Genomic DNA, 112,965 nt, shown 5'->3' on the forward strand with positions numbered 1-112,965 from the left:
CCCTGGGACCGGCCGTCCGAAGCCGCCGAGCGACGCAAAGCGTTGCTGTACAACGTTTCCACGGTGACCACGCTGGCGATCGGGGTGGCGTGCATGTACGCGATCCTGTTCGTGCTCGCGCTGCTCGCGGCGGCCGTCCTGATCGACAGCGGCTATCTCGCCCAGACGCTCGGGCACCCGGTCGGTGTGGGTTCGTACCTGAACCTGGTGTGGTTGTGCAGTTCGGTCGGCATCGTCGCCGGCGCACTGGGATCGAGCCTGGAAGACGAAGAGACCGTGCGCAGCGCGACCTACAGCCGCCGCGAACAGGAACGCCAGGAACGAAACCAGCGCCGGCAAGAACGCCGGAGGCCCGCGAACAGGAACGCCTCCGCGCAAAACTCGGCCAGGGACAAGTAAGCGACCGCGAAGTTCGGGCACGCCCGGAGTCCGCACGAGCTGAACTGTCCGACATGTTCGCCCTGCCGACACTCGACTCTGTGAACACCCGGTCCGCTGTCGAAGCGTTGCGGTATCGCTTCAGCGGCCTGAGAATGACTGTCGTGGACGTTGTCGTCGGGCAGGAGAGCCACAGTGGACTTCAGGCGTCGAGTGCTCCGGGCGTCGCGACCATCGCCACGTCCGACCGGCCGGTTTCGCGATGGCCACCAGGATCGCGCCGGTCTTACGTCCTCTCCTGCGCCGGGCGTCCGCCTGGCTATGGCGGGACGACCTCGCCTACGCCGAACGTCGTTATGCGTTGAGAACCGGCCGAAAGTGAAGGACCCCTTCGTGTCGAGGATTCCAGCGGACGTGGCCGGGCTGCCATTGGTGGTCACCGCCACGGTCGACATGGACACCCAGGAGTACTGGGACCGGTTGCGCCGCACCTGGTTCCCGCCTGACCGGCTCAAGGTGGGAGCGCACATCACGCTTTTCCATGCTCTTCCTGGAGACCATCTCGACTCGGTCGGCGCGGACTGTGCCGTACTGGCCAGCGAGACAAGCCGGTTCACGCTGGCGGTGACCGGGGTCCGGTCGCTGGGGAGCGGGGTCGCGCTCGTGCTGGACTCGCCCGAGCTGGTTTCCGTCCACAGTGGCCTGAGAAGCCGATGGCTCCGTTGGCTCACACCCCAGGACAGGCAACCTTTGATGCCTCATGTCACAGTCCAGAACAAGGTCGGCGCCGCCACCGCCGCGGCTACCCTCGCGACCCTCCGGCAGGAGATCACGCCCAGCACGGCAAGGGTGACCGGCCTGGCCGTCTGGCGTTACCTCGGTGGCCCTTGGGAACCGATCAGCAGGCACGAGTTCTCGGGAACCGTGCCCGCCTAGGCGTTTCGGACTTCGGACGATGTGGCCGGCCCCGTGTCGAGGGACCGGCCACATCGTGTGCAAACGGCCTGGGTCGGGAGAACCGGCCGTCCTCCTCACCATTTGGTCGGGCAGCGACCCTGGTGTGGTGAGGTGGTCTGATCGGGGCTAGGACTGGCCAGGGCGTTGCACGTCGCCGCGCCAGGCGCCGGTCTCGGAGCCGCCGCGGTTTTCGAGAAAGGTCTTGAAGCGGTCGAGGTCGCCTTGGACGCGGCGGTCGAGGATGCCGAGCTTGTCGGCGACGTTCTCCACGAATCCTTCGGGATCGATGTCCATCTGAACGGTGACCCGGGTCGGTGTTCGTCGAGGCGGTGCACGGTGACGACGCCGGCGTGGTTCGGGCCGTCGTCGGACTTCCACGCGACGCGTTCGTCCGGGTGCTGCTCATGTTCGATCGGATCGGGGAGCGTGGTGACGAACCCGGTCGGTTCGGTCTCGGCTCCCTCTCCGAGTTGGGATCCGGTGGTTTCGCCGGAAGTGGTTTCCGCGGCTTGTGGCTTCCTTGGCGCCGATGAGCTTCAAAGGGCACTGGAGTCGAAGGCCGCCTACCGGTCGGTTGAGGAGAAGCCGGTGGAGGGGCAGCGGAGCGTTGCCTATGGTTGCGAGTTCAGTCGTGTTGATGATGGGTCTGGCGTCGGTAGCTTGATGGTGACCGCGATCAAGGGTGAGGCGGCGCCGGAGAGCGCGCTCGCCGTTGCCGAGCAGAACTGTCTGGGTGAGGGGCAGGCTCAGCCGCTGGCGGGCGCTGGGGAAGCGGCGATGTGGTGCCGGAGCGAGGACCTCGACACCCTGGTCGTAACCGTGAAGCGGAGCCACGGCGAGGTCCGGATCGCTCACTTGACGCTTGCCTGTAGTCCCATGGCCGCCAACCATCCCCGGGTACGCCTCGCTGGCGCGGCTTCTCGGCGGCAGGCTGTAGCGTCCGAGGTTGAGCGAGCCATCCGGTCTCTGATCGGACCTGAGCACGGCATGGCGCTCAATTGCCTGCCGGCAAGGCCGCGAGACGCAATGGTCTCGATGGGAATTACGTGTCCGAGGCAGCACAAAGACAGGAGCACGGACACGGACATGCCGTGAACGGCAGGGGCGGCCGTCCGCAGCCGGTGAGGATCGATCCGGACGAATGATGCCTCGGTTCTCCACGTAACGGGCGAACTGGCGAAGCTCCTCAGTAGCCGGCTTTAGTGTTGGAAGAGTGGAGCGTCGGGGACCACGTCGTCTCCGATCGGGCTCCGTTGCTGACGTAGAGCCTGGCACGACCTGATACGGACTGACACCCGGTTCGGCTGTGATGTCCGCGTTGACCCGCACGTATGGTCGAAATCTGACACTTCGCGGCACTGCCTGGCACAGTCGCGGAGCGGACTTTTAATCTGAGGGATTCAGCAGCTCATCGACGTGGGGCGGGTGCGCGCGCTGCGTGTGCCTAAGGAGAAATATCCAGTCGGGTTACGTTGCTGGAGCAGAAGATGTGACCCCAATTGGCAGTGGGAGGACAACGTGCTCCAGATTTGCTCCAGCTAGTGAACGGTAGCTGAAATTAGTTACGTCAATTCTCAAAGTAAGGCGAAACGAAAAACCGCCCTACCTCGGCAAACTTGCCAAGGGGGCGGTGTTTCGTCACTGTGGAGCTAAGGGGACTCGAACCCCTGACCCCCTCACTGCCAGTCAGGTTCAAGCAGGGCGCTGACCTGCGGTTATCGAGAACCTGCTGGTCGGCTGGAGCAGTTGGGCTCTGATCGGTGCGGTTCGGTGTTGTGGGACGCAGTTGTAGTCGACGCTGTGCTCCAGATCTGCTCCAGGAAAATTGGAGTGAGAGTTGAGGGCGGCTCGACGACAAGAGGATGGGTGACGACCATGATCTTCGAGTTCGGACAGCCCTCATGCTGCGAATCGGCAGCCGGCAAACCAGCTGGTTAAGAGTCGGCACCTGGCGTGTCGAATGGTGCCGAGTGATACCGAACAAGACCTTAAGCCAAGGGAGCGCGACTGGCGCAGCAGAATCAAGGCGACAGCAGCTCCTTCGACTCCCAGGTAGAAGCTTCGGCGCATCCCCGGAATCCTGGTGATCAGAACTTTGCTCGTGGTCCATGGTGAACTCGTTGTCGTTGCCCTAGGTACTGCGCGGCAGCCTTCGCGGACCTGGTTCGATGTTCGTCATGTCTCCTGCGCCCGATGACCCCTGGTACGCCTCCAGCACGTTTTGGGCGATCGCCGGTGTCGCGGTCGCGATTGTGTTCGGGATCGGCGCGATCGTGGCGGCGTACCGATCGCAAAATCCGCGACGCCGGCTGTACGTCTACGTCGCCAACACCACGCCTCTCATGCACGCGAAAGGCCGAGACCTCGCGATCGAGGTCCGGATTGCGGGCCGAGCGGTCGAGGACCCGTACCTCCTCACCGTTCGCGTCGTCGTCCGCGGCCGCCGCGACATTCGCAAGGACGACTTCGACGGACCGATCAAGTTGAGGTTCGGCTCACGCATCGTGGGACTACTGGAGCGAACATCTACCACTGTCGTGCCAGCAACGCCAGCGCCGGAAGTGACGCACCAGCCTGACACTGACCTGCTGGAGATCGCCCCGGCCCTGCTGCGTAGAGACCACGAACTGACCTACACCCTTCTGCTGGAAGGCGGCCAGCCTGCCCTGGACCCGGAAGTTCCAATCGTTGCCGACATTCGGGAAACCGAACCTGGGATGCAGCAGTTGTGGGGTCCCCTGTCGCCCTTTGTGTGCATGGCCTTTTTCGCGCTCAGCTTCGCTTCTGGGATTACATACTTTGACATGGACGGCAGTGGGGTAAGCCGAAATATCATGCTGAGTGCGGCCGTCGTAGGACTCGTTGGAACTGTGGTCACCTTTGTCGCGATGCCCAAGCAGCGATACAGCAAGTAGCTCAGTCCGACTTTCGGCCTCAACGGCTCGATGGAACCGAACCGCCTCGAGAACCGGCTCCTTGGTGAGGGCGGCCTGTACGGTGGAAGCCTCCTGATGGTCCCTCCAGTGTCGGTCACGCCGTCGGCGACGGCACAGCCCCGAACGAGGGATCAAAGCAAACATGTGTTGGGGCTCAGAAGAGCAGGTGGGTGCAGCCCAATGGTCGGGCGCCCGGGCGGTAGTCGCCGGATGAACGCTGTCCCAGAACGGCCGGGCTGTGTCTTTCTGCGGGGTGATGGCCCACCAGTAGGCGGGCAGGTAGTGGCGGAGGCGGTCCAGGATCCGGGTTCCTGTCCCGTGCCGCTGGTCTTCGTGGTGAATTCGAGTTCGCTGATCAGCGCGGTCCGATGGTGTGGAGCTGGTGTGGCGTTCAACTTGTAACGCGGCGCACGTAAGTGACACGACCACCGAACTTCTCCGGTATGCACGTGGAGACAAGGGAACAGAGCATGACCGGACCGTTTCTTCACCCGAATCCGACGACGACGCTGCGGTCGGCCCGCCGCCAGGCAGCCGCGCTAGTCGACCACGACAGCGGTCACGCCGCGGGCGAGATCCCGAGCGGAAGGTCCGAACTGCTGGGGGGCTGGCGTTGCAGCCAGGGCGTGACACCGAGGCCGAGCAGTTCTATCGCGACGCTGTCGCCGTAGGCGAGTCATTCGCGCTACACGGACTGGCGAACTGGCTGTCATTGTAGTCCGGGCGTGAGGTGGAAGCCGAGCGGCAGTACCGGCGCGCGATCGCCGCGGGGACACGGCGGCGCTACAAGGACTCGCGGATTTCCTGGCGCCACAACCCGGTCGGGAGGTCGAGGCGGAACAAGCCTGCTGGGACGCTGTCGCCGCGGGTGAGGTATCGGCGCTGGACATGGCAGCCCGCTGGTTGTCGAAACATCCTGCGCACCGACCAGGGCCGCACGGCACGACAATCTGCACAACTCACTGACCTGCATCCCGCGGTACCCGGGAATTGCCGCCACCGCCGGACTGGCCGGGCCAGACCTGGTCAAAGCACGCCTCGACGCGTTGAAGATCGGGTTGAGTATCGGTGTTGGCAGCAGGCGAGTCATTGCCCGACCATCCTTGCCCCTAGGCGGTGCCGGAAGGCCTGCTGAAACCCGATGCGGGAAGCAGCGCATAGTAGTCGGCTGCGGTGTGGCTGCTTTTAATCCGAGAAAATCAGCAGCTCATCGACGTGGGCGGGTCCGCGCGCTGCGTGTGCTCGAGGAGATCTACCCCGGTCGGGTCACATCGCTGGAGTAGAGGATGTGACCGCAGTTGGCAGTGGAAGGACGACGTGCTTCAACTACTGAACAGTAACTGAAATTCGAGGCGGAACTTGGTGCAGCAGCCCTGTGGCTACACGAAGGATCAGTGCTGGTCGGTGTACCTGTAGCCGACTCGGTAGTGCGAACGACGCTTCGTCAAAGGCCCGGTGGTCCGTCGGTCACCGGCCCGCCCGCCTCGCTGGGCTACGCTTCAGAGGAGGCGAGGAGGCGTACAGATGAGCAAGTTTCACGTCGACCAGATCGAGACCCACATCAAGACCTTGTACAAGGCGAAGCTGTGGAAACCGGGGATCGACGATGTTGCCAACCTGTCCCGCCTGCTGGCATACCATGCGGTTCAACTTCTTCTGGGGACAGGTGAAGACGCCGAACGGCTGATCGAGATCACCGATGGTGGTCACGATGAGGGGATCGACGCGGTCGGTGTCGACCCGGCCGCGAAGATGGTGGTATTCGTCCAGTCGAAGTGGCGGCAGGACGGCAAAGGTTCGATGCAGCTGGGTGATGTCCTCAAATTCCTCCAGGGTGTCAAGTCGATCCTGGGGATGAAGGGGGATGAGAAACCGGCGCACGCGTCGGAAAAGACGCGCGCTGCGGTCGGAGCATTGCTGACTACACCAGGAGCGAAAATCCGCCTTGTCACTGTCACGACTGCGAGCGAGCCGCTCGCGGACGCGGTGACTGCGCCGATCGTCGAACTGCTTGGGCAGCTCGACGACCTCGAGGACACCGAGCCGCTCGCTGGGCACGATCACCTCGCCCAGGCGAACCTCTTTCGAGCGATCACGGATCGTCAGCGCACCTCCATCAACCTGAACGTCCAGATCTTGGATTGGGGGAAGGCCGCGGATCCTCACCGGATCTTCTACGGCAGGGTCAGCGCCGCGGATATCGCGACCTGGTTCACCGATCACGGCGCGGACCTGTTCGCGGACAATATCCGCGTCGTCATCCCCCGATCCGACATAAACGACGGGATCCTTAAGACCGTCAAGGGGGCTCCACAGCTGTTCATGTACTACAACAACGGGATCACCGTGCTCGCCGAGACGATCGCGATCGCTCCTGGTGGGACACTCAACCGGGACGTCGGGTACTTCACCCTAACGGGAGCCAGCATCGTCAACGGAGCGCAAACGGTTTCTACGCTGGGCTCGGTCAAAGGCACCGACGCCGAGCAGAATCTCGGCCAGGTCTCCGTGATGGTGCGGTGTATCGAGGTTCCGAAGGAACAGGACGATCTCGCGCAACAAATCACCCGGTTCGCCAACACGCAGAACGAGGTGTCCAGCCAGGACTTCGCGTTTCTGGACAAGGAGCAGCACCGGCTGGTTCGCGAATTGGAGGTCATCGGATACGAGTACATTCTCCGCTCCGCCGAGGTTCCTCGCTCCAAGGATCCACGACGGGTGATCGAACTCAGGCAGGCGGCGGTCGCACTCGCTTGCGCGGCGCCGAACATCGGACACGCTGTGCTGGCCAAGCGCGAAGTATCCCGCCTGTTCACGGATCAGTCCGTCTACAGAGCGCTCTTCAACCCATCGACGGACCCGATTCGGCTCAGCCGTGCGGTAGCGATCGTCTCCGGCGTGGACGGGGCACTGGACATTGTCGGCAACCAGACCGGAGGCGTCTACTCGGGGATCGCGGTCCACGGTCGGCGCGTGATCGCACACCTCATCATGCGCGCGCTCGGGGACGTTCTCCTCGCCGATCCGCAGGCAGACTTCATGAAGATCGAACGAGATGTTCCGGCCAAAGCGAGCGAACACGCCGCCGCCATTGCCAAGGTGTTTCCCTCGAACGCCTATCCTGGAAATGTCTTCAAGAACCAATCGCGAGTCGTTGCGTTGGTGGCGGAAGCGGGCTTGGCCGACAAGGCGCGAAGATAGTCCGCGTCTTCGGGCTAAGTTTTCGCGACTTGGGTGGAGATCGATCTCACGTGGCGTCGGCTCAGAACAACAGCGATGGCTGGACGAAGGGCTGATCTAGGAGATAGGTGAATACTGGACCATCCAGTAGATTGCCGTTGTCGTCGGTGCCTTTCGCCAGTACATGCCAGTAGCCGAGCGACACGTGCATTTTCGGTGCCCGTACGGCGGTGAACAGGGCCAGCCCGAGTGGAGCGATCGCGAAGTGCTACAACGCGACCGGACCGGTTCTTCGCCACGGACGGCGGTGCGTGGGCTCGGAAGCTCGTCCGGGTCCGCAGGACGAGCGGGGCGTACTGGTTGACGGATCTGCTAGCCGGGGTGGGCGGCAGGTTGCCCGGACGGGTGAGCGGTTTGCCTGATTCGGCTCCGTAGCTGCTATAACAATGTCTTGACGGATCGCTGTCGGTGCCGTCGTAACCGAGGTTGCGTTCCAGACTCGCTCCAACGAATCGGGGGGTGAGAGTCGAGGACGACCATAGGCCTTGGACTGATCACGGAAGGCTGGTGCCATGCGGAAATTAATCTATGACATGAACGTGATGCGGGACGGCTACATCGCCGCGCCCGACAACCCGTGTCGCCCGACGAGGTGCCCAGTTCCAGGATCGCGATGAGATCCTCGATGGAGGCTGGCTCTGCAATCCCCGCCCTGTCAGAGGAACCCCGCTCACGGCTTGCGTGTGCAACGCCCTGATCGAGGTCGAGAGCGGTCGGCAGCTGCTCTTGGTTAACGCGGAGGACGACGGCGATGACGTCGAAGTAGCGGAGAACTGCATTGGGGTCGCGGCCAGCCGAGCGGGGCCGATGTCGGTGGTCAGGACGTCCCTCCGTTCGTTCCGCGCTGTCAGCGCCGGTCCGTTCACGCCTTGATCAAGTCGATCAGAAGTCCGTCTCTGCAACTTTGTGCTCATACGTCGACGAACGTGGTCCGGGAGACCGCGCAGCAGAGTGTGTCTCTGGCGGGATTTGACGACGACTTGGTGGAGCGTGCGAGGCAGGCCGATGCTCGTCATCGAGAGTTGCGCCAGCGGACACGATCTCAACCGAAGGGCTTGGCAAGGCCGTTGGCCTCTGCCTGCGGGTGCTTGAGGTGATGGACCTCTTTGTCGGATTTCCCGCTGTCGGATAATGCGAAGGTGAGTCCTGTGAGGCGTCGTCAGCCAGCCGAGCACCGTGAGCCGACGTCGGCGACCGTCCGACGGCTCTACGGGACTGCGTTTGCCTGCGGAATGCCGCGTTGCAGGGCGGATCTGTATGTGCTGGACGCGATCACTGGCGAAAAGGTGCTTAACAGTCGCGTAGCGCACATCCATGCTCGCCGCGAAGGTGGGCCCCGGTGGGATCCCGAAATGAGCGAGGCGGAGAACCGAAGTGCCAGCAATCTTCTTCTCCTGTGCTTGCCGCATGCGTGTCAGATCGATGAGGCCCCTGAGTCGTACCCCGCGGACGTCTTGAGGGCTTGGAAACGCGCGCAGCTGGCCGAGTATGAGCAGGCACGCCGGAGCTGGAGCATCACCGATGCCGAGGCTAAGGCTGCCGTCGCCCCACTCGACTTGGAAGTCGCGATGAAGGCGGTCGTCGATGCGATGCCGTTCAATCCGCGGATGCGGAGCCGCGGCGAGAGGTGGCAGCTCGCTATGCGCAGGGGGCATGCACAGCGCATAGCTCGCTTGACTCCTCTTGTGGATGTGAGACGTCGGGAAGACGTCCTGGCATGGATGGCTCGGCTCGACGAACCCGTCGTCCACGTTCCGGCCGGCCAGGTCCGCGTGTTGGTCGCTCGACTCGGTGCCGGTAAGTCGGAGGAAGCGGCTCGCTGGTGGGAAGAGGGACTGCACGAAGCAGCCGGTGATCCGGAAACTGAGGTGCCGGTGTACTTCACGCCCCGGCAAGTCGTCACAAGCTTGGAGCAAGCGGTCGTTGACGAGCTCGGCGGTGACCCTGCGCGAACCTGCCGGGTGGTGCTTGACGGCCTGGACAGTGTGTCGAACCGTGAGGCTGATGGCCTCCTTGCGGAGGCTCGGCAGCTCGTCCAGGTCTGGCGCGATGTCAGCGTACTTGCGACCGCACGCCCGGGCTTGGAGGTACCCGCTGCGGAGAAGATCGAACTGAAGCCATGGCCGGTCGGACGCGCGACCGAACTGGCCGAGGTCGCGCTCGGTAAGCAACTTCCGGGAGACCTTTGGTCTGCTGAGACGAACGACCTACTGACGAGCCCGCTCGCCGCCCTGGCCGTGGCCGCACGCGTCGCAGCAGGTCAGGACACTCGGGTCTCCCGGGCTCGACTCCTTGCCGATCTGACTCCGAAGCTGATCGAAGCACATCACGTCGACGTGTCAGATGAGACCTGGGCGGACGCGGCCAAACTCGCCGTCGCTCTGCTGGATCGACCGGAGTCCGCTACGGCCGTGTTGTTCCGTCCTCTACCGCGCCTACGGCGTCTTCTTGACACTGACCTCGTTGTCCTGGATCGGGACAAACTTTCCTTCGCGCTGGCTATTTTCGAGCAGTACTTCGCCGCCGAGGCGATCACCTCCGGGCTGGTAAGCGTCGACACGATCGCTGCGGCGGGATCATTTCCCCGCTGGCGCTACGCGATCGCCTTCGCGATCTCGAGCAGTGCCCCGCCTGAGCAAGAGGCTTTGCTCCTTAAGTTAGCGAAGATTAACCCCGCGGCAGTGTTCTGGACCCTCGATGAGATTGCTGGCTCCAACGAATCCGAGACCCTCGAGGGACCTTCCGACGATCAGATCGCTGCTCTCCTCAGGCGTCGGGATCCACATGAAGCCGTGAAGGAGGGAGATCTGGCCGTACGGGCGGGCCTGTGGTTTCGGGAGGCCGAAGTGGCGTTGCTGGATGGTCTCGGCCCGCTGGCGGATTCACTGGTACGTCACCGCGAAGGCAAACCGACTCAGTGGGGTGTCGGCTTGGTGGACGGCTACCTGACTGTCGCCCGCGCGAAGATCGCCGCTCCTTCTCCGGAAGCTGTGAGGCTGATCCCGACACCACCCCGCCTTGCCGAGGGGTGGCATCGCTGGACACAGTTCCGGTTCCCCACGGCGGATATGGGACGCTGGTTACACGCTCAAGAGGAGCTGCGACGAGGACTCGAATCTGCCATCACGCGACGGACACTTTCCGTGCCGCGCTCGTCCTGGCTGGCTCGAGAACGCGCCTATCTGCTGTCGGCCTTCGTCCAGGACTTCGGCACCGCACAGCGTCGTCGCCCCATCCGACTCGCCGACGTCCGCGAGACGCTCTCTTCCTGGCTGGGTCGGGCCGATGGTTCCGAGCGCACGACCTGGAGTTCTTCCAGCTACTCAATCGACGCCGACGACCTCCGCTGGTTGTCCGAGCAACTCGCGGAGGAAGATGGCGATGTGCTTCCGCCTCTCTGGCCTGACGGCGACGAGCCACACACCGGCAGGTGGGCGTGGCAGGCGTATCTCGCCCGAATTGACTCTTACCGTGGCGCATGACGTGGTGCGCGAGGCGATGGTCGGCTACCGCCAGCTCGTCGAGCTCAATTTTCCCGCATTCGGCGACGCGATGGGCTTGTTCAGCATGCTTCCTGTGCGAGTTGAAGGGCTCGTCTTGAGGGCAGAGAATAACGAAGATCCCAGGGTTGGACTGATGCTTGCACTTCATCCCGATACCGGAAAAGTTGACGATGTTGCGAGCCAGGTCGACCTCTCGGTGGTTGTCAAAGATCACGCCGCAGAGGGGTGGAAGTTCGCCGAGCGGCAGCGGAGTATGATCTCAATCCACCTCAGCCGTGCCCACCAGCGTTTCAGCAGGTCGGCATTCGGCCAGAATCGCATGCAGGTCTTGGATCTTCCATTGCACGTCCCGTGTCTCGCATCCAGCCTCGCCTACGGTTGGCTGACCCAAGATCTGATCGCGGTCAGGTGGCTGGATGCCGACTTCCGGTTCTCCGAGTAATGAGCAGACGTCCGCACTCCGTTCGCGTAGCTCCGGCGACAAGGAATCCGGGCATTGCTGGGCGCCGAAGGCGCGCTGTCACAGTTAGGTCTGGAAATATCGGAAAATTGCGCTTGCTTGACCGGCTAATGTGGTAAGTGCTGGTGTCCCGTTGATGGAGGCATACGGATGGTTCAGGTCGGTGACGAGCATATTTACCGCTTGCGGGACTTCGCCCCGTCGCAACGTGTTCGTGTCGTCTCCATTGAGCTGCGGAAGAAGAGCGCGAAGTACGAGATCGAGTTCCTGGATGGGGATGTCGCCGGGCGACGGGAGAAAGTTCCTGGGAAACGGCTCCGTGGACCGTGGTCTGGAGTACGCGAGTACGACGAGGTGATGGCGACATGGGAACGGTTTGCCGCGTTTGAGCTGTCTGATCCAGAGGAAGCGGCCGTCGAGACTGTGTTTTCGGAGTTGATCCCGGAAGAGGTCGCGACTTGGGAGTGGTCGGAGCCGGTGCGGTGGGTCACGACGATCTACGACCCGGTACGGCTTGAGCCGCTCATCGGTATCCCGGTCAGTGATCTCATCGGCCAGGTCGATTCCTTCGAGAGCGGTGAGGGCACGGTGGTTTCCCCCGAGGGCACGCTCATGATCGCCGAGTTTGCCTGCCGGGTGAACCCGATACCGATTCTGGACGGGGTGATCGAGGAGGAACGAAAGTGCAGGGAGAAGACGAAGCGCGGCGAGTCTTATACGAGCCACGACGGGCAACAGAGGACGTCGGATCCGGATTGGGAGTATCGGTGGTACCTCGAGCGCTACCGGCCTCGGCACGAGTTGCTGCGTGGCTGGTGCGGTCATCGTGCAGTCACCATGCAGGAGCGGCTCGCCGCGGCTGAGGCGGAGGTACAGCGCCTGGATGTGCTGATAGCACGGCTCATCGACCAGATGAAGGAACACGAGTATAGTCATTTCGCCGAGATCATGGAGCGTGTGCACGAGGAGGAGCGGATCACCGCCGCCAACTATCGTCCGGTCGTCGACCGTCCGTTGAAGCCGTCTGAGATACCTGTCCGCTATGAGCGCGCCACGGCGCTGGGGGTATCGCCACTGGTGAGTATCACTGGTTCATGAATGCCTGTAGTTCACTAGCGGTCGGTTCGCCGAGAGCGTGAGGACGGACAGCGCGGTCGGGGAACGGGTCCATCGCGTCGGCGACCTTCATGATCCTTTCTGCCCAGTACAGTGCGTGTGCGCGACGCTCCGCAGTGAGCGACGCCGCGTGCTGACGTACCTCCGCCGCATAGGCGCGCAGCTGGCCGGCTTCGGTCCAGCGTCTCGCTTGGTTCCGTACCTCTTCGTCAATCAGGTGTTCTCGGCGTGCGATCGCGGCATGTGCCTCGGCCTCTGCCTGGCGCTCCGCGCGTTCGGCCCTTTCCAGCTCTGCTTGGCGCGCTCGTTCCTCGGCAGCAGCACGCTGCATAGCCAGGTGTCCGTGTTGGAGCCGGATCTCCTCCAGGATTTCAACGAGGTCGTCTTCAAGACGATGTCCGTCGGAGTCTTTCCAGCTGTCAGCCCAGAATCGCCCGCCGGCGCCTGTCAGGATGATCCCGAGGTGTTCATCCGGGACCTCGACGAAGTCCGAAAACATATAGCCCTGTCGCGCTCGCTTCAGCTCTCGCCCCGTGGGCTCGTGGGGACGTTGAAGCATGGCCTGGGTGAAATGGAGCCAGACCTCGTCCCGATCGACTGCGAACCGGATCTCGTTCCGATGGTCGCCTCGTCCCGCGTATCCACGCATGTGCCGATCGGTCTGGAGTGACACGGTCATGCCAGCCTGTCGGGCACCCCGCACTAGGGCGTCGAGTAGTCGACAGGCTCGGTTACGCTGCTCTTCCTGAACGGGGAAATCCTTCAGTTCCATGATCGCTAGCACGACGTCAGTGGGGTCGGAAGGTGTCTCGGACACGACTTGGGTCGTCAGTGTGGTTTGCCATTCAGGAAGCGGTTGGAGGGCGATCGCCAGTCGGTATCCGCTGTCTCGGCGACAGTATTCGAACGACAGCCGCATCTTCTCTGGGATCCGCCCGAACCGCTTCGCAGCAGCCGCGAGCCGTCGGTACTTCGATGCCTGGTCGGCCGGTACCAAGACTCGGTGATCCACTGCGTCCCGGAGTGAATGCATGAGCTGGTCGACCGGCCCTGTTTCGGCGAGACCGGTTTCCGAGGAGGTCTGGCAGTAGTTTCACCCGCGCCTAGGCCTGGTTCTTGCCGTGTGTTCGGCGCCGGTTCTTTGGAAAAATTGGCCTTCTTTTTGTCAGAATACGATGAACCGTGGGGTTCTTCCTGTGGTGAATACCTGTCATTCTCAAGGTAATAGGCCCCTTCCTGGGTGATCGAGGCAACCCAAGAAGGCCCGTGACCTTTGACGACAAGCAGACCACGATTGTGCAATGCGCGCGCGACCGAACGGTGCGCCCAACCTTCATATACTCCTGCAATGCACCCATCTCGCACCCATACAAGGACTTCTCGCTGAGCCGCGTTGAGAGGCGCTCTGCGGCTGGTCATCTCAACATTCTCCCTGGCCATCTTGCGTCGTCGTTACGATGGGGCGCGGTAGACTCGCAACCGTTCCTTGCGACTTCGACACTCAGGTTACCTGTAAGGGTGCTGTGGCATCGTGCACCAGACTAGTCGGACTCGTCTGTTGTGGCATCGCCTATGTCATTGGACTCGTCGCTGTCGTCTACCTCGCCTACGACGTGGTCGTCGAGTTCATCGCCATGGGGCAGCGCGTAATGCGTGGTGAGCTCTGCGAGGTGAAGTATCAGGGGAAGCGCAAGCCCGTCACGATAGTCCTCGGAAAACCTCTGCTGATGCAGGAACATCGCCCACGCCTCGGCGTGGTCTCCAGGCTGGAGTCCTGCGATCGCGAATTCGAGGAGATCGGGGTTCCACGCGTTTTTCCCTGGCTTGATGTCTGGCTTGCCGGCGGTGTTGATGCGCGGGGTCAGTTTCGTGGTGTCTACCGCGAGGGTGTGGGTGCTCGCTTTGTCGGTTGTGCTGTAGAAGACGCGGTGCTGGTCGTCGAATGGGTGGAGCTGCCAGAGGCCTTTGGAGATGCCGCCGCTTCCACCGGGTTTGGGTGCCCACCACTGTGCTGTTTCGTCGCGGTCCCCGGCTGCGATACGCATGATACGCAGTTGCTTCCCGTAGGTGGCGACACGTTGGGTGTTTGCCGCGCCGATTTGGATTCGGTCGGTGACGAGACCGCCGTTCTGTAGCCAGGGCCAGCGGGTGCGGGTGTTTTGTGCGTGGGTAACGACGAGGGTCGGCTTGCTCTTCATCTGGTAGAGGGTGTTCTTGACGAACGCGGCGGTGGCCGCGGTCTGCTCGTAGTCAGTCTTCAGGGTGTCGGGACGGATCTGGCCGGTGAGGCTCTTAAGTAGATCTGGATACGGAACCCACTCCGACATGCTCGCCGTACGGCCCATGATGCAATTCTGGCCAGGTCGGATCAGGACCGCGACCGGGGTGAACTGCGCGTTCTGGGTTGGGCCGTCCACGCGGCGTTTGACCAGCCAGAACGCGAGCTGATTGAGTTCATCCGGGATCGCCTCGCCGAGAGTGTGCTGGGGGACGAAGCGCATACCGAGCTGTCGCATGCCGTCTCCCCATGCGGCGGCTGCGCGAAATCCGGCGTCGTCCTCGTCGTCGGGTTCTGTGCTGGGAGGTCGAAGGAACTGGGTGACGGTGCCGGCGTCGGCGCAGCCGAGCCGGATCGCGAACTTGGGATCGGTTCTGGGCTGTTGAAATCGGTCTGGACCCTCGAGTTCGACGAGGACGAGCGGCGGGCGTTCGGCGAGCCTGTCGCCCAGGTCCGTGACCGTCGTCGCTGCCTGGTCACGTCTTTGTCGGATGGCGGCGTCGAATTCTTGTCCGCGGCGGGGCGGTTTGTCCCCGTTACCGAGTGGCGCGCCCAGCGCGCCGAGGAGGCGTACGTGGAGCCGGACGCTGAGTTCTGGAGCTTCCCAGGACCAGAGCTCGGGTCCGGTTGCGCGTCGATGTTCCGCTAGTCCGAGGCTCAATTCGACTGCGTCTAGAACGTGCTGCCGCATGGTGCTTGTCTGGTGAAGCAACACAGCACTCACGAGGTTGTCGTTGGTCGCGGCTGCCAGGGCACGCCGCTTCTCGGCGTTACGGCTGCTCACCGCGGCGTTGTCCAGTTGTGCTTGTGCTCGTTCGGCGTTGGTGGCGTCCTTGCTGATCGGGACGTTCTTCTCCAACGTGCGAGCGGGGTTCTGTTTGATCTCGCTTCGGTGCAGCGGTGGAGCCCAGATGAACTCAGGTGTGAGCGCCTGTGCGGCCCATTCGGTCACCCGTCGGCGTTCGCTGGGCATGAGCCCAGTCCCGACGGCGTGCCACTTCATGCGGCCGTGGAAAGCGACCGCTGCTGTGACTCCGTCCCGGCCGTGGATCCAGGCGTCGGGTTCCTTGGCGAAGACATCCGGCGAGGGCAGGTTGTCGAGCGCAGACACCTGATTGAGTAGTCCTTCAGGCCCGCCTTGGCGCCACACAGTCTTGCGAGATTTGCGATCCCAGACGAGCGAGGCGACTGCGAATCGGTGGGGCCGGGCGCCGTCAGGGACGAGAGGTTCGTTGGTGAGCAGGTAGGTTGAGACGCCGTTCTGTCCGGGAAAGTAGACACGCCCGCTGACCCACCGGCGGACACCGGTACTGATATGCACTCGCGGCGTCGGCGAGAACGGCACGGTGCGTAGTGCGACGCGAATGACCGCAGAGTAGTAGGCGATTTTCGCGCCGTTTTGGCCTTTGGTGGGGTGTTCGAGCGGAGGCCAGGACATCAGCTCGGCACCGTTGGCTCGAGCGTCGACGGCGACACGGTGGAACCGGAGTTGCTCGCCGCCGTGTTCGTAGGGTTCGAGTTGCGCGATGCGATCGGCGAGGATCTCCGGGACGAGGCGGTAGAGGCGATCGTGGGGCAGGGCTGTGCCGCCGGGGGAGATTTCCTGAGCCCGGAGGTCAACGTTCTCGATCTGCCAGGTCAGTGCACGGGTGGACAGTGCGCGGACGGTCTCACGGAACAAGGGGTAGGCCTCGTTGCTGGGTTGCATGTCCCGAAGCCAAGCGTGAATCATGCTGTCGAGCACTGCTTGAGGGTAAGGGGCGTCAGCGTAGAGCCAGGGCTTGGTCTCGTCGAAAGTCGTCGAGCCGTCCACAGTGATCAGATCAGGGGCAACGGCGCGCATGAGGCTGTTGAGCCGCCGGATTGGCACGCTCTTGATCTTGGCGCGGGCAGCCTCAGATCTGCCGTGGGCGTAGAGCTTGATGATCGGTTCACGCCAGGCCGCGGGGAAGGCAAGTGTCTGCAGGGGGCGGGTGAAATGGTCGACCTCGGGGTTCGGGACGAAGGCGGCTTGCTGGATTTCGTTATAGGCCACGATGCTGGTCTCTCTGAGTTGCGCTGCGGCTGATGGTGTCAGTCCATATTGGCGAGGGCGCGGTACAGCGGTTCGTACAGCGCCACGACGAGCGATTTGTCGATATCCGGCAACGTCGAGTCCGGCGTGAAGTACGGATCGAGGATGGAACGCATGCTCGCCAGGAGGCTGGTGTCCGGAGTGTCGACGGCGTTCAGACCAGCTTCCCGCGGTGAGAACGCTGCGTCGACGAAGACGACGCGGGCCTCGACTCCACCACGGACAAGGCGGCCGATGACCTGCCACATCACGACGAGCTGGTCCCAGGTGAAGGCGACCTTCTCCTCCGGCGGCAGGCTCGTCCACGATAGTTGCCTGGTCAGGAAGCGGTTCCATTTCTTGCGTGCTTCGCGGCGGAACGCCAGTCCGGCAAGGTCGGGGGTGCCGGCGGCGAGTGCCAGCTGCCGGAAGGCCCCTTCAGGCCCGCGGATCTGGCGTACGGCCCAGTCGTTGATCGCCTGGATGGCCAAGGCGATGTCGTCGGGGCGCGGGTGTGGTCGGGCGAGGAAGTACACGCTGCCGATCGCGGCCTTACCGCCGGGAACGACGATGTTGTGGCCACGTTCCACGGCCAGCAGCGGCGCGATGAGAATCTGGCCACCTTCGGTGGCGAAGGAGGCGACGTCGCCTCGGCTGAGGGTCCGCAACGAGGGGTCGCTGGGGAGAGTGCGCCAGGCGTTGTCGAGGTCCGCGTCGTCGGACACGAGCAATGTGATCCGCCCCGTCCATTCGGGGGTCGCGTTGAGGTACTCGGCGGCGCGCTTGGCTTCGACATAGCTTCCGACCAACAGGAGGATCCTCCGGCGGTCGGGGTCGTCTATGTCGGCGAGTTCTTGTTCAAGCATGCTGGTCGAGTCGGCGAGGCTGCGGTCGGGCACCGCGAGCTGGTGGAGCATCTGTGTCAGGATTTGCGGGCGGGTGTCGGCATCGGATCCGGACAGACGTAGCGGGGAGGAGGAGCCCGGCCAGTAGAGGAACTCCTTGCGGAACGTGGACTCGAGGACGAGACGTACTTCGTCGTCGTGCGGGCGAAGGACGGCGCCGACGTCGGTGCTGACGTGGTAGCGGCTGGAGGTGCCCGCCCAGCTGGTCGCCGACATCAGCAGGACATTCGGGCCGGGCCGGTTGTCGATCGACGGCAGCTGGGGCAGCTGCAGAAGCAGTTCGCGGCCGACGCCATTGCAGCGGAAGAACCGCAATTCGCCGCTCTGGTCACCGTCGCGGTTGCGTTCGCCGAGCTGGAACTGGAAGCCGAGAACGTTGCCCATCGGGGATTCCGGGAGGATTGGCTCGTAGTCCTTGGGCGGTCGCCGCGACAGCACGTTCGACGTCGCCTCGAGGTTGAGGGCCGCCTCAACGCGCGGCCACAGGGTGGTCATCAGGTTCAGCCGATGGTGCAAAGCCGCCAAGATCAACGTGAATTCGAACCTGGTGACATGGGTGTCGATGTTGCCGGCGACGTAGTCGTTGTTGCCGAGCAGAGCCAGCAAGGTATCTCGGAGGCGTTCGCGGGTTGTGGAGTCGCGCCGGGCATGCAAGAGCTCAAGCGCCAGGTGGACGAGCTTGTTGACAATGATGGCGTCCTCGTCCGGTTCCCCCGACGGCGTCAGGGTGGATTGCTCCTGGAGCGGGTCGTCACGGAAGCGGTCGAGGATGCGGTCGATGCGTGCGATCTGCTGGTCACGTTCGGCCGCTTCGTTCTCGTCTGGGTCTTGCGAGTTGCCTCCGTTGTCGGGAAACCAGGCATTGATCAGCCATTGGTGCAGGGTGAGCGCGCTGAAATAGTCCTCGGTGATCCACGTCCGCAGGGCGGCGTCCTGGATAAGCAGGGAGTAGAGGCGGTTGGTCGCCGCTGTCACTGTGTCGGTGGCATTGGCCCAGTCGTCGTTCTCCCGGGCGGACAACTGCAGCCGGCCGCGGCGGGCCAGCTCGGTGACTTTGTGGGCAGACACTTCATCGAGCCAGGAATTCGGCGAACGGCCCACCAGCGTCGTGGCTGGCGCGAACGCAGTGTCGAGCTGCATCTGCACGCGGTCGGCTTCGTCGACGATGACGAGGTCGCTCAGTCTGCAGGCGAGTTCAAGGTAGCGGAGCCGTTCGTCGTGGAGGTGTTGAGGGATGCCGCTATGGACGAGCCCAGCCGGGGTGGCGACCCAGATGGTGGCGTCGACCAGGTCGCGTGCACCGTGGTGCCGGGGACAGCGCGTCCACAGCGGGCAAGCATGGCGCTTCGGCCGTTCTTCGACGTCTGCTTCAGCGGCAACGGGTTCGTCGAGCATCTCAGCGCCCAGCGCGACCGCAGTTGCAGTTTTGGTTGGCTTGGTGACGGGATAGAGGGACATGCAGGGTGCTTCGCCGATGCCGAGTGGGCGTGGGGCTTCCAACCCGCGTAAAGCGTCAAGTGGGCAGGCGCTGCTGAGATAGTCGAAGCTCGGGTCGGTGTGCGACAGCATGGTCGCGGCGCCAGCTGTGGCGGTGCGCCGATGGAGACGTTCGATATTCCGCTCGCGGGTGGATTGGCCGAGGATCGGGGCTGCGGCGACGCCGAGCGCGCTGAATTGCTGGACGACGGTGAGGACTTCCGCGACGTCGCCGACCACGATGGTGATCCGCCGTGGTTTGGCCTTGTCGGTGGTGGCCCAGAAGGCGAGGATGTCGCGCAGGGTCGACTTGCCGGCACCGACCATGCCGACGAGATTGAGCAGCCCGTCGACGCGCAAGGTGTCGCTGGGGGCGAACTCGCCGCGCGCTTCGTCGCGGACGAGCAGCTTGACTCGCCCCAGCCGACGCTTCCACTCGTGCGACTTGTGATCCGGGTGGGCGGTCTCGATGCGGTCCATCTCCTGTGCGGCCTGTTCGAGCTGCTTCCAGGTCACCTCGACGGGTGTGGCACCGCCCGGCGGCAGGGCGTGGAGGTCGTGGGGCCGCGACGGCGGGCCCGGCACCAGGTCGTCGGTGAAGGTCACCGAGTACGAGCGGTCTCGCACCGGAAAACGGTACTCACCGACGTCGGCGAGGGGCAGCGGCTTGCGCTCGAACGGGGGTGCCGAGGTGAGGACGTCCTCGTACACGGTGAAGCGATTCGCGGCTCGAGAGGGGGTGCGTCGTTCGGGTACCGCGTCGAGGTCCTTGACGTCGTATCCGCGCAGTTCCTCCGGCACGGTGAGGTAGGCGGTGACGGCCATTCGCCATTCTCGCCGACGTCGCATGCTCCAGAGATAGTGGCGAGCGCGCTGGATGCGGTGCCGCTGTGCATCGGTGCGGACATCTCCGAAAGCTTCGCTGTATGGGTAGCCACCGAACAGAGTCCATGCGTCGGTGACGGTGCGGGTGGGCATCACGGTCTCGAGCAGGTAGAGGCCCAGCTCGACGTCCATCAGGTCGCCTGGGGTGAAGGTGGTCAGCGTTGCTGGCCAGGCCGGAGTGATCTGGCGGGCGAGGCGGCGGTGCCAGCTGCTGCGATCACGCATTGGAGGAACCTCCGTCCGCCGAGTGGGCGGTGGTGATGCGTCGGATCCGGCGCAGTTCGCGTGTCAGTACCCGCAGGAACTCTTCATCTGACATCAGGCGGACTCGGTCACGTACCTCGTCGGAGACGTGCCGGGCGAAGATCCGTGCGTACGCCTCGCGCTCGTCGAACCGGTACTGCGGCACAACCAGGAACGCCTGATCGTATGGTGGTGCGGGGGTGAAGGTGCGCGCGGTGCGGGCGAGTAGCGTGGGGTTGGCGCGGTCCTTCACGTCGATCGCCCAGACCTGCTTGTTCGGAAGTGTGATGCGCAGGTCGTAGGTGTCGAAGTTCGGCCACATCTCCGGCTGCAACTTCTTCTTGATCAGGTCCTGCTCCAGGTCTGTCTCGGCCAGTCCTGGGCCGGTGATGAACATCCGCAGCGGACGGCTGAGGTGATAGACACCGTTGCCGCGGGTCGGGTCGAGCGTGCGCTCGACCGTCGGGAAACCTTCACGGCGGCATCGGTCCAGCTCGCACCGGTAACGCCCACCCTCGATTGGCACGAGCAGACACTTGCAACGGGCACACTGCGCGTAGTGTCCGTCGCGCAGATACGACCCCGGAGCAGCTTCGTAGGACCGCTTGATGGTGGCGATCAGGAGCATCAGGTCCAGGTCCTCACCCAGCAGAGCGAGTTCAGTACCGGTTAGGACGGGGCGGGTGATCAGGAGACGGCGGAACGCCGTGTAGGACCCCGGTGACCGTGCGACCCGGCACTGCTGGATCACGCCGAGCATGACCTCGTTCTCGTACTGCTCCGCGGCCGGATCAGGAGCCGAGACCACCCATTCGAGGCACTGCTGGGTCGGCAGGCACGTCTGCGGGTCGATCAGGAAGCCGTCGGCGGCGTCCAGGTCGTCCGGCAAACCGAACGGCCACTCGTGCAATGGCCGATGCATTGCCCACGAGACCATGCCGGGGACGCTTGCCGGCGGTGGCACATCGTGACGCAGGCAGCGCAGAACCAGGTGGTTGAATGCCGTCTGGACCGTGTCCTCGTACACCGGGTTGCGGGGCGCACGCTGGCGCGACAGCGTGAACAGCGCCGACGCGATCATTCGCACCAGCGGTTCGCCGTCGAAGAATGCCGCCGGCGCAGCCGGGCTTGCAGTCATCATGCGCCGCCGTCCTTCTCGTCGGGTATGTCGGAGCCTGGAAAGCTCGGACACCACCTAGATACAGGACACCACCGACAGTTTTTGCTCGGCCGAGCCCCGAACGTTTCATCGGCACGCCACGGCTGCGTGAGACGCCGTAGGACGGCGCGCGCTTTGGTAAGCCGTTCCGGGTCGGTCGGATCGATGACGTCGATCTCCGCGCCATCCGGACGCAGTACCTCCAGCTCGACGCGGGCCGTGGCGGGGTCGCCGCCTAATACCCCTTCAGCGAGGAACGACACGGCGAGGGCGAGCTGCGGGAACTCGTCGAGAAGGTCGTCATGAAACCAGCCCTCTTTCTGGGTAGTTTTCAGCTCTCGCCAGACCCAGCCACCGTCGTCCATGTAGATCATGTCCGGCTTCGCAAGTACGATCGCCTGCGCGGCCGTGTCGTGAACCGCTAGACGCGGTTCAACCCGGACCTGGGTCGCCGCGTCGGACAGATGAAGGGCGCAAACGTCGAGATGACGTCGTAGCATCCGTGCGCCGACTCGCGCGGCATCGCCATCAACCCGCCACCGACCCGCGGACCAACCGCTATCGCCTGTCGGCATAGCCGCCGGATCGCAGGCTGTGCCATCCCGGTGCGCGTTCTCAAGCCAGGCATGAACAGCGTGACCGAGTTCGGCTTCGGCACCATATTCGTAGGCTCGCGGGAGATGGAGCGAACGCAGATGGGCCTGCGCCGGGCATGTGCGGTGGTAGCGCAGGTCGCTCATCGACACCGTGCGAATAGGCGCTCGCGTCGTTGGGAGTGCCAGTACACCGGGGATACGTGGCAAGGTCCCGCAGCTGGTCAGCTGCTTACACTCTGCGCATGACGAGCCGGGACGTGCCGGGCCACCAGCGGCAATGGACGCTATGCGTTTCCGGCCGTGCTCGGCGTAATATGCCTCGGCGTCGGCGGGCGTGCCGTCGAACAGCACGTCGGCAGCCCCGTCTGCCAGGCTGACTTCCACGACCCGTGCATGATCAACTGTGGGAGCTTCACGTAAGCCGAACGGCTCACGCCATGACTCCGGCCACGCTGCTGGAACGCCGAACGCCGTGACGTAAGCCGCGATGGCGACTTTCGTGCGATCGTCCGGGTTGCTGACAGCCTCGCCGAACCGCATAAATCGGAATTCGCGATGGCGCCCGTCTGCTGTCTGGTAGCGGCGCCCCCACGCGTAGAGTTCCCAGATGCGTGCACTCGTCTTGCGAACTACCCACCAGTCTGGAACAGGTTTCAACCCGTTTTCCTTGGAACCGATAGACAAGTAGCTGCACACCGCATGGCGTGCGAACTTGATCAACCCAGGATGGAGCGGCGTGCCCCTCTGCCCGATCTCCGCCAATGCGGCATCGGCGGAGAGTTGACCGTGTTCGACGCGGTCCAGTGCGGCCATTACCGGTTGAAGCGGGAATGTCTCAAGCTGGGCAGCAGGCGTCCATGATCTTCGCCTTGAGCGGATCCGCGGACGGATCTTGACGCTGAGGAAGGACGGACAGCCAAGCAGGTCGTCGCCTGCGGCGCCGGTTCCGATCCGCACCAAGTCATCAGAACCGACCATCCCGGCGGGAATCGCCCACGGGTCAACTGTCATGAGCTCCCCACTCACTACAACAACACCCTGTTGAACTCTAGTAATCACTCGCAAGAGTGCAACAGTTTGTTACTGTCGGTAACACCCATTTGCCGAGCATGTCGATCTTCAATACGTGGTGTCACTTGCGCCTGTAGGCCCTTGCTGTTGTTGAACTGGGGTGATGCGGGCCTTTGATGTGTGGCCGCTCGCTCGTGTTGTCTTGTGCCATCAAGCGACCACGCGAAACCCGGTCAAGCAGCTGCCGGTTTGACCTAGCGTTGCTGCGGTGAAGTAGATGTTCCGTACCCATTTGCGTACTCGTCGTCGATGTCGTCGACATGCTCGCCGATGCTTTGCGCACTGACAGAAAGCGTCAATGGCTGTTCCGCTGTCGTCTGCTCAAGACGATGCTCGACGTGTCCCCTTACGGTGCCGGGGTGTGGAGGTTGTCATGGCGTGGGTTGAGCAGACGGGGCAGGCTTCGTGGCGGGTCCGGTTCCGTCGTGCTGCCGGGTCGGTTGGGTCGGTGCCAGGGTTTTCCACTCGTGGGGCGGCGGAGGCGTATGCCGACGATATGGAAACTGATCAACGTCGCCGGGTGTGGATCGATCCGGCCGGCAGCCGGATGACGTTGGGTTCGTGGGTTGAGCGGTGGTTTCCGGTTCAGGATGTGGATCCGCGGACGGTGGACAACTACGAGAGCTACCTGCGGTGCCATGTACTCGTCCGTTTCGGCGTGATGCCACTGGGGGAGATCACGGCGTTGGATATCGACGCGTGGGTGAAGGAGTCGATGGAAGCGGGTTATGCCACGGCGACGGTGGCGAGCTGGGTGAAGCTGTTGTCGATGATCCTCAACGACGCCGTCGAACAGCGGTTGATCCCGGCGAATCCGGTTCGGCAGCGTCGTCGGCGGGGGCGTCGCTGCCGGACGATCGCGCGGGAGCGGGTGTGGGCGTCTCCGGAGCAGGTGCTGCGGATCGCGGATCAGGCTGGCGTGCTTGGGGGCCAGGTGGCGCGGCTGCTGGTGATCACAGCGGCGTGGACGGGGTGTCGGTGGGGTGAACTGGCGGCGCTGCATCGGGACAACCTCGACCTGGACACCGGACGGCTCGTGGTCGACCCCGAGGTGGGGTCATTGCACGAGTCGAGAGGCAGACGGTGGCTCGGTCCGCCGAAGACGCCGTCCTCGGCTCGCACGATCGCGCTGCCGCCGTTCCTGGTCAGGTTGCTGCGCCGGCATCTGGAGACGCATCCGTTCGAGTTTGTGTTCACCAACGCCTGCGGGAGTTGGCTGTGGCGCTCGACCTTCGATCGGAGGGTGCTACGCCCGGCGATCGATGGTGTCCGCAAGCCGGGTGTGCGGGTGTATCCGGTGTGCCCGGGCTTGACGTTCCACGGGTTGCGGCATAGCCATAAGACGTGGTTAATCGCTGGTGGTGCGCCGGAGATCGCGCAGGCCAGGAGGCTTGGTCATCACCTGTCGAACCGGGTGGTCGAGGTCTACTCGCATGTGGCACCCGAGGTGGAGACGCGGTTGCTCGCGGATCTGCAACGTCGCTGGAATAAGGCCACTCGCAATCCCTACTCAACGGGGCCACGGCAGAAAGCGCCGGTGAACACCCGGCCTCGGACCGCTCCGCAAGCCCAACGCAGTCGGCTGGTTTCCGCTGCCCCCATCGCCGCTGGCGGGAGAGACAACGAGACGGACGTAGCTCACGAGCAGCGGCAACGCGGCGCCAGGTATCCGGTGGGCTGGAGCGACATGCACCAGAAACACCCCAACAGGGACAGGCGAGCGCCGGTCGAAGCGGATCACTCAAGATCGCTCCAGGACAAGAAGAAACCCCTCCGACCTGCCGGAACGGCTTGATCGAAGGGGTTCTGTAGGAGAGTGGAGCTAAGGGGACTCGAACCCCTGACCCCCTCACTGCCAGGGTTCGTGCGGGCCGCTGACCTGCGGTTTTCGAGAACCTGCTGGTCGGCTAGCGCAGTTGTGCTCAGTTCGATGCGGTCCGGTGTCGTTGGGCGCTGTCGTAAGCGACGGCGTGCTCCAGGACTGCTCCAGAAAAATTGGTGTGAGAGTCGGACTGCCAATGGCAGCCGTGGGTGATCGCCTTCGTCGTGGACGCGTTACCTGGCCGCTGGTGGGCGCTGCTTGCGGAGTCGGCGGGCTACTGCTCACACCGTTCAGTCTGCCTGTGCAGGCCCGTTGTCGACAACGGCCGCTCACGTCGATGAGCGTTTCCCCGCCATTCGGGGGGCAAGGTTGTGGGTTCGAGGCGTCCGTGTTGGCCTGCTTGTCCGGCCGGTTCAGTTCGTCGTGGAGGGTTGGTTCACCTGACGGAAGACGATACAGATACCGAGGACGGCTGCTACTGGCACGAAGGCATCTCCCGCCGGTGTCTGTAGTCACGGAATCTCCTTGTTCCGCAACAAGTTCTTCGTCGAGTCCAGGTCTTGGACGCCGACCGTGCACGCGACAAGTGCGGGCAGCGCGGGCGCTCGCTCACCGGGGAACAGTGCGGTGAGACTGGAGGCGGGTACGAGGGTGAGCGTTGGGCCGCCGAGGTCGAAACCCGGGTGGGTCGTTCTGCGCGGGTGTCCGACCGAGGTAACGCTCATATCGTGCCTGGACGGCGTCCAGTTCGCCGTCGGCTGCGCAGAGCGTGACGTCGGCGATACCGACGGCGCTGTTCGGGCGGCCGGCCAGCCGTGCGCTTGGATCCGCAGCTCCAAGTCCGCGACGACACCGACCCTGCCTTCCGTCTCCGCGTCTGGGCGCACCCCATCGATCTCCGGGTAGCGGACGGTCTCGACGTGAGCGCTGGCCGGGCGCCGCACCGTGTTCACCCCGGCGGCGGTCAACCGCGCGGCCGTAGCGTTCGATGTCGGACGAGGAGAACATCAAGATGTGCGTTTCCTCGAAGCGTTCCAGGCATTCCGCCAGGTTCGCGCTGGTGGCGTTGATCCGCGCCAGCAGCGTCGGTAGCACCTGTCGTCCAGGCGGTGGCCGAAAGCGTTGCTCTGGACCCCTGAGCGCGTCGAACTGTGGCGGCGCACCGGGCAGAAGCCCTCCCGGGTCATGGTGTGGACACCCGAGCAGACCGGACGGTTCCTTGACAACGCTGTTGACCACCCCTACCACGTGCTGCTACACCTCATCGCCTACCGAGGACTGCGACGCGGTGAAGCCTGCGGCCTGCCCTGGTGGGACGTCGACTTCATCCGCCAGAGAATCACCATCACTGCGGCGCTGGTCCAAAACGGGTGGCGGGCCGAATTCGGCGAACCCAAGAGCGAAGCCAGCGGCCGGGTCATCGCCATCGACACCGCCACCACCGACGTCCTCGCCACACACAAGCAACGCCAGGCAAACCTGCAGGCGGCAGCGGGCGACGCGTGGATCGAGAACGGCCTAGTCTGTACCGAACCCGACGGCAAACCCTTGCAACCCTCACACCTCAGCGACGCCCTCCATGCCATCTCCGACGCCGCAGGCCTCCCGCCCGTACGCCTGCATGACCTCCGCCACGGCGCCGCCACCCTCATGATCGCCGCCGGAGCCGACCTCAAACAGGTCCAAGAACTCCTCGGCCACTCCAGCATCGCCATCACCGCCGACACCTACACCCACGTCCTGCCGGAACTCGCCCGCGAAACCGCCGAAGCAGCTGCCTCGATCATTCCGCGCGGACAGAACCGGAAAATCCCTCCCGCCGCCTGACGTAAGGCGCGGTTCACAGAGCTCGGCCTACCTGCCGGCCAACGTCTTACGTTGTGGCTCAAGTTAAGGGGGCCGACCCAGGTGAGCTGCCTGGGTCGGCTTAGGCACGACAAGCCAGTCCAGTTGTCAGGGTTTGTGTCGACGCCGACCGTGTTTAGCCGCAGCGTGAGTTGTGCGCGGATCGCGACCGTCTTGATAAGAAGTTTCCGACATATGCCTTTCCAGGCGGCTTTCGTTGGTTGGCGTGGGACTAGTGATCGGGCGTCAACGGGTCGGTGTCTTCGTGCGGATCGTTGGTGCGCTCGACCCGGTCAGCCTGGCAGAAGTCACGCCCTGCCGCGTGATGTTCTACTGCTTCGAGCATCGTCTCAAGTCCCTTATCCCTTTTCCCTGCGGTGGCAGAGAAAAGGGATAAGAAGCGAGCTGCTGCTTCAGGACTTCTTGCGGGGTGTGCGCTTGCGCTTGATGGGGGCCTCTTCGGCGACCGGTTCAGGGGCTGATTCGGCGTTGTTGAAGGCTTCGTAGATTTCGTTAGGAATGCGGCCGCGCTCGGTGATCGCGTAGCCGTTCGCTGATGCCCAGGCGCGGACCTGCTGGTTGCGTTCGCGGTGGGTGGGCTTCGCCGTACCACCGGCCACGGTGGACTGTCCGGTCGTGACCTTTACCTTGCTCCACCGACTCGCCTGCTGGCGTCGATGAAGCGCTCGAGCTCTTCGCGCAGGGCGTCGGCGTTGTCATCGGAGAGGTCGATCTCATAGGTGACGCCGTCAAGCGCGAAGGGCACGGTTTGGGTGGCTTCGCCACCGTCGATGTCGTCGACGATCTGGACGGATACCTTTTGTGCCATCGATAGTGCCTTCCGCTAGGTCATGTCACGCCTTTTCAGATTGGCGCGGTACCAATAGGTCTAGTCGAAATGCGCCGAACCGGCGGATCGGCAGGCCCTGTCGCGATCGGGCAGTCGGCTTGTCGATGTCCATTTGAGACAGATTGACCCAAGCGGGTGCGTCGTCAGGGCCGACGCTGGTCGTTGCCATCTACGCTTGTGGTCATCTGCTCTGCGGACCTGAGCGCACCGGGCAGATGAATGGCCCTGCGGCGTCGGTCGGGGAGAGAAGTCACGGTCTTCCCGAAAGCGTCAGTGCCTCGGGGCGTGAGGAGATCGGCGCAGGTGCACCCGTCGCTTGTGACCGACTGGTCGTCGACATGCGCGAGGGCCGTGACCGAAGTTGGTCACAGGCACTTTCACAGATGGGTAGTGCCCTCGGCGGGAGTACCAAAGGATGGGAACAGGGCTGACCATTGGTTTCTCAGGGGCAGTCTAGTGACCGAGGCATCTTTTGGGGTGTCTTCGCCTGAGTAGCGCCGTGTGGGGCGGTGCCTAGGCACCCGCCCCACAGCCAGGTCCAGACGTTGCTGCGGTCCGTCACCATGCGGTGTCGCGGCGAAGTCGGGCAGCAGTGCGGATGAGCGACCGTGCGGAAGTGGTGCGCCAGGAGGCGGGCAGGAAGCGGTCGATGATGTGGCGTGCATTCCGGCAGTGCCACCACAACACAGGCGAGACGAGGAACAGTCGCTGATCCATAGGGGTGTGCAGTCGCTTACGAAGGCGACCGCGCAGCGACTCCGCGACCCGGTTGGTGAGACCCGGATACTGGGCTTCAACCTGTGCAAGGAAACCCCGCACGTCTGGTGTGCCGCCTTGGCGCAGGCAGGAATCCAGGGTGTGGAAGTAGTTGCGGATGTACCGGTTCAGCGGGAAATTTCGGGCGATTGCGCGGATCTCGGCGTCAGGGTTGCCAGCGAGGTCGTGGTAGGAGCGTTCCAGGGCCTCGATGCTGTCGAATCGGCGGACATCGCGGCGGGAGCTGGCAGAGTCGGGCCGCTTTACGTAGATGGACAAGGTGCGGTCGAGCAGATCGACCTGGCGTGCGCGGGCCAGCGCCTTATAGGCGAACTCCATGTCCTCCCCGCACGTGCTTCCCTCGACGAAGCGAAGGCCGTGGTTGAGCAGGAACAGCCGCCGGTACGCGACGCTGGCCGTCCATGTGCGGATCGTCCGGTCCACAACCCGGTGCCGTAGGGCGGTCAGCCCTGAGACTCGGCCGGGATGGGGAGGGTGCGCATCAAAGTACCGACGGAGAATGGTTCCAGCCGGGTCGACGGTGTCCCAGCCCCAGCAGATCAGGTCAGGCGAGTCACCGCCCGTCTGCGTCACGATGCTCACCAGGTCTGGGGCGACTCGGTCGTCGCCGTCGAGGAAGAGCACGTAAGCGCCTGCCGCCAACTCGGCGCCAGCGTTGCGGGCGGCGCTGACGCCGCGGTGAGGTGTGTGGGCGAGGCGCGGCCTGGGAATCTCGCCCTTCGCGAACACTTGGCGCACGACCGTGGCGGTGCTGTCGGTGGATCCGTCGTCGACCACGATCACCTCGAAGTCGTTGCTGGTCTGCGTGGCGAGAGACGCGAGGGTGGTGCGGACGTGCGCTGCCATGTTGTGGACGGGGATGACGACACTGAGACTGATCCGAAGCGGTGTTAGTTCAGCTGGGTCGGACATCGCTGAGCCGCCGTCGTGGGATCGAATCGATCACTGACCGGGATGAGCAGTTGACCAGCTCGACGCCTGTTTTGAGGCAAAATTGCCACAGGAATCGGAATCCGACAAGCACTTCGAGATATGACTCGGCGCACCGTTCCATTGTCCGCTTGGTGAACTGGGTGGAGAGCCAGGCGTTTAAGCTCGGCGACACTTCGTACGCATAGAATTCGTCGGCGCTGTCATCGAGTGCGGCGGCGATATTGGCGATTATGTTGGTAGTGTCGCAGCCTAATAGATAGATCCGGCGAAAACCCATATGGATAGCTAGGAGGACCGCGTGCTGCACGACTGAGCAGAAGCGGGGGATGATGCGGGTGGCATCGGCGCGGATGATGTAGTAGTCGGAAAAGTAGAACGGGTTGCAGAAGTAACTTACGTTCTCATTGGTGTCGAGCCTGTGTTCGCGGACGAATCCGGCCTCGGAGCTGGGCACGAAGCAGGCTGGCGACTGCTCTCCAACGAAGATCTTGCGTAGCGTCTCTAGCATCGATGCGTCAAGCGGGGAGTTCAGGTCAAGCGAGAAAAAGCGACGGTCGGACAGCACGTGATATCTAGGGTAGATGACCGCGTCGAGGTCATCGATGGTGAGATTGTTCACGGTGAAGACCACGTCGTCAGCAAGGACCGACAAGTCGTCGTCAGTCAAAGAGGGCCCGTTGCCGAGGATGAAACACTCCTCGCCAGCGTGGACGCCCCGAAACCGCTCGTTGTCCCGGATCAGCTTCCGCTCGGCCGGATGGCGCGCTAGATATCGCGCTTCGCGTGCCATCAGGGCGGCCTTGCGCGGCAACCTCAGTGCCGGACTGCACGTTCTCACAGGCCATATCCGGGACGTGACGTGTGTTCTCCGGCGAACAAGGGCAGCGCCCGCGGCCGCGTCACGTGGGCATTGGCGACGGTCCACAGATACTGAGTCTCTTCGGCGGTATCGGTGAGATGCATGGAATGCTTGCCTACCCGGGCGAGCTTACGCACAGTGTCTTTCAGTTCGGCGAGGTCAGCGGACGAGCCTGCCCTGACCAACAAGACGTCCAGCCGCTCCGATTCCCGCCAGCATGCCTTGGATTTGTCGTGGGAGAAGCGGAACCCGTCGGTTGGGCTCCCGATCCATGGTTCGCCGTCGTAGGTGTCGATAAGGAAGCTGCGCAGGTGTGCGTACTCGGTCGGCCGCAGGATCAGGCGGCGATGGATGGCGGTCGTGGCCGCGATTGCGAGGTGGGCCCGGTGAGTGGCGTAGCCCGCGAATAGCGCGGGCCAGAGGACCAGCGCACGCAGCACTCCGGGCGCGCTCGGGTCGGGCTCGACCATTGTTGTTCCTCTCCACAGCATTACGACATCAGGAAACTGTGTCCGCCGCGCTCCACGTAAAGTCGCTCCGCGATCCAGAAGTCCAGGGGCGTATCGATATCGATGGCTTCCACGTCGTCGATGATCCGCAGGCGGGGAGCACGGCCCACGACGTTGCGATATTTGATCATCGTTTTCCGGTTGAGGACGTTGATGGCGAAGTTCAGCGCGAGGATGTCGGGGAGGTCCTGACTGCGGGGCTGGGCGGCCAGGTCGTAGTTGATGGGGCGGTTATCGCGGAACAGGAACTCTTTGACCAGGCTGCCGGTGTTAAGCGAGTCGAACCGGCCGTCGCCGCCGACGAACTCTGCTATAAGTCGCTCGATCGTTGCGTCGCGAACCAGAGGGCTCGTGCAGTTCGCATAGACGATGACGTCGGCTTCGCACTGAGTCGCCATATGCGCGTAGACATCGCTCATAGATGCCGTGTTGGTCGCGTAGCGCGGATCTCTGGTGACCGTTTCACAACCCAGTTCGGCGGCGATGGAGAGCGCTAATGGGTCGTCGGAGTTCACGACCACGCTGTCGAGGGCTGGCAGGCGCTTTAGCTGGACTAGCTTGCTCTCGAGAAGTGTGGTTCCAGCGAAGGGACGGGTATTCTTTATGGGTACACGCACGGAACCAGCCCGGACGGCCACCATCGCTTTGACCTTCACCGCAGTCGGCCTGACATCTGGGTAGCGAGTGCCCAAGCGACCGTGTTTGCGATTCCCTCGGTCAAACTCACTGTCGGGCTCCACCCGAGGTCGGCGTGTATGCGCTTGTAACTGCAGTAGATGCCAAACTGGTCGCCTGGCGTGGACCCCTCGTAGCACACTTCCACCGGAAAGGGCAGGTTCCCGCGGATGGTCTCGACGAGTTCCCTCACCGTGGTCTTGTGAGTGGTCGCGACGTTGTACACGGTGAAGCGCGCGCCGTGAGTAGGGGCTCCTGCGAGGACCAAGCTCTCCACGGCGTCGCTGATGTGCACGAAGTCGCGGAACCGGTCGGGACTGCCCTTGACATGAATGCGACGGGATGACAAGGCCTGGCCGAGGAAGATACTGACCATTCCTTGGCGCAGGTTGGCCAGGCTCTGCCCAGGACCGTACGTGTTGTTAAACCGGAGGACGGTGCACGCCAGGCCACGCTCCGCATAAAGCCGCATGTACTGCTCGCTGGCCAGCTTGCCAACGGCGTAGAAGCTCTTCGGAACAGTCGGTGCGGTCTCGACCACCGGCATGAGCTCTTGATCGCCATAAACCGACATCGAACTGGCATAGACGAACACGGGGCACTTCGCGCGGTACGCATAGTCCAACAGCAGGAGGGTCGACGCCACGTTGCTGTTCAGGTCGGACACCGGATCATCGAAGCTTGGAATGCCTCCGCTTTGCCCCGCGATGTGGTAAATCGCGTCGAAGGTCCGACCGTCAAGTCTGGCGATGACTGCGGGGTCGGATACGTCCCCGATAATGCGCTCGCACCGTTCAGGGATGTTGTCGATGTCACCGGAGGAGAGGTTGTCGATCGTCAGGACCGCGTGCCCTTGATCGAGAAGTCGCCTCGCCAACCACGACCCGATGAATCCAGCCGCACCGGTCACGAGTGTGTCGCCCATCAGAGTTGAGGCTCCCCTCTCGGTGCGTCAGTAAGCAGGGTGACCATCGCGCACTGGTCTGACACCGTTACAGGACGGCGACGCGGCACAACCAAGCCCACTTGTTCGTTCGCGGGGTTGCCGAAGATCGCGTTCCTCGGCCGGTTCGACGCGTCCGTGGCGGTCCTCCGGTCGGGTGCTGCTACTGCGGGCGTGTTCAGCCACGGCGCGTCGATCCGCCCGTGGCTGCCGGTCACTGACATCGACGTTTACAGTCGGCTTCTTGGCGCCGCGCGCTGGCGAGTGCGGCGGGTCGTGCCGGCCAACGGTGGTCGAGGCTTGTCGGAGGCCAGTGGCGGCGGCATTCCCTCCTGTCGGTTGGTGATCTTGGTACGTGCCGCCGCCCTGGCCGGACCTCGGGCGGGAGTACCAAAGGATGGGAACAGGGCTGAACAGCGGTTCTACTGCAGCAGCATGGTGGTCGAATGCCGGTTTGGGCTCCAGCCGTCAGAGTGAGTGGCTAGGCGATGGGCGGAGGGTGACGAACCGTCCACCGCTTAGTCCACTTCGATGCCCGTGTGTCTCTGCCACTCCTCCTTGGCTCTCTCGCGCGTGCTTTCGAGCTCCTGGAGAAGCGGGAGAAGTTCTTGGGCTGTGTACCCCTTCGCCTCGACCTCGCCGACACGAAAGTGCTTTTGATCGTGGCGATGGAGCGCCACGTCGAGCACCTTCGCAAGTCCAGGAAGCGCTGCGCTCACGGTACCGATCAGAAGGATGACATCCGGCTTGCCGGAGGAGTCGGCGTGCACGAAGCCCTCGTCAACGTCCAGGCCAGCCCCTTCGAGCGCTTCACGCAGTTCAGTCGCAGCCTCTGGGTTGACGTGGAGTTCGAGGGCGCCGTCTGTCGGGATGCCGAGGCCTGCGCGGATGTCGATGGTCATGGGTTACAGGATGCACCAGCAAGAGCGCCGCTCGTCAGAAGTGGTTGCGACGGGTGGCTGTGGCGGTGGCCGAGTGGCCCGCCACACATCTGAACAGGGTGGTCACCCATCGCGTGCTGCATCGGGACGCAGCCGACGCGCCGCTACATATAGTGCGCGTACCGGGTGGCGACCGCTTCGTTGGTGGGCAGAAACGCAGTACAGCTTTTACTTGGTTGGCAGTACGCAGAGTGACGGTGAGCCGTCAACGACCTGCACAGTTCAATGCACACGGCGATCGGCCTCACCGAGGCGGACGACAACGAAGACATGAAGAGCTTCGGCCCCTACGTCAAAACAAATCCCGCCTTTGTCGACTGGGCGTTCTTCGCGCTGAACAACACGAAGCTGACCGAGGACACCATCGGGAACTTGCGTGCGGTGGTAACTCCAGAATCCATCCCGCATTGGAATTTCAAGAGAGTGAAGATGTTGCTGGCCAAGCACAGCCTGGCCAGCAAGGTGCACTTCCTGGACGAGAACACCGCCTGCATGAAGTACCTACCCGAGGTTGACCGCACGCCAGGTCACCGACGGCGGCTTCCCCATCGTCGAACCGAAGTACATGACGCTTCAGCTACGACCCGATCTCGGCGGAGAGTGGAGAGTGTTCTCCGCTGGTGACCGAGTCCACTACCCGGAAGAGATCCCGCCGCCGGGATGGGATTCCCAGGCAACGTAAGCCCGGGCATGGGGAACATGAGACCTTCGACGCCCCCGGTGACCGCGAGACGATGGCACTCCGCACGCGTGGAGCATAGGGCCGCCTGGCGGTCGATCCCCAGCATCGCGGGATACCCCCACACACGTAGTGAGAACCAGGTGACGGGGAGGGTTCAAGATGGAGCCTCTGGGGCGCCCCCGCAGGCGTGGAAAACGCTGGAGTGCAGCCCACGCCGGCACAGAGCTACAGGGACACCCCCACTCGCGTGGGGAGAACTTCGTCGACCTGTGAAACACCGTGAAGAACGCGAGGTCACCCCGCGCGCGTTGGGAAGTACAGCGGGCCGATAATCGGCTCGTTGTTCGTGTCGGGGGCACCCCCACGCGGGTGGGGAGCACCAGATCACTCTTCCCCGAACCTCGCGGGAGCAGGGAACACCCCCACACGAGTGGGGAGCACTGGACGACACCAGCGTTCGCGGCGTTCGACGTCGGGACACCCCCACACACGTGGGAAGCACTCGATCACCCAGGCCATCTCGTGGCCCTCGTTGGGGACACCCCCACACGTGTGGGGAGGACCGCCACAGGATGTCCGTGGCGGTCTGGACCGCGGCAACACCCCCACGCGTATGGGGAGGACCCGTGGTGCGGGTGCAGCGGCCGCCCGTGTTGGGGGACACCCCCAAGCGCGTAGGGAGGTCGGAGCGCGGGTCGCGTCGACAAGGTCGCGCTTGGGGACATCCCCACGCGGCGTGGGCGCGTGGGGAGGACACCGAGGAGATGAGCGCCCGGAACCATCACGAGGGGACACCCCCACGCGTGTGGGGAGGACGCCGCGCCCGGCGGGTTCAAGTCCACCCTGGCCGGGATACCCCCACGCGCGTGGGGAGGACTTCGCCACAAGACGTCCCTAGTGTCCAAGCTAGGGGATACCCCCACGCGCATGGGGAGCACATGTACTGCCGGGCGTCGCGTCGGCGAGAGTGGGGGACACCCCCACGTGCGTGGGGAGAACAGCCCGAGCGCGACGTTCTCCGCCTCGCGGATCGGGACACTCTCATGTGTGGGAGAACCACTAGATCGGTTCGCCGGGTCTGGGGGCGGCGGGGACACCCCCACGTGCGTGGAGAGAACCAAGTTCTACCTGACGGCGGCCGCGCGCGGCGGAGGGACACCCCAACGTGCGTGGGGAGAACTCCCGCCGGCGCGGCGAGACGGTCCCGTCGGAGGGGACACCCCCACGTGCGTGGGGAGAACCAACTCCGCGATCGCGGGATCGTCGCACCGGGCGATCCAGTCGGGGACACCCCCACGTGCGTGGGGAGAACACCTTCAGCTGGGCGAAGGTGACCTTCTGCGAGGGACACCCCCACGTGCGTGGGGAGAACCGGGACCTGCTGCCGGTGGGCAGCGTGCTGTGGGGGACACCCCCACGTGCGTGGGGAGAACACTTGGCGACCTGCGGTTTCTCGGACGGTAACGCTGTTTTGCATTCAGTTCCGCCTCGGGCAGCTTTCGAATCGCTGTCCTGGAATCAGGGCGCCGATTGCCATCGGAGTTCACTGTAGTCACGAGGCCAAGCATTGGGCCGGCTAGTTTAGGACCTGGCGCCACTGGTGTGGCAGGTCGTAAGCAGTGCGGCTACACCCCGTACGAGGCCGGGGACTTCGTGCAGGACATGTGGCTCGCCTTGTTCAGTCGGTTCGACAGGACCCGGGATGCCACGACGTCTCCGATTGGGCTCCGTTGCCGAAGTAGAGCCCGGCACGGCCTGACACGGCGCGACACCCGCCGCAGTCAGAGGTTCACGTTGACCTGCATGGATGGTCAAAATTCGGCATCGCGCGACACTCGTTGACATGGCGGGGGAGGCGTCTTATAAACAGAAGGTCAGGGGTTCGAGCTCCCTTGGCGGCTCAAGATCGACATAGCCTTTGACCTGCTGTTTAGCCGCGTTTCGCGAGTCTTGTTCACGTTCTTCTTGGCGCCAATGGGCTCCGTTTCGTCTCCGTTTTCACAGGCGTGCCGATTTCGGGTCGAGTCTGCCCGCGCGGCGAAAGGTGGTCACGTTGCTTGCGCCGAGGTAGCGGAGGCCGCGATTTCGGCCTTTTGGCCGGAACGCCGTCGCCCTGGGGGTTCCGCATTCGAGCGCCGGAGATGCTGAGCAGTGTCACGCCGGGAGCGCCATCTGGTGGTGACAGACCTCAATGAGCGAATACGACTCATTGTGGCGCTGTTCCCGTTCGAGAGCGGCGATCGCGATCGAGGTCTCGACGACGGTCGCGCATCGGTCGCGGCGGCGTTCGGCGAACGCCCGGACCGCTGTTGAGATGTCTGCGTGGTGATCGAGTTCCTCTGCCAGGAGCACGCCGTCTTCGATCGCGAGGGTGGCGCCGGAAGCCGACTGTGGTGAGGGCGCGTGCGCGGCGTCGCCGATGATGACTCCCGGGCCACTGGACCACAGCGCTTCGGCGAGCGCGGTCCGCACGGGCCGTCGGATCACCGACGCGGACCGTGCGACGAGGGAGCGCAGTTCGAGGGCACGACCGAGGAAGGGGACCATAAGGTCCTGCATCCGCGGTGCTGGCTCGTCCTCTTGACGGACGTCGTTTTCGGTGAGGAAGACATACGCTTGACCGGACGAGATCGGGACTACCCCCGTCTGCCGTCCGGAGCCGGCGAAGGTGTGAATGCCGTTGACCCAGCTGGGACGCGGAATCAGGGCACGCCAGACTCGTTGGCCGTGGTGGCGGATCGGAGTGGACCGCCCGATATGATCACGGACGGTGGAGCGGATCCCGTCGGCGCCCACGAGCAGGTCGACGGTGCGCATGCTCCTGTCCGTCAGTTCGGCGCGCACCTGCCCCTTGTCGAGGCATAGGCGGGAAACGCCGGGCCCGAGGTGGATTTGCGCGCCGAGCCGCAGCGCTTCGGCCCGAAGAATCCGGTGCAGCTCCGGGCGTGCTATCCCAGTCATCGCCGGGCGATGCGGGCCGATCAGACGGGGCAGTTCGAACGTGCTCTCCGTTCCATCGATGTCGATGTTGGTGACAACGTTCATGCCGTATCCGGCGGCGAGGCATCGATCGGCCAGTCCCAGGTCGTCTAGTGCTCGCAGCGCGGGGCCGGTCAGGCTCAGACCCCAGCCGATGGCGACATCCTCGGTCGCCGTGTCGATGACCTCGACACTCCATCCGCGGCGGGCGAGGGAGCTTGCTGTGGTCAATCCTGCGATACCGGCACCGGCGATCAGGACTGATCGCGAATCGTTCCTGGTTCCCATTCGGCCAAGGTAAGGCTGTCACCTCACGTCCGGCGTCCGATTCGGGCGGGAACTATCCGGTTCAGGCAACGGTCTGCCCGATGCCATGATTGTTCCGGAGTTCCTGGGAGGTGATCGATGGTGTCGGGTCCGCTCCGTGATTTCGTCATCACGAAGTCCGGCAATCCGGTGAACTTGCTTGACGCGGCCACCAGGCTCTTCGGTGGTGAGGTCACCACCAGCCCGCTCGGGCCTCTCGCCGGCGGCGAGCACGAGGTACGTGGCGTCGCGGGCACCGACTTCACCATCGGCTACTTCGCCTCGCCGCAGGCGGTCCGGGTTGGCGCGGTCCCCGGCAGTGAGTCGTATTTCGTCAATCTCGGCCTGGCCGGTGAGATCTCCGCGAGTATCGGAGCTGGACGCGCTGTCCTCGGCTTGACACGTGCCGGGGTGGTCAACCCGGGTGACATTCAGGACCTGCGCCCGGGTCGGCCGGGCACGCGATTCCTGGGCCTGCGAATCGGCGCCGGACTGGTTCGTAGGGAACTCGAGGCACTCACCGGGCGACCGGCGAGCGCCGTGCGGTTCGACTTCCCGCTCGACCTTTCCTTGCCGTCGGGCAAGACGGTACTGCTGCTCATCGAGTCTTTGATCGAGCAACTCGCCTCCGGCGATCCGCTGCTCCAGCGTGAAGAGTTGCGACGAAGCCAAATCCGCTGCATCGTGACCGCGTTATTGCTGGCTCAGCCGCACACGCATACCGCCGCACTGCGAGAGACTCCCGCGACGCCGCATCCCAGGGTGTTGCGGTCGGCCATCGCTTTCGTCGAAGCGAATCTGGCGGAACCTCTGTCCCTCGGCCGGATCGCGGAGGCCGCCGGATGCAGTGCGCGGACGATCAGCGAGGCGTTCCGGGAGAAACTCGGAACCTCACCGATGCGCTACGTCCGCGACCTCCGATTGGACCGGATCCGCCAGGAGTTGCTGTCGACCGGCGACCAGATCGGGGAGACAGCGTATCGCTGGGGCATGACTCACCTCGGCCGGTTCGCGCGCGACTATCGCTCGCGGTTCGGTGAGCCACCGTCGGCCACCACCGCCCGGCGATAGGAAAACACCGACCCTGCCCACGACGACCCCGTACAACTCGGTGATCACCACGAGCGACGTCGCGTGCGGCCCGCCACGGCAAATGAGCCAGTGGGTCCTGGAGGCGCGACCCACTGGGCTGGACCCGCGGCTCGGCAAGACAAACGCGTTCGGCCGGCCAGCGGCGGCCAGGCCGTGGTCGGCGTGGGCCTAGCGAGGACTCACGCGTGGAGAAGACGCGACCGCCAGATGGCGACGTCGGCCGGTCGTCATCAGGGATCGGGATGTGGGTGAGATCGGAGTATGAGGCAGCTGGTCGGCGAGGTCATCGCACAGGGGCGGAGGAGCGAGGTTCGGGTCAGATGTGAAGTCACCGCAATAGATCCCGTGGGTGAACGTGGCAACCGCGCGAGGTGAGGGAAGCAGTTCGACGCCGAGGCGCTGGATGACCACGACGTCAGTTGTACTGCCGGTATCGAGGGCGAGCGCCCAGCCTTGTCGTTCGTTCCACACGAGGGCGATCGATCCCGACCACGGCATCGACGCCGGCGGCGGCGCGCTACTCGACGTCAAGACCGTCGTCAGCGTCCGCGACACCGGCAGAGTCGGCCGCTGGCCCTGGCAAGTACTGCTCTACACCTGGCTCGACACAGCCGACCTGTACCGGATCCGACGGGTCGGCTTCCTGTTCGGACGCCACGGCCCAGCGGGGACGCGCGGGCCCGCGTTGTACCGGGTTTAGACCAGGCTGAGCAGGTACCGATCACGGTCCGGCGCGTTGCGTTGTGGAACGTCCGCTTCTGCCGATGAGCAGCACGTCGTTGCGCCCGCCGAGAAACCCGTTGCGAGTGGTCGGCACCGGATGTCAGGGCGATCGGTCATCGATCATCGGAGGGAACATGGAGCCTGCGCCGCTGCCCACCCCGACGCTGCAAACCAATCGCCTTGTACTGCGTCCCCTCACCGCCGCGGACGTGGATGCCCTCTTCGCCCTGCACGGCAGCGCCCACGTGCTGCGCTACTGGGACTCGCCGCCCTGGGGCGAACGCGCGCGCGCCGAGCGCTTCATCGCGGCGTGCCGGCAGCGGACGAGGGCACCAGGGCAGCGCGTCGCTGGGCTACGTCCTCGACGACGCGGCGTGGGGCCACGGCTACGTGACGGCCGGGATGCTGTGATCTGCACGCGGCGTTCGTTTATGCCGGGCAGGGCCGACTCGATGACTTGCGTGCCGCCTTGCTCGCCGCCGCCCGCCGTTCAACCGTCATCAGAAGGGCTCGCCGTCGTGGCGGGGAAGTACCGAACGTGATCACCGCAGCAAGCCACGCCGGCCCGCGAGCGCATCTCGTAATCGGGACTGGCGGGGACATCGGGGCGCCTCCCCGCGACGCACCTGTGAACTGATCTGCGCTCACAGCGATGTGGCTCGGGTTGCTCCCGCCGCTGATGTCGGGTCTGGCGTCCCACCGAACGGCTCGGGGCGATCAGCGCACACCGATCAGGTCCTGCGACCCGGCGTCGGCCTTCGCCTGAAGCGCGCTACCGATCTCGGCCCAAACGAAGGGGGCGGGTGCCACACGATGGGGTCGTGACGATCTTCATGGGGCTGGGTTTCTCTGGTGTGGAAGTAAGGATGGAACTCCGAGACCTTCCGCTGAGAACACGAGAACCGACCCAGAGGAGAAATCATGGCGAATTCGACTGCCACCCAGGCTCCGCGCCAGTCGACCGAGGTTGAGAAGACCGGTACGGGCGCGTTGGAATCGAGCAAGGGCTCCACTACCATCGCCGACACGGTCGTGGCGAAGGTCGCCGGTCTGGCCACTCGTGAGATCTCCGGTGTTTACGACCTCGGTGGTGGTGCCGCCCGGGCGTTCAGTGCGATCCGTGAGCGCATTCCCGGAGCCACCGCGTCGGCGAGTCAGGGCGTGTCGGTCGAGGTCGGCGAGAAACAAGCCGCTGTCGACCTGCAGATCCTCGTCGAATACGGCGTGTCCATCGCCGACCTGTCGCGCGCGATCCGGAAGAACGTCATCGGCGCGGTCGAGCAGATCACCGGGCTCGAGGTCGTCGAGGTCAACATCAACGTGTCCGACGTGCACATCCCCGGTGACGACGAGGGCGACGACACCCAGAACGACACCGGCCGGGTCCAGTGAGCCCTGGCGTCGAGATCGACGCCGACCGCATCGCCGCCGCTGTGCAGGCTCGGCCCCACATCGCGGGACTGCACAGCGGCCGGTTCGGCGAGATCGCCACCCTCCTGCGCGGACGCCGGATCCCCGGAATCCGGATCCGCGACGACGAGATCACCATCGGCGTCACCGGCCGCTACCCGGCGACCGCTGTCGAGATCGGCGACGACGTCCGCACCGCGGTGGGGCCGGTCGATCGCCCGGTACATGTGCGGATCGGCGACATCGCCGCTCCGGTCGCTCTCACCGCCGATGAGCCGGAGACGGTGCGCGACGTGACCCTTTCCAAGGAGAATCCATGAATTCCACGCAGCTCGGCTTGCTCACCGGTCTTGCCCTCGGGCTCGCGGCCGCCTTCGGCGGGTTCGGCGCGTTCCTCGTCGTCCTGGTCCTAGGCGCCCTCGGGTTGCTGGCCGGCCGTGTCCTCGACGGCAAGCTCGACCTGTCGCAGCTCACCGGCCGCGACAGGGGCTGACCGGAATGACCGCCATCTTGCCAAGCCCCGCACCCACAACGGCTCCAGCCGGCACCGAGGACCGGGGCGTCCTCACCATCTCCGACAGCACAGTGGAGCGGATCGCCGCTCACGCGGTGACCGAGGTCGACGGCGTCGGTGGCGCCGCGAGCCGCGTGCTCGGTGTTGCCGTCGGCGGGGAAGACCTCGACAACAGCGCCAAAGTCACCGCGAAAGTCACCGGTGACACGGCCACCCTCGACGTCCGGATCTCCATCAGCTATCCGATGTCGGTCTCTCGCACCACCGAGAGCGCCCGCCGGCATCTGATGCGCCGCGTCGAAGAGTTCACCGGTCTCACCGTGTCGCGAGTGGACATCACCGTCGCCGCGATGCACACCGCCACCGCCGAAACCAGGAGGGTCCAGTGAAACGCCGCCCACGCCGCAGCATCCCCGCGACCCTCACCGCGGTCGTCCTGCTCGCCGCCTGCGCACTCGTCGCGGTGGTCGCGATCCAGATGCTCCTCGGTGAACGTCCCTGGATTCGTTACGACACGGTCGCCGTTGCCTTGCACGACACGCGCTGGAGCGATGTCATATCGGCCATCGTCGGCGCCGGCGCGGTTCTGCTCGGGCTGGTCCTGGTCTTGGCGGCGGTCCTGCCGGGCAAGCCCACCGTCCTGCCTCTGCGGGGTGACCTGGACTCCGGAGCCTCGCGCCGAAGCTATCGCTCCACCCTTCGGACCGCGGCTGCCACGGTGGACGGGGTGTCCGATGCGACGGTGAAACTCAAGTCCCGCACGGTCTCCGCGACGGTGAGCACCGGCCGGACAACCACCGACGGACTCGCGGATGCCGTTCGTGGCGCGATCGCGCATCGGCTCGACCAGATCGATCCCGCCCTCCGCCCGACCGTCAAGGTCAGGGTCCGTGCCGCCAGGAGCGCGTCATGACCAGCCTCAACCGGCCCGCCGGCCTCAATCGCGCTGTACTCGTCCTCGTCGGGCTTGCTCTGATCGCGGTCGGCGCCTTCACTCTCCTGACCCATTTCGGCACGCTCACCGTCCTGAAACCGGAATCCGCCCTGGTGCCCGGGACCGGACAGCCACCCACCTGGGCGCTCTATGTCATCACCGCGGGCGCGGTGGTGCTGGGCCTGCTCGTGCTGCGCTGGCTCGTCGCGCAGCTGACCCGCAAACCCAAGACTTACACCTGGCGCTTCGAGACCGATCCCGACCTCGGCCGCACCGAGCTGGCCGCGAGCACCGCGATCGAGCCGTTCACCACCGAGGTGACGAGCTATCATGGCGTCCATGCCGCGCACGCGACGCTCGCGGGGACCCGCGACACACCGGCCGTCGCGTTGGTGATCAGTGCCGAACAGGATGCGGACGTCTCCGAGATCCGGCGCCGGATAGACACCGACGGCCTCCCGCGACTACGCCAGGCGCTCGATCTCGACACCCTGTCGGTGACCATCGAATTCCGCTTCTCCACCAAAACGGGCGCTCGCGCTCTATAGGTGAGGCCGCATCCGTTGCGGAACGGATGATCATCGACGGCCTGGATGACGTCGTGCGAGATACGGTCGAGCGCTGAGTAGCGCGCCAAGTCGGCCTCTTCTTCACCGACACCGCCAAGATCAAGGTTCGGGCTCCGGGCGTAACGCGAGTCCATCTCGACCGCCTCGCCGACCTCGAGTCCATGATCTTGGACCAGGCATGGCAAAGCTGCGCGGCGATTTCCCAGCTCGTGCCGCCGTCCGCGGCGGGGCGTGGGTTTTGACAGTGTCCTCGGCGAGATACAGGTCGCGGCCGATTTCCCCGTGAGCCAGAAGCCGTAGCCTCTGTGCGAAGCTGAGCGTGCGGAGCGAGGTCGATCGCTGCGCGAGCAGATCTGGTTGACCGGTGATCGCTCGGGAACTTCGCCCAGGAGGTCCGCGTTCGGCGCTGCCTGACCGAGCCGGTCGATCAGGCAGGCGCGTCGTGTAGAGGCGGCTGCGGAGTGGTGAGGACGTGTTCGCGCGCGGCGCCGCAGCACGCAATACCGTGAAGGCCGCTTCCGCCGCGGTGACCCGACAGGTACCGTCAGCGGATCCTTGGCGACGTCCGCGGCAGAAGCGGGCTGGCGGCCGTCGTCGACGAGGTGGCATGTCTTCGCGAGATCTCCGAAAACACGGGTGTTCGTCAGGTGTTCGGCGTAGTGCTTCCGTTCTCGTCGGGTGTGGACGATGTCGGGGGCGCATCGGTTGCCTTTATGGCGTCAGGCTCGTCCTGGAGTTCCAATGTGAGCGGTTTCTTCCTCACTCGAAGGAGATAGGCTGTGCCCAAGGCGGCAGCTGCGAACGCCACGATCCATGGCCAGCGGGGACGGGACCTCGGCAAACCCTGGCCCCGAGCTGCGCTCTTGACCTCGGCCAGCGCTTCGCCGAGGCTCGCCTTCGCGGCGGCCCGTCGCCTCTTGCCTCGTCGCCCAGGCTCGCGGGCTGACTTCGCGGCGAGCAGTACAGCATTTTTCGCCCTGCGACCGGGCTCGTGCATCCCGGCCATTCTCGTCAGTGTCTCCTCCCGGACGGCGGCTGAGTTGTCCCGGACTTCCCTGCGTGTGTTCCGGGTGTGTCTGGCAAACCTCCGGCGGGCCCGACGGGTGGTGTCGGCGACTTCGTCAACTCCTTCGGAAAGCTTCCGCTCGGCGATACCGGCAACCTCAGCGGCCGTTTCCACCCCCACTTTCCCCGCCTCCGCAGCGAGTGCGCGTACGCCAGCCACACTGCTGCTCACCGATTGCCCCACCGAATACGGGCTTTGCGCCATCACCTTCTCCTCACTGGCCGTGTCACACGATCTCTCTGCTCAACCGACCTTGCCCCGGGTCTACCCCCTGGTCGTGCCGCCGAAACAGCAAGGTGGGCGCTTCTACAGGGAGCTAGCGCGCGCCACCTCGTGGGGCGTCGGCGCCGCTTGCCCACGATCGGCCTGGTTGTCCAGCCTGCGCCACGCCATCGAGCGGTCGCGGTCCTGAACCGAATCGTGTGATGAGCCGGTATCCATCGCCGTGGGACCGCACGAAGCCCGCCGTCGGCGGGGCGAAATGGCTTCCCAGGACCAGTGTCTCCGTGTTCGCCAAGGAGGAGAGGAGTTCGCGTCGGGTGGTCTCGGCCTGCGCTTCGTCGATGTCGACGCAACTGCCGATGCCGGGATTCGCGAACTGGACCGGGTGATGCAGGCAGTCACCGGTGATCAGCGCGCGGTTTCCGGCGTCGCTCACCTCGACCGAGACGTGTCCCGGAGTGTGTCCTGGCGTAGGAAGCAGGCGGAGTCCCGGCAGAATCTCGGCTCCTCGTGCTCCGACATCGACCAGATCGAGAAGTCCGGCCGCGTGGATGGGGAACACGGAGTCGTCGAACATCTGGCGGCGAGGCGCGTCCAGGTCGTGCCCGGCCCAGAATTCCCATTCCGCCCGGGCGGTGAGGTAGCGCGCGTTGGGAAAGTTCGGAACCCAGGTCCCGTTGTCGGCACGCGTGTTCCAGCCGACGTGGTCGGTGTGCAGATGGGTGAGGATCACCAGATCCACCGAATCCGGCTGGAAACCTGCGTCCGCGAGCCGTCTCGGGTAGTCCGTCGAGAGATCGTCCCAGGCCGGGTTGGCCCGTCGCTTGCCGTTGCCGATCCCGGTGTCCACCAGGATCCGTGTCCCGCCCGCGGACAGTGCGAAGGTATGGCTTGCCAGTCGTAGCAGACCGCGCTCGTCGGCGAAATCATCGGCGAGCCAGGACTCACGGGCGATGACCTCTTCGGTGGCGCCGGGAAGCAGCCATGAACCGGTCTCCGGGGGAAGGGCGATCTCGTCCACGCGGTGGACGTCGACAGCTCCGATGGTCCAGTCGGCTCGCACGGTCCTAGCTCCTTAAGACTCACTATTGGCGTTGAGCCACAGTAGCGACCAGCCGCCGCGTCGAGGGCGTCACCGATGACTGTCGTCACTGAAGATCTGCTCAGGGAGAGTGTCCGGCGCGTCGTCGCCCCTGGGTGACGTGGGTTCGACGGGCTCAGTGTGTCACCGAGACGCTCGGCGTGACCACTGATGCCGAGAGCTCGTCGACGTCGATCACGAGGAACCAGTGTCCCCTCGTGGGTACTGGCTCGACGACCTGGGCGTGAGATGCCGGTGCTGATGGTGAACATGGTCATTGGGACATGCCTGCCTGCTGAGGACGCCACCCGATCTGGATGTAGGGCACATGAACAGGGCCTTCGGTTGCTTCTCGCTGTTGGCGGTGAGAGTGGCGACTGGTGTCCTGTTCGCGAAAAATTTCGCTGCGATAAAGGGGTGCCGCCAAAAGCGTGAAGCCGTACGTGGTTTGAGCCGTGCCGATCGTAAATATGGTCCCCTGAAAATGCTGGCGCAAGCCAGTGGACATCGTACGATTATTCCGAGGGGGAATAACAATGAATGGCAGTGTACGAGCTCTTGTCCTTGCGGGTGTGGTCGGTGTGGCGGTGGTGACGTCCGCCGGTGCGGCCTCGGCTGCCCCGGGGCCCGACAGTGAGGTTCCTGCGCGGGACGTGGCGGTAGCGGAGGTTGTGTACGGTTACGCCGCGTTCAAGCCGGACGGGGAACATCTGTACGCCTGCGACACCCGGGCGGACGGGCGATCGGTCAAGGCGGAGATCCGCTGGGGAACCAAGAAAGCGAGTGTGACCGACTCCAACGGCGCGAAGGCCGGGTGCGGCCACAAGAATCTCTCGATCGCCGAGGGCACCAGGGTCCAATTCCGTGTCGTGGTCGAGGGAATCGGTGCCTATCCGTGGGTGAACGCCACCGCCTGACCGGCCGCGCCACTCTGGGCGTCGCCTCTGGTGAGTGAATCTTTCCGTCGAGGCGACGCATGTTGTAATGCGGAACAGGGTTTCGGAGGGCTGTCGGAAACAGCCCCTTCGAAACCCTGTTCACCGCCGCAGTCAGCTGACATCATCCGGCCGCTGCTCGGCTGCGGCGGCGATGGTTGCCGTTGAGCCCGGTTCCGGGTCTCGATCTGCTGCGCTCATGCGGGTCTCGGCGTAGTCCAATGCGACTCGGCACGGGAGGAGTCGGGATACAGGAGAAGCTACGCAAAGCGGGAAGTCCGACAGAACGCGATCGCCGCTCGTTCCAAGCAGGATCTCCTCCCGAAATTCGGAAGAGACCAAGGCGGCTACTTCGCGGGCTACTGCCCGCACGGTGTCCCCTCGGCGGTGTCCTGTCAGAACAAGTACGGTCAGTACTTTCTTTACCCGGTCAGGGGTGCCTACGGTGCTGACGTGATCTTCGAGAAGATGGACCACGTCGCGCCCGAACCTTCAATCGGCATCCGGCCCGGCAGTCGGCGCGAAGTCCCGGGTGACCCGCGACAACGTGGCGAGCTTATTCTTCCACCGGTTTCTACCGAAGGAGCACCTGAACACGCGCGATAACCGATCCGGGTTCACGGTCTCCCACAGCCGCTTTCTCCGTGTTGACTGTGTAGCTGCCTGCTGGAGTCCACGGTGAGGCGAGAGCGGCGGGGGTGGTTGGGGGAGGTGTTGTGGCCGGTGCCGAGGAGATGATGGTTTTGTCGATGATGAAGAGGAGTACGCCGATCAGGCCGATGATCACGCCCGTGAGTGCGAGGGCGCGTAGTCGTCGCTGTCGGCGTGACGGGTGTGGTGGGGTCTGGTCGTCGGGGGAGTTCGTCTTGGGCATCGTCTCTCCTGAGCGAGGTGGCTTGCACGAGTTGGACCGTCGGGGCTCCACGAGTGGGGACTACGGGACGTCGACGTCTGGGATCTGGCATGGCGTCGCGGCGCCGGTCTGTTCAGCGCGCTGCCAGAGGTGTCGGCGCGCGGAGAGTGGCTCAAGGAGCTGTGGCGCTACGGCGCCGACGCCAGTATTGAGCCAATGCCACTCCTGTGTACGGGCCCAGCCCGATGATGCCGTGAACCCAGGCGTCCGTTCCGGTCTTTCCGAGTAAGAAGTACACCCCGACTGCCCCCAGATAGGCCACTGGGGCAAATCCGAGCCAGGCCGCCACTGCCTGCGCCGGCGGCTTTCGCGACCGAGATGGTCGAGCGGTCGACCGGGTGGTGCGTGAAGGTTGGATCATGATTATCTCCCGTTGCCGGTATGAGCAGGTGGTTGCGCTCGCGGTTGGTCGACCAGGGTGTCGGCTGCCCGTACGCGGGAACGCGTTGAGGAGCCCGGGGGTGTTGAGTGTTGCGGACGACAGCTGCGCCTATGGTCGTCTTGTCATGTTCGGTTCGTGTCGACGGTTTCTTCCGGCGAAACCCCATCTGTCACGTCGATGTGGCTACGCGGAATCCCGTTCCGATCGCGCGCAGGTCCGCCTCGTAGGCTCCGTGCCGCCTGGCGCAGCGGGCGAGGTCGCGGTCGTGGCGGAAGCAGCCGCCGCGGGTGATGTGCGGGTCGAAGGCCCAGTTCTCCCGGAGTGGCACCTCCGATGGCGCGCCTGGGTACGGCGCGTAGGGCGTGGAGGTCCATTCGTCGACATTGCCCGCCATGTCGAGGACTCCGAACGGGCTCGCGCCGTCGGGGAAGGCGCCGACCGGCGTCGTCGTGCCGACCCCGAGATCCACGAGGTTGGCCAACCCGGTCCGGTATTCGTCGCCCCAGGGGAACTCGCGTTCGTCGTCGCCCCGTGCCGCTCGCTCCCACTCGTCCTCTGTGGGCAGGCGCACGTCGGAACCCAGGTCATCGCTGATCCAGTCGCAGTAGGCGACGGCCGCCCCCCACGAGACTCCGGAGACTGGGTGAGTGGACGGCTCCGTGGGACGGTCGCGTCCGGTCGCGTGAGCGAACCGGGCCCATTGTCCGATCGTCACGGGCACACGGGCGATACGGAAGGCGGCGACCGGAACCCGCGCGCGTGGCGTCTCTTTCTCGAACCACGCCCGGGGAACGCCGGTGTCGGCGTAGCGGTGGGTCACCTCGTCGATCCGGTCCAGCGGTGTGCCGCGATGCACGGCCCCCTCCGGGACGTCTATCCAGTCGACCAACTGCTCTCGCATCTGATGTCCCTTCTGTACTACGGGATGCCACGTCTCGACCAGAGGTCAAGCCCTGCCGGCGGCGTACGGTGTCGCCTTGGTGAGGCACACGGTGCCGGGCGGTCCGTCGGACGGCACCTGGCGGTAGCCCTCGCGTTCGTAAAGCTCGATGTTGCGAGTGCTTTTGGCGCCGGTGAACATCAAGAGCCGCCGCGCGTCGGCGTCGGCGGCGGACTCGGCGCCGCGTAACAGCCAGCGGCCCAGTCCCCGGCCGCGCAGGTCGGGCACCACGGCGAGCCTGCCGATCTGCCAGTCACCGCCGGCGGAGCGTGCACGCACCATGCCCAGCAGCCGCCCGTCGAGCCAGACGCCGGTGACGTGCCAGTCGGCGAGCCAGTCCCGCACCTCGTCGAGCGACTCGTGCAGGGCCGGGATGTCGAGGGTGTCGTTGAGTATCGCCTCCTCCGGCCAGCAGCACCGCTGCAGCACGGTGACCTCCTCGGCGTCGTCCGGCGTCATTCGCCGGGCGTAGGAACCCGCCAGCGGGCCTGCGGAGGCTGTGTCACGCAATCTCTCGCGCAGCGGCCGCAGCGCGTTGGCGACGCGGACGAGTTCGTCCAGCAGGGCGAGGCCCGCCTCGTCCCGGGACGCGTCCGCCCGTAGCCTGCCCGCTGACACCGCCTCGCCGATGCGGATCGCGACGGTGGCCCCGAGAGGGACCAGCCGGAGCGTGGACACGACCTGCTTGGCGTGCTGCACGGCCCGCGTGCCCGCCGAGGTGTTGCCGTAGCTGACGAATCCGATCGGTTTCCACGCCCATTCGGCGCTCAGATAGTCCAGTGCGTTCTTCAGCGTCGCCGGCATGCCGTAGTTGTACTCCGGTACGACCGCGACGATCGCGTCCACCGAATCGACGAGCGCGCTCCATCGCCTGGTGTGTTCCTGCCCGTAGATCCCGGAGGACGGGTGCTCCTCCTCGTCCAGGAAAGGCAGATCGAGATCGCCGAGCGCCACCGGTACCAGCTCGGCACCCGACTCCGCAGCCTGTTCGGCGACCGTGTCGAGCCACCATCGCGTCACTGCCGGGCCCAGTGCTCCCGGCCGGGTACTGCAAGTCAGTAAGAGAACTCGCGTCGATTTCGTTAACATGTAAACGAACCTAGCTGGTAGAATGTTTACATGTCAACGACAGTGCGCTGGCTCACCGCCGACGAGGATCGGGCATGGCGGGCGTTTCTCCGGATCACGGTCGCGGTCCGCACCGGAACCGCCCGTGATCTGGCCGGCCTGGGGCTGTCCGAGCCCGACTACGAGGTGCTCAGCACGCTCTCGGAGCGACCGGGTAACACCAGTACCCTGGGTGAGCAGGCGGTTAAGATGGGCTGGTCCCGCAGCCGTCTTTCCCGGCACGCGACGAGAATGGAGACGCGGGAGCTGCTGCGCCGCTCCCCGGATCCCGAGGACGGCAGGGGCTGCTTGCTGACCTTGACCGATCACGGTCTCTCGGTACTGGATGAGGCGGCGCCCGCTCACCTCGCGTCCGTGCGCCACCACTTCATGGACCACCTCACCGCCGCGGATCTCACCGCGCTGGAGGACATCGCGCGCCGGCTCGACGAGGCGGGCAACGACGCCGGGCAGGCCTGAAGGCGGAAACCGGCGAAGACGTCCAGTCTATCGGCCGTACCACGGGTGTGCGGTCGAAGTCGCTGTGACCGTCGCCGTCCGCGCCCGCCGCTCGGGCCGGATAAGCGCTCACCGAAGGGCTCTGCCCCACTACATATGACGAGTCGACATGGTCAGACCGCGAGCTTCAGCGCGGTACCGGGCGAGGTGCGCGGCTTCCGCCGAACCGCATGGCCGGAGTCGGCGTCCAACTTCCCCGGGCAGCGCGGGATCGCCCGGGAACTTCAAGGACATCGCGCCTCGAGTCGGCTTGACCATCGTCGCCCTCGTGAACGGTGGGGTGTGCCGGGCGGCCAGCCTGTCGTTCACGGCTGATGAGGTTCGTGTGGAGGTGACTGCCAGCCGGCGGTCGGTGGCTGTGCCGGCGACGCGGCGGTGGTCGCTGATCCCGGTGCTGGCGTCGCGTTAGGGCCGTCGCCCTGGGGCGGCGGGGGTGCGGATGTGGGCGACGGTGCGCACCCAGCGGCGCACCCGCGTCAACTCGGCCAGATCGTCAGCGACCTCCAGAACCGCCTCGATCACCTGGTCATCCGTCGCGACGTCGCGCTCGGCCACAACTCGTCTCCCCATCTCGCCGGTCACCTCCCGTGACCGCATCGAAGACCACATACCCGCGAACCACCCGGACCAACCACGACGTGATGTGGGATGACCCGCTCGTTCAGTGTGGTGACCGAGGTTTCCTTGCCCGGAGAACGGGTTATGACTCCTATACCGGCCGTGACCGTGCCGGATCGGTTCTTCGAGGAGGTTTGTGGTGGCCGCTGTTGCGCACTATGTGGAAGTAGACGCTCCCGTGCAGGCCTGTTACGACTGGTGGCGGCCGTTGACGCGACTTCCGCAGGTGTTCTCCGACGTCAAATCCGTCGAAGCGGTCGATGGAGACGCGACCCGGACCCGGTGGAAGGTCGACGGTCCGCTGGGTTCCACGGTCGAGTGGGAGGCCCGCATCGTCGAGGACGCTGCGCCGCACAAGATCGCGTGGGCCACGGTCGAAAACGCCGACCCTGATGTGAAGAACTCCGGTGTCGTGCGGTTCGACGACAAGGGCGACGGCCGAACCGGCGTCGAGATCTCTCTCGAATACGAACCCCCGGCCGGAAAGCTCGGCGAAGCGGTCGCTTCGCTGCTGGCCGACCCGCAGAAGAAGGTCGAACGAGCCGCTGCGGAATTCAAGACCGTCATCGAAACCCGCTGACCCCTCCGCAGACTGGGCATCAGCCCCGACCCGCCGCGCCTGCCGGCGCGGCGGGCTTCTCGCCCCGACTCGTGATCGCCACCTGGGTCTCATCCCGGCCGCTTCGCTGAGAGCGCCCGGCGGACTACCTCATCACTGAAGCATCGCACTCAGGATTCACGGCTTCCACCGGTACGGAAGTGCTTCGTTCCCCAGATGGGAGCTGGCCTCGGCTAGGGCTTCACTTGTCGTTGTCGGAGGAAAGCAAGCCCGCCTTCTCGGCTCGGGCCACCACCTTCTTGACGAACTCGATCGAACCGCAGTCCTGATCGAGAAGTGCGTTGCGGCGTGTGGCCCACGCCGTGCCCAGGTCCTGCCGGGTCTTCTCGCTCACTTCGGTGCGCGCAGGATTGAGGATCGTCTGCTCCTCCTCGCCGATGTGGTGCATCAGCGCCTCGGACAGCTGCTCGACCGCGTCGTCGAACTTCTGTGTGTCTGTGCCTTTGCATTCCAGCAGGTCCAACAGCGCCTGGTTGCCCTCGGCGTGTTCTTCCTCGCCGTGCTCCTGCTCGTGCTTGTCGATGGCGTCCTTGCGCCGCAGGACGGGGTAGACATCCCGTTCTTCGGCTTCACCGTGCGCGATCAGTGCCGCTGACAACGCGGCTCGGGCACCTTCGCGGTCCGCGGTCGCGTCCCGCAGATCACGGAGGAGCTGTTCGAAAAGGCGGTGGTCATCCAGGATGAGGTCGACGACGTCACCGGCAACTGGACGGGGAATGGTCACGGCAGTCATATGCTGAGAATTCCTGGGTAGCGGCCATTCGGCAACTTGAGCTTCCCCCGGTTGTCCGGACACCTTGGCGTCGCGCCCCTGTCTCCGGACCGTCGTCCGTGGAGTGTCAGGCGGGTTGGTTGTAGTTCGTGGAGTCTTTCATATTTGACAGCGGTGAGGCACCTGAGTTTGGAACGGCGGCGTTGCCAGGAACGAATCCACGGTGGACAGGTTGAATATGCCGGCTCCGACGCCAGGATTGCGAACCGTCCTGCATGCAGAACGGCGAGGGGCTGCAACTCTCCGCGGAATGGATCTCTGCCGGCCGGCAGTGGGGATACTTGGCGGCACTCCGGCGTCACTGGCCGACCCGGTCGCTGCCCGACGTCACGGTGATCGATCTGGCCTGGTCACGCTCCCGAGTGCCTCCGGCCTGCGCATGCTGCAGGCCGGCACCGCAGGACCGCGATCGAAGATCTGACCCAAGCCGAAACGGCCACCTCACGGAGGCCGCGCGTGCACGCCGCCTCGTGACGCAGCCATACCCCGGCCTGAGAACGCTCAGCCACTCCGCTGGTTGTCACGGTCGACCTGGACTCGGCGTCGCCCAACAAGTTCAACGCTTCCGTTGATCCGGCGGGCTCAGGTAGGGGACGCCGCCGCCAATCGATCATATATCCGATAGTCGCACAAAAAAATCATTCTCCGGACAATGGGCCTAAGCCCGGAGGTGTCGTCAGGTGAGGTGCGGTGCGGTCGGTCCGCGAACTGAATGATCGCTGTCTCATCCTCTGGCTGGGGATCTGGCGCGAGCGCTTCACCGAATCGACCTCCTGGCCAGGTATGGAATCGCCGACAAGCCACTGTTCCGGTCGTGAGGCTCGGCATGCCCTGGCGTCGCCGCGTTATGAGATCGCGCCGTGGGATGACGGAGAGCGCGGTCTCGCGCTGTCCGTCATCGTTACCGGCTGTTGCCAGCGCGGATCTTCCATCTGCGCTTCAACGAAAAGGCGGAGTACGTGAACAGCAGTGCGAGAACCCCGGCCAGGGCGATGGTGGGTGTGGTGGGCCAGACGATCGCCAGCACGACGAGGGCTGTGAGCAGAAATCCTGATACGGCCAGGAAAACCATGCTCGTGGTTTTACTCATCGTGTCCGTTTCTCCTGGTGCTCGGTGATGAGGCTAGGTGCAGTTGATCACGGTGTTGCTGATGGCGGTGACGGTGGCGGCTGTCGACCCGACCCCCAGTCCTGCCGTGACTCCCGCGGTGGCGGCGCTCGTGACGTAGGTGGCTGTGGTTCCTATCAGACCGATGATGGAGGTGATGCCGGCCTTGGCGCAGCCTGAAGTGACTGCGCCGGTGGGATCCGTGCGGTTGATGGGGTCGCCTTGGGCGTAGAGGCGACAGCGGCAGACGTGGGTCAATGGCGTGGTAGTCGCTCGAGCTTCCCTCGCTGTGATGTCTCCGTCGACCCCGGGATCATCCTCGCCGGGATGGTGGTTCGGGTACGGTCTCAGAGCCGCCGGCCCAAGGGCTTCTCTGGAGGATCGACCACCTGTAGCCGGGCAGGCCCCGGCGGAAGCGGTCCAGGACGCGGGTATCGATCCTGTACTGCCGCCCGTCTCGCTACGTCCACGGCGGCATCGGGGTGGCTATCCGTCGAACTTCACGGTCGCCAGTTCCTTGTTGTCGTTGCGCAGGATACGCACCCAGGTCCGGATGAAGCGGCGCGGCTTGTTCATGTTCGATGCGGCCACCTCCTTCAGCCTGGTGGATTCCAGGCTGTTCTTCCTGCGCAGCTGCGTCAGACCATGCGGTAGCTCCTTGATGCCTTGCGGGTCGGCGTTCGGTAGACGGTCGTCGTAGGCGATCGCCTCGGACGCGCGCCCGGTAATCCGCCAGGCCAGCTTTTTGCGCATCTCGATGTCGTGGACGAAATTGGCGTTCGGCCGTCCTGGGTCATGGGCGCGGTACAGATCGTTCCACGCTCGCCCGACCACATCCACATTGACGTCCTGGATACCCAGCTTTTCTTCTTTCAGCCAGCGTGCCATGTGGGTGTCCGGGTGCTCGGCGAGCGTCGCGAGAAGCTCGACAAGGTAGAAGACCGCGTTGAGCTTTTTGTCTGCATACTGGAAGGCGTTGTATAGGTCGCGGTTCTCATCGCTGTCGTCGGTGATCTCCGCGTACAATTGGACCGCGTCAGCATCTTTCGCATAGTCGTACCGCTGCCCTGTAGCCGGCGTCGCGTGCCAGACCAGGTCGTCAATCCAGGAGACAAAGACATTTTTACCCTCCTGCACTCCACCGTCCACCATCGGTGTCTTGTCGGCGTGCTCCTTTTGGAGAGCCGCGCGTAGCTCCGTCAACTCGCGAAGATGCGACTCCGGCAGCAGTCTGCGCTGCCATTGCGCACGTAGGTCGCTGGGTTCCCCGATGTCCACGAACCACTCGGTGGCCTCGATCGGCGTCGTGTTGTCGAAGATCAGGTTGGTGAAAATGTTGTTGCCGCCGGTATCCTTGTGGAACCCAGGGGTCAGTGTCTCTCGTCCTCGGCTGGGATAGTAGTTGATATCGATTCCGATATGATGGCTGCCATCTCGGTACCACGTTTGGTTGTTGAGGTATGCCCATTGCCCGTTTGCGCGCATAAAAGACTCAAGGAAGTCGACCGCCCGGTCAGCCAACTCGTCGTGCCCGGATTGCATGTACTTGATCGTTCTTTTCTTCCCGAATCGGTAGTAAATCACCGCAAGGTCGAGGGGATTCGTGGGAGCGCTTTCGTCGTCCGACGCGAAGTTCTTTTTCAGGTCAGCGGCAAGCGTGATCCATTGCTTTTCGTTACCATCCGGTAGCTCGGACAGCGGCTTCATGGTCATCAACAACGGTTTCAGCTCTTTGTGCTCTGGCTCCACTGGAGTGCCTCCAAGGATTGACGACGGGCCCAACGGGCGACGTGGGTCACGCTACAACCACATCCGCTCTCCAATCGGGCTTGTCGCCCGAATGGCGGCACCGGCTTCGGCATTGGTCGCGCATGGGATGCGGGACGAGTCGTATCGGCCAGGCGATTGAACCAAGGACCTCTATTGACATTGCACAGCCCGCTGGTTCATTGCGTGTGCGCCAATGCGGCGAGTGCGCCAAAAGATCTTCGTCGGAGACGGAGATGTCACGCCGAAGACTGTCCGGCGAAACACGGCGGCCTGTACCGTGCATCCGCGTCCGTACAACCGCCGCAACGCGGTACAGGCTCATGCTCGACTGCTGAGTCGCCTCAGCGAGGAAGGAGTGCATGCAAGTGTGGGAGGAACGTCTTGCGTAATAGTCGTGTGGAGGTTACCAGCACATATTCAGCGCTGCTAGACGCTGTCGATAGTCGGATGACCGATCATTGTCAACGTCGCGGCGTCGGTAAGCAGGCATCGACAGGAGCAGCTGTGTGACGGTGCTCGCCGGTGGTGAATCCGGAGATCTAGGCCAGTTCCAAGAGTGTTTCCGTACGCGCATTGCCACGCGGACGCGCGATGATTGGCCACGCGACGCTACCGGCACCGTGGCCGCCTGCACCCACGACCCGACCGCCACCGGTAGGGGGCAGACCGCAGGCACCATCACCGTGCGAACAGTAGCTTCGAATTCGCTGTCAAGCCGCTCGGCGAGTCCGTGGATCTCGTCGTCGAAGTCTCTGTCGTCGTGCTCGGAGTATTCGTGGAAGAGAAGACGGCAGCCGTGAAGGCCGTCGAGGAGGTCTGCGAGCAGTTCGTGGGTGGGCCGGAGCGGGTCGGGACCGAGCAGGCGGCGACGAAATGCCTGTACCTCGTGACCCGCAGCCTGGACTCGACAGAGACGGGCCACGCCCGATGGACGAAGCGCGGGAAGCCAGTGATCAACGCCTTCGCCATCACATTCGGTGACCGCCGGCCGGGAGCCGAAACCGACTGGACAACCACGCCGGAAACACCGATCACGGGATAGCCCTCGGTGGAGTAGGTGCCGTGTGGTGCATTCGGGTATGGGGCGACAGTTGCCAGGTCGTACCGGGAAGAATCGGTTCTTGTGCGCACACCGAGCGATAACCCTGACCTGCAGGCGATGGTTGACCACCTGCGGAGAGCATTGGACACGCAACCTGTGATCGATCAAGCAAAGGGCATGCTGATGCTGCTGTGGTCACAGCCCGCGGACGACGCGTTCAGTCAATTACGGTTGATTTCCCAGCGTGCCAACGTCAAGTTGCATGAAGTGGCCGCGGTGGTGGTCGCGTCGGGTATCAGACAGCCTTCGCCAGTCGAGGAGGCGACCGCCGCGAAGGTGCTCACCGAGCTTGGCTGGGCTTTGGGGCGAAACCTTCTCTGAAAATCTGGTGCGGCGATGGGTGAGATATCGGGGTGTGTCGACGGCTGATGCGGCGACACCGGCCCGGACCTGAGCGGCGGCCTGGGTCAAGCGCGCCGGGCCCACGGAACCATCGTCGCTCGTTGACCTCCCGAAATGGCTTCAGCGGCGGTGGATCCGGGGTGGCCGGGCGCAGCTATGACGATGCTTTGCTCGGCGAAACCGTACTTGGCTTCGGAGTATTCCCGCGATCGTGTTATCCACCGATGCGGCCCTATCTGGTTCGTGGTAGCTGATTCGAGTGTAACGACTCTGAACGGGTTGACTGAGAAGCGATGACACTGCTCACGGGGTTTCTGCTGTTCAACGGCCCTACTTGCAGGCTGCGAACGGTTTTGTCGTGATTGTGCGGCGTTCGTGCACGTGGGGCTGAAGGAACGATTTCGCGATACGTGGTTATTCTCTGTGTGCGATGTCGGTCGTGATGTCGTCCGGTAATGCCGGTTGTGAATCTCGGTCAGTTGTGGAGTCAGCTGCTATGTCGAACGTGGGCGGTCGGAAGGGCGACGCGACGCTTGTCGGTCGTCTGATGACTCGTGCGCTCGTCGTAGTGGGAGGGGCTATGGCGGCTACGGCCGCCGGATGGCTGGCAGGTGCGGTGTCGGCGCAAGCCGATACCGCCGATGGTGTGCCCGCTCCGAGTGCTCAGCTGGATCCGGTCGAGGATGATCAGTCGCTGGTGCCGGAACAGTTGCGAACGGATGAACCCGCGCTGGAAATGCCGTCTCGCTTGATCGAGGCGACCGAGGTGCCGTCGCTGGCGCAAACACCGGTGAAGGTGGGGAATTCCCTAAGCCGTGCCGGTGTGTCGCCGGAGTACCTCACCAAGCTCGCACATCCGGTGGTCGGCGTTGTGGCGGAAACGGTCGCCAAAACTCAGCGCACGGCGATCGCGGTAGTGGACGCCATCGCTTTACGTGAGCTCGCTGATCCTCCTCGTGATCACGCAAGTACGACAACATCGGTGAACGCCGGTTCGCAAGCGAGTCCGGATGCCGCCTCACTCGAGTCGGCTATCCGAAGTGACGCGAGTGACGGCGTGGCCACAGCCGAAACGCCATCTCGGCAGCGTGGAGCGACTGACTACAGGACGCGAATCCCGCATGAGCGCCATCCGGATCTCGGTGCGGTGACCACGCGTTCGCCGTGGTCGGCGACCTTGACCTGCGGGGCTTCGGTGAATACCAGTGCGGGCTGTGCGTGTGGCGCTGCCGGTATCGGCGATCTGCCGGGCACTGAGACGCGGGATCTCCGGTTGGTGCCGGTAAGGCATGCCGCGGAGCGCTATTCCGTCCGGTCGGCGATGATCCGGCCGGGCGTCACACCTGCCTGACCCGGCACGGCCGGGGTTCACCAAGACTGCTTGCTTCACACTGTCTTGACGAATCTGTCAGGGTGGCATTTTGGCGCGCCACCATTATCGGCGTTCGCTCGCCTGAAATCTCTTTCATTTCACTTTCTTCTCGATCAATACCGCGGCTCGCGGTTGATCATCTCTCAACTGATTACCCAGGAGTATTTGTCATGCAGAATTGGATGAAGTACGCGCTGCAGGCCACGCTGGTGAGTGGCGGTCTGCTGATGTTGGGCACCGGTATCGCCTCGGCGGCCGAGAACGTCGATCCCGATGTGCCGGCGTCGGTGCTGGACCAGCACGTTCTCGCTCCCGCGGTGAGTGGTCTCGCCGATGCGGTGAAGCAGGCACAGCCGCTGCGGCAGCTGGACACCGCTAGCCAGAACACTGTCCGGCCCATTGCGGACACCGTGGATGGAACGCCGGCGATCGTGACGCCGGTGGGGCCGGTTCACGCGGTGCCACTTGAGCTGTTCCAGGTCGCACCGCCGCAACTCGGCGATCTCGCCGACGACGTGCGCGAGCCGGACCTCAACGCGCCGCTCGGCGCAGAGCTTGGCGCCGACGAGATCCCGCTCTTGCCGGTCCTGTCGCGTGCGGAGACTGTGGGGGACGTGCTTCCGGTTACCTCCGCGCCGTCGGTTCCTTTGACCGGCACGGTCACGACCGATCCGTTTGATCCCGGGGCGGGTACCAGGGTGACCGCCCTCCACGCTGACGCGCCCGAGGTGGCGACCACCTATGATGCCCCCGTTCTCAATCCTCCGGTCGTGTCGGCCGGATCGGGTACTCGGCGAGACGATGCACCCGCGTCGACACTTCCGCTTCTGGGCGGAGTACCGCTGGGTGACGGCGGTTCTCTGCTCCCGACGACGCTGCCCACAAATGGTGGCGTGCCCGTCCTCGGTGACCTCACTCACCTGATTCCGAGCCTTCCGGTGCTCGGTCGAGGCGGGATGCCCATCGGGTCGGTGGCGCCTTCTCTGACGACGAAGGGAAGTTCGGGCGTGATGAGCACGCAGAAACTGGCCAACTCAGGTACGGCCCTGACGCGTCAGTAACGCGTCACTGCGGTTGAAGAAGGGGCCCGGACACGGATATGTGTCCGGGCCCCTGGTGTGTCTGCGTCTCCCTGACGACCATTGTCGCTGCACCAGATGGCCTGTCGTGTTCAGCTTGCCGCGCACCCATCGATACCCGGCAGGAGCGTAGGAACGACAGATGAAACGGGAGAGCAGACGCGGGCTGGGCGGCGAAACTAAGAGCTCGGCCCGGACGTCACCCGCGGTGGCTTCCGGACCAACCGGTCTTGCCGGCCACGGCGCTCACGTCGTGGCTGATGGCGCCGTTCTCCCCGGCCGCCGTGTACCACTTGTGGTAAGCCGAGTACTGAGGGGCAGCGACTGCCTGCACGCCTTCGGAGACAGCACCGTCGGGACCAGCGGACAGATCGCTGGACTCGTACGCGGCGTGGTGGTCGCTGGCATGACTCACGACATGCGAGGACGTCGCGCCGGTCATGTCCGCCGTCTTGGTTGATTCCGCGTATGCGACGTGCGAGGGACTGGCTTCCCGCACGGGCCGCACCGGGGCGGGACGGGTCGTCTGCACAGGCTGGACCCGTGCGGGACGCCGCTTCGAGGTGTACTCGCGATCGCCGTCGGTGTGGGCTACCGGCTGCTTTCCGTGGTGGTAGGTCGGGCGGCCGGGCTTGTCTTCGACGGGCCAGCCGTGGTGCGTCCCGGACTCGACTTCCTTGGTGTGCAGGACCACGGCTCCCATCGGCCCGGCGAGTACGGCGTTCTCCTCGGCCCAGTGGTTTCCGTGGTGGTCGGTGATGGAAGCGGTGTGAATCGTCCCGGCACCACCGATTCCGGCGAAGGTGGCGGAGGTTTCCTTGCCTGCGAACGTGCCAGGGCCATGGTCTCCACCGGCCATCGCGACACCCGCGGAAAGAAGAGAGAGAGGAACGACGGCCGCAGTCGCCAGTGCCCATCTACGCAAGCCAGTCATGATTGTTGTGATCCTTTCGAGCTGGGGATACCTAACACGAATCGAGTCACGAAAATCGACTCCGAGCAGAACGCCTGCCCGATCGACGACATTACCTGGATCGGTATCGAGCAAAAGATCTTCTTGGTCATCATACCCATTCGATACCGCGATCCTCATCATTATTCAGGTCGCGACGACACCATGGCAGTACCGTTGTCCGAGGTTCGATCCGGTCCCCGCGCGACGTACGGATGGGGTCCCGGGCCAAGACGGGAAGCGGGTGATCTGCTTATCGAGCTTCTGCGGCTGGTGACGGGGGTGAGGAGACGGAGACCGGGCCGCGTATGCGACACTGCGCGCCGAACGGACTGGGTGTCCCGGACCGCGCTCACTTCGGGCAAAAAAGAAACGCCCCGGTGCACCTCTGACCGGGACGCTTCTCTCGCTGATGTCCTTCCGCGGGCGCTTTCGTGTCAGGCCCGGCGCTCGGAGCGCGGATTCGTCAGCGTGACCAAGGTTAGCCGCGCTATTTCCAGAGTGGAAGTGTTATCCGAGATCAGCAATCCCAAGAGTGTACTTCCTGGCTTGGGGAAAACTGGAGACGATACTCCTGTTGCGGAAACCAGGGTGCTCTCGGACAGGTGAATTCGGTCTTTCGGGGGAGCGGCCGGCGTGCGGGTCATGCCGGATGACGCGATACGTCTGGATGCGAAGCGGCGCGATCAGCCGGGCGCTGCCGAAGACCCGAGGTAGACGACCAGCTGACGAGCCGCTGCTCGCTGTGGGGCGAAGGGAGCAGAACGGCTAGTCGATGAGTTTCCTTCGCATCCCTTGCACGACGGCGTGAGCGCGATCTGTGGCTGAAAGCTTTCGGAATAGTCGCTGTGCGTGCGTTTTGATGGTGTCTTCCGCCAGATCGAGGTCGCTGCCGATCTCGCCGTTGGTCTTGCCCATGCTTATCCCGCGCAGTACCTCCATCTCGCGTCTGGACAAGTCGGCACCCGTCTCGGACGTCGTGCGTGGGTGCGGCATGGCCGCGGACTCTGACGTGCGGGTGGTCGAGCTTGCTTCGCAGGCGAGGAAGCCTGCTGCTCCCTCGCCTATCGCCTTGATCGCGAGGGGGGTGAACTCGGGTGCTCCGAAGAGAATGATCCTCGTCGCAGGACGTATCGAGGTCAGTGTCCTGATGGTGTCCGCCAGTACGTCAGGGCGTGTGCGGACGCTGAGGAGGACCATGTCGGCAGGCGAAAGGCGAAATTTGACAAGCAGTTCCGCGGCGGTGATCGCCGAATTTATTCGCTGTATCTCCGGCGCGTTGACGAGCAGACGAGCCATGCGGCCGCAGGCTTCACGTCGGCCATCCAGAACAAGAGCATCCACTGCTCCGACCTCCGATATCCAAGATGCTGGGTCGCCAAGTGGTCAACCATCGTCAGAGGCAGGGCCCGGCGTCGTGCCGCAGATTACACATGTGCCGATCAGGAGCTGGGCTTACACCCCCGGGTTTTCCCGGTGATAGTCCCGAAAAGCGCCTTGCGGACGCGTGCGCAGCGCTGAAACTCGGACCGGCTGAGGCCGGAAGAACAATCCTACCGAGTGAGCCGGGCACTGGTTCTCGTGCCGGCCATGACCTCGTTCGGTCTAATTTTTCGCCCAGTTTCAGATCCTTCGGCCTCCTGTGGCATCCGTCGGAGGGCGGCGATCCGCTCCTTCTTTCGTCGCCGGTAGGTAGCTGACTTCGCTTTCGTGCCGCAGGTTCCCATGCCGCACCGGCGCCGTCGGCCGCCGTGGGAGAGATCGCAGAACAACCGGCTGCAGTCCGGGTGCTCGCACTCGCGGATCCGGGCCGTGCGCGGGCTGTTCAGCAGGGAGATGGCTTCGCGCGCCACGTGGAGTGTGCTTGCCACAGGTCGCCCAGATTCTCGATGCCGGGGTCGCGGTCAGATCGAGGCAAGGGCAGTCGCTGAAGTAGGTCGACACCAACACGACGCGATCTTGACCTGGCAGGTCTCCCTTCGCCAACCGGTCGCTTGACACGCCAATATTTGCTACACAAAAGGACGTCCGGCTCGCTCAGTCGTCGAAACTCCTGCGGCAAAAGAAACACGTAACCCGAGTGGGCTACGTGACGCGTGATCAGAGGATCGCGACCCCTACACGATGGTGGTCCGAGGTGGAAACACCCAGGTCGAATCAGTACTTTTCCCGGCACAGGTCGGAAACACCTCATTGCCGCCTGTCCGACGCATCCGTCGATTCAAGGAGCTTTCATGCTGAAGAAGATCGGTTTCGTCGCGGCCGCCATGGCCGCCGGTGCCTTCATCACCGGGGGCATCGCCTCCGCCGAGACCCCCGGTGACTACGACGTCTACGACGTGCACGAGCAGGTCGGCTTGGTCAACCTGAACAACATCGACGCGCTGCACAATGTCAACGGCACATTGGGTGTGTGCGGTAACGACGTCAACGTGCTGGGTGTGCAGGTCCCGATCCGTGACTCGCTGAACGGAATCGGCGTGCCGATTCTCTCGCCGGGAGTGACCAAGGCCCAGGGCAACTCGCCGTACAACTGCGCTTCCGGTGGCGTGATCGACGGCGGAACGTCGCAGAGCAACTAGAGGTCCCCCTCGCCGCGGCCGCCCGCAAGGTGTCGGAAGCCGGCCGGGTCGAGGGTACCGGCGATTCGCGGCGACGTTGTGAGACGGGGCCGGGAGACGAGCAGCGTTGCGCGTTCTCGCTTCGTTTCCCGAAACCGCGGTGACCCGCGGCGACGCCGGTCCGGTGGGGCCGGTCACCACGCCCAGGGGTGGTCGGCCCCATCCGCCATCGAGAAACCCAACAGAGACAAGCCCGATACAGGCTGCCCTCGATGCGCCTGTTCGGGTCCGTGCCCCACCGAGACCGTCGGTGAGGCTTTTCGAAGGAGTCAGGACACAGTGATCAAGCAGCTCGGATTCGTCGCCACCGCTCTCGCCGCCGGAATGGCGATCGTCGGCGGATCCGCCTCGGCGCAGGGCATCACCGTCGCGGGCCACGAGGTCGACCACAACGACCAGACCGGGCTCGCCAACGTGCAGAACCTCGACGCGGTCCACAACCTCAACCTCGTCGGCGGCGTGTGCGACAACAACGTCAACGTCCTCGGCGTCCAGGTCCCCGTCCGCGACGTCGCCGAAGGCATCGCCGTTCCCGTCCTCTCGCCGGGCCAGACCGAAGCAGAAGGTGCGACTCCGGACAACTGCGCGAGCGGCATCATCGGAGACGGCGGGACGGTTCAGGAGAACTGAGCGACCCCGAGACGAAGCCGCCGCGTGGACCTTCTCCGCGCGGCGGTTTCGTGCGTTCTGAGCCATGATCCAGCGGGCTGTGCAGGAGAAGCCAGGCTCTCGGCACGGTCCGAGTCACCTGGCCCCGCCCTCTCGCCGCCCCGATCGGCAACTGCTTTCGATCTTGCCAGAAGCGATATCCGCCGCCACCCGAGTCATCCGATCCGGGGCAAGTATCGCCCTCAGGCTGCCGGGACCGGTGCCGAGGTGATCACGGGCAGTGTGCCTGCCCCGGACAGCTGCGAAGGAATCGGACGATCGGAGCTCGCGAGAGCACGTTGTGCAGTCCGGGAGACCCGTCCGGCCACTCGATCGACAGGGCGACAGAGGAAGAATTATTGCCGTAGTCGCTCTCCGACAGTGTCCGGTCCCCGTTCACCGTGTTCACCAGGGTGTAGGTGCCCGACGGGACGTCGGTGATGTCGAGCCACTGAAAGTCGACGTCGTACTTGTAGTCATCGCCCGAGCCGACGGAGATGCCTTCGACGACGTCGAGTGCGTCCGGCTCGTGATGACGGCAATTGTTGGCGCGCAGGCGTTCGGCGAGCTTCGCGTCCGGTCCGGTCGTTCCCGGGACATGGGGAGGCTTGACCGCGTCGGCGATCGGGAAGCGATCACCGAGACAGAAACCGTTCTTGCGATCGGCGACGACGACTTCGCCCTGTTGTGAGACCAGCGTGAAGCGTTCGAAGTTCATCAGGTGCCAGTGCTGGTGTGCCATGGCCGGTTCGTAGTACGTGAAGGTGCGGGTGGGACGTTGGGCCGCGGCGTAGCTGTCCGGTATGGAGCCGTCTTTGGTGTTGCGTAAAGCCTGGCGGACGGACATGCGGTGCTGCGTCGTGTCCTGTCGCCGGCCGTAGAGCAGCAGTGGTCCATCGCCGATGTTCTCTTCGGAACTGGTGAAGCGGAGCCGTACGGCTTTCGCCGCCGTGGGGAGGACACAACGGCCGTTCGGCGCGGCCGGATCGATGACCATGCAGACATCCCAGTCGACGCAGCGCACAGGATCACCGGTTTGGCCGCCGGCGCAACCCGGAGGTGCTTGCCTGAGATCGGGAAGCAGGAGACTCGAAGACGCGTCGGAGCGGGGGACGGATGTCGTGGTGGCGGCCACGACGAGCACGGCCGCCAGCGTCAGGTACTTCTTGAACAAGTGAGAGGCCCGTTCTGTGCGCGGCCTGTCGGCCGCCCTGTTCGAGTGTGACTCTGTCTGGTCGACGCCGACGAGGGATCACACCATGGATTGACTGATTCCCTTTTCCGAAGGCTTCACCGAGTAGCGTTGCGGGTGCGAGCAACTGTCGAAAGGACATCGTATGTCTTCCCCCGTCGTGATGGTATGCGGTACTCGCCCGGAACTCATCAAGCTCTCGCCGTTGATGCGGTATTTCGGAGACGATTGCGCCATCGTCTACACCGGACAACACTACGACGATTCGCTGTACTCCCGGATCCGCTCGACTCTCGTGCCCTCGCGGCGTTTTCAGGAGCTGGGGATCGACAGCGTCAGCCGGGGCGGGCAATTGGGGCAAGCGGTGAGCGCGGTGGACGAAGCTTTGTCCGGCAACTCGCGACCCGTGGTGCTGGTCCAGGGTGATACCACTTCGGCGCTCGCCGGCGCGCTGGCCGCAAATGCCCGCGAGCTTCCCCTGGTCCATGTCGAGGCCGGACTGCGGAGCCACGATCGTGCGATGCCCGAGGAACACAATCGCGTGCTGATCGATCATCTCGCCGACCTCTGCTGCGCGCCGACGGAGCTCAATCTCAAGAACCTGTTGGCCGAGAATATTCCTCACGAGCGGATCGCGGTCACGGGCAACACCATTGTCGAAGCGCTGCAGACAACGCTCCCGAGCACACCGGAGCGACGCGCTCAGTTGTCCGTTCGAGGACTTCGCGGTGACGGCTATGTCCTCGCGACCTTGCATCGGCCGGAGAATGTCGACGACCCCGATCAGCTGGCACGGATCCTGCGTGAACTCGGCAGGTTGCCTTTGCCGGTCGTACTTCCTTTGCATCCCCGGACGAGCAAGAATGTGCGGGATTTCGGCTTGACCCGGCTCCTGGTCCCGCTGCTGGTAGTCGAACCCCAGTCCTACCCGGACTTTCTCTCGCTCGCCTCCGAGTCGGCGCTCATCGTGTCGGACTCCGGGGGTATCCAAGAGGAGGCCAGTGTGCTCAAACGTCCGGTGATCGTAGTGCGCCGGAGCACTGAGCGGCCCGAGATCAACGGTGCCTTCGGGGTCCTCGTGCCACCCGGTCCGAGGATCGGCGCGGAAGCCGCGATGTGGCTGAACGACGTGAAAGGGCATCGTGAGCGTCTTCGTCTCATACCTTCGCCGTATGGGGACGGAACGGCCTGCCGCCGGATCGCGGACGCGATCGAGACGATGCTCCCGCGGGAGAATGCGCTCACTGCGCCGGCTCACCGGCTTCTCGCCGACTGAGGGTGTCAAGGAGGTGGCTGGTCGCGCGGTTGGCGAGCTTGACGCTCGAATTCCAGCTCGTGACGTCCGGATACACGTGCGCTGTGGTCGCCGACAACAGGTTTGTGCCGTCCACCACGATGGGCGGCCGGGTGGTGGAGTATCCGAGAGGATGCACCGGTTCGACGAACGGTGCCTTGAACACCCGCGCCGACTCGACATCCTCCGGGCGCAGTTCGGGAAAGAGCTCTCTGAGCTGAAGGGTCCATCGCGCGGCGATACGGTCAGGCTCGCCACGGTAGAGGCGAGACGAACGGTCGGTATAGCGAATGACGTACACCAGGTGTGAGCCATCGTGTGCGTCGGTCCCGGTGAGCGCGGACATCTCGACCACGCCGTCGAATTCCGTCCCGCAGCGCAGGACGGGTGTCCAGTAATGACCGGTGAGCTTCCGGCGGAGGAAGAACACTCCGGCGACGACCCCCTGGTAACGCAGATCGCTCTGGGGCAGGCGTGATGCGAGCGCGTCGTCGGCGAGCAGCCGTAACTGGGGCAGCGGCACGGTCGACAGCACCTTCTCCGCCGCGAGTACTTCGCCGTCGCCCACGGTGAGGGAGCAGCCGTCGGCGGTGCTTCCGATCCGGCGAACGGGCGTGGAGAGGCGGATCGTCCCACCTGCCTCCTCGATCGACGTCCGCAGCGCGTCGATGATCGCCCGGTAGCCACCTTTCGGGTATCCGCGTGTCGCGACGTTGCGCTCGCGTCCCAGCCGTTGCCACAGGTACAAGGCAGGGACATCGCCGAAGGAGGCCCCGAACTTCGAGCCGAACATCGGGGCGAAGAGCTCTTCCCAGATGCGGTCGCCGTAGAGCCCGCGCAGCCAGTCCTCGGTGCGGAGTGTGTCGAGGTCCCGGCCGCTTCCCAGCCTTCGTAACAACAAAGACACCACCCCGAAGCGGACGCGCTCGTGAAAACGCAGCGGGGTGAACCTCAAGAGATCCAGCGGGGAATTGAATCGATGGCGTCGACCTTCGACGATCATGCCCATCGTCGTCTTCCGCCAGCGCACCGCGTCTTTCAGCCCGACCTCGTCCATCAGGCCCAGGAGTTCGTCGTCGGTCGGCATTAGGCAGTGGTAGAAGCGTTCCACGGCCTGGCCCCCGTGTGAGAAGAAGGAACCGAGACCGCCGAGTCGGTCACCGCCCTCCAGTACCGTCACCTGTAGCCCGTGCCGGGTGAGCCGGTGGGCCGCGGCCAGGCCGCAGATCCCGCCACCGATCACCACGACCTGTGCGGAGTGGGCGGTCATCGGGACATCACAGCTTCCGGTAGGGCGCCGGGCTGAGCCGGTCGCGGACGAGCAGTTTCAGGTACTGTCCGAGTGTTCGCCGGAGTTTCAGCTTGCTCGGCCCCTGTTTGCGGTCGTAGCGCAGGGCGAGCGGGATCTCCCGGATCACCGGCCGGCAGTGGCGGAGCTTGAGCAGTAGCTCCACCATGCACGCGAAACCTTGCTCTTCGATGAGCCGATCGCCCCAGTGCGCCGAGGCTCTCGCCAGCAGAGTGGCGCGATAGGCACGGTAGCCGCTGGTGAAGTCGTGGACGCCGTCGAGATCGAGGGCGCGCCGGAAGAGTTGAGCGGCTCCACGTGACAGCAACCGCCTGACAGGTGGCGCCGTCCGGTCGTCGCCGCCGGGCACGAACCGCGAACAGATGGCGACGTCCGCTCCCGCCATGATCTCTTCGCGCAGCAAGCGGATCAATCCTGGATCGTGAGTGTCGTCCGCGTCCATGACGACGATGATGTCGTCGTCACCGGCCTCCTCCAGTGCGGCGCGGAGGCCCGATTGCACGGCACGACCGAGACCCAGGTTGACGGTGTGCCGGACGACGCGTACGTCCAGGCCGCCGAAACCGGATTCGGCCAAAGCGGCGGACCGGTCGGACGAACCGTCGTCGACGACCCAGACCGTGAGTACCTCGGTAAGCGCTGTCTCGGACAGACGCTCCAATAGTGAGGGCAAGGACGATTCTTCGTTGAACGCGGGCAGGACGACGTGCGCCCGTCCGCCGGACGGCGGCCTTTCCCGGCCCGGTTCCGCTCTCGTGGCCAGAGCGGTCTCAATGGCTGCCACGTCTTCCCTTCGGCTTCCTGGAATTATCGCGCGGCGGTAAACCTCGGTTCGGCCGCGAGGTCATATTCGGCTATGTTGAGCCCTTTCTTTAGGGTCGCCCGAAGTCCCCCGAAAGGAGGGGTATCCCTGAAAACACAACGTGTTCATCGGTATCCCCTGATAGGTGGATTCACGGTGTTCGTCCGATCGGGGCCGCCTTGTGTCCAGCCCGGGAAAACGCGGCGGAACGAAGTGTTCTTGGTCCGATCGGCTGGTTTGTGGCGAAGGTGGAAAAAATCGTGATGACGAAATCGATGCCGAACGGCCGGGCCGCCGGTTCCTTCGCTGGAGACGGGCAGGGGCGCGGACGGTGACCGAGCTGAGGACTCCGCCGCGCTCCGAGGTACCTCGAACCCGGCGATATCACAGGCTTGCCCCCACGACACGGAAACGTCCGTTGCTCACGAGGGTCAACGCCGTCGTGGTGTTGCTCGTCGTGGTCGACATCGTGGCTTTGCTGGCCGCGGCACAGCTGGCCGGGACCACCTCGCTCGAGACGATCGAGGCCGGAGTCGCCCTGGCAGGCGCCCGTGTCGCCGGCCGGGTCCATCGACGACGGCTGTGGTTGTCCTGGCTGCAGGACCTGCCGCGCTCGGTCGCCGCGTCGGGGATCGCGTTCGTGATGATCAGCTGTCTCCTGATCGCGTCAGCTCCATCGCGATCGGGACTGACCTCGATCCAGTACCTGGTGATCGGCTTCGCCGTGCTGAGCGAATGCGGGCGTGCGTGGGTGTTCGCTTTCGGGCGATGGGGACGCAGACGATTCCGCCGCTGTGATCGCGCCATCGTGGTGGGCGCGGGTGCCAGCGGAGGCGACTTGATCCGCACCATGTTGCGCCATCCGGAATTCGGTCTCCTCCCGGTCGGGTTCGTCTCCTCCGGCGCTGACAGCGAGACTTCCCGGTTGCCGGTCGAGATCGTCCGTGACGGCTTGGCCGAGGCCATCGTCCGTCACGGTGCGGGCACGGTGGTACTGGCACACGCGGACGAGAGGGACAGTTCCGTCGTCGACGCGGCGATCACGGCACATCGGCTGGGGTGTCTCACCTTGGTCCTGCCGAGGCTGTTCGCGCTGTGCCCGGACCGGGGCGGGGTCGACCGGCTTCGAAGTTATCCGCTGATACGCCTGGCCGGGTCACCCACTCGCCGGCCGAGCTGGCTGATCAAGCGGGTGATCGAAACCACGCTGGCCGCCGTCACGCTCGTCGTCCTGGCTCCGGTCATCGCGCTGTGCGCGGCGGCGGTCTTGCTGGAGAGCGGGCTTCCGGTGATCTTCCGGCAAGTACGCGTAGGGGTGGATGGAAGAACCTTCGTCCTCTACAAGCTCCGCAGCGTCCGCCAGGACGCGGCCGACGATTCGGCGACGCGATGGTCGGTGGCCGGTGATCGCCGGGTCGGCCCGGTGGGCCGGTTCCTGCGAAGATCCTCTTTGGACGAATTGCCCCAGCTGTGGAACGTCGTACGCGGGGACATGACCCTGGTCGGTCCACGCCCGGAGCGCCCGGTTTTCGTCGAGGAGTTTTCCGCTGTCCACGATTTCTACCGGAACCGGCACCGGGTCCCGACCGGGCTGACCGGCCTCGCGCAGGTCCACGGCCTCCGCGGTGATACCTCGATCGCGGACCGAGCCCGCTACGACAACTACTACATCGCCAATTGGTCGCTCTGGCTCGATGTCAAGATCGTCATACTCACGGTGGGAGAACTGTTTTGCCGAAGGCAGCGTTGACATCCGCTCGCACGTTCGCGATCCGGCTCACCGCCGGATGTGTCGTCCTGGCCCTGGTCGCGGGATGCGTGGCCAGTTCCGCCGTCCAGGTGCCGGCGCCGCCACCGAGACCGCTGGCGCCGTGCGCCTGGTGGTACGGCATCGGGCAACCGCCGACGACGCACGAGCTCAAGGTCGCCGCGCAGCGCTACGCCGTAGTGGTGCTCAACGCCGATCAGACCTCGGCGATGCGGACGCTGCGCGAGCTGAATCCCCGGCTGAAGATCCTGGTGTACAAGGATCTGTCCAGCACTCGCAACTACCCGGGCGCGGTGGACGGTGGCGAGGACGCCAAGTTCCTGCCCAGCGGGATCGGTTACGTCGCCGCGCAGCGGGGACATCCCGAGTGGTTCGCCACCGACGTCCAGGGCCGGCGCATCGAGTGGAAGGGTTATCCGAAACACTGGCAGATGACTGTGTGGGACAAGACTTATCAGCAGGCTTGGACTTCCGCGGTCGTGGCCGAGGTGACCAGGGAGGGCTGGGACGGGATCCTGGCCGACAACGACTTCAACTCACTGAGCCACTACTCGGCGGCGGTCCTCGCCGGCACCGCGTCCGAGGCCGAGACCGATCGGAAGCTGCGCGACGGCCTGGACGCGTTTCTCTCGCTGATCGGTGAAGCGGCGCAGAAGGCGGGCAAGCTGTTCGTGCCGAACGTGTCGGAGACCCATCTGCAGCCCGGCAGGTGGACGGCCCATTCCCGGTTCGGTGGCGCCATGGAGGAGAATTTCGGCTTCCGGGAGAACGGTGGTACCGGCGGCCTGCTCACCTTCCGGGGCAACGAATTCCAGGAGCTCCGGGCACAGGCGGCACTCGGCGAGTCGATGTTGCTGCTCGTCACCCGTACCCGGTCCGCGCAGGAGGATCGGGCGGGCTACGCCAGTGCGGCGTTGCTGGCGGGCCCGCGGACGTGCTGGACCCCTGCCACCACCGACGATTATCGCGACCCCGAATGGTCCGCCCTGCAGGGCAGCGATCTGGGCGAGGCGGTCGACGCCGCCGGCCGTCAACCGAACGGGGTGTGGACCCGGACGTTCACCAGAGGGTGGGTGGCGGTGAACCCCACCTCGGCCACCCAGACCGTGACACCTCCCGCGGGGCTTGTGGCGGCGGGCAGCCCGGCACCACGGCCTCCGAAATCCTCGGTGCCGGCCTCACCCTCCTCCTCGACGCCGGTGACGTCCATCGAGCTGGCGGCCGCCGACGCGGTGGTGATGGTCAAGCCGGAGTAGCACGCCGTCCTGACGCGAGAGTCGCGTACAGATCGAGATGACGTCGCGCGCAGATGTCCGGCGCGAACCGCTGCCTGGCCCGCTCCGCGAGGAGGGTGCCGGTCCGAGCGGGATCAGGGTCGGCGAAGAGCGTGCGCAAGCGGTCGGCGAGAGCGGGCACATCCCCCGGGGGAACCAGGCCGGTGGGGCCGAGCATGTCGGCCACACCTCCGGTATCGGTGGCGACGACGGGTTTTCCCGCCGTCATCGCCTCCGCGACGACCAGCGGTTGCTGCTCCATGGTCGAGGGCACCACGAGTGCGTCCGCTGCCGCCATCAGCGACGGCACGTCCGGACGGAAGCCCAGAAACGAGACTCTTCCGTTCAGCGGGGCCACCTGCGCGGCGCTCTCCGCCACGGCTCGTTGTGGTCCGTCGCCGACCACGGTCAGCGTGGCGGCGGGCGGCAGGACACCGGGGTAGGACAACGCCGCGAGCAGATCCAGGATTCCCTTGCGTTCCACCAGAACCCCAACGAAGATCAAGTGCCGTACCGGTCCCCTCGGCGGAAGCGCCGCGGCGGGTTCGACGCAGTTGTCGATCCTCGTCAGGCGGTCCGCCGGGACGCGTAACCGCCGGCGAAGGAACCACTCCATGGCCTCGGCGGGCACGACCGTGCGATCGAGCATTCTCGCGACCACGGAGTCACCCGCCAGGACCGCCCTGGTGTAGGCGGAAGGCCCCGGGGCCGCGGTTCCGCCACGAAACCACGGCTCGGTGACGTCATCCGGAACGCCGTGGTAAGTCTGGACCAGAGCCGGACGGTCGGCGGCAGGAGAACGCAGCCCCGCCAGGACGAGTCCCGCACGGCGATCCTGAGCGTGCACCACATCCGGACGCCAGCTCCGGATCGTCGCCCGCGCCTGGCTCGCGGCGAAGAGGTTCCGCTTGCTCGCGACGAGCAGATGCTCGTGATCCCCGTCGAGCAGGTCCGCTCCTCGCGCGGGCCTGGGGCCGAAAACCCGGACGTCGAGGCCCGCTTCGCGCAGCGTGGCAGCGAGACGCACGGTGACGTCCACCGGCCCGCCGCGGTCCTGGGTCAGAAGATAGGCGATACGGTTCACCGGATTCGCTCCGTGTACTTGAGTTTGTCGACGAGGGCCGTCACCTGGTCGCTCATCCGGCTCCGGTCGAAGGACAGTTCGGCACGATGCCGGCCGCGTGCGCCTTCGAGTCGCGCCAGTTCCGGGTCCGCGAGGCGAGTGGCCACCGCCTCCGCGAGCCGTGCGAGGTCACCCGCCGGGAGCACGACACCCGCGTCGGCGACACTCTGGCGTATCCCACCGACGTCGAACGCGACCACCGGCCGTGCGCACGCCATGGCTTCCAAAGGCACGAGCGCCATCCCCTCGGCGCGTGAGGGAAGCACGACGACGTCCGCGGCGGTGTAGAACGCGGCGGCGTCTTCGGTATGTCCGTGCCACCGGATCGATCCGTGCGCCGCCACCGGATGGCTCTCGCGCCAGAGTGCGCCCATCGGACCGTCACCGGCGAAGACGAGCCGTGCGTCCGGTACCCGCCGGAGCACATCCGGCCAAGCCGTGAGCAACTGATCCTGTCCCTTGAGCTCGGCCAGCCTACCGAGACAGACAGCGATCGGAGCCTGCTCGGGCAACCCGAGCCGCCGTCGTGCCGTGACCCGGTCTCCGGGTACGAACCGCGCCGTGTCGACGCCATTGCAGACGACCTCCGCGGCCGCGGAGATACCCGTCCTCCGGCCGACGTCGAGTTCGTCATCGCTGACGCAGACCACGAGGTCGGTCCACCGGCAGGCGAACCGTTCCCAACCGGCCGACGCCCGTCTCAACGGTCCACGCACGGTCTCGAACGACCACAGATGCGGCTGGAACAGGGTAGGCAGGCGACCGCGGACCGCCAGCCGACCGGCCAGCCCCGCCTTCGAACTGTGCAGGTGCACCACGTCGGCCTCCAGACCGGCGAGGAGACGGCGCAGTCTCAGCGTTTCCGCGGCCACCCGGAGGCCGGGGGAGCGGCTCGCGGCCCAGCCCCGCACCTCGATGCCTTGTAGGCGGGCCTGCTCGGCGAGCCAGCCCGACGGTGGGCAGACCACGGTCACCGACCAGCCCTGGTCCCGCTGCGCCATCGCGAGATCGAGGACGATCACCGCGACCCCCGCGGTCACCGGCTGCGAGACGTGCACGACCTTCACCGCGCCCTCCCTCGCCGAAAGGCGGCCAGCTCGTCGCGCTGAACGAGCATGGTGGCGCCGACATAACCCACGACCAGCACCGCTCCTTCGCCGAGCGTGCCGACCGGCGAGTCCGCCGGACCGAGCCAGCCCGCGTAGGCCAGGAGCACGGCGGGCAGCGCGCCGAGCAGACAGGCACCCAGTAGCCGGGCGGCGATTTTGGCCAGCTCGGGGGCCGGGGGTGCCACGTCGAGCGAGGACAGCACACGCCACGTGATCGGGACCATCAGCCAGGCCGTGACGAGTTGGACCGCGGCCACCGTCTCGATACCGAGCCGGGCCCAGAGCGCCAACCCTGCCACGAGCAGAGCCAAGTGCGCGCTTTCGAGCGCCAGGTACCGGCGAGCGTGGCCGGTCGCCTTCACCGCCTGGTACCAGATCTGCAACAGGCAGATCCCCAGCCCATATCCCGCCAACAGGATCAGTGGGCCCGCGGCGTCCGCCCACCGCGCACCCAGCACCACGACATGGCCGGAAAGCACGATCAGCATGAGATACAGCCCGCAAGCGACAACCAGGACCGCGCGGGTGAAGCGCGTGACCACACCGCCGAGCGAGCCGCCTTCCCTGCGTATCCGGGTGAAAACCGGGAAAGCCACCGCGCCCAGGACGACCGCCACCATGATGTAGGGCACCCATGCCAGCCGATACGCCAATGAGTAGACACCGACCGCGTCCGGCCCGTGCAGTCGCCCGACGGTCAGGTAATCGAGGTTGACCAGGAGCGCGCCGACGACGGCCGCGGGGCCCACGACCGCGGCCCAGCTCAGGACCTCCGTCGCCGCCTCGGGGTCCCAGCCCGGCCGGACACCACCGCCCACGAGCGCGCCGAGAAGTGGCTGGGCGACCGCCGTGCAGACGAGCCCGATCACCAGGGAAGCCGGACCGATCCCGGCGATGGCGAGCACGACCGTCAAGGCCGCGCCCACGACCGCGGCGCCGCCGTCGGGCACCAGCCGGCGACGGAAGTCCAGCTTGCGATGCAGCAGGCCCATCTGGACACCACCGGCGGCGGAGAAGGGCAGGCTCACCGCGGCCAGCCGGACCAGTCCGGCGGCGTCCGGAACACCCAGTACCGCAGTGATCGGATCCGCGGTGGCGGCGAGGACGAGGGCCAGTACCAGCCCCACGCCCACACTCAGGGTCAGCACGGTGCCCGCCAGCCGGCGCGGATCCCGTTCGGTACGGCCGATCACGTCGTAGACACCGATCGACTGCACCACCTGGCCGAGGTTGACCAGAGACACCGCCAACGCCACGACACCCAGTTGTCCCTCGGTCAGCAGAGCCGCCAGGACGAGTGTCACCAGCATCTGACTGCTCTTGCTGATCAGGTTGACCATGCCGAGCCACAGCGAGCCCCGGACCGCTTTCGTTCCCAGATCGCTCATCGGACGCTCAGGGCGGTGAGTCGCGGCGCGGCTCGCGTCCCGGTCGACCGGAGAGCCGCCGCGACGGCCAAGATCCACGCGAGGACCACGGCGGCCCCGTCGATCGTGACAGCCGTTCGTGAGCCGAACAGCGACATCACCGTCGAGTCCACCGTGTACAGATGGAGGAACGGCACCGCCAAGGCCGCGACCGCGAAGGCGGCCGTTCTCCAACCGGCACCGGTCCGGTAGTGCCACCACGACACGGTCACCGCGGCCATCGCGGGCACCGCGATCAGCACGTCTCCTGGCTGATGTACGACACAGGTCACCACGGCCAGACAGGTGAGCAGGTCGGCCATCGGCTCCGCCGCCGGCTGGTCCAGCCGTCGCAACAGCCGCACGGTCGTGACCAGTACGCCTGCCAGCGCCGCCGGCTCGATGCCGGGCGGAGCCCAGCCGGTGACGCGGAAGAACACGGCCGCGATGTCGATGCGTTGAGAAGTAAAAGAATCCACCGCTCCGTAACCGGTGGACCGGGCGTGGGTGAGGTTCGCGACCACGACGTCGAGAAAGGCACCGATCCCCCCGGTCCGGAGCACCAGCAGCACCACGATCGGCAGGCTCGCCATGGCCGCGACAGCGGTCCCCGTCAGCGCCACCCGCCGCGAGCCCCGCGCGAACAGCAGGACCGCCAGCGGGAAACCGTACTGTGGTTTGAGCCAGGCGAGAGCGAGTGCCGCCGCCGCCCATCCCGGCCGGTCCCGCCGCGCCAGCAGAGCCCCCGCCGCGCCGAGCGCGATCAGCGGGTTGACCTGGCCGACGTACAGCTGAGCCTTGCCGACCTGACTGATGACCAGCAGTGCCGCGACCACCGCGGTGGTGACGGTGAGGGAAACGGGCACGACCCGCCGGACCGCGTGCGCGGCCAGGATCGCGAGCGCGATCAGCAGCAGCAGCGACAACACCGCGAAGGCCACCGCGCCCACCCGGTAACCGGGTAGCGCGAACGGTGAGTGAAGAAGGAGATGGTAAGGCTGGTAGAGGTTGAAGTCCTGGCGTACCGGCCAGTGCGCGAACATGGCGGCGGGATCGTAGGGATTGCCACCGCCGAGGAACTCCTTGATCGGGAAGTACAGTGCGTCACGGAAGTCCTGCAACCGCACTTCGGCGGGGTCGGCCGGTGCTTGCCACGACGGCTTCAGCGCGTGCCACGCACCAAGCGAGCCGGCAAAGACCGCGAGCAGCAGTGCGACACGGTGCCTCGCGCTCATGCCAGGACCACCGCGAGCAACACGGCGTCGGGAGGAAGCACACTCGCCGTCGCGACGAGTTCGTCGTACCGATGCCGTCCGGCCACGATCACCACCGAGGAGCCGCCTGCCGGAGCATCCGACGGGAGCGTGGCCGCCAGCTTGGCGGCCGGTTCGGTGAACTCGGGGCCCGCCGGGAGCACACGCGGTGGCTCGCCCGCCGCCAGGCCGAGGACGGCCAGCCGATCGGCGACCGACGGATCCTCGCTCCGCAGGACGGTCACCGTACGGTGGATTCCGGCGGAAGCCAGCGCACGGCGCACAGCTCCTGCTCCGTGGCGAGGTCCTGACGGCCTCAACCGGCGGATGGCGATCGTCGCGAGGCCGGCGGCCACGGCGGCGATCAGGGCCAGCCCTGACACCAAGGGGGTGTCCGGGGCTGTCGTCACCACGTCGGGGCGCGGGTCCAAGGTCCGTAGCCGTCCGGCTGTTCCCAGCAGATTCGCGTCGATCATCGCCTGGCCCAGGGCCGATGCCGTGGTGCGCGCCCGGTCCGCTGACGGTGCGCGCACCGAGAGACGCGCCAAGCCGGACGCGGGCACCAGTTCCACCGTGACCCGCTCCCGGAGTTCTTCCGGCGCGAACCCGGAGATCGGAGCGGCGGCCAACAGCACCGACGGACTGCGGGCGAGTTCGACCAGTGCGGGCAGGGTCAAGGTGACGACTTCGCCGTAGTTCGCCGGCGAGCCCTCCGTCTGCCCGACCGGCTCGGCCAGCAGGCTCACCCGCCCTTGGAACTGCTCGCCGCGCGACAATCCCAGCAACAACACCAGGGAGCCGGCCAGCAGGCCCGCGACGACACCGAAGACCGCGGTACGCGGAAGCTTGGCCAAAAAGGTGTTCACCGCTTGCCCTCCAGAGCGAGACCGAGCACTTCGTCGTAGGCCTTCATCAGCGTGTGCGGGTCGTATTCGTGCCGGATGGTCCGAAGGCCATCGGCTCCGACGGAGGCCCGCGCGACCGGGTCGTGCAGCAGGGTCGCCAAAGCGTCCGCGACGGCGCCCGGGTCGCCGGGCGGGACGAGCAAGCCGCCGCCACCGGACAGCAAGTCGCCGACGCCCCCGACATCCGTCGCGATCACCGGTCGCGCGGCGGCCATCGATTCCAGCACGGCCAGCGGCAGGCCCTCCCAGTCGCTGGTGAGCACCGTGAGGTCGGCGGCTTCGATCAGGTCGGGAATGTCCTTGCGGGTACCGAGGAACCGGACCCGGCCGGCCAGGTTGTCGCCGCGGGACTCGAGTTCCTCGCGCAGGCTTCCGTCCCCGGCCAGCCAAAGCACCGCGTCGGCCGAGAGGCGGGACCAGGCGTCCAGCAGTACGTCGTGACGCTTCTGTGGCTCCAGCCGGGCGAGGCACAGCGCGACAGGAGTTCCGTCCGGGACACCGAGCGAAGCACGGATCTCCCGTCGGCCGAACGCCGCACGCCGTGCGAACACGGCGTTCCGGATCACGACAGGCTCGCTCAGACCTGCCTCGGTCAGCTGGGCCGCTGAAGCGGGTGACACGGCGAGGAGGAGATCGGACGTTCGCTCCAGAATCCGCGCGGCCATGGGGAGATCACTGTCGGCGACGCCGTGGAAGACGGTCACCAACGGCCGCCGCCGTCCCGGGACGAGAGCGAGCCTGGCGATCAGGCTCGCGCCGACATTGTGCGCCAGCACGACATCGGGGCGAAACCGGGATACCGCGCCGCGCAAGGTCCACGCCGATCGCAATGCCCCCATCCTGCTGCGAAGCGCGAGCGGGACAGGAAAGGTCGCCACCCCCTCGGCGGCCAGGGCGTCGGCGCGGAAGCCACCGCCACTGGCGACCGCGGACGTCCATCCGTACTCGCCGCCGTGGGACGCCATACCCGCTACGAGGGTTTCAGCCCCGCCCGCGCCCATCTCGCTGATCACGTGCAGGACACGCATCGGCATGACTTCCCTTCACTGTGTTCCCGGAACCCGGTCGCGACGGCGAGTGCCACCAGCGACCACAACGGCAGGTAGTACTGCTCGGACAGGAACATCGACATGACCAGAACAGCCACCAGCGATGCCTGGATCACGACCGCCTCGGTCCGGGCGGCCGGGGTCGCGCTCCTGACGGTCCGCTCGCTCGTCGTGAAGGCGACGCCGATCATCGCGATGAACAGCGTGAGACCTGGCAGGCCCAGTTCGGCGGCGACTTCGAAATACATGTTGTGCGCCACCGGGGTCTGCTCATCGATCTCCGCGTTGTGCGACGCGGCGGCGTAGGCTTCCCGGAATCCGCCGGGGCCCACGCCCAGCACCGGGTCGGCGGCCACCATCCTGGCCGCGGCCTCCCAGCGCAGTTCGCGAGTGTCCACATTGGACGCGGCGATGAAGCTCTTCTCCTGAATCGCGCGCGTGAGCTGCGGCCCGGCGAAGAGCAGTGCTCCCGAGCACAGCACGACGACGGCCATAGCGGCCCCGGCGAACACACGCCAGGGCAGGACACGGCGCAGGGAGAGCCACGCGGCCGCCACGAGCAGGCCGAGCGCGCCACCCCGGGAGAAGGTCGCGAGCGCGGCCGTCACCAACACGCCTCCGGCGGCGAAGACCGCGCCCCGCCACTTCCAGGTCTCTCGGCGGACGATGAAGAGCGGGGGAATCGCCGCGACGAGGAAGTAGGCGAGGTCGTTCGGATCCGGTTGCGGGCCGCTGGCGCGTGAGTGTCCGTCGAGGAGCAGGCCGCACAGTGCGCCGACCCCGGCCAGCACGGCGCCGACAGACATGGCGACCAGCAGCCCTCGAATCGACATCTCGTGGCCGGCGACGTCCGCGAGTACCGCGGCGAGCACGAGGAAGGGCAACCAGCGCAGAGTGTAGGCCGCCGTGAAGGTACCCGGCGAGTGAACAGCCGCGGAGGTCGCCACCACCACGGCGAGCAACGCCAGTACCGCGTGCAGAAGGGTCCAACGAGGAGCCCGCCGCTCCCGGAACAGGGTCGCCAGCCACGCGACGATCAGCAGCGACGGCGCGACTTTGCCGAGGTGTCCTTGTATGTCAGTCAGATAACCTTCGACCGGTGCCAGCGCCACGGTGGCGTAGGCGAGTGTCCGGAGCACTTCCTTACCCGCCCGCCGCCAGCCTGGTGGAGGGACGGAGGCGCCGGATTTCGGTTCGGCGAACATACTCCCCGGTCCCCACGATGTCGAAATGCTCACGCATAGTTCGCAGAACCCATGCCAGCCAAGCGACTTTCCGCTCACCTGGCGTGGCCATGCCAGGGAAGAACTCCATGCCCGGCGCCTCGGTGCCGCCGAGGACGTCGGTGGGGTGCAGCAACAGGGACGGCGCGACGCCGCGGGCGAGACAAAGCTTGAGAGCTGTCCGAAAGTAGGCGCGGGCAAGCTTCGGAGACATCCCATAGAGCTGGAGCAGGTAGGAGCCGTGGATCGGGGTGCGCAGCAAAGGCATCGTCGTCACCGGCAGCTCCACGAGGCGGCTGCCGCCGGGTGTCGTCCAGTGGTAGGGGTGCACCGGTGCCAGTACGCGTGCGAATCCGCCGAACAGCTCGTCCCGCCCATGGTTGTCCGCGCGCGGCGCGGTCCGGTTGTGGTAGGCGCGTGCCAGCGGTCCTACCCAGGTCGGCAGTGTGCTGGCGTCGTAGGTGTACCCCCGTTCGCACAGGACCTCGACGAGATCGTGGGACATGCTGAAACCGGGGCCGCGGAAGCCGAGGGGGTGCGGTGCACCGGCCGTGACGACCGCCTCGTCGGTGAGGCGCAGTTCCTCTTCGAGGCGATCGCGTGGGTAGCGATGCAACCAGGGCTCGTGGCCGAAGGAATGGTTGGCGATTTCGTGGCCCGCCGCGGCGATCTCGTTGACCGCTTTGGCACCGTCTTCACGTACGACGTCGGTGCCGACCACGAACACAGTGGTCGTCAGGCCATGCTCGCCGAAGATCTCGAGGAGACGCGGTACGGCCGACGGCAGGAAGCTCGGATGACGGCGCCACTCGGAATCACCGTGGGTCTTGAGGTAGGCCCACAGGTTGTCGAGATCGATCGAGACACTCCCGAGAGGCCGCGCGCTCATACGGCCGCCTCCGCCACCGGGGGCGTCGTCGACGTGGCGCGGGCTTGAGCGCCGAGCACCAGCACCCCGATCACGACAGCGGTCAGCCCGAACGCGACCCACGGCCCGCTTCCGCCGGCCACGCGATCGTCCAGAACGGTCAGACCCGCGACGGAGGCCAGCACGATCGTCGTGGCGTCCGCCGTCGCCACGACCGCCGTGGCCAAGCCGCGTTGCAGCGCGACGGCCATGCAAGCCTGGCCGAGTACGGCGGCGATCACCATCAGCCAGGTCAGCGGGTTTCCCGGCAGCGAAGCGAGGTTCAGGTGCGCCAACACCCGGCTGGTGATCGCCACCACCGCGAACGCGACCCCGGAAAGGATGGCGGGAAGAAAGAACGTCTCCGTACGGCCTACCCGGATCATCGCGACCGCGACTATCAGCAGTACACCTGTCAAGGAAACAAGGGTGGCGGGTGACAAGTCCGTGGAGACCGAAACCGCCGACGATCCGGCGAGAGCGATCAGGCCACTGGCCATCAAAGCCAGCATCCACCCTTCGACAACCCGTATCCGCCATCTCAGGACAAGGACACCGAAGACAGTGGCCAGTCCGATCGCCGACGACGACGCGGCCTGCACCAGATAGAGAGGCAATGACTCACGAGCGAAGAACGCGAGTGCGAAACCCCCTGCCTGACCGGCGAATCCCAGCAGGAAAAGCCAGTCTGTCACCAACCTGGCGAGCAGACCGAGACCCGCACCGTGCCGACGTCCCGCCCGCTGGGCTGCGACGCTTTGCGCGACTATCCCCATCGCATAAAGCACGGCGGAACAGGCAAGCGTTCCGTAAGCGACCACGAACGGCTCCTCACCCCATGTCGGACCAAGCCGGGATTCGGCCGCGTCACACTGGTTCGCCGGAAGAGTAGGACGACAGCGATGTAGTCACGTTCGAAGGACTGTGACGGCACTTTTGTGACCGTAAGAAACTTTATCGCGTCGGCATTTGTGGTCCGGAAGTGTTCGTCTCGTCATCGCGCACGGCGCCAGTGAGCACGGAGCGTCACGCCGCATCGGCACTTCCGCTCAGATCTTCCCGTGGACAGCGGAAAACAAGCCGAAGGACGGGTAGTGCGAGGCATCGACAGACGGTGCCTTGGCCACGCGTTGACTCTTTCGAGCTACAAAAAGGTCGGTCAGGGCAGGTTTGACACCACCCGATGATGGCACCCGATGGAAATACGCTCAGGCCTTCTGTAGCTTTTGCGCCGCGGCCCGTGACCAAACTCTGGGTATCCGTGTGAAATATCGTCAATCGAGGAGTATCAAATGCTGAAGAAGATCGGCTTCGTCACCGCCGCGATGGCGGCCGGTGCGTTCCTGACCGGCGGGATCGCGTCCGCCGGCACCCCGGCCGACGAAGGTCACGACCACCACGGCCACGACATCAGTGGACAGGTCGGGCTGGTCAACCTGAACAACATCGACGCGCTGCACAACGTGAACGGCACGCTGGGCCTGTGCGGCAACGACGTGAACGTCCTGGGTGTGCAGGTCCCGATCCGTCAGTCGCTGAACGGGATCGGTGTGCCGGTGCTTTCGCCGGGTGCGCACGAGGCCGAAGGCAACTCGCCGTACAACTGCGCCTCCGGTGGCGTGCTCGACGGCGGTACGTCGCAGAACAACTGAGTCTCGGTTCCCGCCGGATGGTCGGGAACCAAGCGTACGGTCGGCAATCGGCGACCAGCATCCACGTGACGTGCCCGGTGTGTGCCGCGAAAGAGCGGCGCCGCACCGGGCACGTCACTGGTTTTCCGTCGGACCGGGCGGTTGCTCTTCTCGGTCGGTAAGTCGCCTCGATCAGGCCGGGTACGGCAACGGGAATCGGGACGATGAGACGGGACACGTGCGCGGAGCGCGCATCACTCGCGTCCTGGTCGGCAAGTCGGCCCACGCTCGGAGCCTGAGAGGCCCTGGAGTCTTTCGGTATCGCACACCCGGCGGATTGCTTCCTGCCAGATCGACAGGAATCTCCGAGGTACAAGTGCTCGATGAAGGGCGGGTGAGACCGGCTTGAGGCCTCGGCTTCAGAGCCGATCTCACCCACGCCCGCGACATGACGAAGACAAGTTGATGCCTTAACGCGAAGACCAAGTGTGAACTATTTCGCGTTCTGGCCAGAATCAGTTGTCTTGGATCGATCCACCGCTGACGATACCGCCTGCCGCACAGTTCTGGGGAGACTGGCCACTCGCCTGGTTCTGGCCCGGCGACAGGATCGGGATGCCGATACCGTTGAGCGAGTTGTTGACAGGCACCTGGACTCCGAGCACGTTGACGGCGTTGCCGCACAGGCCCAGGGTCGCGTTGACGTTGTGCAGGAGGTCGAGATTGTTGAGATTGACCAGTCCCACCTGACCGAAGTGATCCGAATCGTGGTGGTGCCCGTCCGGCGTGTCAGCGGAGGCGACGCCGCCGCCCAGTAACGCGCCGGCTGCGATGGCGGCCGCGACGATGCCGATCCTCTTGAGCATGAGTTCTCCTCGATTGGCGAATGCGTCGGATACTCGGGACGGCGGTGAATCTTGTTTGTCCCGCGAAATGCGAATCTACTGTCAAGACATCCCGCTTGCCGATATCTTCCCCTATCGGGTGGGTACCGTGGGCCGCTGACCGGCAGCTGTATGACCCGAACGGGGCTCGTGTCCTGTGTGCTACGACGGCCATCATGAGAAATGTGCTCCGGGACAGGACGGCGCGCTGTGCCTGCTCCGCTGGATCGGACTCGGCGATCAGCGCGTACCAAATCCATCGGCTTATTCAGGGCTGTCCAGTTGCTCAGGGACCGTCGCGCGAGCCTGCTCGATGGATCGAGACGTCGATTCGACCGTTATGGCCTGACATGTTTCCGCGGGGGCGAGTTTGAGAGCCCTCGGGTTTCTTTGTTCACGCCTCAGGTTGCCACCCGCGTCGAAGTGTAACTATACCTGGGCTTGATGCGATGTAGCCGCAGGCGGAAGCGAGGTGGCATGTCGTCAAGGGTACTTCGGCTGAGTCCGAGTCAAGCTGTCTGGATCTGTTCGGCACTTCTGTTCTTCATCGCCGCAGGTGTTCAGGTGTTCATCGTCATGGCTGCCGAAGTCGGGTGGCCATGGTGGACCGCGGGTGCCTTCGGTTTGTCAGGTATCGGCTGTTGTTTCCTGGCGGGTGCGCGGCAGACGTGATCCATGATCGACCAGGGCGTCACCGGTCGGCGGACTTAACGGATGCTTCAGTGCGTGCGCTTCCAACGGTCTTTTCGATGTGGTGGGTTTATGAGATCTCGCCATGAAGGCTCGCCACCCCATGGGTACCTCGGCCGCAGGATATGACCTTTGACGGTTTCACCTGGTCGGACTACTGACAGGATCGGCGGTTTCTATCGCGTGAATCCTTGTTCGGTCCGATCTACTTGCGGGACAAGCATCCGTCGGTGAGTCTGGTGGTTCTCCGGCGCTCCATAGCGAGCGGACCGACATAAAGCTGTGAACGGACTTCGACTCGTGGGGAGGACGTGATGGTGAACTGCCTCGTTCTGGAGGGGCGGCGTGAAGCGAGAGAGCGGATGGCCAGACTTATGGCTGGTGCCCCGATGGTCGCGCGAGTCGAGCAGGCCGCGACTCCGCTCGAGCTGCTCTCGAAACTTGAAAGCTCCCCGGCGGCGTTGGTTCTTCTCAGCGCGCGCCTGCCGGAGGAAGACCTCTGGGAGACAGTACGGGAGATCTCACTCCGCGGTAGTGCCGGGATCATCGTGTTCGGTTCGCCGGAGTGGGCATCGTCCGGGGCGGCCGCAATTTTCGCAGGCGCCGACGGATTCTTCTCCTGGGAGGCGGGAGCGGTACGAGCCGCTGGTCATGGCTCGATGGGTACCCCGCCGGTGCCCTCGCCACGGCGTGCTCTGGACGAGCAACCTCCCTTGTCGCGGCGCGAAATCGAAGTTCTGCGGCGGATGAGCCTGGGGATGACCAACGGAGAGATCGGCAATGAGATGCATCTGTCCGAGGACACGATCAAGACGCATGCCCAACGGATGTTTCGCAAGCTTCGAGTCAGCGATCGCGCTCATGCGGTGATGCAAGGATTTCGTCAGAACTTGCTCGACTGAAACTGGTATCGGCGACTGCCGAAGCGAAACCCCCATTGGTGTCGAGTACCAAGCCCCTGCCCTGGGCGGTCGAAAACTGAGGTACACACGCACGGGGCAAGTCAAAAGAGTCCTGTCGATCCCGGGGTACACACGGGCAGGTCGATCTCGGCGAAAGTAGGACTCCGTGACCAATCCAGGTGAACAACGTCCGACAAGCGATGCCGATCCTCGCGATCGGACACCAGGGGCACGAGCCCAGCGCCCTCATGGTCTGCGTCGTGCTGGTGCGACGGAAGCCGTGGGGAGCCGGGCTGGGAAGAACCATGGCTGGATCTGGGCGATTCTGGTGGCGTTGGTCGTCGCGGCCGTCCTCATCCTGATCCTTACGCGATGCGGCACTGGCCAGGGAACGGACGCGAATCGGCGGCCTGACGGTGCCGCTCCGCCCGCCACCGCTTCTCTGCCAGTTCGTTCGCCGGGGGAAGTCGGCGAACCGGTACGAGGTCTGGCCGGGACGCAGGGCCGGCTGTCGGTCGATGGCCGAGGTGTCTTCCCGCTCCCCCAGGGAGAACTCACCTCCTTGGTCGGCAAGCCGGTATCGGGTACCGCGGTTGCGGTCCAGTCGGTACCGGGCCCGGAGGGCTTCTGGATCGGGGAGAGCGCCGGCCAGCGCATGTGGGTGAAGCTCCTGCCCGCCGGTGAGTCGCCTGCGGGATTCAGGGCGGGACAGCTGCTCGACCTGGATGGTGTCGTCGTTGCCAATGGAGACGATTTCGCCGCTCAGGAGGGTGTCAACGCGGCCAACGGCGCCGTTCAGCTCGACGCACAGAAGGCGCACATCGAACTGCCACGTGATCAGCCGCGTGTCGTCGGCAACCGCTGACGCTGTCGTGACCACCCGTCGTATTCCCTTCGAAAGGACTCATTCCATGTCTCGTTCCGTGAACCCAGAGGATCTCGCCGGTCTTACGGTGATCAGCAAGGAAGGTGAGAAGATCGGTTCAATCGGCTCGATCTATCTCGCGGACGACACCGGCACCCCCGAGTGGGCGACGGTGAAGACCGGTCTGTTCGGTCACAAGGAGAGTTTCGTCCCGCTGCGTGACGCAGAAGTGCGCGGCGACGAGGTGACTGTTCCGGTAGCCAAGAGCAAGGTTTCGGAAGCACCCCGCGTCGATGCCGACGGTCACCTCTCGACGGAAGAAAGTCAGAACCTTTACAGGTACTACGGCCTGGACATCAGCATGCCGGAGGGCGACGGGAACACGAAGGGCCGCGGGCATGACGGCGGCGATGGCACCATCACACGCTCGGAAGAGCGGCTTCGCGTGGGTACGGAACCGGTCGAAACCGGGCGTGTCCGTCTTCGTAAGTACATCGTGACCGAGGAACAGCAGGTTCGGGTTCCGGTTCGACACGAGGAGGTGCGTGTCGAACGGGAACCGATCACGGATGGGCGGCCAGGCGATCATCGGGTGGAGGAAGCCGAGCACGAGGTGACCCTGCATGCCGAGAAGCCCGTGGTCAGGACCGAAACCGTGCCGGTGGAGAAAGTCACTCTGGGCAAACGCACGGTGTCCGAGGAGGAGACCGTGACCGGCAAGGTCCGCAAGGAGCAAATCGAGGTCACCGACCCATCCGTCGAACGTCGGAGGTAGCACGGTGCCGCTTTCGGCGCCGAGAGAACTCCGCCGGACGCGGCCGAGGGTCTCGAGCAAGAGGATTCGGGCCGAGACGGCACCGAACGGGTATAGCCCGGGTGCAGAGGGATGCCAGCGAGCGCGAGCCGCTGGCATCCCGGCTCCATCCTGTCTACAAGACACCCGGAGGACCAGGATGAGTGAAACGCCATGATCGTGGGCGGTTCACGCGGCGGTGCGGCGCATGGTTGGCCTGATCATGCCGGACGAGGTTGAGTCCGGCCGCGGCCGGTACATGGTGTTCGGCTCGGTGCGGGCTTACAACTTCGCTGTCCCGCAGGCGCCGATGCCGTCGAGCGTCGTAGGCCGCAACCTCCTGCGGAGCTTCACCTCTGCCGGCGCAGGGTTACTCGACGACCTGACCATGACCGGGACGAAGATGACGCTGGATTTCCTGCCGGGCGGTGCCCCGGATGACGACGAGCCGGAGCGCCTCGGTGCGGTGGTCGCGAGTCGATGGGGTAACGAGCCTTACCTCGTTCTCGCCATGGACGTTCCGCTACGGGCGGCATGGAACGTCGTGGTTCGGCACCGGCCCGTGACACTCTCTGCCGTAGAAGGCCTGCTGAGGCGAACGCGGCGATCGGACTGACGCACCCCAGCGGGTTCGGTCCTGATCGTGCGGATCGTCGGCACTCGCGAGCGCGGCACCGACCGGCCGATCGACCGGGCCACCTGCTTGATCCGGGCTACACCTCGAAGGACCGGATTCGCCGGCATCGAGTCACCGCGGAAGGCAGCCAACGTGTGCGTCTGTGCCTGAGGTCGATCATCGAGCACCCGAAGAGACCAGACGGTTAGATCGCTCGCTTACCACGTAAACCGAAAAGAACACTCCGTGCGTCGAGCTTTTTCGTTGCCGGGCGGCGAGTTTGCCATGATCTCGTGGGTAGGTCACCTGGTCCGCCCTGGAGGCCGCGATCGAGTTGATCACTGTGTGTGTTGTATCGCGCGGGGAGGCGGCGAATCGAGTCAGCCATTAGCGGTATTTCGCTACATGGAAAGGCAAGTATCATCGAGAGTTTGAGCTTCGGGAAATAGGCACTCGTCAGAACGGTTTTGCTCTCGCACCCTTCTTCTCGGCTAGGTCCGTCGCTAGCCTGTCGGTCGGGAAAGTCTGCTCGCCAACGCAAACCTCTGGTGTGTGTGATCGCGGGACAGTTGTGGCGAGGGGGTGATAAAGGCTGGCAGTCGGCTCGCCATGTGATCGCTACATCGCATACCGGATGATGTGACGTTGGCTGCGGTACCCCGTCCGCTGCTGATCGGTCGAAACCATCGCTGGAGGTCGGCAGCCGCTGACGATGGTGCGCGCTGCTTCTCGCGTTCGCATACGTCTTCTTGATCAACCTGGTTTTCCTCCGGGTTTGATGTTCGCTATGATGGTCACCGGTTCAAACAAGAGCCGTGGAGGTACGGACCAATCTGTGAGTCCGCCCACTGGCCGTTCTCCTTTTCCTTTTCAAGGTCGACCACCCGTCGGCAACCGAGGCCCATGTATTGGGCGGGAGAGAATTGAGCGATAAACCCATGGTCGCACCCTTGGGTGCGGCCTTCACTTCGAACATGATCTGCACGAGCGGGGACCGTCTTATCCATCCGGCGGACCGGAACAACGATCTGGCTCGTATTGTCGTGCGCTGGGCCCGTATGTGGGTCCCAGACACATGGCCTGCTCGTCGGTACTTCACCTCTCTGGGCATCGGCGACGATGAAAACCCTTGCTACGCCGACAAAGAAGTCGAAGGTTGGCTGCTGGTGCAGCCTTGGCCGGAGTCTCTTGCCTGGCGTGTGCGATCAGGAGACATCGACATCGCGACCGCGCTGACGGCGGAAGCCGAGGCCTGGCCGGAACGGTAGAGCCGGCAAAGAGCTCTGCTCTCTGACGAGCAGGGCTCTTTGTTGTGCCCGGATTCTTCGGATATACAGAGCGCTCATGGTTGATTTCGATGTCAATGCCGTACTGAACAAAATGGTCGATTCAACCCGATCGGATCAATCCGGTCAAGGTCAGCGGCTTGCGCCGGGCACACGATGGTGGTCTGGTCTGGATGGGAACCGATAATCTTCCGTACATTTCTTGATGGAGACGAGGGCACGCCTCTGTCTCATTCGATGTGATCGCGATCGGGGAGCGCTTGTCTTGAAGAAGATCGGGTTCGTGGCGGCGGACACGCCCGGCTATGGTCACGACCACAGCGGTCAGGTGGGGCTGGTCAACTCGAACAACATCGACGTACTGCACGACGTCAACGGCACGTTTGGCCTGTGCGACAACGAAATCAACGTTCTCGGCGTGCAGTTGCCCGTTCGGAACTCCCTCAATGGCGTCGGCGTCCCGATCCTTTCTCCGGGTCACCACGAGGCCAGTGGCGTACCTCCGCGCAACTGCGCGGCGGGCGTGGTGTCCGACGGCGGATCGCTCCAGAACAACTGATACTTCCTGTTCTGGCCGGCTGAACGGTGCACGGAAGCCGACCAGGACGGGGTCGACGATTCGTCCAGAGGTCGTGGGATCTTTGAATCGTGGAGAGAGGCCGCACTCCTGCTCCACCTTCGAGACCACTGCGGTCATTGGCGACGTCGGCACGGGTAGGGCTGGCCATCAAGCCGTATCAGGGTCAGCCCTACCCGGAAGAAAAGACGCATCGTGAAGGTGACACCCAACGGCGACACGGGGCACTGGGTAACGTGGTTGTGCAAACCGCCGCTTTCAGAGTAGATCGGTAATGACGCAAGCCGGCGAGCAACTTTCCCTCGGAACGCGTGTGGCCTTCAGCTCGGCGGAGTCGTTGAGCGCTTCATCGCCGGCCGTGACTTACGGCGTCATCACTGGACATCCGATCTTCGATCGGTTCACGATGCAGGCATGTGTGCCGGTGCGAGGGCTCCTGTCGTCCCTGAGGGGGTCGCGGTGAGCCGCTCAGGCAACCTCTGGGTGGATCGAGACGTCTCTAAGACATTGTTCCGAGAAGCGAGGAGGACAAGCGATGAATGTCATGGCAAGTATTTCGAAAGCGCGTCGGCTCGTGATGGGGATCGCTGCAGGGGGTGCTGTGATGCTGGCTGTCTGCGGAACCGCCGAATCAGCGTCAGGTGCTGAAGTCCGGTCTTCCGATCCGGTCCCGTGCGGGCCAGTGGCGATGAAGAACGGGAGCACCCACACACTATTCGCCATACCGGGGGCAGGCGGTCTGGTCGGATGCGAGGAGGCGATCGGTGTGATCGCGGAGTACAACGCGGTTCCGGGGTTGATCACCACCGAACCTGTCGCACTGTCGGATCAGTGGCGATGTGCGGCGCGGAGCAATGGATCGAATCCCGGCGTGAATTGTGTACAGGGCCCGGAAGGCTCGGATCCGGCACATGGTCTCTATCTCGAAACCGAGCCTGGCGTGGCGCCGTAACGGTATCGCTCTGGTTCAGAGCGGGATTCACGTCGTGGACAGGCCCGCTCCGCACCGGGTCCGGGCTTCGGTGCCCGCTGGGCAGGCCATGGAACGAGCTTCGCCAGGACCGTCCCACGCGGGGAACGACCACAACTGTCATCCATCACTCGGCGGGACGCCGTTCACACGTGAGTCGCCAGCCAGATCGCCATCCACGTCAGGCATCCCAGCGCCCCGCCGACTCCGAAGGCGAGCAAAATCCTTCGCATGGCGGCGATCTGGCCGGGTCGCCCACCCATCTCGGTCATACCGGCACGGACGTTCGTCATGTCAGTCATGGATGGGTGTTCCCCGGACTACCGTGTTTTACACCTGCGTCGCTCACGCCTGAGCGGATCGTGTCTCCTGAACCGACGTCGGCTTCGGCGACGCACCCGGGTGTATGAGTGCGTGGCCGGTCGCATCAGTCGTCCTCTCGGGTCTCAAGGACTTCTGTGGCGCCACGTTTGCTGAATGCCGCCCACAGGTTGAACCCGATGATCAGCACGCCCGCGGCTACCCCAGAGCCAGATGAATCCGGTATTACAGCCGATCCCGCTGAATATCCCGAACAGCAGGAGTGCGATTCCGAACAGCGCGCCGAATATGGCGACCGGTTTCGACGGTTTCACGTTGAATGAGGCCACAGGGTTCCTCCCAGTATTATGCCCGCGGTAATGCGCGGCTTTGTGGTGGCAGCCTGACTTGACGCTGTCAGCCGGGCGTTGCCAGAGTTCGTGTGGCGGTGTCAGTCGCCGAAGTAGCCTGTGAACAGGATTTCGCTGATTTTGGTGGTGGTCTCCTGACCGGTTTCGTAACCGTTCTGGATGACCTTGGTGTTGTTCATCAGCGCGAGGGTGTACCGCTCGTGCGGCCCGACGAAACCGACGGAATTCACGATCCAGCCCCAGTGGTGCGGGTGCTGGTCGGTGAACCGCATGTCGGTCATCCCGTAGGACGGGAAGCGCTTGGCGAACTCGGCCTCCCCGCCGTACCGGGTCCACAGGGTGAGGGCGGCGGCGTCGTCGCTGGAGTTGAGCATCCGGTGGATCAGGTCCCGGTCCCCGGCGGTCAGCTTCACGGCCCCGGAATCGTTGCGCAGCAACAGGTCGACGACCATGGCCAGCTTGGGGGTGGAACAGGCCCAGATGAGGGTCCCGGCGCCCGCGCTCCGGTAGACGGCACCGGTCCACCGGTCGCGCAGGACGATCCCGGTGTCACCGGGCCTGCTGTCGGCCTAGGCCTGCGCGCGTGCGATGCGCGCCTGGAGTTCCCGGTCGAAGCCGGTGGACGCACTCGCGGGCATGGCAGGCGCTAAGGCCAGCACAGCGAGCAACGCCGCCAGGATACTGAAAAGTCTTTTCACTCTGATCCTCAAGTTCGCGGCGTCGACCTGAACACGCAGGCTCGCACGGCCGGCTTTGCCGACGCGGTGCGAGCACTGATCGGAACGCTAAGGCGAGATGTGGCCATTTGACGGCCACATCTTATCTCCCGGCCGAGTCCGATCGAGGTATCCGGTCTATCGCTGGAGGAGAGGGAATTGCTGTTTCAGACGCTGCCTACCGCTCACGATTCAGAAGGTGTACCGGATGCGGAGGAAGGATCGAGAAGTTCACTTTTGAGTCCTGCGCGATAGCGGACGTTGATACCGCCGCCTTGACTGCGTTTGGTCTCTTGGAGGGCAGGGCTCCACAACAGGAGGTCCTCGGCTCGTGGGTGCCAGCGCAAGTTGACCTCGGCAGCCAGCTGGTCCGAGTGTCGGGTGAGGTCGCGTCTCCGACTGCCTGGAGCAGATGTCGGTCTCGCACGTTGTCGCCGGGCATTGAGGGATTTCTTGACGCCGAGTACCAGGGCCTTACGTTTGATCCGCACCCAGCGGCGGGCATCGGCTTCGTCGCCGCGCAGATCGGGAATGCGCCTGCGCCTGTCTCCGCGTCCGGAAATCTGGCGAGCACCTCACGTCCGCGCGGAAGCCCCGCCGCGGCGGGCGCCGCAGGGATCGGGGTCGGTGACAGCAACGTGCTCGAAGTAGTCACCCTCCGAGTATCCCCAGCGCACTGACAGGCACCGTACGTCACACTCCGCGCGTGATCCAATCGGAGACAAGTGGACACTTTGGGTCATATTTTCGCTCCATAGCTGGCAAGCGAGTTACATATGCCACCCGAAAAGATCCTTATTGATCTTCATACGTCTCTCAGTGACGATCACTGTGGGAGGTGGGCATGATGAGGTCACGAAAGTCGGCCGTCCTGCGACGACCGGGTACTTACTTCTCCGTGGCGGTGGCTCTTGCGCTCGCCGGAGTGATCGAGTCGTCGAAGCACGGTTGAGGATCGCGATGGGCGCTGCTTCTCCGCGCCTACGCTGTTTCCAGCTATACGGGGCGGTCAGCGGTCTTCAGGTGACCCAATGGGTGGAGTCCTTCACATCGACCTGATGAAGGAGAGATCGTTCGGCACTCAAGCAGGTGATGCCGTCGAGCAAGTGGCGTGCCTGCTGCGTCGGCGGAACAGATCTAACAGAGCGCGCGGGTGTCGCGTCGGGCATGCTGGGTCGGTGGTCTCGTCTGCGCTCGCGGCCGTCTTCTTCGATGTCGACGGCACACTCGTCCCTGAGACGAGCTCGTCGGCTTTCCTGGCGGGATTTCTCGGCCATTACGACGAGTTGGTCACGGCTGAAGATGCCTATGCTGCGGGCACCATGGACAACCACCAGGTCTCGGTGCTGGACGCGTCGGGGTGGGCGGGAACTTCCGAGACGCAAATCCGTGACTGGCTCCACCGGCTTCCGCTGGTCACGGGTATCGCGGAGACTGTGGCCTGGTGCTGGCGGAACGGACTCGTACCTATGCTGTCTACCCTTGCCTGGGCGCCTGTCGGTGGCTACCTGGCCAGCCGCTTCGGTTTTCACGCCTTCTGCGGTCCGCGGCTTGAAACAGAGCGAGGCTTGTTCACCGGACGCGTGAGCCATCACTTCGACGAGCACGGCAAGCGGGATTTCGCCGTCAGTCAAGCCCGAGAGCTGAATCTGGAACCGAGTTCGTGTGCGGCTATCGGAGACAGCCGATCTGACCTGCCACTGTTCGGTGCTGTCGGACTCAGCGTGGCGTTCAACGCCTCGACCGCAGCACGCGCGTCCGCCGACACCGTGGTCGACAGTGACGACCTACGCGCGGTGATACCGAGCTTGAGCCGGCTGATCAGGTCGACTCGACGCTAGCCGCATCCACACTGTCGATGCCGTCGATCCGGATGTGAAGAAGCGGTCGCCTCGCTGCTGGCCGACCCGCAGAACAAGGTCGAACGAGCCGCAGCGGAATTCAAGACCGCCATCGAAGCTCGCTAGTCTTCTTTCCCGTAACGAGGCGCTCACAGATGACGATGTCTGGGTCCTGATCGAACACGACGGGAAACCCCCGCTCGTCCCCTGGCACCTGCCCTGGACGACCGGCGACACTAAAATCGCCTCCCGTCGATTCGTCGATTGAAGTGGTGTACTTTATCGCCCGCTTCCCTCGGGAGCGTAGAACGCGGTGGTGGCCTCTACCGCGGCCGCCACGTGGTCCGGGTCGCCGCCGGCGGCCAGGTGAGCTTCGCCCCATGCCGCCGCACTACGCCGAGCGATCTCGCGCCCCTCTGGCAAGGTCCGGAACTCATCGTGGTCGAGGCTCTCGCCGTCGGTCAGGAAGCGAGCCAGAGCGAGGAGATGCAGGTCCCAGCCCACACCGCCGGCACCAGGCCCGTAGGTCGGGAACATGGGCTCCCCGACGGCCGCGGCATGGACCAGCTCGAACTCGGTGTCCCCGGCAGGCCCCGGAGACAGCCGCACCTCGACCTCGCTCGTACCCGGCCACTCATCGGCCCCCGGCCCGAAAAGCCAGGACACCCGCAGCAGCCGCGGCGGGTCACACCGGAGGATCTCCCCGTGCTCACCACCGTCCAGCTCGAACGATCCACCTAGCCGAAGGTCCCCGGTAACCGGCTTCAGCCAACGGCCCAGCCGTTCGGGGTCGGTGATGACGTTCCACACGTCGTCGACCGGCGCGTCGTAGCGACGCCGCAGCTCCATCGTGTACGCGTCCCCGGCGGGCAGGGTCGCCGTGCTCATCGTCCGGCGTGCAGCGGCCAGTTCGTCCAGTATGTCCTTCAAGGCATCTTCCTTTCGCTGGCGGTTCGGCCTTGTCAACGCCTGAGGTGATCCCAGGCCCGCGAAGCCACTCCAATTACTCGTCGACCTCGCTCAGCGGCAAGGGACGACAGCGTTGGAATCGGCGGGCCCACTCAGCCCGGATCGAGGCAAACCCGTTCTCACGCGGAACGCGCAGATGTCGCTGGATAGCCGGCTGGGGCCGTGCGCGCTCGGCCCGAATCACGTCTGTAATCGCCCGCGAGGTCCGCTCGCCGCCGGCGAGTGGCTCGAGAACACGGCAGCGCTTTGGGTCGCAGGGGATGTCGAACGCGGGCACGACCGGATCGTAACGGGTCTGACTTATATAAGCTAGGCCTGGCACTTTGGCGTTGCCTGCGGTGCCAGCGTCCATAGTGCGATTCGCGAGGCAGTTCGAGGAAGCAATGGCCCCATTCGGGTCTGGAAACGGCACCCGCGTTCAACAGACTCGTGTCCGCCACGGGGCAGGGTGTGCGTCGCCGATGCAACTGTCTTTGCCAGAGCTGCTCTCGACGCCGCGCTCACCGCCGAAGCGCGGGCCGCCCGGCGCCGCCTGGTCGCGATCGCCTGCTGACGGCGCGTTTGCAGACCTGATCCGACTCGACCGCGCAGGGCCGGGTCGGTCGCCGAGTGCAGACCGTCAACGTCGACACTCCGGCATTCGGCGGTGTCGGTGTAGCCCACGGATACCCTTCCGTGTGGGTGTGAGCACGCGGAGGAGCCTGTAGTGCATGTGGAACGATCCGGTGAACGCGGCGGCATGCCGGTGGTCCTCGTGCACGGCGGCGGAGTCGCCGGCTGGATGTGGAATCCGCTCCGGAGGTTCCTGCCTCCCGCGTGGGAGGTGATCGTCCCGGATCTGCCCGGCCACGGCGGCAGTGCCGGCGAGCCGTTCATTGCCCAGGAGAGAACGACTCTCGACCTGCGGAGCTACCTCGAGGCGGAGGTCGGGAAGCCTTGCGCCGTGGTGGGATTCTCCTTCGGTGCCCAGATCGCCGTACAGCTCGCGTCCCGGGCGCCGGATCTCGTTTCGCACGTCGCCGTCATCAGTGCCCAGGCGAAGCCCTCGCGCTTCCCCAAGCTCACGCTCGGACTGCTGGCCGCCGCGGCGCCGCTCGCGCGGCGTCCCGGATTCGCGCGTTCCCAGGCGAAACAGCTGTTCGTCCCCGACGATCTGCTCGAAGACTACGTCCGGACATCGTCCCGGCTGACGACACGGACGCTGGTCAGGGTCGTCGAGGACAACATCCGCTTCACCGTCCCGTCCGGTTGGCCCGCCTTCGGGGGATCCGCGCTGGTGCTCGCGGGACAGAACGAACGCGGTTTCATGAAGGAATCCGCCCGGGCGTTGCACCAGGCCTTGCCGACGAGTGACCTGGCGATCGTCGATGACTGCGGGCACGGGATTCCCCTGCAACGGCCTGAATGGCTCGCGGACAGGCTGCGCGCTCAGTACGCCTGATCGAGGTCCAAACGGGTCAGTTTCCGCCGGAACCGCACGCCGGGTTTCGGGAAGGCGCGATACAGGTGGTGCTCGACGGTGCGCGGGCTGAGGAACAGTTGCGCGACGATTTCCCGGCTCGTGCCGCCGTTCGCGGCGAGGCGGACCACCGGCGGCCTCGAGTTCAATCGAGGCGCGCGCGACCCAGGGTTTCGCGTGCGACCGCGAGAAGATCGCCAACTCCGAACGCGGCGGTACGCGGGCGTCACTGCGGCGTTCGGTCCGACGCAGCCACTCGCCCTAGAGCAGTTCGGTGCGTACTCGCTCGAAGGGACGCTCGCCGGTCGCCGTGATCACCACCGTCGTGTAGCCGAGCCGGCCGCGCCGCACGGTCCATCTGGCCATCATGCCGAGGGCCCTGGCCATCCGCAGCATCGCCGGGTGTGGTCAGGCGACATGCACAACAGGCTCGGCATGTCCTGTGTGATCCAATGCGCGGTTACCATCCAGGAACGCGGTCAGCCTTCGTCCTCAGGAGGGCGTTCAGCTGTTCGCCGCCCGGTGATCGAGATATTCGACGCTGCATCCGTCCAGTCGCCGCCCGGCGTCTGAGGCGTGGGCCGAGCAGAGCGAGCCGGTCACATCGTCCCGATCGGTGGCTATCGCCACAGCCGGTTCCGTGCAGGGAGTGTGCAGCCGGTCGTATTCCCAGGAGTTGCCACAGCCCGTGGCGGTGCACCAAGCCCGGTCTCGGAACGAGTGCAGGGTGACGCCGTGGAGTGGGCAGATGCCCCAGGGGACGTCGCACAGGCGGGGATCGCGGGACACCCGGACGCGGGTCAGATACGCGGCGGTCCTCGCGATCTCGCCGGTGTAGTCGGCCAGATCGCCGGTTGCCTTGTTCATCGGCTGCGCCAGCCGTTGCAGGTGCCCGTCGTCCGCGGCCTCCAGCCGAGCGGCCATCTCCGCGGTCCGCTCGGCGAGAGCGTCGGCCTCGGCGGCCAGGATCCGTAGTTCTGCCGGGACGGGTTCGGGGGTCGGCGGCTCAGGCATCGCGGTCCTCGCAGGTGCGGTGGAAAGGAAATGTTGCGGGGGAGGGGGAAGAACGGGGCCCTGGCCCGCTGAAACGCGGACCGGGCAGTCGGTTCGGACGACGATCGGCTCAGAACCAGTGGGCGCGGCCGCCCACCTTGCGTCCCGTGCCGCCGAGAATCGCGAGGACCACGCCCACGACGGCGAGAATGGCGCCGATGGTGGTCAGCACGGGGATGCCGACGATCAGGCCGATCACGAGAATGATGACTCCGAGCACGATCATGGTGACTCACTTTCCTGGAGCGGCCGATACGAATCACGGCCACGACGGGGACTGGGCTGGTGGTGCCCGTATCGGCGTCCCGCCAAACGCCGCCGAACCGTATTTCTCCTTCGTGCCGGGAAACCGGGGCCGTGATCGTCAGATTCCACGGTTGAGGTCCGCGGCGCGCGGGTAGACGCCTATGAGTCGTCGTGAAGCGCCACCGGAGGAAACGTAGTGTTTGTTCGCAGGAAAGCGATCGTGCCCGTTGGTGATGTCGAGCGGGCGGAGGCCGTTCTGATCGCTCGAGGTGTCAACCGTGAGCGGGCTGGTCGTGAGCTGAGGGAGATGGCGCGTCGTCGGCACATCTCGCTGTCACGTTGCGCTGCTCTGGTGGCCTCCTCCGGCCGGGCACCGTGGTCGACGTGAATTCACCCCGGGACGAGTGGCCGCCGACCTCACGCCAGAACAACGCAAGGTTTGGCTCGGCGCGGACGGCGTTGCCGGACGGACGGTATGCGGCACAGCGGCGCCCGGCCGGATCCCCGCCCACGACATCATCTCCGCGGCCGGAAACGATAACCAGACAACGAATCTGGCGTGGCTGGGTCTGTCGGTCAATCCCGCGCGGGCCTGAGCATGGTACAGCTGCAAAGTCGGGGTCTGGGGCCGTGACGCCGAGCCAGCTCCACCGCTTCCGATCCATCGCCCGCCTCGGCGACCACCCGGAGATCGGGGGCTCCGCCCAGCATCATCTTCAGCCCGAAGCGGACGACCGGGTCATCGTCGGCGATCAGCACGTCGATCTGCGTCACAGGATCGGTCACCGGGGCCACGGTAACCACATCCGGACCCGCCAGCCCCCTGAATCGGCCGGGCCGTAGTCGAGGCCTCCCTCGCCGAGCCGCGCGCGCTCGGCGAGACCGCGAAGTCCGCTCCCCGAGCCGCTGGACGGAGAGGACGCTGCCGACGGCGAGGTGTTGACGATCTCGGCGGTCAGATGTTCGCCCGGACGTCCGGTGAGCCGGATCTCGACGGATGCGCCAGGAGCGTGTTTGCGCACGTTGGTCAGGGCTTCCTGCACGAGCCGGAAGAGCACGCGGCTCTGTGACGGCGGCGCGGATCGCGCGCCGGACGTCACTCCGGCCTCATCCCGCAGCTTGACCTCGGTGCCCGCTTCGACGGCTTCCTCGATCAGTTCCAGAACGTCCTCGGCGACCGGCGACGGCAGTTCACCCACCGGAGCCTGAAGCACCCCGATCACCTCGCGAAGTTCCTGCAGGGCACGGTGCGCGTTCTCCCTGATCACCTCGGACGCGCGCGCTGTGTCCTCGGCGGTGGCGCCCTGGGAGAAGGCCAGCGCGCCGGCGTGGACACTCAACAGCGACAGCCGGTGGCCCAGCACGTCGTGCATGTCTCGTGCGAGAGACGCACGAGCCTCGTGGTGGGAACGTTCGGCCCGTAGTCGTGTTTCCACGCGAGCCGCTTCCGCGCGCTCCCGGAGGGTGGCGACGAGTTCCCGGCGGTGGCGGACACTCAGCCCCCACGTCACCACCGCGACATGACCGAGAACGATGACGACGAACAACATGGCCTGCGAAGCGACCGATTCGGGACGTATCAGCTGATGGCCGGTCAGCGCAGCCAGGCTCGCCAGGCACAGGACCATCGTCGTCCGTGCCGAGCGGTGCACGGCCACGGTGAACAAAGCGACGATCGCAGGTGTCGAGACCGCCTCGGAGAGCACGCTCAGCAGGATCAGGGCCGCCGCAAGCACCACCGGGAACCGGCGTCGCCACCACAACGCCACACAACCGAGCGCACCGAGAATCCAATCCGTGTACAGGACCCAATCGGGCAATGTCGCGGGGACGGCTCCTCGGCGGGAAGCCGCCGCGAGCACGATCGCGGCCGTCACCACGAACAGAGAGCCGTCGACCACGCGATCCGGCACCCGCTCGCGGAGTGTCCGCCGCGCCACGTCCGTCCCGTCCATGCTGGAAGCGTAGGGGCCGCGGGCCGAGCCGGGGAGCGGCAGCGGGACGAACAGGTTTCGTCCCGCCGTGGTGACCGGCGGTACCTTGTGGCGGGTGGGGTCGTATCAGCTGTCGGGAAAGTCTTTTGCGACTGGTGAAGTGGGTTCTGGTCCGAGTTCGTCGGCCAGGGCTTTCAGCAGCCGGCGTTCGGCTGTCTTGAGTCGGCAGATCGATCGGTTGAGGATGACTACGGCCAGAAGCACGCTGGTCAGTGAGATAATGGCTGGATCCGCTCGCAGCACGAGTGCGAGGGTCATCAGGAGCGTGCTCACGAAAAGGAAGTGAATTCGGTGCGCGCGGTGGGTTCGAGGGAGTTCATCCTGTATGCCGAAGCGATGTGCGCGGCTTTCTGTCATGAGGCGCTCCTTGGCGCGGTGCGCTCCGGAAGGACCGAAACGACACGTGACGGCGTTGGTCTCCCTCAGTCGTCGGCGAACCCCGAAAGGGTTACGTGCATCGACTTTCCTTACTCGATAGTGCAGCTTGTGGCTCGAGTGGGACCCTTTTATTCTTGTTTGAGTGATGTCAGGCCACCCGGCATCACTGAATCGGGTGATGTGTCGAGGGGTGCTTTCGGCGCGCATGGTGCCGCTTTCCGGTGATGACTTCGTTGGTGAAGCGGAGTTTCTCCTGGGCTGCGGGGGAGAGGGCGAAAGGATAGAGGTCGTCCTTGCCCATACTGCGGTTGAGCTGATTGAGCGCGCGGGAGAGCGGGATCCATGTACTGACGAGAGAAACGAAATCGTCGTTGTGCTCGTCGGGGATCGCGTCCACGGACGTGGCGGGGTGCGGTGCGATCGAGGTTCCCGCGATCATCAGTCCCAGGTCCGCCGCGGTTTGGGTGGTGTCCCGGATATGCAGCAGGTGAGCGAAGGTCTCAGCCCAGTCCTCCCACGGATGCGCGGCGGCGTAGTGGCTGACATGGTCGTTCGCCCAGCCGGTATCCGTCGGTGTCGCGTAGTGCTTCTCCAGCGCCTGTTGGTAGTCCTGGCGTTCGTCTCCGAACAGTTGCCGGAACCGGTCGTGCGCGGGCTCTTGGTCGATGAGCCGGTTCCAGTACCAGTGGCCGATCTCGTGGCGGAAGTGGCCGAGAAGGGTGCGGTAGGGCTCGTCCAGCCTGGCGCGCAGGTCCTCACGGTAGCTGTCGTGACCCTCGGCGACGTCGATGGTGATGACACCGTCGGCGTGACCGATGGTCACCGGATGGTCACGGCTGGAGAGCAGGTCGAACGCCAGTCCTTTCTCTGGGTCCTGTGCGCGGGTGGTGACGGGAAGGCCGAGGTCGTCGAGTTGGAAGAGAAGCCGTCGTTTGGCATTCTCGGCCGCCGCGAAGCCAGTGAGGGCTTCGGTGTCGTCATCGTCGGGACGGGTCCGCGTCAGCGCGCAGCAACCGCACAGCGCGCCGTCGGAGGAGGTCCAGTTGCATCCGGCGAGGAGGGCGTTCGAGCAGCGCCCCGATGGTTCGACCCGGACCATGGAACCCGCGTCGCGGTTGTACCCGACGCCGGTCCCGCATACGACGCAGCGTGAGTTCTCGAAGAACAGCAGATTCGCGCACTCCGGGCAGGTGAACGCGCGCACAGGCGGACTCCTCGACGTCATGGACCGGTCGCGACCGGGTTCCCCGGCGAGGCGGCCCATAACCGTGCCCCGCGTGTGACCGAAGAGCGGTGATCATGCGCTGATCGGTACCGGCTCTTAGGCTGACCGTGAGTCCTTCCGGTGAACGAGGTGTTGGATGTCCGGTGTTCCGCCGCATGTTCTGGTGGTTTTCGGTGCCACCGGCGACCTGGCCAAGCGCATGCTTTTTCCCGGCGTCGTCCAGCTCTGGGAGGAAGGTCTGTTTCCGGAACACTTCCGGGTCATCGGTTCGGGACGGCACTCGCCGGGCGGCGACGACGAGTTCAGGGAGCGGCTGGGCGAGGAGGTCAGGGAATTCAGCGGGGTCGGGGAGGAGCGGTGGAGCGCGTTCGCCCGATCGATCTCCTTCCAGGTCGCGGACAGCGACGACGGGGGCGACCTCGCGTCCGCTGTTCGCGCCGCGCGAGAGGACCTCGGTGACACCGCCGAGGTCTTGCTCTACCTGTCCGTGCCCCCGGAGGCGATGGGGCCGATGATCGGCATGCTCGGCGATACGGGACTGGCCGAGGGCGCACGGCTGATCCTGGAGAAACCGCTCGGACATGATGTGGCTTCGGCACGTGAACTCGACGCTGCGGTGCGCCGGGTTTTCCCCGAAGAGAACGTGTTCCGGATCGACCATTTTCTCGGCATGGAAGCGGTGCGGAATCTGGTAGCGCTGCGCTTCGGCGGTGGACCGATGGGTGCTTGCTGGCACCGGCGGGACGTCGCTTCCGTGCAGATCGATGTCCCGGAGGAGATCGGCATCGAAGGCCGCGGGGCGTTCATGGAGGCGACAGGCACCTTCCGCGACATGGTGCCGACCCACCTGTGCCAGGTTCTCGGGCTGCTCACGATGGAACCTCCCGATGGGTTCGACGTCGAGTCGCTTCGGGCGGCCAAGCTCTCCGTGTTCGAGGCGCTGCGGCCGTTCGCCCCGGAGAGAACGGTCTTCGGGCAGTACGACGGTTATCGGGACGAGGACGGCGTCGACGACGGTTCCGAATCCGAGACGTTCGTCGCCTTGGAGGCGTTCATCGACAATGACCGCTGGCGGGACGTGCCGTTCCAGCTGCGCACGGGTAAGGCAATGGCCGAGTCACGGATGGCGATCACCGTGGTCTTCCGGGCCCCGGCCGAGGGTCCCTTCCGTGAGGTCGGTGATCCGGCTCGGCTCCGGGTGGAGCTGAGCGACGACCTCGCCGTCAGCCTGGATACACCAGCCAAGCGGCCGGGGCCGGGGCCGGTAACCGAGGTCGTAAATGCGGAACTTCGGAGCACCGGCCCGGTGGAGGGGAAGCCACTCAAGCCGTATGCGAGGTTGCTCCATGACGCCTTGCGGGGCGACCGGACGTGGTTCACCGGCGCGGACGAGGTCGAGCGGCTGTGGGCGGTCTGCGCCCCAGTGCTGGAGCACCCGCCGTCGACACAACGCTATCCACGGGGCTCGTGGGGGCCGGAGGAGGCGAACCGGTTGCCGGGACCGGACGGCTGGCGGGTGTCCGGCGAGTGAGCGAGCGTTATCTGCCGATCGCGGAACACGGCCTGATCGGCGATCTGCGCACCGCCGCCGTGATCGGCACCGATGGCCGCGTGAGCTGGTTCTGCGCACCGAGATTCGATTCACCCAGCGTGTTCGGCGCGCTGCTCGACGCCGACGACGGCGGAGCGTGGAGCCTGGAGCCGGTCTGTGAGGTGACCAACCGGCATCAGTTCTACTTCCCGGACTCCAACATCCTGGTGACCCGCTTCCTGACCGTGGACGGCATCGTCGAGGTCCAGGACTTGATGCCGATCCTGCGCCCCCGGGACTCTGGACACCGGCAGCGTCTGGTTCGGCGGGTGGTCAACATCCGGGGGAAGGTCCGGCTGCGGACCGGGATCGCTCCGCGGTTCGACTACGGCCGCGCGGATCACCGCCTCGACGTCACCTCCACCGGGGCGGTGTTCACCGGACCGACGCTTCGGTTGGACCTGCGGACGTCCGAAAGACTGGCGGAAACCGACGACGGCTTCGGTGGCGAGTTCGACCTGGACGAAGGCGAGACGGCCCTGTTCGTGCTGGAGGTGCTCGCCCACGACGAGTCCACCGGCGAGCACGACAGCGACCTTCCTGATGAGGTCGAGAGATTGTTCCGGGCGACCGTGGGGTTTTGGCGGGACTGGCTCGGCCAGTCGACCTACACCGGGCGCTGGCGGGAAATGGTGCACCGGTCGGCGCTGCTGCTGAAACTCCTCACCCATGAGCCGTCCGGCGCCATCATCGCGGCGCCGACCTGCGCGCTCCCCGAGAAGCTCGGTGGCGAGCGTAATTGGGACTACCGGCACGTGTGGATCCGCGATGCCGCCTTCTCACTCTACGCTCTGCTGCGGCTGGGGTTCATGAGTGAGGCCGAGGACTTCTTCAGCTGGCTCACCTGCCGTTTCAGCGACCCCGGGGACGGCGAGTTCGGACCGCTTCGTGTCATGTACACCATCGACGGCGAACCGGCACAGGACGAAGAAGTCCTGGAGCATTGGGAAGGCTACCGGGGGTCCGCGCCCGTCCGGATCGGGAACGCCGCGGCGGAGCAGCTTCAACTGGACATCTACGGTGAACTGATCGACTCGATCTATCTGTTCAACAAGTACGGGAACGGTATCTCCCACCAGGACTGGAGCAATCTCCGGCAGGTGCTGGAATGGCTGCTCGAGAATTGGGACAAGCCGGACGAGGGCATCTGGGAGACCCGCGCGGGCCGGCAGGAGCACACCTTCTCCCGGCTCATGTGCTGGGTCGCGATCGAACGGATGGTCCGGATGGCCCGGCAGCGCGGGCTTCCCGCCGATCTCGGCCGCTGGACCACCGTACGTGACGAGATCTACGAACAGATCATGTCCCGTGGCTGGCACGAGGAAAAGGACAGCTTCACCCAGCGCTACGGCACGTTCGTGCCGGACGCCTCGCTGTTGCTGATGCCGCTGGTCAAGTTCTGCGCGCCCACGGATCCGCGCTTCCTGTCCACACTCCGGGTGGTGGAACGGACGCTGGTCGTCGACAGCCTGGTCTTCAGATACGACCCGGACCAGTCGCCTGACGGACTCGACGGCGACGAGGGCACCTTCTCCATCTGCTCGTTTTGGTACGTCGAAGCCCTGGCTCGGTGCGGGCGGGGCGCCGAGGCCCGGTTGGCGCTCGAGAAGATGTTCACCTACGCCAACCACGTCGGCCTTTACGCCGAGCAGATCGGGCTGACCGGAGATCAGCTCGGGAACTTCCCTCAAGCGTTCACCCACCTATCCCTGATCAGCGCCGCGATCAATCTCGATCGCGCGATAGGCGACTGACGACGCGGAGAGCCACCGGCCGGTCTCGACCGAAGGTCAGGGATTGGGGTTGGATGCCGCCCCCGCGGGGTACCCGCCGATTTCGGAATTGTCTTCGCCGGAAGGAGCGGGAATGCAGGGTGATGTCGAAACCTATTGCGAGAACGGGCAATGGAAGAACAAGGTAGAGGGAGGGGAACGGGCGACTTCCACTCACGGCACCAAGGAGGAGGCGGTCGAAGCCGGCCGGGAGATGGCCAAGGAACGCAAGGTCGAGCACGTCATCCGTAATCAGGACGGGACGATCGCCGAAAAGCACAGCTACGGCCACGATCCTCGCGACATTCCCGGCTGAGAAAACACCGGGCCTCGCGCCGGTTCGGTGACAGGTAAGTGGGGTGGCCCCGGTCCGAGGAGACATCGATCGGGGCCATCGACAGCCGTACCGTCAGGTGCCTGCCGTTGACAATGGCCTAGAGGGTCACTGTGTCGTTGTGTCCGGGATTCGGTTCTTTTCCGGTCAGGCGGGCTTTCGCCATCTCGAACAGTGCGCGTGGCTTGCCGCCGGGAGAACTCCAATACTCCGCGGAGTCGGCGTTCACTTTCAGCAGGACCACGTTCGGGTCGTCGGATCCGTCGGGGAACCATGCCTCGACGAGCTCGTTCCACAGTTCTTTCTTTCGCTCATCGTCGTCGACGACGAGGCCGGTGCCGCTGAGTGAGAGCCAGGAGCCGGATCCGCTGTAGGCGATGTTGACCTGGTTGTCGTGCGCGATATTTCGTACCAGGTCGGCGTCTTTCGAGACGAAGAACCAGGCTGTGCCGTCGAAGTCCACTTGCTGGGTCGTCATGGGGTGGCTGGTGAGCTTGCCGTCGGGGTTTCCGCTGGTGATCATCGCGATGCGGACGTCGCGGGCGATGTCGGTGACGATCCGCAGGTCGTCTTCGTTCATCCTTGCTCCTGTTCACTCGGCGGATCGCGTGACGCGGTCACGATTGCCCGGGTGTACCCCGCGGATCGTCCCCGCAATCTTCGATGAGTTCGCTCGCCGAGTGCGGAGAGTGCCCTCCGCCGGCCAAGGCCGAATTCGGTGCGGTGCGCAGTCACATCCGGAACGCCGAGGACGGCGCGTTCATCCTCACCGCTGTCACGGGCAGGGGCAGCGACGCCAGCTTGCGAAGGAAGGGCAACCCGACGGTGACCGCGCCGAACTCGGTCGCCGAGAACCCGAGACTGGACTGGTGAACTTCCACATGTCTTCCGCCGACCTCGAAAACCTCTTGTCCGCGGAATCTCTTGCCGGGCTGAACCCTCAGCAGCGAAAGGCGCGGCTCGGCGAAGCCCTGCTGCCTCTCGTCCAGAGACGCCAGCCCATTCTGGCCGTGCATGTCACGAAAGCACTGCTGGAACTGGAAGACGGCGAGTTGCTCGCGCTGCTCGAAAACGATGCGCGTCTCGAACAAAAATCGAGGACCTGACAGCCGAACTCGCTCGTCAGGACGAAACGAAGCGACGCGGTAGCCCGAATCTTGGGGAGTAAGTGTGTTCGAAGGTTCCCCGCAGGGGACCGTCGATGTCCATTCCGGGACGCACACCACCTGGCACCGCGTCGCGATCGGCACACGGCCATGTCGTCGTTTGCGTGACTCCGGCGGACGTCCACGCGGCCGGCCGCGTGGACGGTGTCCGACACCGCCGGTCGCCGCGATCGAGGACGCCATCCCCGGCGACCCACTCGCCATCTGACGGCCCTGGGGCTCCGGGGGACTGCGTGGGTGAGGGGCGCACTCGGACCGGTGAAACGAAACGGCAGGCCCGCGATCGACGAGGTCGAGCGGAAACAACACGATCGGGTGAAAATCCGGTGGCCGCACGAGGATTGGTCGACCGTCTCGGTGGTATCCCGCCCGTGTCGACAGGGACTTTAGCGTGGAGTGTGAGCTTGATGAGAAGACTGGGAATGCGGGTCGCGGTGTGCAGCTATCCGGGTTCGTGTGCGAACCCGGGTGATCTCGCGGCGCTGCGGTCGTGGGCGCGGACCGTGTTGACCGCGCGGTCGTCCGCGAAGGAACCCGCGGTGGATGAGGTGGTGCTGGTGCTGGACGAGCTGGCCACCGATGCCCTCGTCAGCGGTGGGGTGTGCCGGGCGGCCAGCCTGTCGTTCACGGCTGATGGGGTTCGTGCGGAGGTGACCGCCAACCGGCGGTCGGTGGCTGTGCCGGCGACGCGGCGGTGGTCGTTGATCCCGGTGCTGGCGTCGCGTTGGGGCCGTCGTCCTGGGGCGGCGGGGGTGCGGATGTGGGCGACGATCGCGCGGACAACGGTTGCGGCACCCGCCTGAGCTTGTCGCGCGCTCGCGGGGAATTCACGGGTGTTCGGCTGAGCTGTCCCCGGACAGGGTTGCCAGCGGTGGGTGGACCGGCAGGCCGAGTGCGGCGCGGGCGTGTGCGACGGCTGTGACGATGTCGAGTCCGTCGTCGAGGCCGAGCACGTGCAGGGGAAGCAGGACCGCGTGGGCTTCGGTGGCCAGGATCAGCCGTCGCTGGTGGTGGGGGCGGCCGAGGTGGGCGGCGTGGATCAGGCTGGTCGCGGCGGCGCTGCAGAAGGTGGTGTGGACGAGGTCGAGGATCAGCGGCAGCTCCGGGTCGGCCGCGGTGAGGACGGTGGCGAACGCCGGGGTGTAGGCAGCGTCGAGTTCACCGGAGACGGAAATCAGCGTGGCGTCGGTTTCGGCGCGGCTGAGGATCATGCAGGACATGGAGCCGTGCACCCCCTAACGGGGTTGGGGTCGCCCGCTCCGTGGTGTTCTTTTCCGGTGAGGGCGGGGTGTGCCGAGCCTGACAGGGGTCAGGCCGGGGGTGTGACATCCGAAATGGCGTGGGTGTCCGGATCGAGCGTGTCGGCGGGCAGCCCGAGCTGCCGTACCGCGGTCGCCACATCGGGAGTGAGACCGAGGTAGTCCTCCAGCCGCAGCAGCATCAACGGCCGCAGCACCATCCGCTGACTCGTGGCCACAATGAGTGCCTGGCCCCGAAGGGTGGGCCGCTGCGCGGCGCGGGCCAGGTGTCCGAGGATGCACGAGCCGCAGAAGCCGACTTCGGTCATGTCGACCACCACCGGCGTCCCGGTGGCCTCCGCCTCGGCGAGCGCCTGGCCGAATCCGGCCTCGGCGGCCAGGTCCAGTTCACCGGTCGCCCGCAGTACCGTGATTCGCGGGTGGAGGGTGAGGTCGATGGTGAAGCCAGGCAGGGAATCCCTGCTGGACATGACGGGAAGAGACATGAGGTCGCTCTACTCTCGGTGGAGGCGACTCCCCTGTGGAACGGAAGCCTGCGGTCGACCCGCCAGCGGTGCCGGCGGATCGTGGTCCGGACGCTGCTGCTCAACCCCCGCGATCACTCACCCTACGCGCCGGTACCGACAACCTGGTGACCCCGCCCTGAACTGAGACCCAGGTGGGTGGGTGACCGTCACCATCGACCAGCAGGAGTCTCGCTCACACGGAGCAATCAGGAAGAAGTGGTCGCCGGGGTGGCGGGAGTGAGTTCGGCCCAGACGACCTTCCCGGTCTCACGCTGATCCTGACCCCACAGCATCGCGCAGGACTCGATCAGCGCCAGTCCGCGCCCGCCGGTGTCCGATGGCGGTCGCGCGCACGCGGTGTCGACACACGAGTCCTCGACCTCGATCCGCAGCCATCCGGTCTTGCGCAGCAGCCGCACCCGCCGCGGCGGGGTCCCGTGCCGCAACGCGTTGGACACCAGCTCATCGAGCACGATAATGACCTCGTCCAGCTCCCACCCGGGAACCTCCTCCAGCGCGGTGCGCGCCCAGCGGCGCACCCGAGCGAGTTCCGCGAGATCATCAGCGACCTCCAGCACGGCCTCGATCACCTGGTCGTCCGTCGTGACGTCGTGCTTGGCCACACTCATCCTCCACCTCGGCGGTCACGTCTCGTTACCGCATCGAAGACCACGTACCCGCGAACCACCGGGACCAACCACGACGTGATGTGGAGGGGCCTGCCCTCGACGCTCATAGCCCAGCGGTTTCTGTGAGCTGCCAGACCGGGCGTGCCTTGTGTCACATCGGGGACTGTCCCAGTAACGGTGTTTCTGGCCCGACAGGGCGGAGGGCGACTGTGAGTGGCGGGTGGTCAGCGGGTCGGCTTGGCTGTAGCGCTGAGGTATGTGTTGGACGCGGGAGTGTAGGACAGGACGACGCCGACGATGTCGGCGGCGACGCTGACGTAGCCGGCGATGGTGTCCTGTACCAAAAGGACGGACAGCATCTGGAACGCGGTTAGGACGGTGAGGACGATCCGTGCCCAGTTGCGGCCCGCGCGGAGCTTGAACATGAACAGCAGATAGAGCGCGGAGAACACGACGGCGATCCCGACGGCGAATGCGATGCTCAGAGTGACGGCGGTGTCGATCTGAGCATCGGTGAGTTCACCGTTTCTGTTCGCGTCACGGTAGGCGCTGACCAGAGATTCTCGCTGGGTGAAGAGAAGGATCGCGCCGAGGAGGCTGATCGCCGTCGAGGCGATGAAGGCCTAGAACGCACCGTTGATGGTGCCCGGCGGAGTCACTCATGAGATCAACCTGGCACGAGGATGCAGTCTCGCCGCGCGAGCGGCGAAACTCGCGAAAGACGAAGCCACGCGTCCGCCGCAATCGGCAGCGGTGTCGTCAACGTGAGCGGTTTGTTCTGGCCGCGCTGTTTCGTTTCGAGCGGTTGGAGGTACATCTCGGCCATGGTGGATGGAGCTCGGGCGTCGGCGGGCGAGGTGACGGTGGCCGATGCAGGTCATGATCTGGTGGTGGTCTGTCGGTTCTTGATGGCGGTGGGGCCGGGCGGGACCATCGCTCTGTCGGCTTGGGTGGCGCCGTGGCCGACCGTGAACCTCTGACGCCGTTTCCCGAACCGACCGCGTTCATCGCGACCAGGGCGGGGGTGTTCGTGCAGTATCTGGATCACTTCCGGTCCGCGGTGATCGGCAAGATCGACAGCTTGGACGAGGACGAGCTGCGGAGAAGCCGGTTGGCTTCCGGCTGGACGCCGCTGGAACTGGTCCGGCATCTCAGGTTCGTCGAACTCCGCTGGATCGAATGGGGATTCCGGGGTGAAGCGATCGCCGATCCGTGGGACGATCACCAGGATGGCCGGTGGCACATCCCAGAGAGTGTCTCTCGTGAGCAGTTGGTCGACGAGCTTCGCGCTCAAGGGGACCGAACCCGTCAGGTAGCCCTTTCGTCGGATCTTGCCGGACGCGGTGTGCCCGGCCCTCGGTGGAGCGGGGCTGAACCCGCCTCGTTGGAACGTGTGCTGTTCCATTTGCTCCAGGAGTATGCCCGCCACCTCGGCCACCTGGACATCGTCGCCGAGCTGGCAGGCGACCAGTCGGAATAGCCGAGGCAAGGCAAAGGTGACTGTCGGAAGGTCGCGGGCAACCCTGGTGTCGTGAGGTTCGACGACAACAGCGACGTCGAATCGGCCCGCTGCGGAGTTCGAAGCTGTCATCGAGGCTCGCTGACCCAGATGGTGGCGATCACCCGAGGCGCAGACAGGTTCTGTGATTTTGACTCGGCAAGGTGTGGATCACTGTATGCAGGGGTATACGGACGGTGCCGCGCGTTGGCGGTTGGGGGTGGCGCCGGTTGAGCCAGCAGCCGGCGCCACCGCTCAAGGTTAGACCCTCGCTTCCGCTCTTGAAGGTGGTAGCAAGCGTGTTGGGCGGAACGGACCAGAGGATGCGACGCGCCCGGTCCGTCCGGTTACCCGGCGTGAGTCTCGCCGCGACCCTGTCGTGCTCGTCGTCTATCGCGGTTACGGTGAGCCGTGCGCCCGGCCGGAGGGTGCGAGGAGGGGATCCTGACGTGACCGAGGTCGACAGACAGACCGACGAAGGCTGGGCAGAGGACCGAGCCGCGTTCACCGCGGATACCGGTGGAGAGAACTGGGATCGTTGCGAGGTCAACACCAGGGGACCTCTGGCCTCTCACTTCGGGGCACTCGCCAAGACATTGCTCGAAGCGGATTCCGTGCACGACGCGATGACCCAGGTGGTGGAGGCGGCTCGGCGCATCGTCCCGTCGGCGGACCTGGTCAGCATCACTCTTCGTTCGGCCGATGGACGGTTTCATACGCCGGTGGCCACGGCCGAGTTCGCCGAGGAGCTGGATGAGATCCAGTACCGGACGGGTGAGGGTCCCTGTGTCGAAGCCGCACGCCACGACAGTCCTGGTCACGCGCTAACCAACTCGCTCGCCCGGTCGACCGCGTTCGCCCGCTTCGGTCCGCAGGCCGCCGAATTCGGATTCGGATCCTTGCTGGCGGTGACCTTGCTGCCCGGCCGCGGATCCGATCGTCTCCCTGGTGCGATCAACCTCTACAGCCGCCGCGCCGGAGCTTTCACCGACGACGCTGTCGATCACGCGCTGATCCTGTCCGCACATGCCTCGCTCGCCCTGGCGAGCACCGCCGCTCACACCGCCGCCGGCCTACGCGAAAGCCAGTTACAGCAGGCCATCGACAGCCGCGACGTCATCGGCCAGGCCAAAGGCATCCTGATGAACCGGCGCGGGATCTCGGCCGACGACGCTTTCGACATCCTCCGGCGCACGTCGCAGGAGCTCAACGTGAAGCTCACCCAGCTGGCTCGCACGCTCGCCGAACGGCATCAAGAACTCGACGACTGAAATCGGGACCGACAGTCTCGCCGGCTTGCCGTCGGATTGGCTCCCGGCATGGGTGAATTGCGTTACCTGGCGTGCGTCCTCGGCGAGCCGACTTTGCTGTGCGGAGATCGTGTGCACCGACGCAGTACCGACCTGAGTCCGACCATTTCTCTCCTGTGCGGCGGAACCTCAGGGTCTGTCAGGCCCCCAGACGACAGGCTCAGTACTTCACGCGGGCGGTCACCGCGCGGTGCTGGGAGTACTTGCCGCCGGTCATCGCTTCGGTGACGGTGCCGACGCCGGTGAAGCCACCGCCACCTTTGGCGAGAAGGAAGTCGATTCGGTGTGCGCCGAAGGTGTTGTCCGCCTTGGTGCAGACACGCCCGCCGCATTTCTCTGAGATGGGATCACGGAAACCGTATCCGCGGGCTTTGTTCCACCAGCCAGCCCTGCCGGTGGTCGCGTTGGTGTCACCGGCGACGATCCGCAGGGTGCCGCCGAGTCGATCGACCGCCTGGTTCGCCTCGCTGATGTTCTCGCCTGCGCAGTCGGGACCATGCCATGTACCGGTGGGCCAATGGATCGACGCGATCGTGACGTCCTTGTCCGCGAGCTTGTCGTGAAGCCGGACCGCAATGTTGTGCACCCTGTCCTGGCTGGTCTTCGTCGGCGTGAGATTTCGGCATTCCCCGGTGCCTTTCTCCGGATTCGACGGCGCATCGGAACGCCATCGCGTCGCGTCCTCGTAAACGAGGCGATCGGATCGATAGATCACTGCGTTGGTCTGCTGGTTCTTCATCTTCCCGCAGGTGCTGGTGTACCCCATCGAACCCGGCTCCGCGATCGCGACCTTGCCCGCGTACGTTCCGGGCAGTTCGTCGGACAGGCGCCGAGTGAACGCGTTCAGCTGCCCGATGTCGGAGATCTGCTGCACCGTGAAGATGTCCGGGCTCACCGGCTGCTTTTTCAGGTAGGTGATGAACCTGTCGTAGAGATACCCGTCGGCGCAGGACGCGGGGAGCATGTTCTCGATGTTGTTGTCATACACGACGAGATGATCACGCGAGGAATTCACCTCGGCCTCCGCGGTCTGCGTCCCGCTGACCGCCAGTAGTGTGCCGGCGGTCAGCGCCGCCGCGAAAACACCGTGCCTGAAGTGCGTCCTCACGAGAATCCTCCCCGATTCCGACCTGATCCCAGGACTCGAGTGTGACACGGCATGCGCAAGTTGTCACAGCCCTCGCCGGACATGCCCAGGTTGCGCCGCAACTGGGGGCGGAGAGGCAGGTCGAGACAAAGACGACCCGATCGAGTGATGTTGTTGTCGTTCAGCGAGAATCGACCGTCCCTTTCGGTTGTATCCGAAATTCGGTGATTTCGCGTTATTGCGTCATTGGGCACGCAGAACCGGTGGTCGCGTGCGGAGCATGCGGCCACCGGGACTTTCCTTTCCGCTCGGAGATGGTCAACTGGTGGAAACGTCGTCGATCACGACGTTCGTTCGCAGCGATGAGTTTTCGGTGCCGGTCCAGGTCAATGTCACCGTTTGACCGGCGTGTGCCGACAGGTCCGCGGTGCGCGGTGTGTATCCGGGTGCCTTGTTCAGGTTGGAGAACGTGGCGAGCGTGGTCCCGTTCGCGGTCAGGGTCAGTTTGTCGTTCTGGAAGGTGGCGGTGGTCTCCGCACTGTCGATGTGCAGGTAATAGTTCAGCTTGAGCCTGCATCCGGCCGGGATGGTAACCCTCTGGGACAAGGTGTCCGTGTGGAGTTCGCCATAGCCGTTCAGCCACGCGTATTGGTTGCCGGCGTGAGGTGTCTGGCCTCTCGTGTTACCCAGCACGAAAGATGACCAGGTCCACGGGTTGGTGCCGCACTCGAACTCGCCGTTCTCGACGAGATCGCCGCAAGGGTTGGGGCCGCCGGTGATGGTGTAGGTGAATGTGGTCGAGGCCGTGTTCTGCGGCGACGCCGAGTCGCGGACGTCGGCCGTGGCGGGGAAGGTGCCGGCCTGGCCTGAAACACCTGTGACGACGCCGTCGCCGCTGGCACCTGAGTCCTTGCCTCCTGACCCGCTGGGTGATCGCGTCGTCAGGTCAGCATCAAGCGCGACTTGATCAGCACCCGATCCGGCCGCCGGTGTCTGGCGGCGAGACCTCGGCGCGGTCCGGAAGCAGTAGTCTCGACAGGTGCTTGTGAACCCCAGTTTGGTCATCGGCTTCCTCCTGGTCTCGGCGCTGCTGTCAGCGATTCCCGGGCCCTCGGTTCTGCTCGAGACCAGCCGCGCCATCACAGGCGGGCGACGTCCGGCGATGTGGATCGTGCTCGGCAGCACCCTCGGCGGGATTGTCTTGCTGACACTGGTACTTGCGGGGCTCGGGGCCGTCGTCGCGACGTCCGCGAAACTCTTCCTGGTCGTGAAAATCGCCGGGGCGTGCTACCTGTTGTGGCTGGGAGTGGATTCGCTGCGGTCAGCGAGGCGTGCTGGATCCGAGCAAGTACCAGCGCCGACGGCCGGATTGTCGACCCGCGGAATCGCCGCGGTCCGTCAAGGGTTCATGGTTGGTGTCGCCAACCCCAAGAGCATTGTCTCGCTCATGGCGATCCTGCCCCAGTTCGTCGACCACAGCCTCGGACACCCGACTCTTCAGATGGCCGTCATCGGGCTCACTGGTGCGATGGCACAGGCCGTGATCGAGACCATCTGGGTGTTCGCGGCAGGCGCATTGCGGTCCTGGTTCCGACGCCGTTCGCGCCGCCTCCAATACCTCAAGGCAGGCGGTGGCCTCGCCATGATCGGCCTCGCCGGAAAGCTCGCCGCCGAACGCTGACTCCGCCGAGGACCAGCGCCGGCGGCCGATCCCGCCACGCGGCCAAGCAGCGGTTCCTCACTGCCGAGCTCAAGGCCCGCTGGACGCTGGAAACGGACGTCGAGAACGAGAGTGAGGCCGAGCCGCCGACGGCGCCGGACGATGTCGAAGAGGCCCGGCTGAGATGGTGGGACTCGGCACCCGGCGGCCCGGCTCCATGGTGGCCAGGAGGATGGCGGATCCGTGGCCGCAGTGGCGCTCGGACGCGGTCAGACGGCGCCGCTCCCGGTCTGCCGGATCAGGCCGGTGAGGCCGAGCAGACTTAATTTCCTGCGCACGGCTGGTGACGGGTTCAGCATCAGGCGGTATCCGTTACTCCCCCGTGCGTGAGCGACAAGTGCTTTGGCGGCTTCGAGGCAGAAGAGGCCGGCGCCGGTGAGGTCGACCAATACGGTCAGCGCGCCGCTCGCGGCGGCTTTCTCCAGCGCCACGGCGAAGGTGACCGCTCCGGCCGCGTCGACGTCGCCGTTTCCCCGGACGACGACGGTGTGGGCCACCGGCCCGCAAATCTCGAAGACCGCCGGTGCCGGCCGTCTCGAAGTCTGGAACACGCTCATAACAGGCCTTTCGCAGTGCGGTGCGCCGCTGTCAGCGTGCGTCGGGACGTATACCCGGATGCGCCGGAACCAAACCTCCGGTTTGGACTCGACCCCTGACTCCGTGATCGTGTCCGGCGGCGGGGTAGGGTCCTCGCGGTTGAATTCACAGCCGTCCGCGTGGTCCGCGCTGTGAAGTCTGGACCACCTTGTTCACCATGCCGCCTCGGTTCCGCCGGGTACCGGGGTGGTAGGTGAGGGGTGGTCGCTCTGTCGAACGCCGTCCGTCACGGAACCCGTCCGCCGCCCGCGCGGGGACCGGGCCGGGACCGATTGCGCGTCTTGCTGGTCGAGGATGACGACGGCGACGCGTTCTTGGTCGAGGAGCTC

At 65.1% G+C, this 112,965-nt stretch carries 110 protein-coding genes, 4 pseudogenes and 1 CRISPR repeat array (1 of these 115 only partly in view); of the genes and pseudogenes, 54 read left to right on the forward strand and 60 right to left on the reverse strand.

Annotated features, from left to right (window positions below):
• The 3 genes and pseudogenes from CFP71_RS14615 to CFP71_RS14620 form a co-directional block, all read left to right on the forward strand.
• Positions 1-399, forward strand: a pseudogene (locus CFP71_RS14615) (hypothetical protein); the annotation flags it as partial.
• A gap of 241 nt (positions 400-640) precedes the next feature.
• Complete coding sequence (locus tag CFP71_RS44935) at positions 641-760, forward strand: DUF5914 domain-containing protein (RefSeq protein ID WP_005158838.1); 120 nt, start codon at positions 641-643, stop codon at positions 758-760.
• Between the two features lie 11 nt (positions 761-771).
• Positions 772-1,314, forward strand: a complete 543-nt coding sequence (locus CFP71_RS14620; RefSeq protein ID WP_244199675.1) for a 2'-5' RNA ligase family protein — start codon at positions 772-774, stop codon at positions 1,312-1,314.
• Positions 1,315-1,461: 147 nt separating this feature from the next.
• Here CFP71_RS14620 and CFP71_RS14625 read toward each other — a convergent pair.
• Positions 1,462-1,739: pseudogene (locus CFP71_RS14625) on the reverse strand (SRPBCC family protein); the annotation flags it as partial.
• Between the two features lie 25 nt (positions 1,740-1,764).
• On the opposite strand from CFP71_RS14625, the gene CFP71_RS14635 reads away from it, so the two are divergent.
• The 7 genes from CFP71_RS14635 to CFP71_RS14665 all read left to right on the forward strand — a co-directional run bounded on the left by CFP71_RS14635 (position 1,765) and on the right by CFP71_RS14665 (position 12,572).
• Positions 1,765-2,430, forward strand: a complete 666-nt coding sequence (locus tag CFP71_RS14635; RefSeq protein ID WP_143267085.1) for a hypothetical protein — start codon at positions 1,765-1,767, stop codon at positions 2,428-2,430.
• Between the two features lie 1,082 nt (positions 2,431-3,512).
• Positions 3,513-4,250 (forward strand): hypothetical protein, encoded by a 738-nt coding sequence (locus CFP71_RS14640; RefSeq protein WP_143267086.1) that lies wholly within the window; start codon positions 3,513-3,515, stop codon positions 4,248-4,250.
• Positions 4,251-4,741: 491 nt separating this feature from the next.
• Positions 4,742-4,942: a hypothetical protein gene (locus tag CFP71_RS43475; RefSeq protein WP_143267087.1), complete on the forward strand. Its 201-nt coding sequence runs from the start codon at positions 4,742-4,744 to the stop codon at positions 4,940-4,942.
• 853 nt (positions 4,943-5,795) lie between these two features.
• Entirely contained in the window at positions 5,796-7,472 is a 1,677-nt protein-coding gene (locus CFP71_RS14645; protein ID WP_093934402.1) for an AIPR family protein, read from the forward strand.
• A 1,391-nt stretch (positions 7,473-8,863) separates the two neighbouring features.
• Positions 8,864-10,993, forward strand: a complete 2,130-nt coding sequence (locus CFP71_RS14655) for a hypothetical protein (RefSeq protein WP_093934404.1) — start codon at positions 8,864-8,866, stop codon at positions 10,991-10,993.
• Positions 10,983-11,456 (forward strand): hypothetical protein, encoded by a 474-nt coding sequence (locus CFP71_RS14660; RefSeq protein WP_093934405.1) that lies wholly within the window; start codon positions 10,983-10,985, stop codon positions 11,454-11,456. Before CFP71_RS14655 ends, CFP71_RS14660 begins: the two co-directional genes overlap by 11 nt.
• 168 nt (positions 11,457-11,624) lie before the next feature.
• A complete protein-coding gene (locus CFP71_RS14665; RefSeq protein WP_208635955.1) occupies positions 11,625-12,572 on the forward strand; it encodes a hypothetical protein in 948 nt (315 codons plus the stop codon).
• Here the strand turns inward: CFP71_RS14665 and CFP71_RS43490 are convergent.
• From CFP71_RS43490 to CFP71_RS14690, 5 genes are all read right to left on the reverse strand, one after another.
• On the reverse strand, positions 12,559-13,587 hold the full coding sequence (locus CFP71_RS43490; RefSeq protein ID WP_143267088.1) for a hypothetical protein: 1,029 nt from the start codon (positions 13,585-13,587) through the stop codon (positions 12,559-12,561). The two genes, CFP71_RS14665 and CFP71_RS43490, sit on opposite strands and share 14 nt — an antisense overlap.
• 544 nt (positions 13,588-14,131) lie before the next feature.
• The gene (locus tag CFP71_RS14675) at positions 14,132-16,903 is read right to left on the reverse strand and encodes a pPIWI_RE module domain-containing protein (protein WP_093934407.1); all 2,772 of its coding nucleotides are present in this window, start codon (positions 16,901-16,903) and stop codon (positions 14,132-14,134) included.
• A gap of 38 nt (positions 16,904-16,941) precedes the next feature.
• Positions 16,942-20,412: a pPIWI_RE_Z domain-containing protein gene (locus CFP71_RS14680; protein WP_093934408.1), complete on the reverse strand. Its 3,471-nt coding sequence runs from the start codon at positions 20,410-20,412 to the stop codon at positions 16,942-16,944.
• Positions 20,405-21,571 carry a pPIWI_RE_Y domain-containing protein gene (locus tag CFP71_RS14685; protein WP_093934409.1) on the reverse strand — a complete coding sequence of 389 codons (1,167 nt, stop codon included), beginning with the start codon at positions 21,569-21,571 and terminating at the stop codon, positions 20,405-20,407. The genes CFP71_RS14680 and CFP71_RS14685 overlap by 8 nt, the downstream gene beginning before the upstream one ends.
• The gene (locus CFP71_RS14690; RefSeq protein WP_093934493.1) at positions 21,568-23,196 is read right to left on the reverse strand and encodes a PD-(D/E)XK nuclease family protein; all 1,629 of its coding nucleotides are present in this window, start codon (positions 23,194-23,196) and stop codon (positions 21,568-21,570) included. The genes CFP71_RS14685 and CFP71_RS14690 overlap by 4 nt, the downstream gene beginning before the upstream one ends.
• A gap of 580 nt (positions 23,197-23,776) precedes the next feature.
• Here CFP71_RS14690 and CFP71_RS14695 point away from each other — a divergent pair.
• Complete coding sequence (locus tag CFP71_RS14695; protein ID WP_244199676.1) at positions 23,777-25,051, forward strand: tyrosine-type recombinase/integrase; 1,275 nt, start codon at positions 23,777-23,779, stop codon at positions 25,049-25,051.
• A 539-nt stretch (positions 25,052-25,590) separates the two neighbouring features.
• On the opposite strand, the gene CFP71_RS14700 is transcribed toward CFP71_RS14695, so the two are convergent.
• On the reverse strand, positions 25,591-26,046 hold the full coding sequence (locus CFP71_RS14700) for a hypothetical protein (protein ID WP_093934411.1): 456 nt from the start codon (positions 26,044-26,046) through the stop codon (positions 25,591-25,593).
• Positions 26,047-26,200: 154 nt separating this feature from the next.
• Here CFP71_RS14700 and CFP71_RS14705 point away from each other — a divergent pair, with 154 nt between their 5' ends.
• Complete coding sequence (locus tag CFP71_RS14705; protein WP_244199677.1) at positions 26,201-26,905, forward strand: site-specific integrase; 705 nt, start codon at positions 26,201-26,203, stop codon at positions 26,903-26,905.
• Positions 26,906-27,336: 431 nt separating this feature from the next.
• Here CFP71_RS14705 and CFP71_RS14710 read toward each other — a convergent pair.
• The 7 genes and pseudogenes from CFP71_RS14710 to CFP71_RS14740 form a co-directional block, all read right to left on the reverse strand.
• A pseudogene (locus tag CFP71_RS14710) lies at positions 27,337-27,752 on the reverse strand (histone-like nucleoid-structuring protein Lsr2).
• A 579-nt stretch (positions 27,753-28,331) separates the two neighbouring features.
• Positions 28,332-29,462 carry a glycosyltransferase family 2 protein gene (locus tag CFP71_RS14715; RefSeq protein ID WP_093934412.1) on the reverse strand — a complete coding sequence of 377 codons (1,131 nt, stop codon included), beginning with the start codon at positions 29,460-29,462 and terminating at the stop codon, positions 28,332-28,334.
• Positions 29,446-30,273 (reverse strand): hypothetical protein, encoded by an 828-nt coding sequence (locus tag CFP71_RS14720; protein ID WP_143267089.1) that lies wholly within the window; start codon positions 30,271-30,273, stop codon positions 29,446-29,448. The genes CFP71_RS14715 and CFP71_RS14720 overlap by 17 nt, the downstream gene beginning before the upstream one ends.
• A gap of 44 nt (positions 30,274-30,317) precedes the next feature.
• Complete coding sequence (locus CFP71_RS14725) at positions 30,318-30,812, reverse strand: hypothetical protein (protein ID WP_093934414.1); 495 nt, start codon at positions 30,810-30,812, stop codon at positions 30,318-30,320.
• A gap of 20 nt (positions 30,813-30,832) precedes the next feature.
• The gene (locus tag CFP71_RS14730) at positions 30,833-31,507 is read right to left on the reverse strand and encodes an acylneuraminate cytidylyltransferase family protein (protein WP_143267090.1); all 675 of its coding nucleotides are present in this window, start codon (positions 31,505-31,507) and stop codon (positions 30,833-30,835) included.
• Positions 31,504-32,451, reverse strand: coding sequence for an NAD-dependent epimerase/dehydratase family protein (locus CFP71_RS14735; protein ID WP_208635956.1), 948 nt, complete (start codon positions 32,449-32,451; stop codon positions 31,504-31,506). Before CFP71_RS14735 ends, CFP71_RS14730 begins: the two co-directional genes overlap by 4 nt.
• Before the next feature lie 536 nt (positions 32,452-32,987).
• Positions 32,988-33,371, reverse strand: coding sequence for a hypothetical protein (locus CFP71_RS14740; protein ID WP_093934417.1), 384 nt, complete (start codon positions 33,369-33,371; stop codon positions 32,988-32,990).
• A 264-nt stretch (positions 33,372-33,635) separates the two neighbouring features.
• Between CFP71_RS14740 and CFP71_RS43495 the strand changes: the two genes are divergently transcribed.
• The gene (locus tag CFP71_RS43495; RefSeq protein WP_143267091.1) at positions 33,636-34,034 is read left to right on the forward strand and encodes a hypothetical protein; all 399 of its coding nucleotides are present in this window, start codon (positions 33,636-33,638) and stop codon (positions 34,032-34,034) included.
• Positions 34,035-35,182: 1,148 nt separating this feature from the next.
• Positions 35,183-35,525: direct repeats of the CRISPR family, unit length 28 nt; unit sequence GGGACACCCCCACGTGCGTGGGGAGAAC.
• Positions 35,526-36,246: 721 nt separating this feature from the next.
• Here CFP71_RS43495 and CFP71_RS14750 read toward each other — a convergent pair.
• Positions 36,247-37,359, reverse strand: coding sequence for an FAD-dependent monooxygenase (locus CFP71_RS14750; RefSeq protein ID WP_093934419.1), 1,113 nt, complete (start codon positions 37,357-37,359; stop codon positions 36,247-36,249).
• Between the two features lie 117 nt (positions 37,360-37,476).
• On the opposite strand from CFP71_RS14750, the gene CFP71_RS14755 reads away from it, so the two are divergent.
• A complete protein-coding gene (locus CFP71_RS14755) occupies positions 37,477-38,448 on the forward strand; it encodes a helix-turn-helix transcriptional regulator (RefSeq protein ID WP_093934420.1) in 972 nt (323 codons plus the stop codon).
• A 189-nt stretch (positions 38,449-38,637) separates the two neighbouring features.
• Here the strand turns inward: CFP71_RS14755 and CFP71_RS45585 are convergent, their stop codons facing one another.
• On the reverse strand, positions 38,638-38,967 hold the full coding sequence (locus tag CFP71_RS45585; protein ID WP_425266618.1) for a DUF6292 family protein: 330 nt from the start codon (positions 38,965-38,967) through the stop codon (positions 38,638-38,640).
• Between CFP71_RS45585 and CFP71_RS14760 the strand changes: the two genes are divergently transcribed.
• The 7 genes from CFP71_RS14760 (at position 38,873) to CFP71_RS14795 (ending at position 42,598) form a co-directional block, all read left to right on the forward strand.
• A complete protein-coding gene (locus CFP71_RS14760; protein WP_093934421.1) occupies positions 38,873-39,169 on the forward strand; it encodes a hypothetical protein in 297 nt (98 codons plus the stop codon). The genes CFP71_RS45585 and CFP71_RS14760 overlap by 95 nt on opposite strands.
• Before the next feature lie 944 nt (positions 39,170-40,113).
• A complete protein-coding gene (locus CFP71_RS14770) occupies positions 40,114-40,584 on the forward strand; it encodes an Asp23/Gls24 family envelope stress response protein (RefSeq protein WP_093934422.1) in 471 nt (156 codons plus the stop codon).
• Entirely contained in the window at positions 40,581-40,922 is a 342-nt protein-coding gene (locus CFP71_RS14775; protein ID WP_093934423.1) for a hypothetical protein, read from the forward strand. Before CFP71_RS14770 ends, CFP71_RS14775 begins: the two co-directional genes overlap by 4 nt.
• On the forward strand, positions 40,919-41,095 hold the full coding sequence (locus CFP71_RS44160; protein WP_093934424.1) for a hypothetical protein: 177 nt from the start codon (positions 40,919-40,921) through the stop codon (positions 41,093-41,095). The genes CFP71_RS14775 and CFP71_RS44160 overlap by 4 nt, the downstream gene beginning before the upstream one ends.
• Before the next feature lie 5 nt (positions 41,096-41,100).
• Positions 41,101-41,505 (forward strand): Asp23/Gls24 family envelope stress response protein, encoded by a 405-nt coding sequence (locus tag CFP71_RS14785; RefSeq protein ID WP_093934425.1) that lies wholly within the window; start codon positions 41,101-41,103, stop codon positions 41,503-41,505.
• Entirely contained in the window at positions 41,502-42,029 is a 528-nt protein-coding gene (locus tag CFP71_RS14790) for a DUF6286 domain-containing protein (RefSeq protein WP_093934426.1), read from the forward strand. Before CFP71_RS14785 ends, CFP71_RS14790 begins: the two co-directional genes overlap by 4 nt.
• The gene (locus CFP71_RS14795; RefSeq protein ID WP_093934427.1) at positions 42,026-42,598 is read left to right on the forward strand and encodes an Asp23/Gls24 family envelope stress response protein; all 573 of its coding nucleotides are present in this window, start codon (positions 42,026-42,028) and stop codon (positions 42,596-42,598) included. The genes CFP71_RS14790 and CFP71_RS14795 overlap by 4 nt, the downstream gene beginning before the upstream one ends.
• Positions 42,599-43,262: 664 nt before the next feature.
• Here the strand turns inward: CFP71_RS14795 and CFP71_RS43500 are convergent.
• The 3 genes from CFP71_RS43500 to CFP71_RS43505 form a co-directional block, all read right to left on the reverse strand.
• Complete coding sequence (locus CFP71_RS43500) at positions 43,263-43,856, reverse strand: hypothetical protein (RefSeq protein WP_143267092.1); 594 nt, start codon at positions 43,854-43,856, stop codon at positions 43,263-43,265.
• Between the two features lie 145 nt (positions 43,857-44,001).
• Entirely contained in the window at positions 44,002-44,970 is a 969-nt protein-coding gene (locus tag CFP71_RS14800) for an MBL fold metallo-hydrolase (protein ID WP_093934428.1), read from the reverse strand.
• Between the two features lie 292 nt (positions 44,971-45,262).
• The gene (locus CFP71_RS43505) at positions 45,263-45,496 is read right to left on the reverse strand and encodes a hypothetical protein (RefSeq protein WP_143267093.1); all 234 of its coding nucleotides are present in this window, start codon (positions 45,494-45,496) and stop codon (positions 45,263-45,265) included.
• A 145-nt stretch (positions 45,497-45,641) separates the two neighbouring features.
• Between CFP71_RS43505 and CFP71_RS14805 the strand changes: the two genes are divergently transcribed.
• Positions 45,642-45,905 (forward strand): hypothetical protein, encoded by a 264-nt coding sequence (locus CFP71_RS14805; protein ID WP_143267094.1) that lies wholly within the window; start codon positions 45,642-45,644, stop codon positions 45,903-45,905.
• A 1,482-nt stretch (positions 45,906-47,387) separates the two neighbouring features.
• Here the strand turns inward: CFP71_RS14805 and CFP71_RS14810 are convergent.
• The gene (locus CFP71_RS14810; protein WP_093934430.1) at positions 47,388-48,119 is read right to left on the reverse strand and encodes a formylglycine-generating enzyme family protein; all 732 of its coding nucleotides are present in this window, start codon (positions 48,117-48,119) and stop codon (positions 47,388-47,390) included.
• A 45-nt stretch (positions 48,120-48,164) separates the two neighbouring features.
• Positions 48,165-49,247 carry a bifunctional NAD(P)H-dependent oxidoreductase/GNAT family N-acetyltransferase gene (locus CFP71_RS14815; RefSeq protein WP_093934431.1) on the reverse strand — a complete coding sequence of 361 codons (1,083 nt, stop codon included), beginning with the start codon at positions 49,245-49,247 and terminating at the stop codon, positions 48,165-48,167.
• A gap of 30 nt (positions 49,248-49,277) precedes the next feature.
• Between CFP71_RS14815 and CFP71_RS14820 the strand changes: the two genes are divergently transcribed.
• Positions 49,278-49,745: a MarR family winged helix-turn-helix transcriptional regulator gene (locus tag CFP71_RS14820; protein ID WP_093934432.1), complete on the forward strand. Its 468-nt coding sequence runs from the start codon at positions 49,278-49,280 to the stop codon at positions 49,743-49,745.
• 444 nt (positions 49,746-50,189) lie between these two features.
• On the opposite strand, the gene CFP71_RS44165 is transcribed toward CFP71_RS14820, so the two are convergent.
• Positions 50,190-50,354 (reverse strand): hypothetical protein, encoded by a 165-nt coding sequence (locus CFP71_RS44165; RefSeq protein ID WP_167406128.1) that lies wholly within the window; start codon positions 50,352-50,354, stop codon positions 50,190-50,192.
• A gap of 187 nt (positions 50,355-50,541) precedes the next feature.
• On the opposite strand from CFP71_RS44165, the gene CFP71_RS14825 reads away from it, so the two are divergent.
• Positions 50,542-50,982: an SRPBCC family protein gene (locus CFP71_RS14825; protein ID WP_093934433.1), complete on the forward strand. Its 441-nt coding sequence runs from the start codon at positions 50,542-50,544 to the stop codon at positions 50,980-50,982.
• A 220-nt stretch (positions 50,983-51,202) separates the two neighbouring features.
• On the opposite strand, the gene CFP71_RS14830 is transcribed toward CFP71_RS14825, so the two are convergent.
• The 3 genes from CFP71_RS14830 to CFP71_RS14840 form a co-directional block, all read right to left on the reverse strand.
• Entirely contained in the window at positions 51,203-51,817 is a 615-nt protein-coding gene (locus tag CFP71_RS14830) for a hemerythrin domain-containing protein (protein WP_244199679.1), read from the reverse strand.
• 877 nt (positions 51,818-52,694) lie between these two features.
• Positions 52,695-52,883: a hypothetical protein gene (locus CFP71_RS43510; RefSeq protein WP_143267095.1), complete on the reverse strand. Its 189-nt coding sequence runs from the start codon at positions 52,881-52,883 to the stop codon at positions 52,695-52,697.
• 504 nt (positions 52,884-53,387) lie between these two features.
• Complete coding sequence (locus tag CFP71_RS14840) at positions 53,388-54,650, reverse strand: hypothetical protein (protein WP_093934436.1); 1,263 nt, start codon at positions 54,648-54,650, stop codon at positions 53,388-53,390.
• A gap of 871 nt (positions 54,651-55,521) precedes the next feature.
• Here CFP71_RS14840 and CFP71_RS14850 point away from each other — a divergent pair.
• From CFP71_RS14850 to CFP71_RS14860, 4 genes and pseudogenes are all read left to right on the forward strand, one after another.
• Positions 55,522-55,713: pseudogene (locus tag CFP71_RS14850) on the forward strand (hypothetical protein); the annotation flags it as partial.
• Between the two features lie 117 nt (positions 55,714-55,830).
• Positions 55,831-56,094 (forward strand): ANTAR domain-containing protein, encoded by a 264-nt coding sequence (locus CFP71_RS14855; protein ID WP_093934494.1) that lies wholly within the window; start codon positions 55,831-55,833, stop codon positions 56,092-56,094.
• Between the two features lie 601 nt (positions 56,095-56,695).
• The gene (locus CFP71_RS43515; protein ID WP_208635957.1) at positions 56,696-57,466 is read left to right on the forward strand and encodes a hypothetical protein; all 771 of its coding nucleotides are present in this window, start codon (positions 56,696-56,698) and stop codon (positions 57,464-57,466) included.
• A gap of 191 nt (positions 57,467-57,657) precedes the next feature.
• Positions 57,658-58,548, forward strand: coding sequence for a hypothetical protein (locus CFP71_RS14860; RefSeq protein WP_093934438.1), 891 nt, complete (start codon positions 57,658-57,660; stop codon positions 58,546-58,548).
• Positions 58,549-58,765: 217 nt separating this feature from the next.
• On the opposite strand, the gene CFP71_RS14865 is transcribed toward CFP71_RS14860, so the two are convergent.
• The 3 genes from CFP71_RS14865 to CFP71_RS45590 form a co-directional block, all read right to left on the reverse strand.
• On the reverse strand, positions 58,766-59,425 hold the full coding sequence (locus CFP71_RS14865; RefSeq protein ID WP_093934439.1) for a hypothetical protein: 660 nt from the start codon (positions 59,423-59,425) through the stop codon (positions 58,766-58,768).
• An 861-nt stretch (positions 59,426-60,286) separates the two neighbouring features.
• Positions 60,287-60,817, reverse strand: a complete 531-nt coding sequence (locus CFP71_RS14870; RefSeq protein WP_093934440.1) for a response regulator transcription factor — start codon at positions 60,815-60,817, stop codon at positions 60,287-60,289.
• Positions 60,818-61,071: 254 nt separating this feature from the next.
• A complete protein-coding gene (locus tag CFP71_RS45590; protein WP_093934441.1) occupies positions 61,072-61,389 on the reverse strand; it encodes a CGNR zinc finger domain-containing protein in 318 nt (105 codons plus the stop codon).
• Between the two features lie 363 nt (positions 61,390-61,752).
• Between CFP71_RS45590 and CFP71_RS14880 the strand changes: the two genes are divergently transcribed.
• Positions 61,753-62,100 carry a hypothetical protein gene (locus CFP71_RS14880; protein WP_093934442.1) on the forward strand — a complete coding sequence of 116 codons (348 nt, stop codon included), beginning with the start codon at positions 61,753-61,755 and terminating at the stop codon, positions 62,098-62,100.
• 318 nt (positions 62,101-62,418) lie between these two features.
• Positions 62,419-62,769: a hypothetical protein gene (locus CFP71_RS14885; RefSeq protein ID WP_093934443.1), complete on the forward strand. Its 351-nt coding sequence runs from the start codon at positions 62,419-62,421 to the stop codon at positions 62,767-62,769.
• A 250-nt stretch (positions 62,770-63,019) separates the two neighbouring features.
• Here the strand turns inward: CFP71_RS14885 and CFP71_RS14890 are convergent, their stop codons facing one another.
• The gene (locus CFP71_RS14890; protein WP_244199681.1) at positions 63,020-63,784 is read right to left on the reverse strand and encodes a lysyl oxidase family protein; all 765 of its coding nucleotides are present in this window, start codon (positions 63,782-63,784) and stop codon (positions 63,020-63,022) included.
• A gap of 340 nt (positions 63,785-64,124) precedes the next feature.
• Here CFP71_RS14890 and wecB point away from each other — a divergent pair, with 340 nt between their 5' ends.
• Positions 64,125-65,255, forward strand: a complete 1,131-nt coding sequence (gene wecB / locus CFP71_RS14895; protein ID WP_093934445.1) for a non-hydrolyzing UDP-N-acetylglucosamine 2-epimerase — start codon at positions 64,125-64,127, stop codon at positions 65,253-65,255.
• Here wecB and CFP71_RS14900 read toward each other — a convergent pair.
• The gene (locus CFP71_RS14900) at positions 65,221-66,543 is read right to left on the reverse strand and encodes an NAD(P)/FAD-dependent oxidoreductase (protein WP_093934446.1); all 1,323 of its coding nucleotides are present in this window, start codon (positions 66,541-66,543) and stop codon (positions 65,221-65,223) included. The two genes, wecB and CFP71_RS14900, sit on opposite strands and share 35 nt — an antisense overlap.
• A 7-nt stretch (positions 66,544-66,550) precedes the next feature.
• Entirely contained in the window at positions 66,551-67,366 is an 816-nt protein-coding gene (locus CFP71_RS14905) for a glycosyltransferase (RefSeq protein ID WP_093934447.1), read from the reverse strand.
• Positions 67,367-67,802: 436 nt separating this feature from the next.
• Between CFP71_RS14905 and CFP71_RS14910 the strand changes: the two genes are divergently transcribed.
• Together CFP71_RS14910 and CFP71_RS14915 are read left to right on the forward strand one after the other, a co-directional pair.
• On the forward strand, positions 67,803-69,134 hold the full coding sequence (locus CFP71_RS14910) for a sugar transferase (protein ID WP_244199682.1): 1,332 nt from the start codon (positions 67,803-67,805) through the stop codon (positions 69,132-69,134).
• The gene (locus CFP71_RS14915; protein ID WP_244199683.1) at positions 69,131-70,408 is read left to right on the forward strand and encodes a putative glycoside hydrolase family 15 protein; all 1,278 of its coding nucleotides are present in this window, start codon (positions 69,131-69,133) and stop codon (positions 70,406-70,408) included. The genes CFP71_RS14910 and CFP71_RS14915 overlap by 4 nt, the downstream gene beginning before the upstream one ends.
• On the opposite strand, the gene CFP71_RS14920 is transcribed toward CFP71_RS14915, so the two are convergent.
• The 9 genes from CFP71_RS14920 to CFP71_RS14960 are packed head-to-tail and all read right to left on the reverse strand — an operon-like array spanning position 70,395 to position 80,222.
• The gene (locus CFP71_RS14920; protein WP_093934450.1) at positions 70,395-71,510 is read right to left on the reverse strand and encodes a glycosyltransferase family 4 protein; all 1,116 of its coding nucleotides are present in this window, start codon (positions 71,508-71,510) and stop codon (positions 70,395-70,397) included. The genes CFP71_RS14915 and CFP71_RS14920 overlap by 14 nt on opposite strands.
• Positions 71,507-72,616 (reverse strand): glycosyltransferase, encoded by a 1,110-nt coding sequence (locus CFP71_RS14925; protein ID WP_093934451.1) that lies wholly within the window; start codon positions 72,614-72,616, stop codon positions 71,507-71,509. Before CFP71_RS14925 ends, CFP71_RS14920 begins: the two co-directional genes overlap by 4 nt.
• The gene (locus CFP71_RS14930; protein WP_093934452.1) at positions 72,613-74,046 is read right to left on the reverse strand and encodes an oligosaccharide flippase family protein; all 1,434 of its coding nucleotides are present in this window, start codon (positions 74,044-74,046) and stop codon (positions 72,613-72,615) included. The genes CFP71_RS14925 and CFP71_RS14930 overlap by 4 nt, the downstream gene beginning before the upstream one ends.
• Positions 74,043-75,299 (reverse strand): glycosyltransferase 87 family protein, encoded by a 1,257-nt coding sequence (locus tag CFP71_RS14935; RefSeq protein ID WP_093934453.1) that lies wholly within the window; start codon positions 75,297-75,299, stop codon positions 74,043-74,045. The genes CFP71_RS14930 and CFP71_RS14935 overlap by 4 nt, the downstream gene beginning before the upstream one ends.
• Positions 75,296-76,183 carry a YveK family protein gene (locus tag CFP71_RS14940; protein WP_244199684.1) on the reverse strand — a complete coding sequence of 296 codons (888 nt, stop codon included), beginning with the start codon at positions 76,181-76,183 and terminating at the stop codon, positions 75,296-75,298. The genes CFP71_RS14935 and CFP71_RS14940 overlap by 4 nt, the downstream gene beginning before the upstream one ends.
• Positions 76,180-77,256: a glycosyltransferase gene (locus tag CFP71_RS14945; protein WP_244199685.1), complete on the reverse strand. Its 1,077-nt coding sequence runs from the start codon at positions 77,254-77,256 to the stop codon at positions 76,180-76,182. The genes CFP71_RS14940 and CFP71_RS14945 overlap by 4 nt, the downstream gene beginning before the upstream one ends.
• The gene (locus tag CFP71_RS14950) at positions 77,232-78,410 is read right to left on the reverse strand and encodes an O-antigen ligase family protein (RefSeq protein WP_244199686.1); all 1,179 of its coding nucleotides are present in this window, start codon (positions 78,408-78,410) and stop codon (positions 77,232-77,234) included. The genes CFP71_RS14945 and CFP71_RS14950 overlap by 25 nt, the downstream gene beginning before the upstream one ends.
• Before the next feature lie 4 nt (positions 78,411-78,414).
• Positions 78,415-79,383, reverse strand: coding sequence for a polysaccharide deacetylase family protein (locus CFP71_RS14955; RefSeq protein WP_093934455.1), 969 nt, complete (start codon positions 79,381-79,383; stop codon positions 78,415-78,417).
• Positions 79,380-80,222, reverse strand: coding sequence for a DMT family protein (locus CFP71_RS14960; RefSeq protein ID WP_244199687.1), 843 nt, complete (start codon positions 80,220-80,222; stop codon positions 79,380-79,382). Before CFP71_RS14960 ends, CFP71_RS14955 begins: the two co-directional genes overlap by 4 nt.
• A 471-nt stretch (positions 80,223-80,693) precedes the next feature.
• Here CFP71_RS14960 and CFP71_RS14965 point away from each other — a divergent pair, with 471 nt between their 5' ends.
• Entirely contained in the window at positions 80,694-81,053 is a 360-nt protein-coding gene (locus CFP71_RS14965) for a hypothetical protein (RefSeq protein WP_093934457.1), read from the forward strand.
• A 494-nt stretch (positions 81,054-81,547) separates the two neighbouring features.
• On the opposite strand, the gene CFP71_RS14970 is transcribed toward CFP71_RS14965, so the two are convergent.
• Positions 81,548-81,898, reverse strand: a complete 351-nt coding sequence (locus CFP71_RS14970) for a hypothetical protein (protein WP_093934458.1) — start codon at positions 81,896-81,898, stop codon at positions 81,548-81,550.
• Positions 81,899-82,920: 1,022 nt separating this feature from the next.
• Here CFP71_RS14970 and CFP71_RS45530 point away from each other — a divergent pair.
• The 6 genes from CFP71_RS45530 to CFP71_RS15000 all read left to right on the forward strand — a co-directional run bounded on the left by CFP71_RS45530 (position 82,921) and on the right by CFP71_RS15000 (position 87,627).
• Entirely contained in the window at positions 82,921-83,508 is a 588-nt protein-coding gene (locus CFP71_RS45530) for a helix-turn-helix transcriptional regulator (RefSeq protein WP_093934459.1), read from the forward strand.
• 562 nt (positions 83,509-84,070) lie between these two features.
• A complete protein-coding gene (locus tag CFP71_RS14980) occupies positions 84,071-84,373 on the forward strand; it encodes a hypothetical protein (protein WP_093934460.1) in 303 nt (100 codons plus the stop codon).
• Between the two features lie 46 nt (positions 84,374-84,419).
• Positions 84,420-85,148, forward strand: a complete 729-nt coding sequence (locus tag CFP71_RS14985; RefSeq protein WP_093934461.1) for a DUF2382 domain-containing protein — start codon at positions 84,420-84,422, stop codon at positions 85,146-85,148.
• A 226-nt stretch (positions 85,149-85,374) separates the two neighbouring features.
• The gene (locus CFP71_RS14990) at positions 85,375-85,782 is read left to right on the forward strand and encodes a hypothetical protein (RefSeq protein WP_244199688.1); all 408 of its coding nucleotides are present in this window, start codon (positions 85,375-85,377) and stop codon (positions 85,780-85,782) included.
• A gap of 923 nt (positions 85,783-86,705) precedes the next feature.
• Complete coding sequence (locus tag CFP71_RS14995) at positions 86,706-87,050, forward strand: hypothetical protein (RefSeq protein ID WP_093934462.1); 345 nt, start codon at positions 86,706-86,708, stop codon at positions 87,048-87,050.
• Positions 87,051-87,273: 223 nt separating this feature from the next.
• Positions 87,274-87,627, forward strand: coding sequence for a hypothetical protein (locus CFP71_RS15000; RefSeq protein ID WP_425266617.1), 354 nt, complete (start codon positions 87,274-87,276; stop codon positions 87,625-87,627).
• Between the two features lie 1,134 nt (positions 87,628-88,761).
• On the opposite strand, the gene CFP71_RS44170 is transcribed toward CFP71_RS15000, so the two are convergent.
• On the reverse strand, positions 88,762-88,917 hold the full coding sequence (locus tag CFP71_RS44170) for a hypothetical protein (RefSeq protein ID WP_167406126.1): 156 nt from the start codon (positions 88,915-88,917) through the stop codon (positions 88,762-88,764).
• 198 nt (positions 88,918-89,115) lie between these two features.
• Between CFP71_RS44170 and CFP71_RS44175 the strand changes: the two genes are divergently transcribed.
• Positions 89,116-89,259 carry a hypothetical protein gene (locus CFP71_RS44175; RefSeq protein ID WP_167406130.1) on the forward strand — a complete coding sequence of 48 codons (144 nt, stop codon included), beginning with the start codon at positions 89,116-89,118 and terminating at the stop codon, positions 89,257-89,259.
• 107 nt (positions 89,260-89,366) lie between these two features.
• Here CFP71_RS44175 and CFP71_RS44945 read toward each other — a convergent pair whose 3' ends face one another.
• Entirely contained in the window at positions 89,367-89,738 is a 372-nt protein-coding gene (locus CFP71_RS44945) for a serine hydrolase (RefSeq protein WP_244199689.1), read from the reverse strand.
• Between the two features lie 1,442 nt (positions 89,739-91,180).
• On the opposite strand from CFP71_RS44945, the gene CFP71_RS15015 reads away from it, so the two are divergent.
• Complete coding sequence (locus CFP71_RS15015; RefSeq protein WP_208635958.1) at positions 91,181-91,843, forward strand: HAD family hydrolase; 663 nt, start codon at positions 91,181-91,183, stop codon at positions 91,841-91,843.
• 279 nt (positions 91,844-92,122) lie between these two features.
• Here the strand turns inward: CFP71_RS15015 and CFP71_RS15020 are convergent, their stop codons facing one another.
• Positions 92,123-92,773, reverse strand: a complete 651-nt coding sequence (locus CFP71_RS15020) for an SRPBCC family protein (RefSeq protein WP_244199690.1) — start codon at positions 92,771-92,773, stop codon at positions 92,123-92,125.
• Positions 92,774-93,518: 745 nt separating this feature from the next.
• On the opposite strand from CFP71_RS15020, the gene CFP71_RS15025 reads away from it, so the two are divergent.
• On the forward strand, positions 93,519-94,253 hold the full coding sequence (locus CFP71_RS15025; RefSeq protein ID WP_208635959.1) for an alpha/beta fold hydrolase: 735 nt from the start codon (positions 93,519-93,521) through the stop codon (positions 94,251-94,253).
• On the opposite strand, the gene CFP71_RS44950 is transcribed toward CFP71_RS15025, so the two are convergent.
• From CFP71_RS44950 to CFP71_RS43525, 4 genes are all read right to left on the reverse strand, one after another.
• Positions 94,241-94,402, reverse strand: a complete 162-nt coding sequence (locus CFP71_RS44950; RefSeq protein ID WP_244199691.1) for a helix-turn-helix domain-containing protein — start codon at positions 94,400-94,402, stop codon at positions 94,241-94,243. The two genes, CFP71_RS15025 and CFP71_RS44950, sit on opposite strands and share 13 nt — an antisense overlap.
• 130 nt (positions 94,403-94,532) lie before the next feature.
• A complete protein-coding gene (locus tag CFP71_RS45330) occupies positions 94,533-94,658 on the reverse strand; it encodes a hypothetical protein (RefSeq protein ID WP_279629223.1) in 126 nt (41 codons plus the stop codon).
• A gap of 117 nt (positions 94,659-94,775) precedes the next feature.
• Entirely contained in the window at positions 94,776-95,285 is a 510-nt protein-coding gene (locus tag CFP71_RS15035; protein ID WP_093934464.1) for a hypothetical protein, read from the reverse strand.
• Between the two features lie 109 nt (positions 95,286-95,394).
• Positions 95,395-95,550: a hypothetical protein gene (locus tag CFP71_RS43525; protein ID WP_143267097.1), complete on the reverse strand. Its 156-nt coding sequence runs from the start codon at positions 95,548-95,550 to the stop codon at positions 95,395-95,397.
• 424 nt (positions 95,551-95,974) lie between these two features.
• Between CFP71_RS43525 and CFP71_RS43530 the strand changes: the two genes are divergently transcribed.
• Complete coding sequence (locus CFP71_RS43530; protein WP_143267098.1) at positions 95,975-96,166, forward strand: hypothetical protein; 192 nt, start codon at positions 95,975-95,977, stop codon at positions 96,164-96,166.
• Here the strand turns inward: CFP71_RS43530 and CFP71_RS15040 are convergent.
• The 4 genes from CFP71_RS15040 to CFP71_RS15050 all read right to left on the reverse strand — a co-directional run bounded on the left by CFP71_RS15040 (position 96,147) and on the right by CFP71_RS15050 (position 99,146).
• Positions 96,147-96,356 (reverse strand): response regulator, encoded by a 210-nt coding sequence (locus tag CFP71_RS15040; protein ID WP_208635960.1) that lies wholly within the window; start codon positions 96,354-96,356, stop codon positions 96,147-96,149. The two genes, CFP71_RS43530 and CFP71_RS15040, sit on opposite strands and share 20 nt — an antisense overlap.
• Positions 96,353-97,525 carry a sensor histidine kinase gene (locus CFP71_RS15045; RefSeq protein ID WP_093934465.1) on the reverse strand — a complete coding sequence of 391 codons (1,173 nt, stop codon included), beginning with the start codon at positions 97,523-97,525 and terminating at the stop codon, positions 96,353-96,355. The genes CFP71_RS15040 and CFP71_RS15045 overlap by 4 nt, the downstream gene beginning before the upstream one ends.
• Positions 97,526-97,630: 105 nt before the next feature.
• Entirely contained in the window at positions 97,631-97,921 is a 291-nt protein-coding gene (locus CFP71_RS43535; protein ID WP_143267099.1) for a hypothetical protein, read from the reverse strand.
• 184 nt (positions 97,922-98,105) lie between these two features.
• The gene (locus CFP71_RS15050; protein WP_093934466.1) at positions 98,106-99,146 is read right to left on the reverse strand and encodes a zinc-binding metallopeptidase family protein; all 1,041 of its coding nucleotides are present in this window, start codon (positions 99,144-99,146) and stop codon (positions 98,106-98,108) included.
• Positions 99,147-99,303: 157 nt separating this feature from the next.
• On the opposite strand from CFP71_RS15050, the gene CFP71_RS15055 reads away from it, so the two are divergent.
• From CFP71_RS15055 to CFP71_RS15065, 3 genes are all read left to right on the forward strand, one after another.
• Positions 99,304-100,698 carry a glucose-6-phosphate dehydrogenase gene (locus CFP71_RS15055; protein ID WP_093934467.1) on the forward strand — a complete coding sequence of 465 codons (1,395 nt, stop codon included), beginning with the start codon at positions 99,304-99,306 and terminating at the stop codon, positions 100,696-100,698.
• A complete protein-coding gene (locus CFP71_RS15060) occupies positions 100,695-102,512 on the forward strand; it encodes a glycoside hydrolase family 15 protein (protein ID WP_208635961.1) in 1,818 nt (605 codons plus the stop codon). Before CFP71_RS15055 ends, CFP71_RS15060 begins: the two co-directional genes overlap by 4 nt.
• A gap of 112 nt (positions 102,513-102,624) precedes the next feature.
• The gene (locus CFP71_RS15065; protein ID WP_093934469.1) at positions 102,625-102,846 is read left to right on the forward strand and encodes a DUF2188 domain-containing protein; all 222 of its coding nucleotides are present in this window, start codon (positions 102,625-102,627) and stop codon (positions 102,844-102,846) included.
• A gap of 118 nt (positions 102,847-102,964) precedes the next feature.
• Here the strand turns inward: CFP71_RS15065 and CFP71_RS15070 are convergent, their stop codons facing one another.
• Entirely contained in the window at positions 102,965-103,444 is a 480-nt protein-coding gene (locus CFP71_RS15070) for a pyridoxamine 5'-phosphate oxidase family protein (protein ID WP_093934470.1), read from the reverse strand.
• Positions 103,445-103,527: 83 nt separating this feature from the next.
• Between CFP71_RS15070 and CFP71_RS15075 the strand changes: the two genes are divergently transcribed.
• From CFP71_RS15075 to CFP71_RS15085, 3 genes are all read left to right on the forward strand, one after another.
• Positions 103,528-103,737 carry a hypothetical protein gene (locus CFP71_RS15075; RefSeq protein ID WP_208635962.1) on the forward strand — a complete coding sequence of 70 codons (210 nt, stop codon included), beginning with the start codon at positions 103,528-103,530 and terminating at the stop codon, positions 103,735-103,737.
• On the forward strand, positions 103,734-103,970 hold the full coding sequence (locus tag CFP71_RS15080; RefSeq protein WP_093934471.1) for a hypothetical protein: 237 nt from the start codon (positions 103,734-103,736) through the stop codon (positions 103,968-103,970). Before CFP71_RS15075 ends, CFP71_RS15080 begins: the two co-directional genes overlap by 4 nt.
• Positions 103,971-104,437: 467 nt before the next feature.
• A complete protein-coding gene (locus CFP71_RS15085; protein WP_143267100.1) occupies positions 104,438-104,833 on the forward strand; it encodes a hypothetical protein in 396 nt (131 codons plus the stop codon).
• 24 nt (positions 104,834-104,857) lie between these two features.
• Here the strand turns inward: CFP71_RS15085 and CFP71_RS15090 are convergent, their stop codons facing one another.
• The 4 genes from CFP71_RS15090 to CFP71_RS15105 all read right to left on the reverse strand — a co-directional run bounded on the left by CFP71_RS15090 (position 104,858) and on the right by CFP71_RS15105 (position 106,876).
• A complete protein-coding gene (locus CFP71_RS15090) occupies positions 104,858-105,250 on the reverse strand; it encodes an STAS domain-containing protein (RefSeq protein ID WP_093934473.1) in 393 nt (130 codons plus the stop codon).
• Positions 105,251-105,339: 89 nt separating this feature from the next.
• Entirely contained in the window at positions 105,340-105,774 is a 435-nt protein-coding gene (locus CFP71_RS15095; protein ID WP_093934474.1) for an STAS domain-containing protein, read from the reverse strand.
• Positions 105,775-106,001: 227 nt separating this feature from the next.
• Positions 106,002-106,424 (reverse strand): ATP-binding protein, encoded by a 423-nt coding sequence (locus CFP71_RS15100; protein WP_093934475.1) that lies wholly within the window; start codon positions 106,422-106,424, stop codon positions 106,002-106,004.
• 224 nt (positions 106,425-106,648) lie between these two features.
• A complete protein-coding gene (locus CFP71_RS15105; protein ID WP_093934476.1) occupies positions 106,649-106,876 on the reverse strand; it encodes a hypothetical protein in 228 nt (75 codons plus the stop codon).
• Positions 106,877-107,382: 506 nt separating this feature from the next.
• Here CFP71_RS15105 and CFP71_RS15110 point away from each other — a divergent pair.
• On the forward strand, positions 107,383-107,904 hold the full coding sequence (locus CFP71_RS15110) for a mycothiol transferase (protein ID WP_244199692.1): 522 nt from the start codon (positions 107,383-107,385) through the stop codon (positions 107,902-107,904).
• A gap of 467 nt (positions 107,905-108,371) precedes the next feature.
• Entirely contained in the window at positions 108,372-109,193 is an 822-nt protein-coding gene (locus CFP71_RS15115) for a GAF and ANTAR domain-containing protein (RefSeq protein WP_244199693.1), read from the forward strand.
• A gap of 199 nt (positions 109,194-109,392) precedes the next feature.
• Here the strand turns inward: CFP71_RS15115 and CFP71_RS15120 are convergent, their stop codons facing one another.
• Positions 109,393-110,340 carry a hypothetical protein gene (locus CFP71_RS15120; RefSeq protein ID WP_093934478.1) on the reverse strand — a complete coding sequence of 316 codons (948 nt, stop codon included), beginning with the start codon at positions 110,338-110,340 and terminating at the stop codon, positions 109,393-109,395.
• 297 nt (positions 110,341-110,637) lie between these two features.
• A complete protein-coding gene (locus tag CFP71_RS43540) occupies positions 110,638-111,384 on the reverse strand; it encodes a hypothetical protein (RefSeq protein ID WP_143267101.1) in 747 nt (248 codons plus the stop codon).
• Here CFP71_RS43540 and CFP71_RS15130 point away from each other — a divergent pair.
• On the forward strand, positions 111,359-112,000 hold the full coding sequence (locus tag CFP71_RS15130; protein WP_093934480.1) for a LysE family translocator: 642 nt from the start codon (positions 111,359-111,361) through the stop codon (positions 111,998-112,000). The two genes, CFP71_RS43540 and CFP71_RS15130, sit on opposite strands and share 26 nt — an antisense overlap.
• Before the next feature lie 248 nt (positions 112,001-112,248).
• Here the strand turns inward: CFP71_RS15130 and CFP71_RS15135 are convergent, their stop codons facing one another.
• The gene (locus tag CFP71_RS15135) at positions 112,249-112,536 is read right to left on the reverse strand and encodes an STAS domain-containing protein (protein WP_143267102.1); all 288 of its coding nucleotides are present in this window, start codon (positions 112,534-112,536) and stop codon (positions 112,249-112,251) included.
• 309 nt (positions 112,537-112,845) lie between these two features.
• Between CFP71_RS15135 and CFP71_RS15140 the strand changes: the two genes are divergently transcribed.
• On the forward strand, positions 112,846-112,965 hold the start of the coding sequence (locus CFP71_RS15140) for a PP2C family protein-serine/threonine phosphatase (RefSeq protein ID WP_093934501.1). 1,098 nt of this gene lie beyond the right edge of the window; the window shows 120 of its 1,218 coding nt (coding positions 1-120); the start codon lies at positions 112,846-112,848; the stop codon falls past the right edge of the window.

This window comes from Amycolatopsis thailandensis (assembly GCF_002234405.1).
GTDB lineage: Bacteria > Actinomycetota > Actinomycetes > Mycobacteriales > Pseudonocardiaceae > Amycolatopsis > Amycolatopsis thailandensis.

What these genes read in the sequence shown, in the direction of transcription:
- CFP71_RS15070 (WP_093934470.1), bottom strand. Translation starts at nt 103,444, where the DNA reads ATGAACGAAGACGACCTGCGGATCGTCACCGACATCGCCCGCGACGTC.
- CFP71_RS14740 (WP_093934417.1), bottom strand. Translation starts at nt 33,371, where the DNA reads ATGACCATCGACATCCGCGCAGGCCTCGGCATCCCGACAGACGGCGCC.
- CFP71_RS14750 (WP_093934419.1), bottom strand. Translation starts at nt 37,359, where the DNA reads ATGGGAACCAGGAACGATTCGCGATCAGTCCTGATCGCCGGTGCCGGT.
- CFP71_RS14785 (WP_093934425.1), top strand. Translation starts at nt 41,101, where the DNA reads ATGACCGCCATCTTGCCAAGCCCCGCACCCACAACGGCTCCAGCCGGC.
- CFP71_RS45330 (WP_279629223.1), bottom strand. Translation starts at nt 94,658, where the DNA reads ATGGCCAGGGCCCTCGGCATGATGGCCAGATGGACCGTGCGGCGCGGC.
- CFP71_RS14795 (WP_093934427.1), top strand. Translation starts at nt 42,026, where the DNA reads ATGACCAGCCTCAACCGGCCCGCCGGCCTCAATCGCGCTGTACTCGTC.
- CFP71_RS15095 (WP_093934474.1), bottom strand. Translation starts at nt 105,774, where the DNA reads ATGTCTCTTCCCGTCATGTCCAGCAGGGATTCCCTGCCTGGCTTCACC.
- CFP71_RS44170 (WP_167406126.1), bottom strand. Translation starts at nt 88,917, where the DNA reads ATGACTGACATGACGAACGTCCGTGCCGGTATGACCGAGATGGGTGGG.
- CFP71_RS15035 (WP_093934464.1), bottom strand. Translation starts at nt 95,285, where the DNA reads ATGCCTGAGCCGCCGACCCCCGAACCCGTCCCGGCAGAACTACGGATC.
- CFP71_RS14930 (WP_093934452.1), bottom strand. Translation starts at nt 74,046, where the DNA reads ATGAGCGATCTGGGAACGAAAGCGGTCCGGGGCTCGCTGTGGCTCGGC.
- CFP71_RS43525 (WP_143267097.1), bottom strand. Translation starts at nt 95,550, where the DNA reads ATGATCGTGCTCGGAGTCATCATTCTCGTGATCGGCCTGATCGTCGGC.
- CFP71_RS14690 (WP_093934493.1), bottom strand. Translation starts at nt 23,196, where the DNA reads ATGACAGTTGACCCGTGGGCGATTCCCGCCGGGATGGTCGGTTCTGAT.
- CFP71_RS14945 (WP_244199685.1), bottom strand. Translation starts at nt 77,256, where the DNA reads ATGCCGATGCGTGTCCTGCACGTGATCAGCGAGATGGGCGCGGGCGGG.
- CFP71_RS43510 (WP_143267095.1), bottom strand. Translation starts at nt 52,883, where the DNA reads ATGAGTAAAACCACGAGCATGGTTTTCCTGGCCGTATCAGGATTTCTG.
- CFP71_RS43495 (WP_143267091.1), top strand. Translation starts at nt 33,636, where the DNA reads ATGCACACGGCGATCGGCCTCACCGAGGCGGACGACAACGAAGACATG.
- CFP71_RS15045 (WP_093934465.1), bottom strand. Translation starts at nt 97,525, where the DNA reads ATGGACGGGACGGACGTGGCGCGGCGGACACTCCGCGAGCGGGTGCCG.
- CFP71_RS14965 (WP_093934457.1), top strand. Translation starts at nt 80,694, where the DNA reads ATGCTGAAGAAGATCGGCTTCGTCACCGCCGCGATGGCGGCCGGTGCG.
- CFP71_RS44175 (WP_167406130.1), top strand. Translation starts at nt 89,116, where the DNA reads ATGATCAGCACGCCCGCGGCTACCCCAGAGCCAGATGAATCCGGTATT.
- CFP71_RS14860 (WP_093934438.1), top strand. Translation starts at nt 57,658, where the DNA reads ATGCAGAATTGGATGAAGTACGCGCTGCAGGCCACGCTGGTGAGTGGC.
- CFP71_RS14680 (WP_093934408.1), bottom strand. Translation starts at nt 20,412, where the DNA reads ATGCGTGATCGCAGCAGCTGGCACCGCCGCCTCGCCCGCCAGATCACT.
- CFP71_RS14865 (WP_093934439.1), bottom strand. Translation starts at nt 59,425, where the DNA reads ATGGCCGGTGGAGACCATGGCCCTGGCACGTTCGCAGGCAAGGAAACC.
- CFP71_RS14735 (WP_208635956.1), bottom strand. Translation starts at nt 32,451, where the DNA reads ATGGGCGACACACTCGTGACCGGTGCGGCTGGATTCATCGGGTCGTGG.
- CFP71_RS14760 (WP_093934421.1), top strand. Translation starts at nt 38,873, where the DNA reads ATGACCACGACGTCAGTTGTACTGCCGGTATCGAGGGCGAGCGCCCAG.
- CFP71_RS44935 (WP_005158838.1), top strand. Translation starts at nt 641, where the DNA reads ATGGCCACCAGGATCGCGCCGGTCTTACGTCCTCTCCTGCGCCGGGCG.
- CFP71_RS43505 (WP_143267093.1), bottom strand. Translation starts at nt 45,496, where the DNA reads ATGTCCACTGGCTTGCGCCAGCATTTTCAGGGGACCATATTTACGATC.
- CFP71_RS14900 (WP_093934446.1), bottom strand. Translation starts at nt 66,543, where the DNA reads ATGACCGCCCACTCCGCACAGGTCGTGGTGATCGGTGGCGGGATCTGC.
- CFP71_RS14890 (WP_244199681.1), bottom strand. Translation starts at nt 63,784, where the DNA reads ATGGTCATCGATCCGGCCGCGCCGAACGGCCGTTGTGTCCTCCCCACG.
- CFP71_RS14870 (WP_093934440.1), bottom strand. Translation starts at nt 60,817, where the DNA reads ATGGCTCGTCTGCTCGTCAACGCGCCGGAGATACAGCGAATAAATTCG.
- CFP71_RS43540 (WP_143267101.1), bottom strand. Translation starts at nt 111,384, where the DNA reads ATGACCAAACTGGGGTTCACAAGCACCTGTCGAGACTACTGCTTCCGG.
- CFP71_RS44945 (WP_244199689.1), bottom strand. Translation starts at nt 89,738, where the DNA reads ATGGTCGTCGACCTGTTGCTGCGCAACGATTCCGGGGCCGTGAAGCTG.
- CFP71_RS15100 (WP_093934475.1), bottom strand. Translation starts at nt 106,424, where the DNA reads ATGAGTGTGGCCAAGCACGACGTCACGACGGACGACCAGGTGATCGAG.
- CFP71_RS14880 (WP_093934442.1), top strand. Translation starts at nt 61,753, where the DNA reads ATGCTGAAGAAGATCGGTTTCGTCGCGGCCGCCATGGCCGCCGGTGCC.
- CFP71_RS43535 (WP_143267099.1), bottom strand. Translation starts at nt 97,921, where the DNA reads ATGACAGAAAGCCGCGCACATCGCTTCGGCATACAGGATGAACTCCCT.
- CFP71_RS45585 (WP_425266618.1), bottom strand. Translation starts at nt 38,967, where the DNA reads ATGCCGTGGTCGGGATCGATCGCCCTCGTGTGGAACGAACGACAAGGC.
- CFP71_RS14820 (WP_093934432.1), top strand. Translation starts at nt 49,278, where the DNA reads ATGTCAACGACAGTGCGCTGGCTCACCGCCGACGAGGATCGGGCATGG.
- CFP71_RS14640 (WP_143267086.1), top strand. Translation starts at nt 3,513, where the DNA reads ATGTCTCCTGCGCCCGATGACCCCTGGTACGCCTCCAGCACGTTTTGG.
- CFP71_RS15090 (WP_093934473.1), bottom strand. Translation starts at nt 105,250, where the DNA reads ATGTCCTGCATGATCCTCAGCCGCGCCGAAACCGACGCCACGCTGATT.
- CFP71_RS14645 (WP_093934402.1), top strand. Translation starts at nt 5,796, where the DNA reads ATGAGCAAGTTTCACGTCGACCAGATCGAGACCCACATCAAGACCTTG.
- CFP71_RS14990 (WP_244199688.1), top strand. Translation starts at nt 85,375, where the DNA reads ATGGTTGGCCTGATCATGCCGGACGAGGTTGAGTCCGGCCGCGGCCGG.
- CFP71_RS14970 (WP_093934458.1), bottom strand. Translation starts at nt 81,898, where the DNA reads ATGCTCAAGAGGATCGGCATCGTCGCGGCCGCCATCGCAGCCGGCGCG.
- CFP71_RS45530 (WP_093934459.1), top strand. Translation starts at nt 82,921, where the DNA reads ATGGTGAACTGCCTCGTTCTGGAGGGGCGGCGTGAAGCGAGAGAGCGG.
- CFP71_RS14810 (WP_093934430.1), bottom strand. Translation starts at nt 48,119, where the DNA reads ATGCGAGAGCAGTTGGTCGACTGGATAGACGTCCCGGAGGGGGCCGTG.
- CFP71_RS14755 (WP_093934420.1), top strand. Translation starts at nt 37,477, where the DNA reads ATGGTGTCGGGTCCGCTCCGTGATTTCGTCATCACGAAGTCCGGCAAT.
- CFP71_RS14665 (WP_208635955.1), top strand. Translation starts at nt 11,625, where the DNA reads ATGGTTCAGGTCGGTGACGAGCATATTTACCGCTTGCGGGACTTCGCC.
- CFP71_RS14685 (WP_093934409.1), bottom strand. Translation starts at nt 21,571, where the DNA reads ATGATGACTGCAAGCCCGGCTGCGCCGGCGGCATTCTTCGACGGCGAA.
- CFP71_RS14985 (WP_093934461.1), top strand. Translation starts at nt 84,420, where the DNA reads ATGTCTCGTTCCGTGAACCCAGAGGATCTCGCCGGTCTTACGGTGATC.
- CFP71_RS15075 (WP_208635962.1), top strand. Translation starts at nt 103,528, where the DNA reads ATGAGTTCGCTCGCCGAGTGCGGAGAGTGCCCTCCGCCGGCCAAGGCC.
- CFP71_RS44165 (WP_167406128.1), bottom strand. Translation starts at nt 50,354, where the DNA reads ATGGGGAGACGAGTTGTGGCCGAGCGCGACGTCGCGACGGATGACCAG.
- CFP71_RS14725 (WP_093934414.1), bottom strand. Translation starts at nt 30,812, where the DNA reads ATGGTCGAGCCCGACCCGAGCGCGCCCGGAGTGCTGCGTGCGCTGGTC.
- CFP71_RS14855 (WP_093934494.1), top strand. Translation starts at nt 55,831, where the DNA reads ATGGTTGACCACCTGCGGAGAGCATTGGACACGCAACCTGTGATCGAT.
- CFP71_RS14715 (WP_093934412.1), bottom strand. Translation starts at nt 29,462, where the DNA reads ATGTCCGACCCAGCTGAACTAACACCGCTTCGGATCAGTCTCAGTGTC.
- CFP71_RS44160 (WP_093934424.1), top strand. Translation starts at nt 40,919, where the DNA reads ATGAATTCCACGCAGCTCGGCTTGCTCACCGGTCTTGCCCTCGGGCTC.
- CFP71_RS15055 (WP_093934467.1), top strand. Translation starts at nt 99,304, where the DNA reads ATGTCCGGTGTTCCGCCGCATGTTCTGGTGGTTTTCGGTGCCACCGGC.
- CFP71_RS15000 (WP_425266617.1), top strand. Translation starts at nt 87,274, where the DNA reads ATGGAGACGAGGGCACGCCTCTGTCTCATTCGATGTGATCGCGATCGG.
- CFP71_RS14655 (WP_093934404.1), top strand. Translation starts at nt 8,864, where the DNA reads ATGAGCGAGGCGGAGAACCGAAGTGCCAGCAATCTTCTTCTCCTGTGC.
- CFP71_RS14935 (WP_093934453.1), bottom strand. Translation starts at nt 75,299, where the DNA reads ATGAGCGCGAGGCACCGTGTCGCACTGCTGCTCGCGGTCTTTGCCGGC.
- CFP71_RS15085 (WP_143267100.1), top strand. Translation starts at nt 104,438, where the DNA reads ATGAGAAGACTGGGAATGCGGGTCGCGGTGTGCAGCTATCCGGGTTCG.
- CFP71_RS14815 (WP_093934431.1), bottom strand. Translation starts at nt 49,247, where the DNA reads ATGTTAACGAAATCGACGCGAGTTCTCTTACTGACTTGCAGTACCCGG.
- CFP71_RS14955 (WP_093934455.1), bottom strand. Translation starts at nt 79,383, where the DNA reads ATGAGCGCGCGGCCTCTCGGGAGTGTCTCGATCGATCTCGACAACCTG.
- CFP71_RS14720 (WP_143267089.1), bottom strand. Translation starts at nt 30,273, where the DNA reads ATGGCACGCGAAGCGCGATATCTAGCGCGCCATCCGGCCGAGCGGAAG.
- CFP71_RS14770 (WP_093934422.1), top strand. Translation starts at nt 40,114, where the DNA reads ATGGCGAATTCGACTGCCACCCAGGCTCCGCGCCAGTCGACCGAGGTT.
- CFP71_RS43515 (WP_208635957.1), top strand. Translation starts at nt 56,696, where the DNA reads ATGGCGGCTACGGCCGCCGGATGGCTGGCAGGTGCGGTGTCGGCGCAA.
- CFP71_RS43475 (WP_143267087.1), top strand. Translation starts at nt 4,742, where the DNA reads ATGACCGGACCGTTTCTTCACCCGAATCCGACGACGACGCTGCGGTCG.
- wecB (WP_093934445.1), top strand. Translation starts at nt 64,125, where the DNA reads ATGTCTTCCCCCGTCGTGATGGTATGCGGTACTCGCCCGGAACTCATC.
- CFP71_RS15065 (WP_093934469.1), top strand. Translation starts at nt 102,625, where the DNA reads ATGCAGGGTGATGTCGAAACCTATTGCGAGAACGGGCAATGGAAGAAC.